This window comes from Amycolatopsis sp. NPDC024027 (genome assembly GCF_040638975.1).
GTDB lineage: Bacteria > Actinomycetota > Actinomycetes > Mycobacteriales > Pseudonocardiaceae > Amycolatopsis.
The window spans coordinates 332849-444971 of sequence record NZ_JBEZYY010000003.1; the positions used below are offsets into that span (position 1 = coordinate 332849).

108 protein-coding genes and 2 pseudogenes (2 of these 110 cut by a window edge) are annotated in these 112123 nt (G+C 72.2%); 57 read left to right on the forward strand and 53 right to left on the reverse strand.

The features are described 5' to 3' along the window. Positions 1–298 carry the end of an FAD-dependent monooxygenase gene (locus AB0F52_RS10855; protein WP_360167656.1) on the forward strand. It extends 1154 nt beyond the left edge of the window, so 298 of the gene's 1452 nt are visible here — the last part of the coding sequence; its start codon lies off the left edge, out of view; it ends in the stop codon at positions 296–298. A 119-nt stretch (positions 299–417) separates the two neighbouring features. On the opposite strand, the gene AB0F52_RS10860 is transcribed toward AB0F52_RS10855, so the two are convergent. The 3 genes from AB0F52_RS10860 to AB0F52_RS10870 form a co-directional block, all read right to left on the reverse strand. Next, on the reverse strand, positions 418–1227 hold the full coding sequence (locus AB0F52_RS10860) for a glycoside hydrolase family protein (RefSeq protein ID WP_360167659.1): 810 nt from the start codon (positions 1225–1227) through the stop codon (positions 418–420). A 79-nt stretch (positions 1228–1306) separates the two neighbouring features. Further along, positions 1307–1720 (reverse strand): cysteine/serine endopeptidase inhibitor, encoded by a 414-nt coding sequence (locus AB0F52_RS10865; protein ID WP_360167662.1) that lies wholly within the window; start codon positions 1718–1720, stop codon positions 1307–1309. A 183-nt stretch (positions 1721–1903) separates the two neighbouring features. Next, the gene (locus AB0F52_RS10870; RefSeq protein WP_360167665.1) at positions 1904–2650 is read right to left on the reverse strand and encodes an SGNH/GDSL hydrolase family protein; all 747 of its coding nucleotides are present in this window, start codon (positions 2648–2650) and stop codon (positions 1904–1906) included. 102 nt (positions 2651–2752) lie between these two features. Here AB0F52_RS10870 and AB0F52_RS10875 point away from each other — a divergent pair, with 102 nt between their 5' ends. Genes AB0F52_RS10875 through AB0F52_RS10885 form a run of 3 tightly spaced genes read left to right on the forward strand, consistent with a single transcriptional unit; the run spans position 2753 to position 5336 of the window. After that, positions 2753–3427 (forward strand): response regulator transcription factor, encoded by a 675-nt coding sequence (locus tag AB0F52_RS10875; protein WP_360167668.1) that lies wholly within the window; start codon positions 2753–2755, stop codon positions 3425–3427. Beyond that, a complete protein-coding gene (locus AB0F52_RS10880; protein WP_360167671.1) occupies positions 3424–4860 on the forward strand; it encodes a HAMP domain-containing sensor histidine kinase in 1437 nt (478 codons plus the stop codon). Before AB0F52_RS10875 ends, AB0F52_RS10880 begins: the two co-directional genes overlap by 4 nt. After that, complete coding sequence (locus AB0F52_RS10885; RefSeq protein ID WP_360167674.1) at positions 4857–5336, forward strand: hypothetical protein; 480 nt, start codon at positions 4857–4859, stop codon at positions 5334–5336. Before AB0F52_RS10880 ends, AB0F52_RS10885 begins: the two co-directional genes overlap by 4 nt. On the opposite strand, the gene AB0F52_RS10890 is transcribed toward AB0F52_RS10885, so the two are convergent. Then, positions 5323–6534 (reverse strand): acyltransferase, encoded by a 1212-nt coding sequence (locus tag AB0F52_RS10890; protein WP_360167677.1) that lies wholly within the window; start codon positions 6532–6534, stop codon positions 5323–5325. The genes AB0F52_RS10885 and AB0F52_RS10890 overlap by 14 nt on opposite strands. Positions 6535–6649: 115 nt before the next feature. Here AB0F52_RS10890 and AB0F52_RS10895 point away from each other — a divergent pair, with 115 nt between their 5' ends. Continuing rightward, positions 6650–7498, forward strand: coding sequence for an SAM-dependent methyltransferase (locus AB0F52_RS10895; protein ID WP_360167680.1), 849 nt, complete (start codon positions 6650–6652; stop codon positions 7496–7498). Positions 7499–7521: 23 nt separating this feature from the next. Next, a complete protein-coding gene (locus tag AB0F52_RS10900) occupies positions 7522–7986 on the forward strand; it encodes a hypothetical protein (RefSeq protein ID WP_360167683.1) in 465 nt (154 codons plus the stop codon). A 10-nt stretch (positions 7987–7996) separates the two neighbouring features. Here AB0F52_RS10900 and AB0F52_RS10905 read toward each other — a convergent pair whose 3' ends face one another. Next, positions 7997–8584, reverse strand: a complete 588-nt coding sequence (locus tag AB0F52_RS10905; protein ID WP_360167686.1) for an AAA family ATPase — start codon at positions 8582–8584, stop codon at positions 7997–7999. Positions 8585–8672: 88 nt separating this feature from the next. Here AB0F52_RS10905 and AB0F52_RS10910 point away from each other — a divergent pair, with 88 nt between their 5' ends. Then, positions 8673–9908: a hypothetical protein gene (locus tag AB0F52_RS10910; RefSeq protein ID WP_360167689.1), complete on the forward strand. Its 1236-nt coding sequence runs from the start codon at positions 8673–8675 to the stop codon at positions 9906–9908. 1 nt (position 9909) lies between these two features. Here the strand turns inward: AB0F52_RS10910 and AB0F52_RS10915 are convergent, their stop codons facing one another. After that, the gene (locus AB0F52_RS10915) at positions 9910–10947 is read right to left on the reverse strand and encodes an alpha/beta fold hydrolase (RefSeq protein ID WP_360167692.1); all 1038 of its coding nucleotides are present in this window, start codon (positions 10945–10947) and stop codon (positions 9910–9912) included. Positions 10948–11080: 133 nt separating this feature from the next. On the opposite strand from AB0F52_RS10915, the gene AB0F52_RS10920 reads away from it, so the two are divergent. Beyond that, entirely contained in the window at positions 11081–11728 is a 648-nt protein-coding gene (locus AB0F52_RS10920; protein WP_360167695.1) for a class I SAM-dependent methyltransferase, read from the forward strand. Between the two features lie 13 nt (positions 11729–11741). Here the strand turns inward: AB0F52_RS10920 and AB0F52_RS10925 are convergent, their stop codons facing one another. Further along, positions 11742–13310 (reverse strand): acyl-CoA synthetase, encoded by a 1569-nt coding sequence (locus tag AB0F52_RS10925; protein WP_360167698.1) that lies wholly within the window; start codon positions 13308–13310, stop codon positions 11742–11744. Further along, the gene (locus AB0F52_RS10930; RefSeq protein WP_360167701.1) at positions 13310–13816 is read right to left on the reverse strand and encodes a PPOX class F420-dependent oxidoreductase; all 507 of its coding nucleotides are present in this window, start codon (positions 13814–13816) and stop codon (positions 13310–13312) included. The genes AB0F52_RS10925 and AB0F52_RS10930 overlap by 1 nt, the downstream gene beginning before the upstream one ends. A 62-nt stretch (positions 13817–13878) precedes the next feature. Here AB0F52_RS10930 and AB0F52_RS10935 point away from each other — a divergent pair, with 62 nt between their 5' ends. Continuing rightward, positions 13879–14469 (forward strand): TetR family transcriptional regulator, encoded by a 591-nt coding sequence (locus tag AB0F52_RS10935; RefSeq protein WP_360167703.1) that lies wholly within the window; start codon positions 13879–13881, stop codon positions 14467–14469. 39 nt (positions 14470–14508) lie between these two features. Here the strand turns inward: AB0F52_RS10935 and AB0F52_RS10940 are convergent, their stop codons facing one another. The 4 genes from AB0F52_RS10940 to AB0F52_RS10955 all read right to left on the reverse strand — a co-directional run bounded on the left by AB0F52_RS10940 (position 14509) and on the right by AB0F52_RS10955 (position 20017). Beyond that, the gene (locus AB0F52_RS10940; protein WP_360167706.1) at positions 14509–14880 is read right to left on the reverse strand and encodes a hypothetical protein; all 372 of its coding nucleotides are present in this window, start codon (positions 14878–14880) and stop codon (positions 14509–14511) included. Between the two features lies 1 nt (position 14881). Further along, entirely contained in the window at positions 14882–15763 is an 882-nt protein-coding gene (locus tag AB0F52_RS10945) for a hypothetical protein (RefSeq protein ID WP_360167709.1), read from the reverse strand. Between the two features lie 464 nt (positions 15764–16227). After that, positions 16228–18375, reverse strand: a complete 2148-nt coding sequence (locus AB0F52_RS10950) for an FUSC family protein (RefSeq protein WP_360167712.1) — start codon at positions 18373–18375, stop codon at positions 16228–16230. A gap of 58 nt (positions 18376–18433) precedes the next feature. Then, entirely contained in the window at positions 18434–20017 is a 1584-nt protein-coding gene (locus AB0F52_RS10955) for an FMN-binding glutamate synthase family protein (RefSeq protein ID WP_360167715.1), read from the reverse strand. A 139-nt stretch (positions 20018–20156) separates the two neighbouring features. Between AB0F52_RS10955 and AB0F52_RS10960 the strand changes: the two genes are divergently transcribed. Continuing rightward, positions 20157–21122 (forward strand): TIGR03557 family F420-dependent LLM class oxidoreductase, encoded by a 966-nt coding sequence (locus tag AB0F52_RS10960; RefSeq protein WP_360167718.1) that lies wholly within the window; start codon positions 20157–20159, stop codon positions 21120–21122. Positions 21123–21481: 359 nt separating this feature from the next. Here the strand turns inward: AB0F52_RS10960 and AB0F52_RS10965 are convergent, their stop codons facing one another. After that, the gene (locus AB0F52_RS10965; protein ID WP_360167721.1) at positions 21482–23545 is read right to left on the reverse strand and encodes a PQQ-dependent sugar dehydrogenase; all 2064 of its coding nucleotides are present in this window, start codon (positions 23543–23545) and stop codon (positions 21482–21484) included. Positions 23546–23664: 119 nt separating this feature from the next. Between AB0F52_RS10965 and AB0F52_RS10970 the strand changes: the two genes are divergently transcribed. From AB0F52_RS10970 to AB0F52_RS10990, 5 genes are all read left to right on the forward strand, one after another. Continuing rightward, positions 23665–26478: a glycoside hydrolase family 2 TIM barrel-domain containing protein gene (locus AB0F52_RS10970; protein WP_360167724.1), complete on the forward strand. Its 2814-nt coding sequence runs from the start codon at positions 23665–23667 to the stop codon at positions 26476–26478. An 83-nt stretch (positions 26479–26561) separates the two neighbouring features. Continuing rightward, positions 26562–27008: a hypothetical protein gene (locus AB0F52_RS10975; RefSeq protein WP_360167727.1), complete on the forward strand. Its 447-nt coding sequence runs from the start codon at positions 26562–26564 to the stop codon at positions 27006–27008. 25 nt (positions 27009–27033) lie between these two features. After that, positions 27034–28227 carry a histidine kinase gene (locus AB0F52_RS10980; RefSeq protein ID WP_360167730.1) on the forward strand — a complete coding sequence of 398 codons (1194 nt, stop codon included), beginning with the start codon at positions 27034–27036 and terminating at the stop codon, positions 28225–28227. Next, positions 28227–28877, forward strand: coding sequence for a response regulator transcription factor (locus AB0F52_RS10985; protein ID WP_360167733.1), 651 nt, complete (start codon positions 28227–28229; stop codon positions 28875–28877). The genes AB0F52_RS10980 and AB0F52_RS10985 overlap by 1 nt, the downstream gene beginning before the upstream one ends. A 50-nt stretch (positions 28878–28927) precedes the next feature. Next, positions 28928–29464, forward strand: coding sequence for an RDD family protein (locus AB0F52_RS10990; RefSeq protein ID WP_360167736.1), 537 nt, complete (start codon positions 28928–28930; stop codon positions 29462–29464). On the opposite strand, the gene AB0F52_RS10995 is transcribed toward AB0F52_RS10990, so the two are convergent. Both AB0F52_RS10995 and AB0F52_RS11000 read right to left on the reverse strand, forming a co-directional pair. Beyond that, positions 29433–30482, reverse strand: a complete 1050-nt coding sequence (locus AB0F52_RS10995; RefSeq protein WP_360167739.1) for a methyltransferase — start codon at positions 30480–30482, stop codon at positions 29433–29435. The two genes, AB0F52_RS10990 and AB0F52_RS10995, sit on opposite strands and share 32 nt — an antisense overlap. A gap of 223 nt (positions 30483–30705) precedes the next feature. Further along, complete coding sequence (locus tag AB0F52_RS11000; RefSeq protein WP_360167742.1) at positions 30706–31719, reverse strand: cytochrome P450; 1014 nt, start codon at positions 31717–31719, stop codon at positions 30706–30708. 489 nt (positions 31720–32208) lie between these two features. Between AB0F52_RS11000 and AB0F52_RS11005 the strand changes: the two genes are divergently transcribed. Together AB0F52_RS11005 and AB0F52_RS11010 are read left to right on the forward strand one after the other, a co-directional pair. Continuing rightward, on the forward strand, positions 32209–32541 hold the full coding sequence (locus AB0F52_RS11005) for a metalloregulator ArsR/SmtB family transcription factor (RefSeq protein ID WP_360167745.1): 333 nt from the start codon (positions 32209–32211) through the stop codon (positions 32539–32541). Next, a complete protein-coding gene (locus tag AB0F52_RS11010; RefSeq protein ID WP_360167748.1) occupies positions 32538–33272 on the forward strand; it encodes a methyltransferase domain-containing protein in 735 nt (244 codons plus the stop codon). Before AB0F52_RS11005 ends, AB0F52_RS11010 begins: the two co-directional genes overlap by 4 nt. Before the next feature lie 229 nt (positions 33273–33501). On the opposite strand, the gene AB0F52_RS11015 is transcribed toward AB0F52_RS11010, so the two are convergent. Continuing rightward, positions 33502–33972 carry an ArsI/CadI family heavy metal resistance metalloenzyme gene (locus tag AB0F52_RS11015; protein WP_360167751.1) on the reverse strand — a complete coding sequence of 157 codons (471 nt, stop codon included), beginning with the start codon at positions 33970–33972 and terminating at the stop codon, positions 33502–33504. An 83-nt stretch (positions 33973–34055) separates the two neighbouring features. Here AB0F52_RS11015 and AB0F52_RS11020 point away from each other — a divergent pair, with 83 nt between their 5' ends. Genes AB0F52_RS11020 through AB0F52_RS11065 form a run of 10 tightly spaced genes read left to right on the forward strand, consistent with a single transcriptional unit; the run spans position 34056 to position 41365 of the window. Beyond that, positions 34056–34418: a metalloregulator ArsR/SmtB family transcription factor gene (locus AB0F52_RS11020; protein ID WP_360167754.1), complete on the forward strand. Its 363-nt coding sequence runs from the start codon at positions 34056–34058 to the stop codon at positions 34416–34418. 38 nt (positions 34419–34456) lie between these two features. Then, on the forward strand, positions 34457–35476 hold the full coding sequence (gene arsB, locus AB0F52_RS11025) for an ACR3 family arsenite efflux transporter (RefSeq protein WP_360168290.1): 1020 nt from the start codon (positions 34457–34459) through the stop codon (positions 35474–35476). Continuing rightward, positions 35473–35673, forward strand: a complete 201-nt coding sequence (locus AB0F52_RS11030; protein WP_360167757.1) for a hypothetical protein — start codon at positions 35473–35475, stop codon at positions 35671–35673. Before arsB ends, AB0F52_RS11030 begins: the two co-directional genes overlap by 4 nt. Continuing rightward, positions 35657–36067 (forward strand): arsenate reductase ArsC, encoded by a 411-nt coding sequence (locus tag AB0F52_RS11035; protein WP_360167760.1) that lies wholly within the window; start codon positions 35657–35659, stop codon positions 36065–36067. The genes AB0F52_RS11030 and AB0F52_RS11035 overlap by 17 nt, the downstream gene beginning before the upstream one ends. 10 nt (positions 36068–36077) lie before the next feature. Further along, on the forward strand, positions 36078–37214 hold the full coding sequence (locus AB0F52_RS11040) for an acyl-CoA dehydrogenase family protein (RefSeq protein WP_360167763.1): 1137 nt from the start codon (positions 36078–36080) through the stop codon (positions 37212–37214). Between the two features lie 12 nt (positions 37215–37226). Further along, positions 37227–38252: a methylthioribose-1-phosphate isomerase gene (locus AB0F52_RS11045; RefSeq protein ID WP_360167766.1), complete on the forward strand. Its 1026-nt coding sequence runs from the start codon at positions 37227–37229 to the stop codon at positions 38250–38252. Further along, complete coding sequence (gene mtnC / locus AB0F52_RS11050) at positions 38249–38965, forward strand: acireductone synthase (protein WP_360167769.1); 717 nt, start codon at positions 38249–38251, stop codon at positions 38963–38965. The genes AB0F52_RS11045 and mtnC overlap by 4 nt, the downstream gene beginning before the upstream one ends. Beyond that, positions 38962–39594 carry a methylthioribulose 1-phosphate dehydratase gene (gene mtnB / locus AB0F52_RS11055; RefSeq protein WP_360167772.1) on the forward strand — a complete coding sequence of 211 codons (633 nt, stop codon included), beginning with the start codon at positions 38962–38964 and terminating at the stop codon, positions 39592–39594. Before mtnC ends, mtnB begins: the two co-directional genes overlap by 4 nt. Continuing rightward, the gene (locus AB0F52_RS11060; protein ID WP_360167775.1) at positions 39591–40169 is read left to right on the forward strand and encodes a cupin; all 579 of its coding nucleotides are present in this window, start codon (positions 39591–39593) and stop codon (positions 40167–40169) included. Before mtnB ends, AB0F52_RS11060 begins: the two co-directional genes overlap by 4 nt. Continuing rightward, positions 40166–41365: an MFS transporter gene (locus AB0F52_RS11065; RefSeq protein ID WP_360167778.1), complete on the forward strand. Its 1200-nt coding sequence runs from the start codon at positions 40166–40168 to the stop codon at positions 41363–41365. The genes AB0F52_RS11060 and AB0F52_RS11065 overlap by 4 nt, the downstream gene beginning before the upstream one ends. Here AB0F52_RS11065 and AB0F52_RS11070 read toward each other — a convergent pair. Both AB0F52_RS11070 and AB0F52_RS11075 read right to left on the reverse strand, forming a co-directional pair. Continuing rightward, a pseudogene (locus AB0F52_RS11070) lies at positions 41338–41679 on the reverse strand (arsenate reductase ArsC); the annotation flags it as partial. The gene AB0F52_RS11065 and the pseudogene AB0F52_RS11070 sit on opposite strands and share 28 nt — an antisense overlap. A gap of 135 nt (positions 41680–41814) precedes the next feature. Beyond that, on the reverse strand, positions 41815–42858 hold the full coding sequence (locus tag AB0F52_RS11075; protein ID WP_360167781.1) for a permease: 1044 nt from the start codon (positions 42856–42858) through the stop codon (positions 41815–41817). Positions 42859–43190: 332 nt separating this feature from the next. Between AB0F52_RS11075 and AB0F52_RS11080 the strand changes: the two genes are divergently transcribed. The 8 genes from AB0F52_RS11080 to AB0F52_RS11115 are packed head-to-tail and all read left to right on the forward strand — an operon-like array spanning position 43191 to position 51192. Next, entirely contained in the window at positions 43191–44444 is a 1254-nt protein-coding gene (locus tag AB0F52_RS11080) for an RCCLKC-tail radical SAM protein (RefSeq protein ID WP_360167784.1), read from the forward strand. A 36-nt stretch (positions 44445–44480) separates the two neighbouring features. Beyond that, a complete protein-coding gene (locus AB0F52_RS11085) occupies positions 44481–45740 on the forward strand; it encodes a GNAT family N-acetyltransferase (protein WP_360167787.1) in 1260 nt (419 codons plus the stop codon). A gap of 33 nt (positions 45741–45773) precedes the next feature. Beyond that, positions 45774–46886 (forward strand): GTP-binding protein, encoded by a 1113-nt coding sequence (locus tag AB0F52_RS11090; RefSeq protein WP_360167790.1) that lies wholly within the window; start codon positions 45774–45776, stop codon positions 46884–46886. Positions 46887–46901: 15 nt separating this feature from the next. After that, complete coding sequence (locus tag AB0F52_RS11095; protein ID WP_360167793.1) at positions 46902–47657, forward strand: methyltransferase domain-containing protein; 756 nt, start codon at positions 46902–46904, stop codon at positions 47655–47657. Positions 47658–47692: 35 nt separating this feature from the next. Then, positions 47693–48733 carry an inorganic phosphate transporter gene (locus AB0F52_RS11100; RefSeq protein WP_360167796.1) on the forward strand — a complete coding sequence of 347 codons (1041 nt, stop codon included), beginning with the start codon at positions 47693–47695 and terminating at the stop codon, positions 48731–48733. Positions 48734–48742: 9 nt separating this feature from the next. Beyond that, positions 48743–49093, forward strand: coding sequence for a metalloregulator ArsR/SmtB family transcription factor (locus AB0F52_RS11105; protein WP_360167799.1), 351 nt, complete (start codon positions 48743–48745; stop codon positions 49091–49093). Further along, positions 49090–50301, forward strand: a complete 1212-nt coding sequence (locus AB0F52_RS11110; RefSeq protein ID WP_360167802.1) for an ATP-grasp domain-containing protein — start codon at positions 49090–49092, stop codon at positions 50299–50301. The genes AB0F52_RS11105 and AB0F52_RS11110 overlap by 4 nt, the downstream gene beginning before the upstream one ends. Before the next feature lie 48 nt (positions 50302–50349). Next, positions 50350–51192, forward strand: a complete 843-nt coding sequence (locus AB0F52_RS11115) for a metalloregulator ArsR/SmtB family transcription factor (RefSeq protein WP_360167805.1) — start codon at positions 50350–50352, stop codon at positions 51190–51192. Positions 51193–51196: 4 nt separating this feature from the next. Here the strand turns inward: AB0F52_RS11115 and AB0F52_RS11120 are convergent, their stop codons facing one another. Both AB0F52_RS11120 and AB0F52_RS11125 read right to left on the reverse strand, forming a co-directional pair. Further along, complete coding sequence (locus AB0F52_RS11120) at positions 51197–53644, reverse strand: molybdopterin-dependent oxidoreductase (RefSeq protein WP_360167808.1); 2448 nt, start codon at positions 53642–53644, stop codon at positions 51197–51199. Between the two features lie 468 nt (positions 53645–54112). Continuing rightward, the gene (locus AB0F52_RS11125; protein WP_360167811.1) at positions 54113–54445 is read right to left on the reverse strand and encodes a helix-turn-helix domain-containing protein; all 333 of its coding nucleotides are present in this window, start codon (positions 54443–54445) and stop codon (positions 54113–54115) included. Positions 54446–55262: 817 nt separating this feature from the next. Here AB0F52_RS11125 and AB0F52_RS11130 point away from each other — a divergent pair. Further along, the gene (locus AB0F52_RS11130; protein ID WP_360167814.1) at positions 55263–55523 is read left to right on the forward strand and encodes a hypothetical protein; all 261 of its coding nucleotides are present in this window, start codon (positions 55263–55265) and stop codon (positions 55521–55523) included. An 87-nt stretch (positions 55524–55610) separates the two neighbouring features. On the opposite strand, the gene AB0F52_RS11135 is transcribed toward AB0F52_RS11130, so the two are convergent. From AB0F52_RS11135 to AB0F52_RS11150, 4 genes are all read right to left on the reverse strand, one after another. Then, on the reverse strand, positions 55611–56057 hold the full coding sequence (locus AB0F52_RS11135; RefSeq protein ID WP_360167817.1) for an ATP-binding protein: 447 nt from the start codon (positions 56055–56057) through the stop codon (positions 55611–55613). 79 nt (positions 56058–56136) lie between these two features. After that, positions 56137–56412: a hypothetical protein gene (locus AB0F52_RS11140; protein WP_360167820.1), complete on the reverse strand. Its 276-nt coding sequence runs from the start codon at positions 56410–56412 to the stop codon at positions 56137–56139. Further along, positions 56409–56855: a hypothetical protein gene (locus tag AB0F52_RS11145; protein WP_360167823.1), complete on the reverse strand. Its 447-nt coding sequence runs from the start codon at positions 56853–56855 to the stop codon at positions 56409–56411. The genes AB0F52_RS11140 and AB0F52_RS11145 overlap by 4 nt, the downstream gene beginning before the upstream one ends. 182 nt (positions 56856–57037) lie before the next feature. Further along, entirely contained in the window at positions 57038–57616 is a 579-nt protein-coding gene (locus tag AB0F52_RS11150; RefSeq protein WP_360167826.1) for a helix-turn-helix domain-containing protein, read from the reverse strand. Between the two features lie 76 nt (positions 57617–57692). Between AB0F52_RS11150 and AB0F52_RS11155 the strand changes: the two genes are divergently transcribed. After that, positions 57693–58655: an NADP-dependent oxidoreductase gene (locus tag AB0F52_RS11155; protein ID WP_360167829.1), complete on the forward strand. Its 963-nt coding sequence runs from the start codon at positions 57693–57695 to the stop codon at positions 58653–58655. Between the two features lie 29 nt (positions 58656–58684). Here the strand turns inward: AB0F52_RS11155 and AB0F52_RS11160 are convergent, their stop codons facing one another. From AB0F52_RS11160 to AB0F52_RS11170, 3 genes are all read right to left on the reverse strand, one after another. Then, positions 58685–59560, reverse strand: coding sequence for a fumarylacetoacetate hydrolase family protein (locus AB0F52_RS11160; RefSeq protein WP_360167832.1), 876 nt, complete (start codon positions 59558–59560; stop codon positions 58685–58687). Between the two features lie 27 nt (positions 59561–59587). After that, entirely contained in the window at positions 59588–60808 is a 1221-nt protein-coding gene (locus tag AB0F52_RS11165) for an MFS transporter (protein WP_360167835.1), read from the reverse strand. Positions 60809–60891: 83 nt separating this feature from the next. Next, on the reverse strand, positions 60892–61836 hold the full coding sequence (locus AB0F52_RS11170; RefSeq protein WP_360167838.1) for a LysR family transcriptional regulator: 945 nt from the start codon (positions 61834–61836) through the stop codon (positions 60892–60894). Positions 61837–61921: 85 nt separating this feature from the next. On the opposite strand from AB0F52_RS11170, the gene AB0F52_RS11175 reads away from it, so the two are divergent. From AB0F52_RS11175 to AB0F52_RS11205, 7 genes are read left to right on the forward strand one after another with little or no spacing between them, the layout of a single operon-like run. Further along, on the forward strand, positions 61922–62884 hold the full coding sequence (locus tag AB0F52_RS11175) for a cyclase family protein (RefSeq protein WP_360167841.1): 963 nt from the start codon (positions 61922–61924) through the stop codon (positions 62882–62884). Between the two features lie 11 nt (positions 62885–62895). After that, the gene (locus AB0F52_RS11180) at positions 62896–64020 is read left to right on the forward strand and encodes an FAD-dependent oxidoreductase (protein WP_360167844.1); all 1125 of its coding nucleotides are present in this window, start codon (positions 62896–62898) and stop codon (positions 64018–64020) included. Positions 64021–64032: 12 nt separating this feature from the next. Continuing rightward, a complete protein-coding gene (locus AB0F52_RS11185; protein WP_360167847.1) occupies positions 64033–64971 on the forward strand; it encodes a VOC family protein in 939 nt (312 codons plus the stop codon). Beyond that, positions 64971–65864, forward strand: a complete 894-nt coding sequence (locus AB0F52_RS11190; protein ID WP_360167850.1) for a fumarylacetoacetate hydrolase family protein — start codon at positions 64971–64973, stop codon at positions 65862–65864. Before AB0F52_RS11185 ends, AB0F52_RS11190 begins: the two co-directional genes overlap by 1 nt. Further along, the gene (locus tag AB0F52_RS11195) at positions 65861–66013 is read left to right on the forward strand and encodes an SDR family NAD(P)-dependent oxidoreductase (protein ID WP_360167852.1); all 153 of its coding nucleotides are present in this window, start codon (positions 65861–65863) and stop codon (positions 66011–66013) included. The genes AB0F52_RS11190 and AB0F52_RS11195 overlap by 4 nt, the downstream gene beginning before the upstream one ends. Further along, positions 66010–66411 (forward strand): SDR family NAD(P)-dependent oxidoreductase, encoded by a 402-nt coding sequence (locus tag AB0F52_RS11200; protein ID WP_360167855.1) that lies wholly within the window; start codon positions 66010–66012, stop codon positions 66409–66411. Before AB0F52_RS11195 ends, AB0F52_RS11200 begins: the two co-directional genes overlap by 4 nt. Before the next feature lie 58 nt (positions 66412–66469). After that, positions 66470–67609: an alpha/beta fold hydrolase gene (locus tag AB0F52_RS11205; RefSeq protein ID WP_360167858.1), complete on the forward strand. Its 1140-nt coding sequence runs from the start codon at positions 66470–66472 to the stop codon at positions 67607–67609. Positions 67610–67735: 126 nt separating this feature from the next. On the opposite strand, the gene AB0F52_RS11210 is transcribed toward AB0F52_RS11205, so the two are convergent. The 6 genes from AB0F52_RS11210 to AB0F52_RS11235 form a co-directional block, all read right to left on the reverse strand. Then, complete coding sequence (locus AB0F52_RS11210) at positions 67736–69412, reverse strand: MOSC and FAD-binding oxidoreductase domain-containing protein (RefSeq protein ID WP_360167861.1); 1677 nt, start codon at positions 69410–69412, stop codon at positions 67736–67738. Between the two features lie 58 nt (positions 69413–69470). After that, the gene (locus AB0F52_RS11215; RefSeq protein WP_360167864.1) at positions 69471–70259 is read right to left on the reverse strand and encodes a maleylpyruvate isomerase family mycothiol-dependent enzyme; all 789 of its coding nucleotides are present in this window, start codon (positions 70257–70259) and stop codon (positions 69471–69473) included. A gap of 81 nt (positions 70260–70340) precedes the next feature. Beyond that, a complete protein-coding gene (locus AB0F52_RS11220; RefSeq protein WP_360167867.1) occupies positions 70341–71693 on the reverse strand; it encodes a dipeptidase in 1353 nt (450 codons plus the stop codon). Next, positions 71690–72136 carry a hypothetical protein gene (locus AB0F52_RS11225; RefSeq protein ID WP_360167870.1) on the reverse strand — a complete coding sequence of 149 codons (447 nt, stop codon included), beginning with the start codon at positions 72134–72136 and terminating at the stop codon, positions 71690–71692. Before AB0F52_RS11225 ends, AB0F52_RS11220 begins: the two co-directional genes overlap by 4 nt. Continuing rightward, entirely contained in the window at positions 72133–73611 is a 1479-nt protein-coding gene (locus AB0F52_RS11230) for an APC family permease (protein WP_360167873.1), read from the reverse strand. Before AB0F52_RS11230 ends, AB0F52_RS11225 begins: the two co-directional genes overlap by 4 nt. A 93-nt stretch (positions 73612–73704) precedes the next feature. Continuing rightward, the gene (locus AB0F52_RS11235) at positions 73705–75519 is read right to left on the reverse strand and encodes a glycoside hydrolase family 15 protein (RefSeq protein WP_360167876.1); all 1815 of its coding nucleotides are present in this window, start codon (positions 75517–75519) and stop codon (positions 73705–73707) included. A gap of 135 nt (positions 75520–75654) precedes the next feature. Between AB0F52_RS11235 and AB0F52_RS11240 the strand changes: the two genes are divergently transcribed. After that, the gene (locus AB0F52_RS11240) at positions 75655–77049 is read left to right on the forward strand and encodes an MFS transporter (RefSeq protein ID WP_360167879.1); all 1395 of its coding nucleotides are present in this window, start codon (positions 75655–75657) and stop codon (positions 77047–77049) included. Between the two features lie 81 nt (positions 77050–77130). Here AB0F52_RS11240 and AB0F52_RS11245 read toward each other — a convergent pair. The 3 genes and pseudogenes from AB0F52_RS11245 to AB0F52_RS11255 form a co-directional block, all read right to left on the reverse strand. Further along, positions 77131–77373: pseudogene (locus tag AB0F52_RS11245) on the reverse strand (potassium channel family protein); the annotation flags it as partial. 173 nt (positions 77374–77546) lie between these two features. Beyond that, complete coding sequence (locus tag AB0F52_RS11250; protein WP_360167882.1) at positions 77547–77921, reverse strand: SHOCT domain-containing protein; 375 nt, start codon at positions 77919–77921, stop codon at positions 77547–77549. Positions 77922–78032: 111 nt separating this feature from the next. Beyond that, entirely contained in the window at positions 78033–80690 is a 2658-nt protein-coding gene (locus tag AB0F52_RS11255; RefSeq protein ID WP_360167885.1) for a LuxR C-terminal-related transcriptional regulator, read from the reverse strand. Positions 80691–80892: 202 nt separating this feature from the next. On the opposite strand from AB0F52_RS11255, the gene AB0F52_RS11260 reads away from it, so the two are divergent. After that, entirely contained in the window at positions 80893–81147 is a 255-nt protein-coding gene (locus tag AB0F52_RS11260; RefSeq protein WP_360167888.1) for a hypothetical protein, read from the forward strand. Beyond that, positions 81144–81416 (forward strand): hypothetical protein, encoded by a 273-nt coding sequence (locus AB0F52_RS11265; RefSeq protein ID WP_360167891.1) that lies wholly within the window; start codon positions 81144–81146, stop codon positions 81414–81416. Before AB0F52_RS11260 ends, AB0F52_RS11265 begins: the two co-directional genes overlap by 4 nt. A gap of 35 nt (positions 81417–81451) precedes the next feature. On the opposite strand, the gene AB0F52_RS11270 is transcribed toward AB0F52_RS11265, so the two are convergent. After that, positions 81452–82816 (reverse strand): DUF2252 domain-containing protein, encoded by a 1365-nt coding sequence (locus AB0F52_RS11270; RefSeq protein WP_360167894.1) that lies wholly within the window; start codon positions 82814–82816, stop codon positions 81452–81454. A gap of 335 nt (positions 82817–83151) precedes the next feature. Continuing rightward, positions 83152–83658, reverse strand: a complete 507-nt coding sequence (locus tag AB0F52_RS11275) for a DUF1269 domain-containing protein (protein ID WP_360167897.1) — start codon at positions 83656–83658, stop codon at positions 83152–83154. A gap of 203 nt (positions 83659–83861) precedes the next feature. Between AB0F52_RS11275 and AB0F52_RS11280 the strand changes: the two genes are divergently transcribed. Both AB0F52_RS11280 and AB0F52_RS11285 read left to right on the forward strand, forming a co-directional pair. Next, a complete protein-coding gene (locus AB0F52_RS11280) occupies positions 83862–84323 on the forward strand; it encodes a hypothetical protein (protein ID WP_360167900.1) in 462 nt (153 codons plus the stop codon). A gap of 102 nt (positions 84324–84425) precedes the next feature. Next, positions 84426–86984: a LuxR C-terminal-related transcriptional regulator gene (locus AB0F52_RS11285; RefSeq protein ID WP_360167903.1), complete on the forward strand. Its 2559-nt coding sequence runs from the start codon at positions 84426–84428 to the stop codon at positions 86982–86984. Between the two features lie 5 nt (positions 86985–86989). On the opposite strand, the gene AB0F52_RS11290 is transcribed toward AB0F52_RS11285, so the two are convergent. The 3 genes from AB0F52_RS11290 to AB0F52_RS11300 form a co-directional block, all read right to left on the reverse strand. Beyond that, positions 86990–88219: an AI-2E family transporter gene (locus tag AB0F52_RS11290; protein ID WP_360167906.1), complete on the reverse strand. Its 1230-nt coding sequence runs from the start codon at positions 88217–88219 to the stop codon at positions 86990–86992. A 513-nt stretch (positions 88220–88732) separates the two neighbouring features. Continuing rightward, on the reverse strand, positions 88733–89002 hold the full coding sequence (locus tag AB0F52_RS11295) for a MarR family transcriptional regulator (protein WP_360167910.1): 270 nt from the start codon (positions 89000–89002) through the stop codon (positions 88733–88735). A gap of 64 nt (positions 89003–89066) precedes the next feature. Further along, complete coding sequence (locus tag AB0F52_RS11300; RefSeq protein ID WP_360167913.1) at positions 89067–89483, reverse strand: nitroreductase family deazaflavin-dependent oxidoreductase; 417 nt, start codon at positions 89481–89483, stop codon at positions 89067–89069. A gap of 635 nt (positions 89484–90118) precedes the next feature. On the opposite strand from AB0F52_RS11300, the gene AB0F52_RS11305 reads away from it, so the two are divergent. From AB0F52_RS11305 to AB0F52_RS11315, 3 genes are read left to right on the forward strand one after another with little or no spacing between them, the layout of a single operon-like run. Continuing rightward, positions 90119–90643 (forward strand): (2Fe-2S)-binding protein, encoded by a 525-nt coding sequence (locus AB0F52_RS11305; protein ID WP_360167916.1) that lies wholly within the window; start codon positions 90119–90121, stop codon positions 90641–90643. Continuing rightward, the gene (locus AB0F52_RS11310; protein ID WP_360167919.1) at positions 90640–91644 is read left to right on the forward strand and encodes a xanthine dehydrogenase family protein subunit M; all 1005 of its coding nucleotides are present in this window, start codon (positions 90640–90642) and stop codon (positions 91642–91644) included. The genes AB0F52_RS11305 and AB0F52_RS11310 overlap by 4 nt, the downstream gene beginning before the upstream one ends. Next, the gene (locus AB0F52_RS11315; protein WP_360167922.1) at positions 91641–93731 is read left to right on the forward strand and encodes a xanthine dehydrogenase family protein molybdopterin-binding subunit; all 2091 of its coding nucleotides are present in this window, start codon (positions 91641–91643) and stop codon (positions 93729–93731) included. The genes AB0F52_RS11310 and AB0F52_RS11315 overlap by 4 nt, the downstream gene beginning before the upstream one ends. 19 nt (positions 93732–93750) lie before the next feature. On the opposite strand, the gene AB0F52_RS11320 is transcribed toward AB0F52_RS11315, so the two are convergent. The 12 genes from AB0F52_RS11320 to AB0F52_RS11375 form a co-directional block, all read right to left on the reverse strand. Next, complete coding sequence (locus AB0F52_RS11320) at positions 93751–95037, reverse strand: prolyl oligopeptidase family serine peptidase (RefSeq protein WP_360167925.1); 1287 nt, start codon at positions 95035–95037, stop codon at positions 93751–93753. Between the two features lie 8 nt (positions 95038–95045). Further along, a complete protein-coding gene (locus AB0F52_RS11325; RefSeq protein WP_360167928.1) occupies positions 95046–95891 on the reverse strand; it encodes a serine hydrolase in 846 nt (281 codons plus the stop codon). A gap of 144 nt (positions 95892–96035) precedes the next feature. Beyond that, positions 96036–96905 carry a hypothetical protein gene (locus tag AB0F52_RS11330; RefSeq protein WP_360167931.1) on the reverse strand — a complete coding sequence of 290 codons (870 nt, stop codon included), beginning with the start codon at positions 96903–96905 and terminating at the stop codon, positions 96036–96038. Further along, positions 96905–97399, reverse strand: a complete 495-nt coding sequence (locus AB0F52_RS11335) for a SigE family RNA polymerase sigma factor (RefSeq protein ID WP_103343158.1) — start codon at positions 97397–97399, stop codon at positions 96905–96907. The genes AB0F52_RS11330 and AB0F52_RS11335 overlap by 1 nt, the downstream gene beginning before the upstream one ends. Positions 97400–97930: 531 nt before the next feature. Beyond that, complete coding sequence (locus tag AB0F52_RS11340) at positions 97931–98917, reverse strand: SMP-30/gluconolactonase/LRE family protein (protein WP_360167935.1); 987 nt, start codon at positions 98915–98917, stop codon at positions 97931–97933. An 82-nt stretch (positions 98918–98999) separates the two neighbouring features. Continuing rightward, the gene (locus tag AB0F52_RS11345; protein ID WP_360168293.1) at positions 99000–101057 is read right to left on the reverse strand and encodes a PQQ-dependent sugar dehydrogenase; all 2058 of its coding nucleotides are present in this window, start codon (positions 101055–101057) and stop codon (positions 99000–99002) included. Positions 101058–101365: 308 nt separating this feature from the next. Further along, positions 101366–102673 carry an alpha-glucosidase/alpha-galactosidase gene (locus AB0F52_RS11350; RefSeq protein ID WP_360167938.1) on the reverse strand — a complete coding sequence of 436 codons (1308 nt, stop codon included), beginning with the start codon at positions 102671–102673 and terminating at the stop codon, positions 101366–101368. 33 nt (positions 102674–102706) lie between these two features. Further along, positions 102707–103597, reverse strand: coding sequence for a carbohydrate ABC transporter permease (locus tag AB0F52_RS11355; protein ID WP_360167941.1), 891 nt, complete (start codon positions 103595–103597; stop codon positions 102707–102709). Beyond that, entirely contained in the window at positions 103594–104415 is an 822-nt protein-coding gene (locus tag AB0F52_RS11360) for a sugar ABC transporter permease (RefSeq protein WP_360167944.1), read from the reverse strand. The genes AB0F52_RS11355 and AB0F52_RS11360 overlap by 4 nt, the downstream gene beginning before the upstream one ends. Before the next feature lie 165 nt (positions 104416–104580). Beyond that, the gene (locus AB0F52_RS11365; protein WP_360167948.1) at positions 104581–105846 is read right to left on the reverse strand and encodes an ABC transporter substrate-binding protein; all 1266 of its coding nucleotides are present in this window, start codon (positions 105844–105846) and stop codon (positions 104581–104583) included. Positions 105847–106095: 249 nt separating this feature from the next. Then, positions 106096–106911 carry an endo alpha-1,4 polygalactosaminidase gene (locus AB0F52_RS11370; protein ID WP_360167951.1) on the reverse strand — a complete coding sequence of 272 codons (816 nt, stop codon included), beginning with the start codon at positions 106909–106911 and terminating at the stop codon, positions 106096–106098. Between the two features lie 90 nt (positions 106912–107001). Beyond that, positions 107002–107808 (reverse strand): DeoR/GlpR family DNA-binding transcription regulator, encoded by an 807-nt coding sequence (locus AB0F52_RS11375; protein ID WP_360167954.1) that lies wholly within the window; start codon positions 107806–107808, stop codon positions 107002–107004. Positions 107809–107934: 126 nt separating this feature from the next. Between AB0F52_RS11375 and AB0F52_RS11380 the strand changes: the two genes are divergently transcribed. The 5 genes in view from AB0F52_RS11380 to AB0F52_RS11400 are tightly spaced (at most 9 nt apart) and all read left to right on the forward strand, a layout consistent with a single transcriptional unit that may run on beyond the window. After that, positions 107935–109077: an SIS domain-containing protein gene (locus AB0F52_RS11380; RefSeq protein WP_360167957.1), complete on the forward strand. Its 1143-nt coding sequence runs from the start codon at positions 107935–107937 to the stop codon at positions 109075–109077. Then, positions 109078–110034: a BadF/BadG/BcrA/BcrD ATPase family protein gene (locus AB0F52_RS11385; RefSeq protein WP_360167960.1), complete on the forward strand. Its 957-nt coding sequence runs from the start codon at positions 109078–109080 to the stop codon at positions 110032–110034. It begins immediately after the preceding gene. A gap of 9 nt (positions 110035–110043) precedes the next feature. Next, positions 110044–110955 carry a DMT family transporter gene (locus AB0F52_RS11390; RefSeq protein WP_360167963.1) on the forward strand — a complete coding sequence of 304 codons (912 nt, stop codon included), beginning with the start codon at positions 110044–110046 and terminating at the stop codon, positions 110953–110955. Beyond that, a complete protein-coding gene (locus AB0F52_RS11395; protein WP_360167966.1) occupies positions 110952–111893 on the forward strand; it encodes a PfkB family carbohydrate kinase in 942 nt (313 codons plus the stop codon). The genes AB0F52_RS11390 and AB0F52_RS11395 overlap by 4 nt, the downstream gene beginning before the upstream one ends. After that, positions 111890–112123: the 5' portion of a class II fructose-bisphosphate aldolase gene (locus AB0F52_RS11400; protein ID WP_360167969.1), read on the forward strand. 591 nt of this gene lie beyond the right edge of the window; 234 of the gene's 825 nt are visible here — the first part of the coding sequence; the start codon lies at positions 111890–111892; the stop codon falls past the right edge of the window. The genes AB0F52_RS11395 and AB0F52_RS11400 overlap by 4 nt, the downstream gene beginning before the upstream one ends.

Below are 112123 nucleotides of genomic sequence, written 5' to 3' on the forward strand. Positions count from 1 at the left end.
GATGCCCGGCACCGAGGGCCGGCCGCTGGTCGGCTTTCCCGCACCGGACCAGGACCTCGGCCCGGTCCGGTCACACGAACTGCTGCGGCCCGCACGCGGCGTCCTCATCGACCCGGCCGACAGGTTCGCCACGATCGCCACCCCTTGGCAGGACCGGGTCGACCGGGCGGGTCAGGGCGTCACGGCCGAGCCGATGCTCATCCGCCCGGACGGTTATGTCTGCTGGACCCCCGGCCCGGACAACGGCACGGTCGGCCTTGAATCGGCGCTCTGCCACTGGTTCGGCGAGCCGCACTGAGCCCGGGCCGCGGTCACCGGGACTTGCCTCACCGAACAGTCCGCGAGGATCCACACCGTCACCTTGAGCGAGTGCCAGACGAGCGCCGCGCAGGCCTGGTCTCCGTCTGGCCGCCGAGATCAGCCGGCGGCCCGGTAGGCGACGCCGCTCGCGTTCGGGGTGGTGCCCGTGTAGAGGCCGGTCGGGGTGGTCGACGTCGAAAGGGAGAACCAGGCGTAGCGCTCGACGAACGACAGTCCGTTCAGCATCGCCGTGGACCGGCTGACGAAGTCGGCCTGCTCGGCCGCGGACGGGTAGCGCGGGGTGGGGCCGGAAAAGTCGGTCAACGCGTATTCGGTGACCCAGATCGGCAAGTGGTAGCGGTTGTACACCGCCTGCAGGTAGGACCGCAGCTGCCCGGTCGCGGCGGCCGAGAAGTCGCCGCCGTACCAGTGCAGCGGGATGAAGTCGATGCGGTGGCCGCGCGCGGCCGCGCCGCTCATGAACCGGTCGAGCCAGCTGCCGGGGGTGTCGCCGCCGTACGCCACCGCCGGTGCGCCCAGCCGCATGCCCGTCGCCTGCAGCTGCGGCCACAGGTCCAGCGCCGTCTCGACCGACATGCTCGCCTGGCCGGCCAGGTCCGGTTCGTTGAACGCGAGCAGGGTGCTGCCGGCCGCCTTCGCCCGCTGCAGCTGCTCCGCCGTGACGGAGCCGCGGCCCCAGATCATCGGGACGAATTCCGTCCCGGCCGGTGCGGTGATGCCCTGGGGATCCGCCGCCCAGGTGTAGAACCAGCGCGCGCCGACGTCGCCGAGCGCGGCGGTGACGCCGGAAAAGGCGGCCGCGCTGACACCTTTCTTGGTTCCGGCCGCTGCCGCCGGGGCGGCCAGGCCACCGACGGCGACGATGGCCACGGTCACGATGACCAGGAGTTTCCTGAACTGGTTCATACCACTTTCTCCGGTGCTCGCCGAGGTGGGTGACCCGAGCGCCGGCCTCCGGCAGTGGCACCGGAGGCCGGCGGCGAGGTCACGAGCGCACGAACGTCCAGGTCACCGGGATGTTCCCCAGCCCGGGGTCGGCCAGCTGGGCGAACGCCGGCGCGCTGAGGTCGATGTGCGCGCTGTCGCAGCTCGGGCACTTGTCGACCACGGGCACCGTGATGGTCCGGCCGTTGTACGACACGCGGATGGACACGCCCCGGCACAGGGGGTCGTTGTTCGGGTTGGCGGTGGTCCAGTACGCGGCCGGCGCCGCGACGAGCAGCTGGGTGGCGGCGTTGATCTGCGTGCCGCAGGCGCCGAAGCCGGCGTCGTTGTAGTAGGTGGCACGCCCATTGATCGGCTGGTCGAAGGGAATGTCGGCCCATGCCGTCCCGCTCGTCGTCAGGGGAAGCGCGGCAGCGGCGGCCAGTACGGCTAGCGACTTGATGGTCTTGCGCATTCGGTCCCTTTCCGTCGTGTTCCGGAAGTGCCTGTGCCGCGCCGAACAGTACTGCCCCGCGCAATACCTGGCTATGACAAAGAATTGTCCGGACAGGATCGGCTGACATCGTTGACAACGGCATGTTGTTCGGTCAATTCGAAATCATTTGCCGCGATTGCCCGGCATTCCGGAAATCGTCGCTCAGCAGCCCTTGAAGTGATCGTCCGCGGCCCAGCCGGTGTTGGCCCAGGACTGCGCCGACGCCGGTGTGAAGCCGGGGAACAGCTTCGCCAGCTCGGCGAGCAGCCAGCTGGTGAAGCGGGCGGCGCCCTGGGGGCAGGTGTGGATCCCGTCGGCGCTGCGGTCCGCCTTGCCGTCTTTGACCTGCTCGTAAGTGGTGCCCCACACCGTGCCCGCGTCGAGGACCGTGGCCTTGCCCGCGGAAGCGACCGCCCGGGCGACCTCGGAAGTGCGGTTCAGGTCGGTCAGGTGCGGCTGGTAGAAGTCGTCGGGCTTGATCGGGGGCGTGGTGACGAAGACCAGTTTCGCGCCGGCCGCGGTGACCGTCGTCGACAGCTTGCCGTAGGCGGCCTGCTGTTCTTCCCGGCTGCCCCAGTCGTACGTGGTCAGCTGGTAGACGACCACGGCGGGGTGGGCCGACGTGATCTGCCCGGGCAGCTTCCGCCAGTTCTCCTCGGAGAACGGTCCGACGACGTTTCCGCCGCCGTCGGCGGCGATCGACTGGAACTCGACGCCGCTCGCCTGGAACGCGGCAGCGAGGGGCAGCGCCTCGCCCGCGGCGACGGAGTCGCCGAGGAAAAGCACCTTGCCCGGTCCGGCGCCGGGCGCCGGTGCCGGCGCGCCGGTCGTCGTGGCCCCGCCGGAGCAGGCGGTGGTCAGCAGGAGCAGGCCGGCCACGCCGAGGAGGGGAATTCGCGTTTTGCTCATGGCTTCGACGGTGCCGCCGCCGTGTCCGCGCGCTTCCGCTGTCTTGTCCCGGTCGTGTCGCAAGAACCGGCCCGGCCGGCGCGGATTGTCCATACTGGACGGGTGGCGGCGATTCTGCTGATCGAAGACGACCCCTTGGTCCGGCGCGGGCTCGAGCTCGCGCTGGGCAGGCACGGCCACGACGTCCGCACGGCGGAGACCGGCGAGGAGGGCCTGCGCCAGTTCCGCTCGGCCCCGCCGGACCTGGTGGTGCTCGACCTGATGCTGCCGGGCATCGACGGGTTCGAGGTCTGCCGCGGCATCCGGGCCGCCGGCTCGGTACCGGTGATCATGCTGACCGCGCGTGGCGACGACTTCGACGTCGTCGGCGGCTTGGCGGCGGGCGCGGACGACTACGTCGTCAAACCGGCGCGGCCCACCGTGATCGACGCGCGGATCCGCGCGGTGCTGCGCCGCGGCACGAGCTCCCCGGACGGCGTGCGGGTGCACCGCGACCTGCGCATCGACACCACGTCGCTGACGGTGTCGTCGCGCGGCGAGCCGGTCTCCCTGACGCCGACCGAGCTGCGGCTGCTGCTGACGTTGTCGCGGGCCCCCGGCCGGGTGTTCAGCCGGCAGCAGCTGTTGGAAGAGGTGTGGGAGCACGACTACCTCGGCGACTCCCGGCTGGTCGACAACTGCGTGCAGCGGCTGCGGGCGAAGATCGAGGCCGATCCGGCGGCGCCGCAGTACGTGCAGACCGTGCGCGGGTTCGGCTACCGGTTCGGACCGGTGTGAGGACCGGCTCGCCGGAGTCCGGGCACCGGCCGAGGCGGCTCCGGCCGCGCGGCCTGCGCGCCCGGCTGCTCGTCGCGTTCGTGCTGGTGACCGTGCTCGGCGCCGCCGCGGCGGCTTGGTCGAGCGCGGGATCGGCGAGCGCCGCGCTGGTCACCTCGACGCAGCAGCGGATCACCGAGGGCATCGCCGGCCGGCTCGGTGCGATCACCCCGTTGCTCACCTATCCGCCGGACCAGGACGCGCTCGACCGGCTGCGCACGGCCGCCGGGGGGAACACCGTGGTGGCCTACCGGGACCTGCGGTCCTCGGCCGGCACCGATCTGGTCCCCGACACGCTGCGCGCCGCCGTGCGCAGCCGGAACCGGCTCGTCACGCAGCGGATCACGGCCGGAAGCCGGCCGTGGCTGGTGGTCGGCACGCCCATCACGATCACCGCGCCGGACGGGGCACGCACCCCGTCCGGCATCGAGGTGTACTCCGCGCACGACCTGAGCGACGTCGAACGGCAGATCGACGGCCTCACCCGGTCCGCGACCACCACCGCCGCCCTCGCGCTGCCGCTGGCGGTGCTGCTGGCGTTGCTGGCCGCGGGCAGCGTGCTGCGCCCGGTGCGCGATCTCCGCGACACGGCCCGCCGGCTGGCCGGCGGCGACCTCGACGCGCGGTCGCCGCCCCAGGGCGCCGACGAGCTGGCCGAACTGACCGTCACCGTCAACGAAATGGCCGAGTCGGTGCAGACGTCGATGCGGGCGATGGCCCGGATGCAGGCGGACGCCCGGAGGTTCGCCGCCGACGTCTCGCACGAGCTGCGCACCCCGCTGAGCACGCTGACGGCCGTCGTGGAGGTCCTGGCGACCACGGCGGACGGGATGGAGGCCGACGCCCGGGAGTCCGCGCAGCTGGCGATCGTCGAGACGCACCGGCTGGTCCGGCTCGTCGAGGACCTGATGGAGGTGGCCCGCTTGGACGCCGGCACCGCGCAGCTGCGGGTGGAGGAGGTCGACGTGGCCGGTGCCGTGCGGGACTGTCTCCGTGCCCGCGGCTGGCTGGACCGGGTCGAGGTGGTGGCACCGGACGGGCTCCTGCTGCGGGTGGACCGGCGCCGGCTGGACGTCATCGTGGCCAACCTGGTCGGCAACGCGCTGCGGCACGGAGCGCCGCCGGTGCGGGTGGTCGTTTCGGAGTCCGGCGAGCGGATGCGGATCGAAGTCACCGACCGCGGGCCGGGCCTGCCGGCGGACGTGGTGCCGCGCGTGTTCGACCGCTTCTACAAGGCCGACGCCGCGCGCACCCGCACCCCGGGCAGCGGGCTCGGGCTGGCGATCGCGCTGGAGAACGCCCGCCTGCACGGCGGCGAGCTCACCGCGGGCAACGCCGGCGGCGGCGGTGCGCGGTTCGTGCTGTCCCTGCCGCGGAACGGGGAGGAGCCGTGAAGCGGATCTGGTGGGCGGCAACGGCTTTCCTGCTCGCGGGCTGCGGGGTCCAGCCCGCCGAGGTGGCCGACGGGGGCGAGGCTCCGACGGGCGTGGCGCCGGGGATGACGCTGTACCTCATCGACGCGCAGGAGCAGCTCCGGCCGGAGCTGCGGCCGACCGGTCACCTGGGGTCGATCTCCGATGCGCTGGCGCTGCTGCTGAGCGTGCCCAGCGGTTCGGACCTGCACACGGAGATCGCGCCGACGCCGGTGACGAGGGTGGTCGTGACGCCCACGACCGGCGTGCTCCAGCTGTCGGTGCCGCTGACGATCCACGACGTGACCCCGCTGGGCATCGACCAGATCGTGTGCACGGCACTGGGCGCCCACGTCCAGGCCGGCGGGGACCGGAGCACGAAGGTGCAGGTCCGCTTCGTGCAGCCCACCCCGGAGTCGGACCAGGCGCGGAGCTGCCCGCTGATCACAGCCCGGTGATGTCGACGACGACCGGGGCCGGGGCGGGCAGCACCACCCACAGCACGGCCAGCCCCGCCATGACCGCGGTGAACGCCAGCAGCCCGCTCCGGCCCCTGGCCCACCGCGCCCGGAACCGGATCGGGTCCTCGACCAGGTACTTCGACAGCGTGGCCAAGCCGAGGGACACCGCGAGCACCGCCAGCGTGCGGGGCAGGCCGTCGAGCCCGGTGCGCTCCGGGGAAAGCAGCACGAACACGGGCCAGTGCCACAGGTACAGGCTGTAGGAGATCAGCCCGCACCACCGCAGGGGCGGCCAGGCCAGGCCGGTCGCCACCCACGTTCGCGGCGCCGGCACGCACAGCCCGATCAGCAGCGCGGCGGCCAGCGAGTGCGCGAACAGCCCGCCGGTGAACAGCCACCGCGAGGTCGTCCCGTCGGCCAGCGACCACAAGATCGCGATGCCCGCCATGAGCAACGCCGCCGCGGCGCCCGCCCACCGGACGGCCGCGCGGGCCAGCGCCGCCCGCACCGGGCCGGTGGCGACGAGCGCGCCCAGCAGCAAGGAAAACGCCCGGGTGTCGGTGCCGGTGTAGACGCGGCTCGGATCGCCCGCGCCGGCGAGCGTGACCATCAGCGCCAGCGAACCGATCGAGGCCGTGGCCGCGACCACCGCGACCCAGGTGTCGGGCCGTTTCGCGAATCGGGCGACGACCAGCAGGACCGGCGGCCACAGCAGGTAGAACTGCTCCTCGACGGCGATGCTCCACAGGTGTTCGAAGACCCGCTGCGACCCGAAGCGGTCCCAGTAGCCCGCCGACTCCGCGAGCAGGTGCCAGTTGAGCAGGTTCAGCTGCACCCACGGGCCGTCGTCCAGGGTCGTCCGCACCAGGTCCGGCGGTCCGGCCGCCCACACCAGCACGGTGACCCCGGCGAGCATCGTCACCAGCGCGGGCAGCAGCCGGCGGATCCGGCGGCCCCAGAACGCGACCAGTGACACCGCGCCGGTCGCCTCGACCTCCCGCAGCAGCAGCTCGGTGATGAGGTAACCGGAGAGGGTGAAGAACAGGTCCACGCCGAGGAAACCGCCGGGCAGGTGGCCGGTGTGGAACGCCAGCACCCCGAGGATCGCGATCCCGCGCAACCCGTCCAACGCGGGCAGCCGCGGCTTGCGTCCCGTGGTGAACGGAACGGCTTCGGCGGGGTGGGCTCGGTTCATGACGCCGACGGTGCCGGGTCCGTGTCGGCAGGCGGTCCCGGTGCCGTCGCAGTCCGGTCGCAGCCGGCGCGGTCACCGGTCGCGATACGATGGCCCGATACGGTGGGGAGGCGGCATGGCGGAGGAGCCCTTGCCGGGGGTGGACCTGGAGCATCCCAGCGTGGCCCGGGTCTACGACTGGTATCTCGGCGGCACGGCCAACTGGGCGATCGATCGTGAGTTCGGCAAGAAGGTCCTGACGACGTTCCCGGCCGGGATGTACTGCGCCCGGGCCAACCGCGCCTTCCTGCACCGCGCGGTGCGGCACCTGGTGGCCCGGGGCGTGCGGCAGTTCGTCGACATCGGCTCCGGTGTTCCCACGATGGGCAACGTGCACCAGATCGCCGACGAGGTCGCGCCGGACTCCCGGGTCGTCTACATCGACTACGAACCCGTCGCGGTCGCGCACTCCCGGATCTTGCTGGAGCAGCACGGCGATCCCGCCCGCCACGCGGTGATCCACGGCGATCTGCGTGATCCCGACGGCGTCTGGGACGCCGTCGCCCAGACCGGTGTGATCGACCTCGACCAGCCGCTGGCCCTGCTGGTCACCGCGGTGCTGCACGTTCAGCAGACCGGGCCCGACGGCCGGGACGTGGGTCCGGAAGCCATTGCGCAGTACCGGGACCTGCTGCCGGCGGGCTCGTACCTGGTGCTGTCCCAGATCACCCACGAGGGACTGCCCGAGGAGATCGCGGCCCAGCTGCACGCGATCATCCAGATGTACGACGACGACGTCAGCAAGCACGTGTTGCGGTCGAAGGCGGAGTTCGGTGCGCTGTTCGGCGACTTCACCCTGCTGGAGCCCGGCGTCACGTGGACGGCGTCCTGGCACCCCGAGGACAGTGGCCCCGACACGCCCGTGATCGACTTCGCGGACCCCAGCGAGTCCGTGATGCTGGCCGGAGTCGGGCACAAACCCTGACCCGGAAACGATAGGGTCCGGGGGTGAAGTATCCGGAACTGGAGGCGGCCGTCCTGGCGCTGGTCATCGCGGCCGGCGAGGAGAGCGCCGAGGCGTTCGGCGCCGCGACGATCACCCGGCTGCTCCGGGACGAGGTCGTGGCCGACGCGGGGCAGGACGAACTCACCGAAGACGCCTGGGCCGCGCTGACCCGCGCCCGCGAGTCGATCTTGACCCTCGACGCCGGAGAACTGCAGACCTTGATCGCCCGGATCGACGAGGGAATCCTCGTGGACGACGACCTGGATCGCGGAATCGTCGCCGCGCTGACCGCGCTCATGCACTGGAGCAGCTACCTCGGGGGCCGGCGGCGAGGCGAGCTCTACGAACTGGCCATCCGCTCGATCGAGGACGTCGACTTCCAGGTGAACGCCGATCTCGACGACGTGCTCGCCACCCCGGAGATGTCCGCGGAGTACGAACGGATTCAGCGGCTCCTCACCGCCTAGCCAGAAAGCGCTACCTCCGAGCCAGGCTGTGCGTGAACGGGCCGCGGAGCCAGGCGTCGACCTGCCGCTGTCCGCTCAGCCGGACGATCACCAGGCTCCGGTGCCGGTTCTCGGCGATCACCTGGCGGACCCGCGCGCGCGTCACCGGGTGCCGCCGCCACGACTCCCGGACGATGTGGCCGGGATCGGTGAAGAAGGTGCGCAGCGGCGACTCGACGTTGCCGCCCGCGATCGCGGTTCCGTGCCCGAGCCGCCTCTTGACCGTCCGGAACGCCGTCCGCGCGACAACGTAGGGCCGCGGGTGGTCGAGCCAGACCAGGATCTGGGTGCGGGCGGTCATCGCCTCCCGGACGTCTTCGCCCTGCCATTCGATCGCCCACGCGGGCTTTTCGAGAAAGGCCAGCACGTCCTCGCGCCAGGTGGGCCGGACCGTCCAGCCCGGCGCGTGGTAGAAGGATTCGAACTCGACGAACGGCAGGCCCAGCCGCGCGCAGAGCGTCCGTGCGAGCGTCGTTTTGCCCGCGCCGGGGGCGCCGGCGACCGCGATGCGCCGGACCGGCTCGGCCGGGAGCGGGTCACGGGGGCCGAGGACCCTCATCGCGGGAGGCCGGGCTGCGGACACCGGCCGACCCTAGAGGTCGCCAGGACCCACCCGCCAACGGTTTTCGAAGCCGTAGAGTGCCGCCATGCCCGCCGACAGCGAGTACAGCCGGTTCCTCGACGAACTGCTCCCCGAACTCGAGTTGTCGCTGAGCGAGCGCAAAACCGCCGAAGCGGTGCTGGAGCGGCTCCGCGCCCACTACGCGGGAATGCCCGCGCCCGGCCGGGAACCGGGCCGGGTCGCCGTCATCGCCCTCGATCCCTGGCGCGACTGGTCCGCCGAGGTGAAGAGCGCGGTGCTGGTCGCGGACCTGGTGATCTGCGACGACCCGCTGCTGTACGTGCAGGACCACATCGAGCGGTTCGCCCACTTCTACCGGCGGACCTTCGGCAGGCAAACCGGCACCCGGCTGCTGGCCCACCTGGCGACGCAGCTCGAACGGATGTGGGACGTGCTGCCGCTGGTGCGGGCCGGGCTCGTCGTGTTCCGGCCGCTGCGCACGGCGGCCGAGGAGACCGTGACCGCGGTGGAGCGCGCGGTCACCGACCACCTCGGCGACCACCTGGAGATGCTCGGCTACGACGTGCTCGGCTACCCGCAGTGGGTCGAATACCGGCTGCCGTTGCTGGCCGAGCACGCGAAGATCGAGCTGGATCGTGAACTGTGGACGGAATTCGGCATGGGGCCGGCCGAGATAGCCCGCTTCACCGTCGAGCCGCGGCTGACCTTGCAGTCCCTGACCACGTGGAACGGGCTGCTGCACGCGGAAGCCGTCGAGGGGACGTTCTGGAGCACGTCCGACGCGTACTGGCGGCTGGCCCGGGACGCGATGAACGGCCTGCACCCCGGGACGAGGCTGCTGTCCTTCGTCGACACGTTCACCCGGCCGGTCCTGGAAGAGGTGCCGACGCGGGACCTGCTCGCGATCCGGGGGAACGACGAGGCGTTCGACGCCTTCCGGCGGCACCTCGCGCTGACCGAAGACCTGTTCGGCTCCGATCCGGACGAGGAGCGGTTCCCCGCCGACGTCGCCCGGATCTTCGACGAGGTGTTCCGGCCGAACATCCGTGTCATCGAGAAGGCCATGCGGCGCAACACTTTGCTGCGTGACCTGCCCTTCGTCCTGGCCACGGCGGGCTTCGCCGTGGCCGGTGGGGTGGCGAGCGCCGCACCACCGGCGGCGACGATCTTCGGTGCCCTGTCGAGCCTCCTGGGCTTCGGTCCCGCGGTCCGGGACGGCCTGCGCCGGGAAGGCAAGGTGCAGCAGGAGCCGGCGTTCGTGTTCTGGAAGCTCGGCGTACCCGGCACGTCCCCGGCCTGAGTCAGAGCAGCCCGGCGGTGGCCGCCTGGGCGGCGGCCGCCGCTCGCGACGACACGCCCAGCTTGCCGCGGATGTTCGACACGTGGCGGTGCGCGGTGTGGGCGCTGATCCCGAGCCGGCGCGCGATCTCCTGGTCGCTCAACCCCTGCGCGACCAGGCGCAGCACATCGAGTTCGCGTGCGGAGAGCCCGTGGCGCGGCGAACCGGCCCGGCGGGCGGACCGGCCGGCGCCGAGGAACTCCCGCACGGCGCGGACGAGCCCGTCCACGTCCCCGCGCCAGGGCAGGTGGTCGGTGCCGTCGAGCGGGACGAAACCGGCGCCGGGGATGCGGGCGGCGACGTCCTGCCCCAGGGCGAACGGGATCGCGCGGTCGTCGCGGCGGTGCAGGACGAGCGTCGGCACCTCGATCTTGCCCAGCTCGTCTCGGACGTCGAACGCGTACACCGCCGCGAGCGAGCGCGCCGCTTTCTCCGCGGTGAGGCTCGCGCGCTGGAACCGGACGAACTCGTCGCGTTCCGCCGGGGTCGCGGTCGGCAGGAACAGGTCGGCGAGCACCCGGGACCCCACGCCCCAGTGCCGTCCGACGACCGCCAGCACGGAATCGCGGGCTTCCGCCGTGGCGATCTCGGCGCCGCGCGCGTAGCTGCCGTAGAGGACGAGCCGCTCCACGCGGTCGGGGTGGGCGGCCGCGTACGCCATCGCCGCGCAGCCGCCGGACGATCCGCCGAACAGGCTCACCTTCTCCCCGGCGGCGTCGACGACGGCGCTCAACGCGGCCACCTCGTCCGCGAGCGAGGTGACCAGCGGCCCGGCGGCGTCGGACATGCCGACGCCGGGCCGGTCGTAGCGGACGAGGGTGAACCGGTCGCCGAGCAGGCCGGCGAACCGGCGGAACAGCGGGTTCCGCCAGTCCAGTTCGAGGTGCCCGCACCACCAGCCGCCGACGACCAGCGGCGGCCCCGCACCGACGGTGGCCCAGGCGAGGGTGCGCTCGTCGGGGCCACCCGTGAACCGCACGACCTGGTCTTGTCCCGGCATGCCCCGAGCGTAGGCCGTGGCCCCGGCCCGCGTGGCCCGTTCCGGCCAGCCACCGCAATGGCACGAGCGGGGGATGCGGCGGGCGGCCGGTGGCTGATGTGCTGCGTCGCATCGGCGGTGTGGAGGAGGAACGATGACCGGAGGGGACAGCGTGGGGGCACGGGACGGGCTCTGGGACCGGTTCGGGGCGGCACTGTACGAGCCGTTCCTGCGCCGGGGGGAGCGGCTCGGCTTGGCGGAGCGGCGCGGGGAACTGCTGCGGCGCGCGCACGGCCACGTGGTCGAGATCGGGGCGGGGACCGGGCTCAACGTCGGGCACTACCCCGCGACGGCGGAGGTCGTGCTGACCGAGCCCGTCCCGGCGATGTACCGGCGACTCGAAAAGCGCGTGGCGGGCCACGCCGGGATGCGGCCGGTGCAGGCCCCGGCGGACGCGCTGCCGATGGCGGACGCCAGCGTCGACACGATCGTGTCGACGCTGGTCCTCTGCACGGTGCCCGACGTCGATCGGGTGCTGGCCGAGCTCGCGCGGGTGCTGCGGCCCGGTGGGCGGCTGCTGTTCTGCGAGCACGTGCGCGCCGAGGAACCGCGGTTGGCGCGCCGGCAGACGCGGCTGGCGGGCCCCTGGGCGGCGTTCGCGCAGGGCTGCCGGTGCGATCGCGACACCATCGCGCTTCTCAAGCAGCGGTTCGACATCGAGGACCTGAGCACCGCGCGGTGGCGGGGGATGCCTTCGGTGGTGCACCCGCTGGTCATCGGGACGGCGACCCCGGCCCGATGACGCCGTCGGCGAGTCAGCCGTCCCGGGCGGCTCCCATGAGGGTGTCGGTGGCCCACCGGTAGTCCGGTTTGCCGGAGGGGGAGCGTTCGATGCGGGGGACGACGCAGGTCAGCCGGGGGAGCTTGTAGCGGGCGATCAGCGGGGCGAGGTGGGCTTCGAGGTCTTCGCGGCTCACCTCGTCCGCCGCCGGGTCGAGCTGGAGCACCGCCGCGACCTGCTGGCCCCAGCGCGGGTCGGGGATGCCCGCGACGACGGCGTCGGCGACCGAGGGGTGGGACTTGAGGGCGGCTTCGACCTCTTCGGGGTGGATCTTCTCGCCGCCGGAGTTGATGCAGATCGAGCCGCGGCCGAGGAAACAGACCTTGCCGTCGGTGTCCACTGTGGCCTGGTCGCCGGTCAGGGCCCAGCGGACGCCGTTGGCTTCGACGAACGTGCGGGCCGTCTTTTCGGGGTCGCCGTAGTAGCCGAGGGCGATGTGGCCGCGGCGGGCCACCTGGCCCACGACCCCGCTGCCGGGGGTGACCGGCCGGAGCGCGTCGTCGAGGACGGTGGTGGTCTCGTTGACGGTGAAGGACCGGCTTTCGTCCACGCCGGCTCCACTGTGGCCGGTCTCGGTGGAGCCGAAACTGTCCACGATGAACAGCTCGGGCAGGTGCGCGCACAACCGGTCGCGGACCTGCCGGGTGAGCAGCGCGCCCGCGCTGGCGATGATCTTCAGCGTCGGCAGGGGCCGGGGCGCCGCGTCGAGGGCTTCGATGAGCGGCATCGCCATCGCGTCGCCGACGATCATCATCGTCTGGCAGCCCTGTTCCTCGATGAGGCGCAGGGCCGGTTCGCCGGCGTACTTGCGGATCAGGCAGACCTTGCTGCCGCCCAGGAAACTGATGAACGAGGCCAGCACGGAGGTGCCGTGCATGAGCGGCGGGGCGGTGAACATCACCAGCGGGTCGGCCGCGGCCGCGCGGGGGCCGGCTTCCTCGGGCTTCGTGAGGCCGGCGGTGCCGGCGGTCATGCCGCCGAAGAGCAGGTCGACGTGGCGCCACACGACACCCTTGGGCAGGCCGGTGGTGCCGCCGGTGTAGATGATCAGCCGGTCGTCGGCGGACCGCGCCGGGAACCCGCCGCGGTCGTCGGGCTGGGCGGCCAGCGCTTCCTCGTACCGCTGGGCGCCGGGCCCGGTTTCGCCGGTGCCGACCGCCAGCAGGTGCCGCAGCCGGGGCACGTCCGGCAGGACGGCGGCCACCCGGTCGGCGAACTCGGTGTCGTACACCAGCCCGGCGAGGTCGGCGTTGTCGTAGAGGTAGCGCAGCTCGTCGCGGACGTACCGGAAGTTCACGTTGATCGGCACCGCGCGGATCTTCAGCAGTCCCAGCAGGGTTTCGAGGTATTCCGGGCCGTTCATCAGGTGGCACCCGACGTGGTCGCCCGCCCCGACGCCGGCCGCGGCGAAGTGGTGGGCGAGCCGGTTGGCGCGCCGGTCCAGCTCCCGGTAGGTGAGGGTCCGGCCCGCGCAGTACACGGCTTCCCGGTCGGGGACGGCGTCGGCGATGTCCTCGAAGAGGTCGGCCAGGTTGAACTCCATCACGCCTCCCGCAGGTGCGCGGCGGTGGTGCCGCCGAGGGGGAGGGCGGGCAGGCCGAGCTTGCGGTGGTCCCAGGACCGGGTCCGCTCGGCGTCGAGCCGCACGGCGACCCGCTTGGCCAGCATGAACTCGACCATCGGGCGGGTTTCTTCGGTGTAGGGACCGTTGTACCGCTCCCAGATGTTCACGCCGACGGCCCACAGCGCGTCGGCGTCGTCGACGATCTCGGCGCGGCCTTCGAGGGCGACTCCGCGCAGCGTGTCGTAGGTGTCGCCGGTCTCGACCATGACGGTGACCCGGGCGTCGCGGCGCAGGTTCGCGGCCTTCTGCGACTTGGCCTTGGTCTCGAACCAGAGCACGCCGTCGAGCACGGCGTACCACATCGCGACCAGATGGGGCTGCCCCGACGGTGCGATCGTCGCGAGGGTCGCGACCCGCTGCTCCGTCAAGAACCCGGTGATCTCCGCCGCGGCCATGACGATCTGCCCGCGCTGGTGCACGCCCATGAGAGCCCCTTTGCTCCTCGATGAGACTGTACCTTTTCTGAGACATAGTCCAGAATGAGATTATGTCTCAGAGTGAACCGGAAAGCCTCGCGGTCCGCAAGAGGCGGGCGACGAACGCGCGGATCGCCGCGTCGGCGGCCCGGCTGGCCGGCCGGCACGGGGTCGGCGGCACGACGGTGGACCAGATCGCGGCGGACGCCGAAGTCGCGCGCGCGACCTTCTTCCGTTACTACGACACCAAGGAAAGCGCGGTCGCCGAAGGCATCACCGGGCCGTGGCTCACGCTGGTCACCGGAGCGATCGCCCGCCAGCCGGGCGACCTGCCGGCGAAGGGCACCCTCGTGACGGCGTTCGGTGAGCTCGCGGCCGAGTTCCCGGCGCACGCCGGCCAGATCCGGGAGCTGGCCCGGCTCACCCGCTCGTCGACGACGCTCGCCGCGTGGACCGCCCAGGCCTACCAGCGCTACGAGCACGCCATCGCCGAGCTGCTGACCCCGCGCTTCGGCGAGCTCCCCGCCCACGACCCGAAGCCGCGCCTGCTGGCGGCACTGGCGATGGCCGCGGTCCGCCTCTCCCTCGACGACTGGATCGACCACGGCGGCGAGCTGCCGGACCTCATCCGCCGCGCGCTCGACGCGATCTCCGTCGAGTAGCGCCACTCCGATCACTAGCCGATTCGTCGCGAGGGCAGGTCACCGCAAGGAGTTCAGGAACTCCGCGCCGAAGTCGTGGTCGTCATCGTCATCGTCGTCGTCCGGAGCCGGCTGCGTCAGGTCGAGCGCCGCGAGTGCGGCGATCTCCGCCCGCGTCCGGGCTTCGGCCCCGTCGACATCCGCCTGTCGTTCGGCTTCGGGGAGGGCGTTCCACGCGTCGATCTCCGCGTGTGCCGTCCGGAGGGTCTTTTCGCTCAGGTACGACCGGTAGAGCAGGTCCTCCGGCTTCGCCCGGCCGGCCAGGACGTCGCGAGCGAAGTCGGCCAGGTCGCCGTCGCCGCCAGCCAGCAGGGTCAGCTGGTTGTGCCGCGCGCGCCGGCCCTGTTCGGTGCGCCACGGTGAGATCTCCACGTCAGGTCCCCGGGTGCTTGTAGGGCTCGCCGGGCCAGGACTGGACGGCGACTTCGCCGTTGCCCGCCACCAGCTCGGACACCGACGCGACCGTGTGCGCCAGCGCGGTGAGCGTGTCGATGGCGCCGCGCAGCGGGGTGGCCTCGGCCAGGATGCCGGCGATGGCCTGGCGCACGGACTCGCCGTCGCTGAGACCGACGATGCCGAGCAGGGCCAGTTCCAGGGCCTTCCCGATCTTCAGCACCTTGCTGAGCGCCGCGTCCAGCAGGGACTCGAGGGCGATGTCGAGGGCCTGCATGGCGTCGTAGGCCGCGCGGGCGAAGTTCTTGATCTTCCAGCCGGCGTCCGTGCAGAACTTGGCGTGCGCGGCGCAGGCGTACGAATAGTCGGTGAGCCAGGCGCGCGCCGCTTCCCCGGCGTGCCCGGTCCAGCGCTCCTGGATGCCGAGCCGGCCGCGGTCGATGTTCTGCTTGATCTTGCCGAACGCGAGCCCGGTGTCCTCGAACACCATGCCCTGGCGCAGCAGCAGGTCCCAGTCGCCGGTCACCAGCTTCTCGACCACCGTCAGCAGGTCGATTCCGACGATCTTCGTCAGCAGCCCGCGCACCGGCCCGGAGATCGAGGCCCCGCCCGCGATCTTGTCGGCGATCTTCTGGAGCTCGATGTTCCAGCCGCCGAACGCGTCCTCGGCCGGGTCGAGCGACCCCGGGTACGGCTCGAGGGTCCGGGGGTTGAGGGACGCGTTGTCGAAGTCGGTGAAGGCCGCGGCGGTTTCCGGGGAGACGACGTCGTCGGCGGCGATCCGCTCGGAGTGCGCGTCCGGGTAGGACCGGTCGGCCTTCGCCGCGGCCTCGTGGTCGGTCTCGCGGTACAGCTTGGCCACGGCCACGAGCGCGGTGTCGAAGGCGTCGGCCAGCGATTCGGCCTTGCGGTCGTTGGCGAGGCAGAGGGCCTGCCACTGGTCGAGCGGCTGGGCGAGGAGGTTGACCAGCAGCCCTTCGCCCAGCTCGTTCGGGCCGTCGGTGGCCGCCGCGTAGAGGCCGGCCGCGGAGCCCGCCCGCCCCGCGAGCGCGCCGAGCTTCCGGATCGCGTCCGGGTCGGCCTGGAAATCGGTGTTGATGGTCGTTCCTCCGGGTTGCGTGTTCGGGTGCGGTGTCCACGCCCGACCAGCCGGACCGGTTTAGTGCCGGTGCCCCGGGTGCCACCGATCGCCGCCGTGCCCGCGGATCTCCGGACGCGGCGCCCGCCGATCTTCCCGGACGGCGCTCATGGCCGGCATCGTCTCGCTGCTCAGCGTGAGCGCGCGACAGCTGTCACTCGATCGAGTGGCCGACGTCGTGCGGCCGCTCACCGCCACCAGGGGCGATGGCGCTGGGCCGCCACCACGGCGGCCGGCTCGACGAGTTCGGCGAGCCGGGCGGAGATGTGCTTGATGTGCTCGTGGACCCACAGTGCGCAGGCGAGGTCGCGCACCGAGGCGCCGGGCTGCTGGAGGAGGTCCGGGAAGGCGGGCGGGGCGAGCATGGGGACGTCGCCGTGGTCGGTGCGGTCCAGGCGGGAGGCCAGGTGGTCGTACCAGGCGGCGAGCTGGCCCGCCTGGTCGCCGAGGAGCCGGCGGAACGGGTCCGGGTCGACGTGGGGGTTCGGGAGCCCGGCCAGCGAGTGCGCGGTGAGCCGTGAGCGGACCGTCCCCATGACCAGCCGCCACAGGTCGGGCTTCGGGACGTGCTTGGTGCCCTGCTCGCTGAGGAAGCCGCGGAGTGCGTCGTCGAGGCGGGCTCCGGCCGCGGTCGCCGCGGCGGGGGAGGGCGGGTCGTGGCGGAGGCCGAGCGCCCAGTTCGTGGCCGCCGACAGGTACGCGCCGCCGGCGCGGAACGCGTCGGCCAGGTCGTCGGCGACCACGGCCCTGGCGCCGCGGGGCCAGAACAGCGCGCCCACGACCAGGCACACCGCGCAGCCGATCGCGACGTCCTCGATCCGCACGACGCCGATCTGCCAGCCGGCCGGCGCGAGCAGGTTGAACAGCACCGAGACCGTCACGGTGAAGGCCGCCTGGCCGGCGGTGAAGGGCAGCGCGCCCGGCGCGTAGCCGGCGACCAGCACCGCGATCGGCAGGGCGATCCACAGCGCGGGTGCGCTGGTGCCGATGACCAGCAGCAGCAACGCGCCGACGACGACGCCGAGTGCGGTGCCGATCAGCGCCCGCAGCGCGGTCGACCCGGTCGCCGCCGCGTTGCCGCGCAGCACGGACAACGTGCCCAGCACCACCCAGAACCCGTGCTCGACGCCGCTCGCCCCGGCGACGACGACCGCCGCGGTCAGGGCCACCGCGCCGCGGAGGCTGTTGACGAACCACACCGACCGCAGGCTCGTGTGCGGCGAAGCGACCCGGGCCAGCGAGGCCACGGAGCGCCCGCCGGGAAGGCGGGTTCGCCGGCCGTCGGGCACCGCGGCGCGGGCTTCGGTCACCGCCTCACGGACGGCGAACGCGCCGGTGCGGGCGTGGAAGGACAGGTGCACCGCGTCGACGTAGCCGGGATCGCCGGATCCCAGCGCGCGCAGCCGTTCCACGCTCGCCTGGACCCGGCGGTCCAGCTCGCCGGCGTCGAAGGCGCCGGGTTGACCGGCCAGCAGCCGGGAAACCTCGCGCAGGCCGGCGCTGGTCTCGGTGAGCAGCTGCCGTTCGACCTCGGGTGCGCCGCTCAGGTCCGGGTACTCGCGCGTGGTGTCGGCGATGACCGAAGCGCACCATTCGAGCAGGCCCACCAGGGTGTCGAGGGCCTGGTCTTCGGCGGCCAGCCCGGTGGGGCGGTAGGGCGTCGCGGTGAACTCGTCGATCAGGTGGTGCTTGGCTTCGACCGCCGCCTCGTGCGCCGTGGCCACGTCCGCGTCGCCGCGCAGGGCCGCGTCCAGGTGGTCGGCCAGCGCGCCGGCCGCCCGCGCCGCCGCGTCCCGCAGGGCGGTGGCGGGGGACCGGGGCGACAGCAGCAGGACGGCCGCGGTGCCGACCACCGAGGCCAGCCACCAGCCGCCGAGGCGGGCCGGCACCATGCTCATCGTGCCGGGGGAGGCGGCCGGGAGGACGTAGGCGAGCAGCGCGGCGACGCCCCCGGCGGCCGCGTTCGGTCCCGCGACGCCGCCGAAGAGCACCAGGAAGGTGACGACGAGCGTGACGACCGCCGCCAGTGGCAGCGACGCGCTGGCGGCGGTGCCGATGACCAGCAGGACGCTGCCCGTGACCGCGAGTCCGAAGTGGGCGCGCAGCTTGTCCCGCCGGCCGCCGCCGAACGACACCATGACCAACGTGGCGAACCCGCCGAAGGCGGCGAACGTCGCCACCTGGAGGTCGCCGATCACCGTGATGCTGAACGCGAAGAGGACGGGGACCACCAGGGTGGCGCGGACGGCGCGCAGGGCGGCGCTCGCCGACCACCGCGGGATCCAGTCCCGGGGCGCGGCCCGGCGGGTCTTCAGAGCGGGGGAGTCGATCGCCACCGGCCGAGCATAGACGCCGACGGCGTCGCGAACGTCCTGCCGGCGAGACCGCGGCTGGTCAGACGGTGAAGCGGTCCGGATCGGCCGCGGCCCAGTCCTGCGCCCAGTCCCGCGGGGGTTCGGACAGCAGCTGCCCGGGCGCGAGCCAGTCGTAGAGCTCCGCGTAGGACAGCACCTGGTGGGGATCGATGCGGCGGCGGAGCATGTGCGGCCGCAGCTCGGCGGGGAACCGGACGCCCATCGACGCCATGATCTGCTGCGCGCCGGTCACCGTGGCGCGCTGGAACCGTTCCACCCGCAGGGACTTGTCTTCGACGTCCAGTGCGCGGGCGCGGCGGGCGTCCTGGGTGGTGACGCCGGTCGGGCAGCGGTTGGTGTGGCAGCGCTGGGCCTGGATGCAGCCGACGGCGAACATCATCGCCCGCGCCGCGTTGGTGTAGTCGGCGCCCTGCAGGAGGCGCTTGACGATGTCCGCGCCGGTGGCGACCTTGCCACTGGCGCCGAGCTTGATCCGGTCGCGCAGGCCGGTGCCGACCAGTGCGTTGTGGACGGTGATGAGGCCTTCGGTCAGCGGGGTCCCGATGTGGTCGGCGAACTCCAGCGGCGCCGCGCCGGTCCCGCCTTCGGCGCCGTCGACGATGATGAAGTCCGGCGTGACGCCCTCGGCGAGCATGGCCTTGCAGACGGCGAGGAACTGGCGTCGGGACCCGAGGCAGAGCTTGAACCCGGTCGGCTTGCCGCCGGCCAGCTCGCGCATCCCGGCGAGGAAGCGGACCAGCTCCCGCGGGGTGGAGAACACCCGGTGGTAGGGCGGGGAGATGACGCTCTTGCCTTGCGGGACATCGCGGACGCGGGCGATCTCCGCGTTCACCTTGCCGCCGGGCAGCACGCCGCCGATGCCGGGTTTGGCGCCCTGGGACAGCTTCAGCGACACGCACTTCACGGCGTCGTGCGCCGCCTTGTCGGCGAATTCCGCTTTGTCGAAATCGCCGTCGGATGTCCGGCAGCCGAAGTAGCCGGTGCCGATTTCCCAGACGAGGTCGCCGCCGTGGCGCAGGTGGTACTCCGACAGCCCGCCTTCGCCGGTGTCGTGGGCGAACCCGCCGAGCGCGGCGCCCTTGTTGAGGGCCAGGATCGCGTTCGCGGACAGGGAGCCGAAACTCATCGCCGACACGTTCAGCAGCGCCATGTCGTAGGGCTTCGTGCAGTCGGGACCGCCGATCCGGACCTTCGGCGGAGCGTCGGGCGGCGCCACCGGGGCCATCGAGTGCACCAGGGACTCGTACCCGCCGGCGTAGACGTCCCGCTCGGTCCCGAACGGCTCCTCGGCGTCGGTGCCCTTGGCGCGTTCGTAGACGATGCTGCGGATGTCCCGGTCGTACGGGCGGCCGTCGAAGTTGCGCTCGACGAAGTACTGCTGCAGCTCGGGCCGCAGCGCTTCGAGCAGGAACCGCAGGTGCCCGAGGATCGGGTAGTTCCGCAGGACCGAGTGCCGGCGCTGCGCGAGGTCCCAGCACCCCACGCCGGCGAGCAGGAGCAGCGGCACGGCGAGCAGCCACCACCACGGGCCGGCGAACACGGCCAGCGCGGCGGCGCCGAGCGAGAGCAGCGACAGCACCGCCACGGCAGCGAATCTGAGCACGGAACCGAAGCTAACGGCGGCTCCGGCGGAGTGCAGGGTGAGCAGGGCGGTCACGCCACTGATGGGGCATTCGTCCCGTGTGCCGCCGGTATCACCGGCGCGGTGTGTGCGGGCCGGCCGGCCGGGGTATCCGGCCGGCATGACGTCGATCGGCTACTTCCTTTCGTGCGAGCAGTACGGCCCCCGCGAGCTCGTCGCCCAGGCCCGCGCGGCCGAGCGCGCCGGGTTCCGGCGGCTGTGGATCTCGGACCACTTCCACCCCTGGAACGACGCGCAGGGCCAGAGCCCGTTCGTCTGGTCGGTGATCGGTGCCCTGTCGGAGGCCGTTTCGCTGCCGATCACGACGGCGGTCACCTGCCCGACCATGCGGATCCACCCGGCCGTGCTCGCCCAGGCCGCCGCCACCGCCGCGGTCCAGCTGGACGGCCGGTTCGTGCTGGGCGTGGGCTCGGGGGAGGCGCTGAACGAGCACATCCTCGGCGATCCCTGGCCTTCGGCCGGGCAGCGGCTGGAGATGCTGGAGGAGGCCGTCGACGTCATCCGCAAGCTTCACGCGGCGGGGACGCGCGGCGAAGCGGTGAGTCACCACGGGACGCACTACGAGGTGCAGGACGCGCGGATCTACACCGTGCCGGCCGAGCCGGTGCCGATCTACGTGTCCGGGTTCGGGCCGCAGGCCACGAAGCTCGCCGGGCGGATCGGCGACGGGTACTGCACGGTCGTGCCGGACGCCGACCTGGTCCGGGCCTTCCGCGAAGCCGGTGGCGGGGACAAGCCGGTGCAGGCCGGGATGAAGGTCTGCTGGGACGCCGACGCAGGAGCGGCGCTGGACCGGGCGCACCGGCTGTGGCCCAACGACGTCCTGCCCGGGCAGCTGGCCCAGATCCTGCCGCGGCCGGAGGACTTCGAAGCCGCGACGTCGTTCGTCCCGCGCGAGGCCGTCGGCGAGGCGATCGTGTGCGGCGACGACCCGAAGGCGCACGCGGAACGCGTCCGCCAGTACGTCGACGCGGGGGTGGACGAGATCTACGTGCAGCAGGTCGGCGCCGACCACGAGGGCTTCTTCCGCGGCTGGCAGGAGCACGTCCTGCCCGAGTTCCACTGACGGCCGCCCGACGGCGGTCCCGCCTGCGCACGATCGAGGTGACGGCACCGGAGCAGGAGGTGCCCGGTAAGTCATCGGAGCCAGAGCACGATGACGGCGGCGGTGAGCTCGGCCTGGTGGTAAGCGGCGTTTGGCATAGCGAGTGGCCAGGTCGCGGAACCGCTCGAGCCGGATGAAGCACCGCTCGACCGCGTTGCGCTGCTTGTCGGCCTCGGGATCGAAAGCCGGTGGTCGCCGACCGCGGGAGCCCTGGGCGAGGCGGCGGGCGATCCGGCCGTCACGTTCCGGGCTGGCTAAGGTGATCCGCCGGTCGCGGTGATCAGGAATCGCATCGGCAGTCCTCGGCCGTCGCTGCTCGATCAGCCGCCCAACGCGACGTGGAAGATCTTCTCGTTGCTGTTGTCGGGGACGCTGTCCTTGTCGCCGTTGTTGGTCGTCGTGAGCCACAGGCCGCCGTCCGGAGCGGGCTCCACCGTGCGCAACCGGCCGTAGGTGCCGTTGAAGTACGCCTGGACGTCGGTCAGGTCGCTGCCGCTGATCACTTCCCGGTACATCCGGGTCCCGCGTTCGCAGGCGACGTAGAGCACGTCGCGGACGATGGCGATGCCGGAGCAGGAACCGTCCGCCGTCGGGTACGTCCGCTTGGGGGCGATGAACCCGGCCGTGCCGCACGTCCCCGAGGTGCCTTCACACGCCGGCCAGCCGTAGTTGCCGCCCTTGGTGATGAGGTTGGTCTCGTCCATGACGGAGTTGCCGAACTCCTGCTCCCACAACCGGCCCTGGGAGTCGAACGCCAGCCCCTGCGGGTTGCGGTGGCCGTAGCTCCACACCGGGTTGCCGAACGGGTTGTCCGAGGGCACGCTGCCGTCCGGGTTCAGGCGCAGGATCTTGCCGTTGAGACTTGCTTTGTTCTGCGCGTTGTCGCCGTTCTGGGCGTCACCGGTGCTGGCGTAGAGCTTGCCGTCGGGCCCGAAGCGCAAGCGCCCGCCGTTGTGGTACTTGTTGCGCAGCAACCCGCTGAGCAGGACCTGTTCCGACGCCGTGTCGAGCCGGTCGTTCGCCAGCTTGATCCGCACGATCCGGTTGTCGGACGGCGAGGTGTGCATGACGTACAGCCAGTGGTCACCGGAGAAGCCGGTCGCGACGGCCAGGCCGAGCAGGCCGCCCTCGCCGTCGGTGTTGTCGACGCCGGGAACCGTGCCGACGCTGGTCTTGGTCCCGGTGGCGGGGTTCAGGTGGACGATGTCGTGGGCGTCGCGCCGGGTGTAGAGGATCGTGCCGTCCGGCAGCGTCACCAGGCCCCACGGGATGTCCGTGTCGGTCGCGATCTGCGTCACCGCGCAGACGGAGGCACCACAGGCCGCGCCGGTGGTGACGGTCGTGGCCGCGCTGGGCGCCGAGACGTTCGCCTGGGCGTCCCGCGCGACGACGTAGTACGAGTAGCTCGTGTTCGCCGCCAGCCCGCTGTCGACGAAGGTGGTCGCGGGCGGCGCGGTGGCGGTCCCGGTGACGGCGCCGACCTTGGCGCCGCCGCGGTAGACGTCGTAGGCCCGGACGCCGACGTTGTCCGTCGCGGCGGTCCAGTTCAGGGTCACCGTGGTGCCGGACGCGCTGCCGGTGAGCCTCGTGGGCGCGCTCGGCGCCTGGGTGTCGGGCTGGCACTGCGGCGGCGTGACCGGCACCGTGGCGCTGGCCTGCGAGACGTTGCCCGCGGCGTCGCGGGCGTTGACGTACAGGCCCCAGGTGGCGCCGCCGACGACCGTGAGGCTCGTCGACAAGGTGCTCCCGCTCACCGACTTCATCAGCTGCCCGTCGTGGTAGACGTCGTAGAACGCGACACCCACGTTGTCGGTGGACGCGTTCCACGAGAACGTCACCGCGTCGCAGACCAGGTCGCTGACGCGCGGGTTGCCCGGCACGCTCGGCGGCTGGGCGTCGCCGAGGGAGGTCCGCCACTTCTGGTTGCCCCCGCCGGTGCAGGTGTACAACCCGACCAGGGTGCTGTTCGCGGTGCCCGCTCCGGTGACGTCGAGGCAGAGGCCCGACTGGACGCCGGTGATGGTGCCGTCGGCGTTGATCCGCCACTTCTGGTTGGCGCCGCCGTTGCAGGGGTAGATCTGCGCGTCGGCCGGGGACGTGGTGCTCGCGCCGGCCACGTCGAGGCACATCGCGGGGTCGTAGACCCGCAGCTCGCCCGCGGCCGTGAACGTCCAGGCCTGGTTGGCCTGCCCGGTGCAGTCGTAGATGTTCACACGCGTCTTGGCCGCGGTGCTGTTGCCGACGACGTCCAGGCACCGGCCGGACGCCACGCCGACCACGGTCGTGCCGGTGGCGGCGCTCGCGGGCGCGACCACCGCGGCGGCGGCGATCAACGCGGTCAGGAAGCCGAAGCGCGCACGCCGGCGGACGTTCGAGGAGGCCATGCTCCTACCTTTCGCGGGGCCGAGACCGGGCGTCAAGACTTGTCCGGCTGCTTGTCCGCTCCGTGGGTACTTCCCGTTGTACGGTGTGTCATATATCAGATCGGACCTCGGGAGGTCTGGTGGAACTGACCCGTCGTCAGGCGCTGGCGGTCAGCGCGGCCGGCGTGGCCGCGGCAGGATGGCCGACGTCCGGAGCCGCTTCGGCGGCCGAGGCCGGTGCGGCGCTCGCCGGTCCGGTAACCGAAACGCTGCTGCTCACCGGCAGCGACGCCGACCACCCGGTCGACTGGGACTTCCAGGTCACGGCCGGCCGGCGCGCGGGGGAGTGGGCCACGATCCCGACTCCGTCCAACTGGGAGTGCCACGGCTTCGGCAGCTACCACTACGGCGGCGATCTCGTCCCGGCGGAGAAGGGCCACTACCGGCACTCCTTCACGCCGCCGGCGTCCTGGGCCGGCCGCCGGATCTTCCTGGTGTTCGAGGCCGCCATGACCGACGCCGACGTGCGGGTCAACGGCGTCTCGGCGGGGCCGGTGCACCAGGGCGGCTTCTACCGCTTCCGCTACGACGTGACGTCCCTCCTGCGGCTCGGCGAGGCGAATCTGCTCGAGGCGACCGTGAGCAAGGAATCGGCCGACAACTCGGTGAACGACGCCGAGCGCCGCGGCGACTTCTGGAACTTCGGGGGGATCTTCCGGCCGGTGTCGCTGCAGGCGTACCCGGCCGCCCGGATCGACCGCGTCGCGATCGACGCCCGCGCGGACGGGACCTTCGCCGCCCACGTCACGCTCGCCGGGGTGACCGCGGCGGCCCGGCTGACCGCGCAGCTGCGCCGGCTCGACGGCACGGCCGTCGGCGGGCCCTTCTCGGTTCCGGTGGCGAGCGGGGCCACGGACGCGACCTTGACCACGACCGCGGCCCAACCCTCGTTGTGGACGGCCGAAACGCCGAACCTCCACCAGGTCGAGCTGACGCTCGCGAGTCCCGCCGGCGTGCCGCTGCACAGCACCGTGGAGCGCTTCGGGTTCCGCACGATCGAGGTCCGGGCCGGAGACGGCGTCTACGTCAACGGGAAGCGGATCGTCCTCAAAGGAGCGAACCGGCACACGTTCTGGCCGACCTCCGGCCGGGCGTCGAGCCCGCGCCTCGCCCGGCTGGACATCGGGCTGATGAAGGACATGAACATGAACGCCGTCCGGATGTCGCACTACCCGCCGGACGCGTACTTCCTCGACCTCTGCGACGAGCTCGGGCTCTACGTCCTGGACGAGCTGACCGGCTGGCAGCGCCACTACGACGAGGGCGTCGGGGCGCCGCTGGTCGAGGCGCTGGTGGAGCGCGACGTCAACCACCCGTCGATCCTGTTCTGGGACAACGGGAACGAAGGCGGCTGGAACACCGCGCTGGACGACGACTTCGGCCGGTACGACCCGCAGCGGCGGCCGGTGCTGCACCCGTGGACGACGTTCAGCGGTGTCGACACCAGCCACTACCAGACCTACAGCAGCACCGCGAGCAAGGCCGCCGGCGCCACGGTCTTCATGCCGACGGAGTTCCTGCACGGCCTCTATGACGGCGGCGCCGGGGCCGGCTTGAACGACTACTGGAAGCTCATGGGCGGGGCCCAGCGCTCGGCGGGTGGGTTCATCTGGGCGCTCGTCGACGAAAGCGTCGTGCGGGACGACCGCGGCGGGGCCCTCGACACGAACGGCAGCCGGGCCCCCGACGGCATTCTCGGCCCGTACCGGGAAAAGGAAGGCAGCTTCTTCACCATCAAGGACATCTGGTCGCCGGTCCAGCTGGCCAGCCCGGCCTACTACGACTCGGTCTTCCCGGCGTCGTTCGACAAGACCGTGAAGCTGGTCAACCGGTACGACTTCACGAACCTCCGCGCGTGCCGGTTCGCCTGGCAGCTGCTCGCGTTCCCCGCACCCGGCGCGGGTTCCGGGCACCAGGTCCTCGCCCAAGGCCAGGCGGCCGCGCCGGATGTCGCCCCGGGGGCCACCGGCGCGGTGACGCTCGGCCTGCCCGCCGGCTGGACCGGCGCCGACGCGCTGCGGCTGAGCGTGACCGACCCGACCGGCCGGGACGTCGGCAGCTGGACGTGGCGCATCCGCAAGGCACCGGACTTCGCGGCGAGCCTGGTCAAGGCGGCGGCCACGGGCGGCGTCGACGCGGCCGAGACCGCCACCGACGTCACGCTCGTCGCCGGAGCCACCCGGGTCACCATCGGCAAGTCCGACGGACGGCTGACCGGCGTGCGCCGCGGCGGCACGCCGCTGTCGCTGGCCAACGGCCCGGCCCCGGCCGGCGGGACGGCCGCCCTGACCGGGTTCAGCCACTTCCGCGACGGCACCGGCTGGGTCGTGCAGGCGGACTACAGCGGCGACCTGACGTCGGTGCGCTGGCGGTTGGACGCCAACGGCTGGCTGCGGCTGGAGTACCGCTACCGCGCCACCGGCGACCACGACCACCTCGGCGTGAACTTCGACTACCCGGAGGCGAACGTCCGGGGCCTGACGTGGCTCGGGGACGGGCCGTACCGCGTCTACAAGAACCGGCTGCGCGGCGTGCAGCCCGACGTCTGGAGCAAGCCGTACAACGACACCGCGACCGGGGCGAGCGGGTTCGCGTACCCGGAGTTCAAGGGCTACCACGCGCGGACCTGCTGGGCGGTGCTGGAAACCACCGAAGGCAGGGTCACCGTCGTCGCCGCGGAAGAGGGCCTCTACCTGCGGTTGTTCACCCCGGCGGTGGGCCCGGACCCGCAGAACGCCGTGGTCGCCTACCCGGCCGGCAACGTCTCGCTGCTCGACGGCATCGCGCCGATCGGGAACAAGTTCCACGGCGTCGCGGCGCTGGGGCCGGAGAGCCGGCCGAACACCGGTACCGGCGACTACCACCGCACCGTGTACTTCCGGTTCGACGGGTGAACGAGACCCGGCGCCTCGGCCGAAAGTACGAGACGGGCGCGACTCAGCGGGTGCCGGGCCGCGCCGCGACCTAATTTCCCGGTATGACTACTGAAACGGTACGGGCGAACCCGCCCAGCACGATCATCGCCGCCTTCTTCGGCTTCCTGGTGTCCACGGTCTCCGCGATCGCCGGCGCGCTGTTCGTCCTGAGCGCGCGCGACGAAATCGCGGCCGCCTTGCGCCGCAACAACCCGGCGTTGTCGCAGGACCAGCTCGACCGGCTGACCCTGGTGGCGCAGGCCGTTCCGGTCGCGATCGCCGGGGTCATCGCGCTCGTCTACCTGTGGCTGTCGTTCAAGCTCAAGGCCGGGCGCAACTGGGCCCGCGTCACGCTCACCGTGTTCACGCTGCTCCAGGCCGCTTCGCTGGTGACCACGCAAGCGTCGTGGGCGGGTTACGTCAGCTGCGGGATCGCGGTCGTCGCGACCGTGCTCAGCTACCTGGCCCCGTCCAACCGCTACATCGCCGGGGTTCGGCGCGCGGGCTGATCCGGGTCGGTGGATCATGACGGCCATGCGCAGAACGGGGGCCCGGGCCCGGCGCGGCATGCTCGGCACCGAGATCGTGGTGCTGGCCGCGGCGATCGTCGCCGACGTGCTGCTGGCCCTGCGCGTGCCCGGCCACGGTGGTCACGGCTGGGCCGCCCCGCTGGCCGGGCTCCTGGCCGCCACGGGTACGGCGGTCCCGGTACTGGTCGTGCTGCGGCGGCGCTTTCCCCGCCACATCGGCATCCTGGGGAGCGCCGTCGCGGCGCTGTCGGCGATCGGCACGGTCGTGCCGATCATCACCGACGCGCGGAGCGAGCCCCCGATCGCCGAAATCGTGGCGGCCGGGGTGCTCACCGCCTCAGTCGGCCGCAAGCTCGAGCCGAGACGCGCGGCCGCGCTGGCACCGGTGCTGGGCGTCGTGATGATCGCGGCGCCGTTGCTGCGCTACGGCGCGGACGTGCCGGAGGCGCTGCTGGCCGTGGCGGCCGCGGCGTACTGGGGCGCCTGCCTGGGGGTCGGGCTCATCCTGCGCGCGGCGGACGGCCGGGAGCGGGACGCGCTGGAGCGGGTGCGCGGCCAGGAACGGCTGCAGCTGGCCCGGGAGCTGCACGACCTGGTGTCCCACCACGTCAGCGGCATCGTCGTGCGCGTTCAGGCCGCCCGCGCGATCACCGAAGCGAAACCCGACGAGGACAACCACGCCGCGGTCTACCGCGAGATCGAGGAGGCCGGGAGTGCGGCGCTGGGTGCCGCGCGCCGGCTCGTCGGCATGCTGCGGAACACCGAAGGCGTGCCGCCACCCGCCGGCGCCGTCCTCGGCGACGCGGTGCGCGCGGCCACCGGCTCCGCCGCCCGGGTGGACGTCGCCGAGGAGCTGGACCAGCTGCCGGTACCGGCCCAGCTGGGCACGACCATCCACCGCGTCGTGACCGAGGCGCTGACCAACGTCCGGCGGCACGCGCCGGCGGCGACCGAAGTGGCCGTCTCCGCCCGCGTCGAGGCCGACGAGCTGGTGCTGGAGGTCCGGAACAACGGCGTGCCCGCGACACCGCTGCCCTCGCCCGGCGGGTTCGGGATCATCGGCATGACCGAGCGGCTGGCCATGCTGGGCGGCGACCTGACCGCGGGGCGTGAAGCGGGCTCGAGCTGGCGGGTCGCGGCCCGCTTGCCGCTCGGCGGCGAAGACACGCCCTTCGACACCTTGCCGCGGGGGATCTGATGACCATCCGGGTGCTGGTGGCCGACGACCAGGTGCTGGTGCGCACCGGGTTCCGGCTGGTGCTCGACGCCGCGCCGGACATCGACGTGATCGCCGAGGCCGCGGACGGGGAGACCGCGGTCCGGCTGGCGCGGCGGTTGCGGCCCGACGTGACGCTGATGGACATCCGGATGCCCGGAGTGGACGGTCTGCGCGCGACCGAGCTGCTGGCCGGACCGGCCGTCGCCGACCCGCTGCGGGTCGTGGTGGTGACGACCTACGACGCCGACGAGAACGTCTACGCCGCTTTGCTCGGCGGCGCGTGCGGGTTCCTGCTCAAGGACGCGGGGCCGCGGCTGCTGGTGGACGCGGTGCGTGCGGCGGCCAACGGCGAGGCGATGGTCTCGCCGTCGGTCACGGTGCGCCTGCTGGCCCGGTTCACCGAGCGGGCCCGGCGGCGCGCGCAGGGGGCGCCGGATCTCCTGACCGACCGGGAATCCGACGTCGTGCTCGCGGTCGCCCAAGGGCGGACCAACGCGGAGATCGCCGACTACCTGCGCGTCTCCCTTTCGACGGTCAAGACGCACCTGACGAGCGTGCAGCGCAAACTCGGGCTCCGCAACCGCACGGAGATCGCGATTTGGGCGTGGCAGCGCGGTTTGCTCGGCTGACGATGACGCTTGACCGGTGTGCAAGACTCGCCGAGTGTGCTGTCAGCGCGATGACCACTTCGGCCGGATCGGCTCCGGAACCGCCGGCCACCGACCGGGCGGGTGAGCCGGCGGAGCGGCTGGGGATGGCCGGGCGCCGGGCGGTCCAGGCGGCGCTGGACTGGGCTCTCGCCGTCGGCGTAGGGGTGTTCGCCGGGCTCGTCGCCGGCCTGATCGCCATTCCGCTGGCGCAGTGGGGTTGGGTGCCGCCGAAGGTCATCCTGTGGGCACCGGCGATCACGTTCCTCGCGGCCAGCCAGGCCTGCGACATCGTCATCCAGATCTGGGTTCCGGTGCGCCGGGGCGGGATCACCCCGGGGATGCTGGTGATGGGCCTGCGGGTGCAAACCCTGCGCGGCGGGCAGCCCAAGGCACGCGCGTACCTGATCCGGTGGGTCCTGCTCACGGTCGACGGGCTGCTGCTGGGGCTGGTGGCCGTCGTCAGCATCGTGGCGACCAAGCGGCAGCAGCGGATCGGTGACCTGGTGGCGCGGACCCTCGTGGTCCGGGCCGACCTCAGCCGTCGCGAGCCGAGGACAGCTCCATGATCGTCCAATCAGCCGCGCGGCGGAGCGATCGCACCGACAGGCCCACGTCGGCGGCCAGTTCGCGCACCTGTTCCATCGTCCGTTCCTTTCCCCCGTAGTACATCAGCATGCGGAGGTCGGTTTCGGAGTCGGTGCGAACGCCTTCCTCGGCCGCGAACTCGTCGACCACGATGACCCGGCCCGCCGCTCCGGCGGCGTGGGCGCAGTGGCCGAGGATGGTCCGGACGTCGGCGTCGTTCCAGTCACTTTGGATCCGCGACACCACATATCCGCCGGCTCCCGGTGGCAGCGGCTCCAGGAAGCTTCCGCTGAGCGCCGCCGCTCGGCCGGTCAACCCGGCCTCGCGGAACGTCCGGGTGGCCGGGCCGGCATCGCGGTCGACCACGGTGCCCCGAAGACCCGGATGTGCGCGCAGCAAGCCCGCGAGAAGAGTTCCGTTTCCGCCGCCGACGTCGACGACGCTGCCGAGTGCTCCCCAATCGTAGGACTCGGCGATCTCCTGGACCCTCTTCTGCATTCCGTCGGCCATCACCTGGTCGAAGTGGGTGGCCGAGGAGGGTTCGTTGCCGAGATCGTCCCAGAAACCGGTGCCGTACTGAGCCGAATACGCGACGATGTCGCCACTCCGGGCGACGTCCGGAAGGCGGACGAAGGACAGTTCGGCCCGGCCGACCACGGTGTTGAGGTCCAGGAAATCCGGGTTGGCGAACCCGTCGTCTTCCAGGAGCAGCTGATCGCCCACGCGGGTCAGCCCGAACCGGCCGTCATCGTCCCGGGTCAGCACGCCGACGCTGACCAAGTGGAGGAGGATGCGTTCCAGCACATCGGGATCGCTGTTCGTGGCCGCTGCCAGCGCCTCCGCGGTGAGCTCGCCTTCCGAAATCTTCTGGGGGATGCGCAGGGTGACCGCCACCCTGATCGTCATCGGGGTGATCAGATCGGACAGCTCGCGCAGGGTTCGCCCCGAGCCCCGCTCGCTGGTGCTCGGTCCGGTCGCCGGAGTCTCGGAAATCGCCATGCCTGCCTGTTCTTCCCTGGCCATCGGCGGCCGTCTTCGACATCGCCTGAGTGCGGTGGACAGCGGCGCTCGGGCAGGCTCGATGCACGCTTTCGCCGTGTCATCGAGCCCCCGAGCCGTCAGGTGCTACCACTTCCACCGTCCGGGCGGCTTGGAGCCGAGGATGCGCCGCAGCTTCGCGATCATGGTCGTTCACCTCCTTCCGGGGTCGAGGGCTTCCGTCTCAGGTGGGGGTGCGGACGACGGTGAAGGGCCGGGGAACGGCACCCTCGGCCATGGCCGGGCGGGCGTCGGCTCCGGTGACGGACAGCCGGGCGTCCTTCGTGAGCGCCGTCAGCGTTTCGGTCATCAGCGTCAGCGCCACCGACGCGCCGACACAGGTGTACGGCCCCGCGCCGAACGGCACGTAGGGGCCGCGCTCGCCGGATTCCGCCCACCGCTCAGGCCGGAAGAGCTCGGAATCCGCCCAGTGGCGCTGGTCGTGGTGCACCAGGAACGGGCTGACCGAGAGGATGTCGCCGGGCCGGAAGGGGAGGCCGCCGAATTCGGTCGGCCGGTCGACGGTCCGGCCGACCATCCAGACCATCGGCCGGTGTCGCATCGCTTCGCGCACGATCCACTCGGAGGGCCACGGCCACGGGGAAGCCGACGTGTGGTGCAGGCCGGCCAGCAACACCGACCAGGCCAGCGTGGAACCGACGGGCGCGACGATCGAGCGGAACAGCACCAGGAAGACCTCGGCGACGGTCCGGTCCGCCAGGTCGTCCGGGCACGCGCCGAGCACGGCGTCCAGGACATCACGCGACCGGCCGGGCGGCTCTTCTCTGCGACAGCCCACTTCCCGGGTCACGGCCGCGATCAGCTTCCCGCGCAGGAGTTCCGCTCGCGCCCGCTGCCACACGTGTGGCGAGCGGAACATGACGCCACCGTGCACGGCCTGCTCCATCAGTTGCCGCGTCCCGGCCGGAGTCCCCGGGTGGAGCAGCACGTCCGCCAGGCCGCGGTACACGAGTTCGGACGCGGTGGCCGGCCAGCGGCCGGCCGAGGGCAGGTCCGCCAGCGCTCCGGCGAGTGCCTCCCGGTACTCGGGCACCCGGGCCCGCAAGGTGTTCCGCGCCGCCTGGCCGATGGCAACCTGCGCGGCCCGCGTCGGCAGCAGTTCGCCGAAGAACCCGGAGGTACCGCTGTTGAATTCCGGGCTGCGCAGCAGTTCGTTCGCCAGTTCCGGATCACTCACGCACCAGCCGCCCCAGGGAAGCCGGATCACCCCTGTCGCGGTGCGGCGGCGAAGGTCTTTGAGGTACTCGAAGGGATCGCGCCTGAGCGGCCGCCGGTACCCCGCTCTCATCGAACGGGCAAGCCGCTTCGCGGGCATCCCCCACGGATGACCTCATCCACGGACTGGCTTGGCGTGTCGGAAGCCGGCTGGGTCAGCGTCATGACCGGACTCTCCCCTCCCCATCGAGCCGCACCGATGCGTGCGTCATTCATCGGCGTAGCTGTCTCAGCTTGCTCTCCCGGCCGGATCTCGTCAAGAACGACCACCCGGTCCCGGATTCGCTCCGCTCAGGCCACCTCCCGCGCGTCCGTGGCCGCCCCGAAGCTGACTGTCTATTGTGGACGGTGGGGCATCTCCGCGGTCGTCGCAGCCCCGCCGGCTCGGATGCAGCCACTTTCCTCACCCGGAAAAATCGTCTATCGTCGATGGACGATGGAAGGAGTCGTCGTGCTGGATCGGGAGGTGGCCAAGACCTATGCCGGGTGGTTCCGGACGCTGGCGGACCCGACGCGGGTGCAGATCCTCAACCTGCTCGCCGAGGCCCGGACGCCGATGTCGGTGGGGGAGGTCGTCGAGCGGGTCAGCGTCGGCCAGTCCACGGTGTCCGCGCACCTGAAGGTGCTCGCCGACACCGGGTTCGTGCTGGTCGAGCCGCGGGGGACCGCTCGGCTCTACCGGGTCAACGAGGAGTGCGTCTCCTGCTTCCCGAGTGCCGCGGACGTCGTCATGGGGCGCGGGGTCCGGTCGTTCGCCGAGACCGCCGATGGGGAGGCTCGATGAACCCCGACCGGGACGCCGTCCGCGACCGTTACGCCACAGCCGCCCGGCGGGCCCTGGCCGGGGAAGGGACCGGCCTGCTCTCCGGCGACGGGGACGCCGATCGGCTCGGTGCCGTGCACTACGCCGGCGCGGAGGTTCCGGCCGAGGTGACCGCGAGCAGCCTCGGCTGCGGCAACCCGCTCGCCGTCGCCGAGCTTGCCCCTGGCGAAACCGTGCTCGACCTCGGCTCCGGCGGTGGGCTGGACGTGCTGCTCTCCGCCCGCCGCGTCGGGCCCGGCGGCCGGGCGATCGGCCTGGACATGACCGACGAGATGCTCGCCCTCGCCCGCCGGCACGCCGAGCAGGCCGGCGTCGCCAACGCCGAGTTCCTCAAGGGCACCATCGAGCGGATCCCGCTGCCGGACGCCTCGGTCGACGTCGTCATCTCCAACTGCGTCATCGCGCTGTCGTCCGACAAGCCGTCCGTGTTCAGCGAAATCGCCCGCGTTCTGCGGCCCGGCGGTCGGCTCGGCGTCACCGACATCCTGGCCGACGACACGCTCACCGACGCTGAACGCGCCGCGAAATCCGGTGCGGTCGAATGCCTCGGCGGCGCGCTCACCGCCGGCCAGTACCGGAAGCTCCTGCGCGACGCCGGACTCGCCGGCATCGATGTCCGGCTCGCCCATGAGGTCGGCGACAAGCTCCACTCGGCGATCATCCGCGCCAGGAAACCGTCGAAGTGGCGATGACGGCCGAGCCGCGGATCAGGTGCCGGCGATCCACCAGGCCGGACTGGACACCGGCCAGGCACCGCCAGCCGCGAACTGCGCCGCCGGGCCGGATTCCGGGAGATCGGGATCCGTGAGCGCTTCGGCCGGCACCACGGCGTCCGGCGTGACGTCGTCATGATCGAACGCCGCAGCAGGCGGACCGGAACGTAGCCGGTGCGCCCCTCGATCGCGCACCGGCTCCGCGCCTTCAGTTGCAGCAGCCCTCCGGCTTGGCCGTCGCGCCGGTCTCGGCGTCCGGCGTGCAGCACGTCGCCGGGGTGACCAGTGCGGCGCTGTCGCTGCCGTACGCCGCCGAGTCGCCCTTGACCGTGTAGACCTCCCACGGTTCCTTGCCGGGCCCGTGCACCCACACCTTGTCCTGCACCGCGTAGCAGCAGGTGGTGTCGTCCTCGGTGAGCGTTTCCAGGCCTTCGCCGGTCAGCCGCTGGGTCGCCGCGTCGACCTGGTCGGTCGACTCGACCTCGACGCCGAGGTGGTCCATCACCGTCTCCTGGCCGGGCTCGCCTTCGAGCAGGACCAGCTTCAGGGCGGGCTCCTCGATCGCGAAGTTCGCGTAGCCCGGCCGGAGCTTCGCCGGCTCGGTGCCGAACAACTTCGAGTAGAAGTCGATCGAGCCTTCGAGGTCTCCGACTCGCAGGGCCAGCTGTACCCGTGACATCTCCGCTACCTCCTTGGATAGATGACTGTCTAAGTAGACGAACTTAGATTGCCCTCTATATGTAAATCTGTCAATATAGAGGTATGTCGAAGCAACTGCCGCTCGTCGCGATGGACGCCTGCTGCGCGCCCTTGGCCCGGGAGCCGCTGACGCAGGATCAGGCGGTCGAGCTGTCGCACCTGTTCAAGGCGATGGCGGACCCGGTCCGGTTGCGCCTGCTGTCGCTGATCGCCTCCCACGCGGGTGGTGAGGCGTGCGTCTGCGACCTGACCGACGCCTTCGACCTGACCGGCCCGACCATCTCCCACCACCTGAAGGTGCTGCGCGAGTCCGGGCTGATCACCGGCGACCGGCGCGGCACCTGGATCTACTACCGCGTGCACCCGGAGGTGCTGGCACGGCTGTCGGCGGTGCTCACCACCACCGGCGAAGTAGTCACGGCGTGACCGTCGTCGACACCAGGACGGCACCACGCCTGTCCGCCATGGACAAGCTGCTGCCGGTCTGGATCGCGGTCGCCATGGTCGCCGGGCTGCTGGCCGGCCGCTGGATCCCTGGCTTGAACACCGCGCTGTCCGCGGTCGAAGTGGACGGGATCTCGTTGCCGATCGCGCTCGGGCTGCTGGTGATGATGTACCCGGTCCTGGCGAAGGTCCGCTACGACCGGCTCGGCACCGTCACCCGCGACCGGCGACTGCTGTGGCCGTCGCTGATGCTGAACTGGGTCGTCGGCCCGGCGCTGATGTTCGCCCTCGCGTGGCTGCTGCTGCCGGACCTGCCGGAGTACCGGACCGGGCTGATCATCGTCGGCCTCGCCCGCTGCATCGCCATGGTCATCATCTGGAACGACCTCGCCTGCGGCGACCGCGAAGCCGCCGCTGTGCTGGTCGCGCTGAACTCGGTGTTCCAGGTGATCGCGTTCGGCCTGCTCGGCTGGTTTTACCTCTCGGTCCTGCCCGGCTGGCTGGGTCTCCCGCAAGCCGACTTGGCGGTGTCCGGATGGCAGATCGCCAGGAGCGTGCTGATCTTCCTCGGCATCCCCCTGATTGCCGGCTACCTGACCCGGCGCTTCGGCGAACGCGCTCGAGGCCGGGAATGGTACGAGACGCGGTTCCTGCCGAAGGTCGGGCCCGTCGCGCTGTACGGGCTGCTGTTCACCATCGTCGTCCTCTTCGCCCTGCAGGGCGAGCAGATCACCAGCCGTCCGCTGGACGTCGCCCGGATCGCCGTGCCACTGCTCGTCTACTTCGGACTGACGTGGGCCGGGTCCTACGCGTTCGGCAAAGCCGTGGGCCTGAGCTACGAACGCACGACCACACTCGCCTTCACCGCCGCGGGCAACAACTTCGAACTCGCGATCGCCGTCGCCATCGCGACTTTCGGCGCCGCGAGCGGACAGGCGCTGGCCGGGGTCGTCGGGCCACTGATCGAAGTGCCCGTGCTCCTCGCGCTCGTGTATGTCTCCCTCGCGCTCCGCCACCGCTTCGCAAGGAGCCCTCGGTGACTCGCATCTGGATGTGGATCCTGCACCACCGTCAAGCCGCCGGCGCGCTCGCGGGCGTCGTCTGGGTTCTCGTCCTGTGGCCCTTCACCGGCCTCGCCGTCGCGGCCGTGTGCGGCATCGTCTTCGCCGCGATCATCGCGACGGCCCTGCCCGTACCCCGAGTCGACGGAGAACGCCCCCATGACCGGCAAGCCTGAAGTCCTCTTCGTCTGCGTGCACAACGCGGGCCGGTCCCAGATGGCCGCCGCCCTGCTGGCCCACCACGCCCACGGCGCGGTCGAGGTCCGGTCGGCCGGCTCCGCGCCGGCGAGCAGCATCAACCCCGCCGTCCGCGAGGCGATGGCCGAAATCGGGCTCGACCTCTCCCGGGAAGTCCCGAAGAAACTGACGACGGACGCGGTCAAAGCCTCCGACGTCGTCATCACGATGGGCTGCGGCGACGCCTGCCCGATCTTCCCCGGCAAGCGGTACCTCGACTGGCAGCTCGAGGACCCCGCGGGCCAGGACGTCGAGGCCGTGCGGCCGATCCGGGACGAGATCGACCGCCGGGTGCGTGAACTGCTCGCCGAACTCTTGGCGGCCGGAGCCTGACCGTGTTGGCTTGAGCTCGGAGGTACTGGGGATGAACTGGCGGGAATCCAGCGAGAAGGTCGCCGCGGCCCTGCGCGCCGACGCGGCGGAACGGGATCGAGCCGGCGCCCTCCCGGTCGCCGAGGTCGAGCTGCTGCGGCAGTCGGGCCTGCTCGAGCTGCTGACCACCGACGGGTGGACGGCCGCGAACGAGGCCGCCCGCACCGTCGCGGCCGCCGACGCCTCCATCGGGCACCTGCTCGGCTACCACTACCTCCAGCGGTGGCGGACCGGGCTGTTCGGCCCGCCCGCGCCCTCGGAAACCGGCTGGTTCTGGGCCGGGGTCAGCAATCCGCTCGACGCGGATCTGACCATGACCCCGGTCGGCGACGCCTTCGTGGTCGACGGGTTCAAGACCTTCGCCACCGGCGCCGCCGTCGCCGACCGGCTGGTCGTCAGCGCCACCCGGACCGACACCGGCGAGAAGACCACGTTCGTCGTCGACGCCCACGCTCCCGGCATCGGCTACCCCGGCGAGTGGGACAACATGGGGCAGCGGCTGACCGCCAGCGGCGGCGTCCGCTTCGAGCGCGTCCGGGTCGAGCCCGCCGACGTGCTCGGCGTCCAGCCGGACGATCCGGTGCCGCCACGGCTTTCCCTCGCCGCCCTGGGCTTCCAGCTGATGCTCGCCCAGGTGTACGTCGGTCTAGCCCTCGGATCGCTCGACGCCGCCGCGGTCTACACCCGCGACCACGCCCGCGCCTGGACGCTCTCCGGCGTCGCCTCGGCGGCCGACGACCCGTACACCCTCGCCGGATACGGCGAGCTGCTCGCCATGACGCGCGCCGCCGGCTACGCGGTCGACGCCGCCGTGGCCGCGCTCGGTGCCGCCGACGAGCGCGGCGACGACCTGACCGCCGAGGAACGCGCCGAGACGGCGATCGTCATCTCGACGGCGAAGATCGCCGCGAGCCGCGCGGCCATCGAGACCACGTCGAAGGTCTTCGAGTTCACCGGAGCCAGATCGACGGCCGGGAAGTACTCCTTCGACCGCTTCTGGCGCAACGCCCGCACCCTGACCCTGCACGACCCGATCAGCTACAAGGCCCGTGAGGTCGGGGACCACTTCCTGCGCGGCACCCCGCCCGTGCCGTCCGGATACAGCTGACGGGGAGCGCCGGTGACCGATCCGCTGCCCGTCCTCGCCGACAGCGTCCGCCTCGACGAGGACGGCGTGCACATCCTCGACCGCCGCCGGTTCCCCTTCGCCCGCGAGTGGGTGCACTGCCGCACCGTCGGTGAGGTCGCGGACGCGATCTCCGGCATGGTCACCCAGTCTTCCGGTCCGTACTTCGCCGCGCTCGGCGCGATGGTTCTCGCTGCCCGCGACGCGGCTGGTCTGCCCGCTGCTGAAGCCCGCGTACGCCTCGAGACGGCTGCCGAGCAGATCATCGCCACCCGCAAGACGAACAACCACCTGCGCAAAGCGGTGACCTGCGTACTCGACGCCGTCGACGGGGCCAGCGGCGACGAGCTGGTCAAGGCGGCCGAAGAGGGGGCCCGTCACGGCGACGAGCGGTACCGGGCCCGCTGCCGCGCGCTCGCCGGTCACGCGGCCGAGCTGCTGCCCGGCGCCGGCGTCGTGCTCACCCACTGCTGGGCCGACCTCTACCTCGTCGAGCTGGTGCTCGCGGCCCGTCGCGCGCGCAAGAGCTTGGCGTTCGTCTGCACCGAAACCCGGCCCTACCTGCAGGGCGCCCGGCTCACCGCGGCGACCCTCGCCGAGATGGACGTCGACACCACGCTGATCACCGACGGCATGGGCGCCGCCGAGCTGGCCGCCGGCCGCATCGACGCCCTCGTCACGGCGGCCGACCGCGTCACGATGGACGGCCACGTCGTCAACAAGATCGGCACGCTCGGCCTCGCCGTCGCCGCGTCCGCGTTCGACGTCCCGTTCCACGCCCTCGTGCAGGCCCCGGACCAGGCCACCGCCACCGGAGCCGACGTGCCGATCGAGTACCGCGACGGCGCCGAGGTGCTCACCGTGCTCGGGCAGCCCACCACCAGCGGCCGGATTCGCGGCCGCTACCCGGCTTTCGACGTCACGCCACCGCGGTTCGTCACCACGGTGGTGACCGACCGCGGGCCGTTCACCCCGGACCGGCTGGGGGAGTACTACGCGGAAGGGGAACCCAACCAGTGACCACGACGGTGTCCGCCCGATGGGTGGTCCTCGACATCGAGGGCACGCTCACCGCCACCAGCCAGGTGCACGTCGTGCTCTACGGCTACGCCCGGCCGCGGCTGGGGCCGTGGATCGACGACCACCCCGGCGACCCCGCTGTCACGAGCGCCGTGCGCGACGCCAAACAGCTCGGCGGCCTCCCGGAACAGGCGAGCACGAGCGAGGTCGTCGCGGTGCTGCACCGGTGGATGGACGAAGACCGCAAGGCCGCCCCGCTGAAGACGTTGCAGGGCTTGATCTGGCAGCGCGGCTACGCCGAGGGCGACCTGACCACCGAGTACTTCCCCGACGTCGTCCCCGCGCTGCGCACCTGGCACGACGCCGGCCTCACGCTGGCGATCTTCTCCTCCGGCTCGGTCGCCGGACAGATCGCCTCCTTCTCGCGAACCACGGAAGGCGACCTGACCGGCCTGTTCGCCGCGCACTTCGACACCGTCAACGCCGGCCCGAAGCGCGAAGCCCGCTCCTACCGCGCCATCGCCACCGGCCTCGGCGCGGAACCCGGCGACATCGTGTTCTTCTCCGACGTGCCGGCCGAACTCGACGCCGCCGAGGCCGACGGCTGGCAGACGGTCGGCGTCGCCCGCCCCGGCGAGCCGTACGAGGAGGCCGGCTTCGGCAGCCACCCGGCCGTCGCGACCTTCGACGAGGTCAAGGTGATCCGGAGATGACCGCGATCGACCTCGCCGGACGCGTCTTGGCCGCGGAAGCCGCGCGCTACACGGCGATGGGCTGGATGCGCGGGACATCGGGCAATCTCTCGGTGGTGTCCGGCCGGGATCCGCTCCGGCTGGTCGTCACGGTCAGCGGCCGTGACAAAGGCGAACTGTCCGAACAGGACGTCGTGCTCATCGACGAGCACGGTGCGGCCGTCCCGGACCAGCCGCACCCCGAGCGGGTCCCGTCGGCCGAAGCCGGGCTGCACGGCCGGATCGCCGCGGTCTCCGGCGCCGGCGCGGTGGTGCACGTCCACGCCCTGGCCCCGGTGCTCGCCGCCGAACGCTGGCCGGCCGGAGTCGTCCTGCGCGAGCAGGAGATGCTGAAGGGCTTCGGCCGGGCCGCGCACGACGACGTCGTGACGATCCCGGTCGTCCCGAACAGCCAGGACATGCGTGTGCTCGGGGAGGCCTTCGCCGCCGGTTTCCGGCCGGACACCCCGGCGCTGATCGTCGCCCGGCACGGTGTCTACGTCTGGGGTGATGATCTGCACCAGGCCCGCCACCGCCTCGAATGCCTGGAATGGCTGCTGCGGTTCGCCGTCGAGTCCGGGTTCGACGCCCGGGAAAGGAGAGCAGGATGACGCTCTTGACCGTCTGGCCCGACGACCGGCCGGAGCAGGTGCGGCTGCGCACCACCGACGCCGAGGCGATCACGGCCGAGCTCGGCAAGCTCGGCGTCCGCTTCGAACGCTGGGACGTCGTCGAGGACCTCCCGCGGGAAGTCACCTCGGACGAGGTGCTGGACGCCTACCGCCCGCAGATCGACAAGGTCATCGCGCGGGAGGGTTACCAGCTCGTCGACGCGGTGCGGATGACTCCGTCCGACGACCCGTCGTGGGCGGCCGAAGCGGTGCAAGCACGGCAGAAGTTCCTCGCCGAGCACACCCACGACGATGACGAAGACCGGTACTTCGCCCGGGGCGCCGGCGTCTTCTACCTGCACATCGGCGCGGAGGTGTACGGCGTCCTGTGTGAGGCGGGTGATCTGCTGAGCGTCCCGGCGAACACCACGCACTGGTTCGACATGGGCACCCACCCGGACTACGTGTCGGTGCGGTTCTTCCACGACGACGGCGGCTGGGTCGGCACGTTCACCGGCTCACCGATCGCGGCGGCGTTCCCGGACTTCGACACCCTGGCGGCCGGGCTCCGTTGACCGACCGCAAGCTGCGGGCGGTGCTGGCCGTCTTGTGCCTCACCGAGATCACCAGCTGGGGTGTGCTGTTCTACGCCTTCCCGGTGCTGGTACCGGCCATCGCCCGGGACACCGGCTGGTCACCGGCCGCGCTGACCGCGGCCCTGTCGGTCGCCCTGCTCGTGTCCGCGCTGACCGGCATCGCGGTGGGGCGGGTGCTGGACCACCACGGCCCGCGGCGGCTGATGACCGCGGGCTCGGTCGTCGGCGTGGCCGCCGTGGTGATGATCGCGACCGCGCGCGGCCTGCCGTGGTTCTTCTTCGGCTGGGTGTGCGCGGGCCTCGCGATGGCCGCGACGTTCTACCCGCCCGCCTTCGCCGCGCTCACCCGCTGGTACGGCCCGGACCGGGTCCGTGCGCTGACGACGTTGACGCTGGTCGCCGGATTCGCGAGCACCGTCTTCGCGCCGCTGACCGCGTTGCTGGCCGGCCACCTCGGCTGGCGGAACACCTACCTCGTCCTCGCGGTGGTCCTGGCGGTGATCACCGTGCCGGGCCACTGGTCCGGGCTGCGTCGCCCCTGGCCGCCGGTCACCGCGGACGCCACGACGTCGGCGACGAGAAGCCGGGACGCCCGCAGTCCGGCCTTCATCGCGCTGGTCGCCGCCTTCAGCCTCACGGCGCTGGGCACCTACGCCGTGGTCGTCAACCTCGTCGCGTTGCTGTCGGAACGGGGGTTGTCGACGGGGACGGCGGCGATCGCGCTCGGGCTGGGCGGAGCCGGGCAGGTCGCCGGGCGGCTGGGGTTCGCGACCCTGGCGAACCGCACCGGCGTCCGCACCCGCACGGCCGTGGTCATCGTGATCCTCGCGGCGACGACCACCCTGCTGGGCGCGCTCATCTCACCCGCGGCGCTGATCGTGGCGTCCGTCCTGGCCGGCATGGCCCGTGGTGTCTTCACGCTGCTGCAGGCGACCGCGGTCGCGGACCGGTGGGGAACCGCGGGTTATGGCCGGCTCAGCGGCCTCTTGACGGCGCCGCTGACGATCATGTCGGCCGTCGCGCCCTACACCGGGGCCGTGCTGGCCGCGGTCACCGGCAGCTACTCGACGGCGTTCGTGGTGCTCGGCGTGGTCACCGTCGCGGCGGTCCCGGTGTCGTTCGCCGCGCGTCCGGCCGTGGCCGAAGCGCCGGCCAGCTCGGACAGCAGGTCCTGAACCCGCCGCTCGATGTCGTCGCGGATCGGGCGGATCTCGTCGGCACCGCGGCCCGCGGGATCCTCGAGCTGCCAGTCCAGGTAGCGGGTGCCGGGGAAGACCGGGCAGGCGTCGCCGCAGCCCATCGTGATGACGACGTCGGATCGCCGCACGTTCTCGGCGGTCAGCTTCTTCGGCTGCCGGCCGGAGAGGTCGATGCCGCGTTCGGCCATCACCTCGGCCACCGCCGGGTTGATGGTCTCGGCGGGCGCGGAGCCCGCCGAGCGCACCACGACCCGGTCCCCGCCGTGGTGGCGAAGGAAGGCCGCGGCCATCTGCGAGCGACCGGCGTTGTGGACGCAGACGAACAGAACCTCGGGCACGGCCACGAGAAGTCCTTCCGGGGAACGGGAAGCGCGGAGGATGTGCCGGGCGGCCGGCTGGGGGAGGGGCGGCCGCCCGGCACAAGTTCACAGGAGCAGTTGCGCGAGGAACCCGAGCAGGATGCTGCCGAGCATGCCGAACGCGATGTACAGCGCGAAAACCTTGTTGTTGACGACGCTGCGGACCGCGACCATCGCCGGGATGGTCGTCACGGACCCGGCGAGCAGGAACGTCACCGCCGCGCCCTGCGCCATGCCCTTGGCCAGCAGGCCGCCGACGATGGGGATGGCGCCGACGCCGTTGAGGTAGAGCGGGATGCTGATCACCGCGGCGAGCGGGATGGCCAGCCAGCCCTTGTCGCCGCCGAGGATGCTGGTGATGACGCCGTTGGGCACGTAGACGCGGATGACGCCTTCGAAGACGCACGCGAAGACGAGCCACTTGCCCAGGGACACGGTGTCGCGCAGGAAGTTCCGGCCGGTGATGCGCCAGTTCCGCCTGGACCGCAGGCTCGCCTTCGCCTGGGGCCACCACGGGGCGCCGTCGTCATCGTCGTCCTCGGGTACCGGGCCGCCGGTCGTCGCGGGTGCCTCGGCGAGGACCGTCGTGCCGCTGCCGCCGCTGGTGGTCATCGCGGCTTCGGCCGGCGCGGCGGCGCGCTCGCGCTCGTCGACGGCCGGCTTCTTCTCCGGCCGGAGCACGTCCTTGAAGCCGCCGCGCTTCTCGACGAGCAGGATGATGATCCCGGCTCCCATGGCCAGCACGAGCGCGCCGAGAAGACGGGCGGTCGCCAGCGGGAGGCCGATCTCCTTGGCCGTCAAGGCGAAGATCGGTGGGTCCATGGCGGGCGAGGCGATCCAGAACGACATCACCGCGGACAACGGCACGCCGCCGCGCAGCAGCTTGCGGATCAACGGGATGACGGTGAAGGAGCAGAACGGGCTGAACGCGCCGAGGCAGGTGGTGAACAGGACGCCGAGCAGGCCGTGCTTGCGGAACGAGCGGCGCGCGACGATGTCGAGGTAGAGCAGGTCGACCAGCGCGGCGATGGCCAGGGCGATGAAGAAGAAGATGCTCAGGTCGACCAAATTCTCCCAGGCCAAGCGCAGGACCTCGAGGATCTTGTCCATGCCACCATCCTTGACATCGGGGACCGGGTTCGCGGTGCCGAAGGGATGCGGTAGCTCCCCCAGCTTTCATCGATGCTAGTCGATTAAAGGCGCCCGGTCCATACCCGCCGATCGTCGTGCCGGCCCTCGCGGAGTTTGCGGATTGCGTGATCACAACGTCCGAAAGGATGAATTTCGAGCGTGAAAACCGTGATCTACCTGCGTTTATCGATCCATTGACATGTATCGCTGAAGCATGCAATCGTGATGCCTCGTACGAGGAGAGGCCCGTTCCGGGGCCGGTTCCACTGGGGGAACCAATCCTTTTTGTCCGATTCAGTTGTGGGGGAACCATGCCCGCTGCGCGTGTCCTTGTCGCGTCCGCCTTCGAAGCCGAACTGCAGCCGCTGACCTCCGCCTGCGCCGGCGCCGCGATGCGCGCGCAGGACACCGACGTCGTGGGGTGGGACGCGCACAAGGCACCGGACGCCCTTCCTGACGGCGAGTTCGACCTCATCCTGCTGTCCGTGCAGCAGTTCGAAGGTGTCGAACGTGGACTGGATCTCGCCGCCCGGCTGCGGGAAGCCTTCGGTGGGGCCAAGCTGGTCGCGTTCGGGCAGTACGCCCAGATGAACCATCGGCGGTTCCTCGAAACGGTCGACGCCATCGTGATGGAAGAGCCCGAGCTCGTCGCGGCCGAGCTGGCCGAGGTCGCCCGAGGGGAGCGCGAGGTCGCCGCCGTGCCGGCGTCGATGACGCGCACCGGCATGCGGCCGAAGCCGCCGCACCGCAGGATCACCGTTCCCGCGCCGGCTCGTGATTTGTTCCCGTCGCTGGTGCACTATCCGGCGCACCATTCACCGTACGGGCTGATGGGCAACGTCGAAACGACGCGCGGTTGCCACCACAAGTGCACCTATTGCTCGGTGTACGGCGCTTATGACGGCGGGGTCGCCGCGTACAACGCCGACACCGTCTTGGCCGACTGCCTGCAGCTGGCCGACGAAGGTGTCCGGCACTTCTGCTTCATCGACGCCGAGTTCTTCAACTCCCGCACCATCGGCCCCGGGGTCGTGCGCAAGCTCGTCGACGAGATCGGCCCGATCACCTTCGAGTTCACCACCCGCGTCGACCACATCCTCAGCTACCAAAAGGAACTGGCCGAACTCGTCTCGCTCGGACTGGTGAAAGTGACCTCGGCGCTGGAGTTCCCGTCGAACCGGATCCTGCGGATCTTCGACAAGCACATCGACGTCGACCACATGCGCGCCGCGATCGCCGAAGCCGAGCGCATCGGGTTCGTGCTCTACCCGACGTTCATCCCCTTCACCCCGTGGATCGAGTACGACGAGCTGCTCACCTTCGAGGACTTCCTCGTCGACACCGGCCTGGCGAAGGTCACCGACCCGACCGCGCTGCAGACCCGGCTGCTGCTGTTCAAGGGATCGCCGCTGCTGTCCTCGCCGTGGATGGAGGACATCGCCACCGTCGACCGCGGTCTGTGGGTCGAATGGACCCACCCGGACCGCCGCGTCGAGGAGCTGTGGATCGAGCGCCGGGCCGACGCCGAAGACGTCGGCAAGGTGCGCTGCTGCGTGAAGTGCTGAGCCAGGCCGGAACCGGATCGAGAGGGACAGGAAGCAATGGGTGGAGCACCGCGCGTCGTGGTGAACACGGGTCAGGGACTGCCGGACCTGGACTGGGCAGGTGAGCTGGCCGACCTCACCGACGTCTTCCCGTACCTCGGGCCGACCTGGCTCGGGGCGAGCGAGAAGGCGCTGACCGACCTGCAGCCGTGGCACACGATCGCCACCCGGGCCCGGGGCGAGCTGGCCCTGCTGCCCGGCTACGTGATGACCACCCCGCCGGTGGTCGACCACGAGCCGCGCACCTACCTGGGCTGGCAGGCGCCGACGGGGGAGGAGGTCTGCTGTGGAGCGCAGACCGACGCCGGCATCAGCGGCGAGGTCGACGCGCTGGGCACCGACCCGTTCTTCCCGGCGCTGCTGCTGGGATCCCCGCTGGGTTACCGCACCGAAGTGGCGTACAACTTCTGGACGCCGAGCCTGATGGCGCAGATGGTGTCGGAGCTGGTGCCGGCGGCCTTCGCCTCGGGCATCCGCTGCATCGCCGCGCCGTGGGTCTCCGGCCGCAGCGGCAACGACGCGCTGGTGACCGCACTCGACGCGGCCGGCGGGCACAGCACGTTCTGGGGCTACGAGGACTACCTGCGCCTCGACGCCGGCTCGTGGGAAGGGCACCTGGCGGCCCTGCCGCTGAAGAAGCGCCAGCGGATCAAGAGCGACGTCCGCCGCGCCGAGGCCGCCGGGGTACACGTCGAGCGCGTCGACGGCGAGGCCATCCGGCCCTACGTCACCCGGATCGCCGAGCTGACCTGCCTCAACCGGGAGAAGAACGGCGCCGGCGAAGAACCCGCGCACATCGTCGACATGCTGACCGCGCTGCTGGACGCCCGCGCGGACGTACGGGCCTACGCCGGCACGAAGGACGGTGCCCTGGTCGCCACCTGCGTCGTGATCCGCAAGCACCACCGGCTGTTCCCGAAGTGGGCCGGCTTCGACTACGCCGCCATCGGCGAGCGCAGCGGCATCTACTTCGCCCTCGTCCTCGACGCCCCGGTCCGTGACGCCTACGCCGAAGGACTGCGCACCGTCGAGTTCGGCGCGGGCGCCCACCAGGCGAAGGTGCTGCGCGGCTGCACCCCGCGGCCGGTGACCACCTCGATGGTCGTGTCCGATCCGGAACTGCGCCCGCAGGTGGCGAAGTGGATGGACGCTTTCGGCGCGAGCCGCCGCGTCGCGTTCGGCGATGCCCCCGCCGCCACCCGCACCCCGCTGCCGGTCGTGTCCGGCGGCTCCGGCGCCTGCTGCTCCGACGGCTGATCAGCGCACGAAACACCATCTGGGAGGACAGCTGTGATCACTTTCGTGCCGCTGACCGGGTTCCTCGGGGCCGGCAAGACCACCACGATGATCGCCACGGCGCAGGCGCTGCAGGAGCAGGGTCACCGCGTCGCGGTGATCACGAACGACCAGGGCGTCGAGCTCGTCGACACCGCGTTGGTGCGCAGCAAGCTCGACTCCGTCGCCGAAGTCACCGGCGGCTGCTTCTGCTGCCGCTTCGAAGACCTCGTCGACACGATCCGCGCGCTCGTCGACGGGGCCGGCGACACCCCGGTCGACACCGTGATCGCCGAGGCCGTCGGCTCGTGCACGGACCTGCAGGCCACGGTGGTGCGGCCGTTGCGCTCCTACTACGGCGAAAGCATGGTCGTCAGTCCACTCACGACAGTCATCGACCCGTTGCGGTACTTGGCGTTCGACCGTGCCGCCCAGCGGGGTGAACCCGAGTCGGACCTGTCCTACCTGTTCCGGCAGCAACTCATCGAGGCGGACGTCATCGCCGTCAACAAGCTCGACACGGTGGCTCCGGCAAAGGCCGGCGACCTGATGGCGCGGCTGGCCGCGGACTATCCCAACGCCGCCGTCATCGGCTACAGCGCCAAGTCGGGCGACCGCGTCCCCGAGCTGGTGAAGGCGTGGGAAGGTCCCTCCGGCAACCACGCCGTGGACCTGCAGGTCGACTACGACCGCTACGCCGCGGCCGAAGCCCAGCTGGCCTGGATGAACCAGGACCTCCAGCTGACCGCCGACGCTCCCCTCGACCTCACCGCCTGGGCCCGTCAGGTGCTCGCCACCCTCGGCAGCTGGGCGCACTGTTCCGAGGCCGTCGTCGGGCACGCCAAGCTGACCGTCGAGGCCGGGGACGGCGACTTCGCCAAGCTCAGCCTGACCGCGGCGGGCGCCGAGCCGACGGTCGACCGCGCCGCCGACAAGCCGGCCACGGCAGCCCGGGTCATCGTCAACGCCCGTGTCGCGTGCGAGCCCGACGAGCTCGACGAGGCAGTCCGCAACGCGGTCTCGACCGCCAACGCCGCCCTCGGCGCCCGCTCCAGCAGCACCGCGCCGGTCTCGTTCAAACCCGGCTACCCGACCCCGGTCCACCGGCTCGCCGCCACCGGCGCCTGACCCCGAAAGACGACCATGACCGACACGATCACCGAGATCCAGGACTACTACCGCGGGAAGGCGGCCGAGGCCGCGGAGGCGAAGAGCTGCTGCGCGCCGGACCCGGCGCGGTTCGGGCCCGGCGCCTACGGCGACATCGGCCCGGACGAGGCGACGGACGCGGCGCTGCTCGCCAGCCTCGGCTGCGGCAACCCGACCGCCGTGGCCGAGCTGCGCGACGGCGAGACCGTCCTGGACCTCGGCTCCGGAGCCGGGCTGGACCTCATCCTGTCCGCACGCCGTGTCGGCCCGGACGGGCAGGTCTTCGGCCTGGACTTCCTCGAGGAGATGCTCGCCGTCGCCCGGCAGAACATCGAGGACGCCGAGATCGACAACGTCATCCTGCTCAAGGGCACGATCGAGCAGATCCCGCTCCCCGCGGGCACCGTCGACGTCGTCATCTCCAACTGCGTGATCAACCTGTCGGTGGACAAGCCCGCGGTGTTCGCCGAGATGGCCCGGGTGCTCGCGCCGGGCGGGCGGCTCGGGATCACCGACGTCGTCGCCGAGGACCACCTCACGCCCGCCGATCGTGCCGAGCGCGGCGGTGTCAGCCAGTGCATCGCCGGCGCCCTGTCCAAGAGCGAATACCTCGGCCTGCTCGCCGAGGTCGGGCTGACCGGCGCCGAGGTCGTGTTCACCCAGGACGCCGCCGACGGCATGCACTCCGCGATCATCCGCGCCCGCAAGCCGGGCGCCGGCGAGTGCGGGCCTGACAGCGGTTGCTGCTGAACGCCGGAGTTTCGATCACTGAGGGGAGTACCTGGATGTCTTTCACCGCGGTAGTCGTGTTCGTCCTCGTAGCCGCGCTGGCGGCGGTCAACGGCAGCAACGACGTCCCCAAAGGCGTCGCCACCCTGGCCGGGGCCGGGGTCACCAAGTACAAGACGGCGATCATCTGGGGCACGATCACCACGCTGCTCGGGTGCGTCTTCTCGCTCGGCCTCGCGTCGAAGATGACCGCCCTGTTCTCCAAGGGCATCATCACCGGTGCCACCACCGACGCCTTCGCCGTCGCGGTGCTCGCCGGAGCCGCGTTCTGGGTCGGGCTGGCCACCGTGCTGCGGCTGCCGGTCTCGACGACCCACGCCCTCATCGGCGGCATGGTCGGTGCCGGGCTGTTGATGAGCACCGGCGGGGTGTCCTGGAGCGCCGTCGGCAGCAAGCTCGTCACGCCGCTGCTGGTCAGCATCGTCGTCGCCTACGGCATCACGCTGATCCTCGCGATCGCCACCGGCGCCGCGAACAAGCGCCGGTCCGCGGCCACGCCGCCGGTCACCCCGCCCAACGGCGGCGGGGACGTCGCTGTGCAGACGGCGCCGGTGGTGACGCCGGAGAAGACCTCGGCCAGGTTCATGACCGCGGCGCACTGGTTCACCAGCGGCGCCACCGGCTTCGCCCGCGGCCTCAACGACACGCCGAAGATCGTTGCCATCGGCGCGTTCGCGCTGGTCCCGGCCGGGATGAAGCCTTGGCACATCATGATCCTGGTGACCGCCGCCATGGCCGCCGGATCGCTGCTGGGCGGGATGCGGGTCGCGGAGAAGCTCGGCGAGGGCGTGGTCAAGATGAACCACCGTGAAGGTTTCCTCGCCAACCTCACCACCGCCGCCCTCGTCGGGGTCGGTGCCGGTGCGGGGCTGCCGATGTCGACCACGCACGTCTCCACCGGCGCGATCGCGGGATCGGCCGGCCCGAACCTGAGCCGGATCTCGGGTGGGACGGTGCGGAACTTCTTGATCGCCTGGCTGGTCACCCCGCCGGTGGCCGGTGTCGTCGCGGCCGTGGTGTTCATCTTGGCCCGATAGCCTGGTGGGGTGAGCGAGCACAAGCTGGAGCGGGAGACCGCCGAGTCCTACGCCCGCTGGTTCCACGCGCTGTCGGACGCGAACCGGGTCATGATCGTGCACTTCCTGGCCCAGCACCGTGACCCGGTTCCCGTCGGCGCGATCGTGGACCACCTCGGCATCGCCCAGCCCACTGTTTCGCACCACCTCAAGATCCTTTCCCAGGTCCGGTTCGTCACCCGCCGGCGAGCCGGGACCAGCATCCTCTACGCGATCAACCACAGCTGCGAAGTCGGTCTGCCCACCGCCGCCAACGTCGTTCTCGGCCTGCTGGCCACCCGCGACGGCAATGACTCGCTTCCGCTGGAAAGGACGTCGTGACCGAGCACCCGGCGCTGTTGCTGGCCGGCAGCGGGGACCGCCGCTACCGCGAGTACATCCTGGCCGCGCTGCGGCCGCACTTCCGGCTGTGGCTGCTCGACTCGGTCGAACCGACCTGGCAGACCGAGCACGTCGAGGGCGTCACCGTCGTCGACACCCGCGACCCGGACGCTCTCTCGGCTGCCGCCGCGAAGCTCGAGTTCCGGCCCGACGGCGTGCTGACCTACGACGAATCCCTGGTCACCGCCGTCGCCCACTTCGCGCGGCAAGCCGGACTCCCGGGAAGCGCGCCCGAAGCCGTCCAGGCCTGCCGGGACAAGGCCGCCACCCGCGCCACGCTCGCCGAAGCCGGGGTGCCGCAGCCCGCGTCCCGGCCGGTTGCCACCGCCGAGGACGCCGTCGCCGCGGCCGACGCCATCGGCTACCCCGTGGTGGTCAAGGCCCGCGGCCTGGCCGGCAGCCTCGGTGTGCTGCGCGCCGACACCGCCGAACAGGTCGACGGCGCGTTCACCGCGGCCGCCGGCGCGTCCTGGCCCGGCGTGCCGCGCTACGACGCCGACGTGCTGGTCGAGGAGCTGCTCACCGGGCCGGAGATCAGCGTCGACGCCGTCGTCGAGAACGGCGTCTGCCACCCGATGGTGATCGCCCGCAAGCAGACCGGGTTCGAGCCGTTCTTCGAGGAAACCGGCCACACCGTCGACGCCGACGACCCGCTGTTCGAAGACAGCGCCCTGCTCGACCAGCTCGACCAGGTCCACAAGGGCATCGGCTTCACCCACGGCGCCACCCACACCGAGTTCAAGCTGACCCCGCGCGGCCCGCGCCTGGTCGAGATCAACGCCCGGCTCGGCGGCGACTTCATCCCGCGCCTGGGCATCCTCGCCGGTACCGACCCGGTCGTCGCGGCCGCGCAGGTCGCCGTCGGCCGTCCTCCTGCCGCCCGGCGCCCGCTGCGCCGGACCGCCGCGATCCGCTTCCTCTACCCGCCCCACGACTGCGAGGTCACCGCCACCACGGTGCACCCCGACCGGTTCGGACCCACCGTCCACGAGGCGCTCGGCACCGCCGGCCCCGGCACCAAGCTGGCCCTCCCGCCGCGCGCCTACCTCGCCCGGTACGGGCACGTCATCGCCGTCGGTGACGACCACGCCCAGGTCACTGCCGACCTGGCCGACGCCGGGGAAATCGTCGAGCTTCACAGCGTCTGAAGCATCGACGGCCGTCGATCCCTCATCCGGGTGAGGCACAATCGGGATATGACGACCACCGCGCCCGCCGCCGCGCTGCTGCCCGTCGAGGACGCCGCGACCTACGCCGAATGGTTCGCGTGCCTCGCCGACACCACGCGGGTGCGCATCCTGCACGCCGTCGCGGCCGCGGGCAAGGCCGTGACCATCGGCGAGATCACCGAGCAGATGGAGATCAGCCAGTCCAACTGCTCGCACCACGTCCGCAAGCTCGCCGACGTCGGGTTCGTGCGGCTGCGCAAGGTCGGCACCGCCACCCTCGTCTCGGTCAACGGCTCCTGCGCCGTGAGCCTCCCGCACGCCGCCGACGTGGTCATGGGCCTGCTCGCCCCCAAGCCCACCGAGGCGAGCGATCTCGCCCCGGACGTCATCATCCGCCCGCTGCGCGCCAAGGACTGGCCGGCCGTGCGCCGCATCTACGCCGAAGGCATCGCCACCGGCGACGCGACCTTCGAAACCGAGGTCCCGCCGCGCGCCGACCTCGAAGCGAAGTGGCTGCGCGGGCACCGCTGGGTCGCCGAGGCCGGCGGCCAGGTCGCCGGCTGGGCCGCCGCGGCGCCGGTGTCCACTCGCGACTGCTACGCCGGGGTCGCCGAGACGTCGGTGTACGTGGGGGAGAAGTACCAGGGCCGCGGCGTCGGCAAGGCCCTCATGCACCGGCTCGTCACCGCCGCCGACGAAGCCGGGCTGTGGACGCTGCAGACGTCGATCTTCCCCGAGAACCGCAACAGCGTCGCCCTGCACCACGGCGCCGGGTTCCGCACCGTCGGCATCCGCGAGCGCATCGGCGAGCTCGACGGCCGGTGGCGCGACACCGTCCTGCTCGAACGGCGCCGCGCCTCCCAGCTCTGACCGGTCAGCCCTTGCTGATCCGGCAGGCGAAGCACTTGTACGCCTGCTGCCCCGACAGGTTGTCGTACAACGCGTCGTCGACCAGCGTGTTCGCCGCCTCGTAGCGCGGGTCGCCGAACTGGTCGCCGACCTGCTGCGCCGGACCGAAGGTGTGGGGCACGAAGATCGTGTCCGGCCGGATCGCCGTCCAGAACAGCGCCGTCCCGGTCACCTTCCCGCGCGGGCTCTCCACCACGACGGTGTCGCGGTCGCGGATCCCGAACCGGCGCGCGGTGTCCGGGTGCACCTGCACCAGGCGGATCCCGTTCAGCTGCTCGCCGGTCGGCGTCCAGTGCGTCACCGAGGCGAAGTGCACGACGCTCGGGCGTCCGGTCACGCCCATCAGCGGGAAGTCCCGGTGCACCGCGTCCGAGCCCGGCACACCGAGCTTCACCTTGTGCGTCACCGCCTGGGGGTTGATCGGGTTGGTCACGAACCCGGGCTCGTAGCTCAGCGTCGGATTCGCGCCGGTGACCTCGGGGTGGGTGTAGAAGACCGGCAAGGCCCGGTGGCCGGCCCGGGCGAGCTTGCGGTCCAGCTCCGGGGTGAAGATCTCGACGTTCCCGCTCGGGGTGAGGAACCGCTTGCCCGGCGCACCGAGCGCGGCCGCGGCCTCGTACCAGGACGGGTGGTCGAGGTAGAGCGTGCTGACGCCGGGGTGTGCCGGCGTCGGGCACGGCCACCGCAGCGGCTCGGCGCGGGCGTCCATCCGCTGCTGCGTCATCCCGCCCATCGCCGGGGTGTGCCGGACGAACTCCGCCCACAGCGTGGCGTAGTCCTTCCAGCGTTGGGGGAACGCGTCGGTCCAGTAGCTCGCCGGCTTCTTGCGGTCGCGGCGGCCGAAGGCGTGGGCGAGGTCGATCCAGATCTCCCAGTCCGGCTTCGACTGCCCGACCCGGGGCACCGCGGCGTGCTGCCAGCGGATCGCGCGGTCGTCGCGTCGCATGTAGACGCCGTCCAGCTCCAGGCCGCTGCACACCGGCAGGACGACGTCGGCGTAGTACGCGGCTTCCTCCATGAACAGGCCGGTGTAGACGTAGAAGTCCAGCTTCTTGAACGCCTCGCGGACCTTGGTGGTGTTCGCGCTCGAGATGAGCGGGTTGCCTTCGGTGATGACGGCCTTGAGCGGGTACGGGCGCCCGGTGAGGATGGCCTCGGCGAAGGAGTCCGGACCGACCGGCAGCGCCTGCTCCAGCGGCGGCGTGCGGACCGTGAGCTCGGGCAGCCGCAGGTCGCCGGGCCAGGTGTTGTGCATGAAGTTGCAGCCGCCGCCGGGCACGCCGATGTTGCCGGTGACCGCGGCGAGGAAGGTCAGGACGCGGTAGGTGTCGAAAGCACCGAGCTGGTGGGAGATCCCGGCGTTGCAGAAGATCGCGGCGGGCTTGGCCGTGGCGTAGTCCTCGGCGAGCTGCCGGATGGTCGCCGCCGGCACCCCGGTCACGCCGGCCGCCCAGTCCGGCGTGTAGCCCTCGACGTGGTCGCGCAGTTCGGCGAACCCGAGCACCCAGCGCCGCACGAACGCCTGGTCGTGAAGGTTCCGGGCGATGATGTGCTGGAGCATGCCGAGCACGAGCGCGAAGTCGGTGTGCGGCTTGGGCGCGACCCAGGTGTCGGCGGCCGCGCCGGTCGGTGTCCGGCGCGGGTCCACGACGACCAGCTTCGCCCCGGTTTTGGCCCGGCTTCTGAGCAGGTAGTCGAAGGTGACCGGGTGGGTCTCGGCCTGGTTGGTGCCGAGGAACAGCAGGTACTTCGCGGCGCCGAGGTCCTCCCGCCCGGTGGCGGCGTCGACGCCGTAGCCGTTGGTGAAGTTCCCGAGCCCGAAGGTCGCGGCGAGGGCGTTGCCGCCGGCGTCGTTGCAGACCGGGCCGACATCGGTGTTGTTCGGGCTGCCGAGCAGCGCGAAGAGCCGCGCGACCAGGGAACCGGTACCGCGCGGCAGCCGGCCGGTGGTCCGGTTGGCGATCGACTTCACCTGGCCGCTGTCGCGCAGCTTCAGGAGCCGGTCGGCGATGAGGTCGAGAGCGTCGTCCCACGAGACGGGCTCGAACTTCGAGTCCTTCGAGCCCTTGGCGCCGGAGACGCGGCGCAGGGGAGTGGTCAGCCGCAGCGGGCTGTAGGCCAGCTCCGGCATCATCGACGCCTTCACGCAGAAGTTGCCGGCCTGCACCGGGTCGTCCGGGTCACCGGAGACGCTGATGACCCGCCCGGCTCGCAGGCCGACCTCGAGCCGGCAGTTCGAGTTGCAGAACTGGCAGGCCGTCGAGACGACGGTGTCCGGGTGCAGCGCCGCCGAGTCGGTGGTGAAGCTGAGCTCTCGGCCGCCGCCGGGCGGACCGCCGTCGCGGGCACCCGGCACCGCGGAATCCCCGGCGGCGACGGCCGGGTCGACGAACAGCGAGGCGCCGCTGATCACGGCACCTTGAACGAAACCTCTTCGTGACAGGCCGGCGAAGTCGTCCATAAGGACCTACCCCCAGAAGACGAAGCGGACACAGCGCGCGACTTCATCGACACGCGTCGATCCACCCTAGAGAGTGGCGGAACCATGGGGTAGCAACGAATGTCGCAATCATTCGGCGACGCTCGATGGTGGCGGCGAAGTCACCGCGAACGCGGCGGGCATTCCCTTGCTGTGCTGCGAATGCGGTGTTCGTCGGCCGAAGCCGTTGATTTGGTGAAACGACGGCCGGGGCGTTACCGAAGGCGGCACGCGAGGCGATCGGACCGCGCGTGCCGTTCTGCGGCGAAGCGGGCCGGTGCCCCCAGCGGCGCGCCGGGTGAGTCGGTCACCGGCGATGGTGAACCGGCTGGGGGGCAAGCGGAGCGGGCGGCCGGGGCGCGAAACGTCACTGCCGTTTCGCGGCCGGGCCGGCTGGAAAGCTCAGTCGTGGGGACGGAGTTGGATGTTGAGGCGCTGGGCTTCGTGGAGCTGGTCTTCGAGGCTGACGATGCGGCAGGCGGCGTCGATGGCGGTGCCCTGGTCGACCAGTTCCCGCACGCGGGCGGCCAGCCGCAGCTGCCGGCGTGAGTAGCGGCGATGCCCGCCGGCGGACCGCTGCGGCGTGATCAGCCCGGCTTCGTCGAGGCTGCGCAGGAAACCTTGCGTGGTGCCGAGCATGTCGGCGGCCCGGCCCATCGTGTAGGCGGGGTACTGCTCGTCGTCGAACTTGTCGGCCGCGCCGGGCGTGGCCGGTCCTGCTTGGTCAGGAATCATTCCACCTCCACATCACAAAGGACCCCGGGTGCCGTGCACGGCACCCGGGGTCCTCAAAGGGTTGGGTTTCACCATTGTCCACCGGCGCGACCGCCGGCTTCCTGCACCCGCGTCCGGCCGAAAACCGGAACTCGCGGGGATCGCTCATGCGTGACCGAGCACCACCTCCGAACTCGATGGGCCTACGGCACCCGCGCGGCGCTACCGAGCCGCTGCGGGCGATCCAATGATGCTCCCGATCCCTTCTCTCCGGTGTTTTCCACTTACTGGGTACTGCTGTTACTGCTACTTCCGGTACTGCCACTTCACTTGCCGCTGCGGACGTCACTGCCGGAACCCTTCCACTGATCGGTCCCAGCACGCTGACGCCGCTGGTCACTGCCCGGAGCCCCGTTCACTGATCGGCTCCGGCCACCTGACCGGTCCTGCCACTGCACTTGCACGAACAACTTGCACGAACAACTACGGATACTGCTGATCTTCACGGGCGCACACGCTCCGCCCGTGTCCTGCAACTGCTGCGTCTTGCCACAAACTGCGCCCAGGGGCCGGTCCTACCTGGTCGAACCTTCTTCACAACCCGGCCCTGGGTTACTGCTTCCGGTCACCAGCCGAAACCTTGTTCCGTGATCGGCTCCGCGCTGCCTGACCGTCTTGTCTCACCTCGCGGGTAGTTACGTCCTCTCCCGCGCCTGCTTGACGTTGTCTCTCTCGCTACGAGAAGAACACTACACACACCCGGCGGGCAATGTCTACTCCGGCTGGCATAGATTTTCTGACGCGTGGAGGTCTGACGGTGAGGAAGAGGGGTGCGACCGTGAGTGACGAGGCCGTCCAGGATCCGCTCGAGCAGCGTTACGGCCTGACCGAGGTCGCCGACCTCGCGGAGTACGCCGAGGCGCTGACGCGGTTGCTGGAGCGGGGCCGGCGGGAGCGGTGCGTGGCGGTGTTGTCGCAGGCCGAGGCCTACGCGGCGGCGGAGCTGCTCGGGCAGTTCGCGCAGCTCGATCCGCACGCCGCCTTGAACCAGCTGGCCGGGTCCCTGGCCAGCCGGCTCTACAGCCGCCTCGGCGCCTGACCCCGGTCGATCGCTACACCTGCCCGGAGGAGCCGAGACCCATCCGCCGACGTGTCCCGCTCGGTGATCGCGGGGGGCGGAGCCGGCTCAGGAACAGGTCGCCGCCGCGCACGGCACTGCGTCGACGCCGTCGCAGGCCACTTCCGCCCACACCGTCTTGGTGCCGGCCGGGTGCTCGAGCACGCCCCAGGCGTGGGCGAGCTTGTCCACGATGTGCATGCCGCGGCCACCGGGGCGCTCGAGTGACGGGGTGATGACCTCGGGGTGGTCCGGGCAGTTGTCGTCGACTTCGATCCGCACCCGGCACGGGTTCGGGGTGTGGCTCATGCGGACCTGCAGCGGGCCGCGGCCGTGGTCGTAGGCGTTGGTCACCAGCTCGGTGGCCACGAGGAGCACGTCCCCCAGGTGGGCGTCATCGACCCCGGCGAGGGTCCGGGACGCCCAGCGGCGGATCTCGACCAGTGCCGGCGCGGTGGTGCCGCGCAGGTCCATCGACCACGACGGCGGCGCCGGGCCGGTGCTCGGCTCGGGCATGACGAACCCACCCTTCCAGGCTCTCCGCCCTCGCTGCTGAAGACGTCCGCTCTGGGGCGGTACCCCGGAAAGGGTGAATTCAATCCTCGAGGCCTGCGCGGACCCGGCGGGCATTGACGGCGCGCGCCGCCAGCAGTCCACCGAATCCCGGCACGAGCGCGGACAACCAGACCCGCCGCCGGCCGTGCGCCAGGAGCACCGCCGCGATGATCGTGGCGGTGTAGGCCAGGCCGTGCACCGGGCCGAGGATGCCGGAAACCGTGCGGTGGTGGACGGTGACCAGGTTGAGCAGCAGGAACGCCAGTGTCGTCAGTTCGACGGCGCCGAGGAGGTGCAGGGCACGTCGCGGGGTCACCGGCCGGCTCCGGTCGTCGAGCCCGGCCGGACGATCATGAGGACGACCACCACCGCCCACAGCAGGTTGAAGAGCCCGGTGGACATCGCCAGGCGCCGATCCGGGTGGCCGGTGCCGAGAACTCGTTGCTGCCCCGGCAGAACCAGTCCGACCAGGAGTGCGGCGGCGCCCGCGGTCAGCACCATCGAGACGATCAGCCAGGCATCGCCGAGCACGCCGAGGGCGGCGCCGGTGGCGATGCCGAAGACCGGCACGAAGATGCCGATGACCGCGTAGACGCGGGTGATCCGGTGCAGCACGCCGGGAACGGCGTTCTTGCGGGGGTCGTCCGGCGTCAGGTGGGCGGCGCGAGCCGCGGGCGGGAACATGCTCGCGGCGACCGCGACCGGCCCGATGGCGAGGATCGCGGCCAGGACGTGCACGGACAGCAGGAAGGCCTTCACGCGTCCTCCCACTCGCCGGTGACGGTGACGCCGCCGTCGAAGAGCGCGAACGGGACTGGCGGGTGGGGCATCGGTGATCCTTTCGCCGGGGGTGATCACTCGCCATGCTCTTCACCTCCGGCGCCGTCCACAATTGGCCGTCGGGACAAGGAACACCTGGATCTCGCCACGGGTGCGGCGGCTCAGGCGGCCGGCGCGGGCCGGAGACCGTCCATCAGGAGGTTCAGCAGGCGCCCGGCCTTGGCTTCGTGCGCGGGCCGGGGCGCGACGGTGAAGATGCCGATGAGGGCGGCGGCGACGTCTTCGGCGGTGACGTCGGAGCGGAGGTCGCCCGCAGCCCGGCCGGCGTCGAGGAGCGTGGTGATGGCCGCCAGCAACTCGGTCCGGGTCCGCGCGTGAGCGATCTCGCCCGACTCGATCATCGCGAGCAGCGTGTCGAGCATGCCGTTCTTGGTCGCGATCCAGTCCCCGAACAGGTCCATCCAGCGCCGCATCGCCGCCGCCGGGGCCAGTCCGCCGAGCAGTTCGCGGGCTCCGGTCGTCAGCCGCGCGACCTGGTCCCGGTAGACCGCGTCGACCAGCGACTCGCGGGTCGGGAAGTGCCGGTACAGCGTGGCGATGCCGACCCCCGCCTCACGGGCGATCGCCCGCATCGACGGCTCGTCGTCGGCCGAGACGAACACCCGGGTCGCCACCGCGAGCAGCTGGTCACGGTTGCGGGCCGCGTCCGCCCGCGGCGCGCGCCTCTCGGTCTCAGTCAAACGGAACACGCTCCGGTTGTGTTACGGTCATCGAGTAAACGGAGCATAGTCCGTTTCGAGGTGGTCGAGGAGACACATGTCCACGCAGGAACAGCGCACCCCACTGCCGGCGGACCGGAGCAGGGCGGTCCGGCTCGAGTCGTTCGGCGGCCCGGAAGTCCTGGACATCCGGGAGATGTCCGCTCCCCAGGCCGGCCCGGGCCAGGTCCGGGTGCGGGTCACCGCGGCCGGCCTGAACCCGATGGACTGGATCATGACCGCCGACGCGGACACCGCGGCCCGGTTCGGTTTGAGCCTCCCGGCCGGGTTCGGGACCGACTACGCGGGCGTGGTGGACCAGGCCGGTGCCGGGGTGACCGGCTTCGCGCCCGGCGACCGCGTGTTCGGCGGTGCGCTGTCGCGCGCGGTCGCCGGCTTCGTGGTGGTCGACGCGACCGGGGAGACCGCGGCGAACGAGGTCCACCACACGCCCGGCGGTGTCGACGACCGCACCGCCGCCACCCTCACGGTCGCGGGCCGCACGGCATCCGCCGCCCTAGCCGCGGCCGGCGCCGGCCCCGGCGACACGGTGCTGATCGGCGGGGCGGCGGGCGGGGTCGGGGTGTTCGCCGTCCAGCTGGCCCGGATCGCCGGAGCGCGCGTGATCGGGACCGGGTCGGCGGCCTCGGCCGGCTACCTGCGCGATCTGGGAGCCGAGCCGGTCACCTACGGCGAGGGCCTGGCCGAGCGGGTCCGGGCCCTCGCGCCCGGCGGCGTCACCGCCGCCCTCGATCTGTACGGCGTGGAGACCGTGCACGTCGCGCGGGAACTCGGCGTCCCGGACCGTCGCATCTGCACCATCGCCACGCAGGTCGACGGCGTGGCGGGGGCCAACGGAGCGAACGCCGCTCCCGACGCCTTGGAAGAGATCGCGCGCCTGGTCGCGGCGGGCCGGCTGCGGGTGCCGATCGCGGCGAGCTTCCCGATCGAGCAGATCCGCCGCGCGGCCGAACTCCAGGCCGGCCGGCACGTGCGGGGCAAGGTCGTCATCGACCTGTAGCTCAGCTGCGCCGCCGGGTGCAGTGCGCCTCAGCGGGCCGCGAGCACCCGGCGCACCTCGTCCGCGCCCAGCACCACGGGGGTGTGCAGCGAGCCGACCTCGCCGATCTCGATCTCGACCACGTCTCCCGGCCGCAGCCCTTGATCGAGCCCGGGCACGACGGACGTGCCCGTCGAGAGCACGGCGCCGTCGGGGAAGTCGTTGTCCCGCCAGAGGTACTCGACGAGTCCGGCCGGTTCACGGTTCAGCCGGGCGGTACTGGCCTCGCCCGCGAAAACCTCGTCACCGTCGCGCAGGATGCGCATGCGGAGGTCGAGCGACCGCGGGTCCGGCACCTCCCACGCCGGCCGCACCCGCGCCGACACCGCGCACGAACCGGTGTAGATCTTGGCCTGCGGGAGGTACAGCGGGTTCTCGCCTTCGATGCTCCGGGAGCTGACGTCGTCGACCACCACGTAGCCGGCGATCTCCCCGCCACTCGTCAGCAGCAGCCCGAGTTCCGGCTCCGGCACGTTGTTGGCGGAGTCGGCGCGGACGGCGATCGGCTCGCCGTCGGTGACCACGCGCCACGCCGCCGACTTGAAGAACAGTTCCGGCCGCTGCGCGCGGTAGACCCGTGCGTAGACGTCCTCGTCGGCGCTCTCTTCGCGGCGGGCCTCCTCGGACCGCAAGTAGGTCACCCCGGCGGCCCACACCTCCATCCGCCCGTCCAGCGGCGGCAGCAGGCGCGTCCCGGCCGTCGGCACGGGCGCGCCGGCGGCGTCGGCCAGCTCGCGGATCTCCGCCACCGGGCGGCGCAGCAGGTCACTCATCGAGGCCACCGCGAGCGGCCGCAGCTGCTCGTCGGCGAGCAGACCGACCCGGATGTCGCCGGTTCCGTCGGCGAAACGCACCAAGTGACTCATCCCGCACCTCCTCGTTCGGTACCGAACCTACGGAGTGCGCGGCGCGGTGGTCAACGAGTGCCGGACGGCCAGGACGCCGGCCACCAGGGCGAGCAGGAGCGCGGCGGCGCCGACGACGAGCAGGGCCGGGGAGAGGCCGGTGGTCGCTCCGGCCAGGGCGAGCACGACGAGCGGGCTGGCGAACTGGCCGATGAACAGGGCCGAGGTCCAGATGCCGGTGCCCCGGCCGCGCTGGGCGAACGTCAGGCTCCCCAGCGCCCAGGTCAGCAGGGCGGGCAGCATCAGCCCGTTGCCGAGGCCGGTCACGACCGCGCCGAGCACCACGACCGGCACCGAGGAGGCCGGCGCCAGGACGAGGATGCCGAGTCCGCACAGGACGAACGCCGCGGGGATCGTGACCGCGGGACCCCGTTGGGCGAACCGGGGGAACAGGTACGCCGCGACGGCGGTGGCCAGTGAACCGGCCGCGCTGACCAGCCCGACGGTCGCGGTGGCGGTGACGCCGATGCCGTCGAGCACATAAGACAGTTCGACGATGAGGACGTAGAACACGAGACCGCCGGCCAAGGTGACGCCGACCGGTGCCAGGAAGGTGCGCCACGGCAAGGACGGGAGCTTTTCGTGGCCGCGGGTCCGCGACGGCTGCCGGATGACCCGCGCGGCGGCGAACGCGAGCGGCAGGCTGACCGCGTAGAGCCAGAACGGCGTTCGCCAGCCCCAGGAGCCCAGCAGCCCGCCGGCGGCGAAGAAAACCGTTGCGGCGACAGTGGTGTAGACGGTCTGCAGGCCGAAGTACCGGTCCCGCTCGGCCCCGTGGAAGTAGTCGGCGAGCAAGGTCGTGCAGCACGTCATGATCGCGGCCTCGGTGAGCCCGACCAGCACGCGGCTCGCGACGATCAGCGGCAGGGACGACAGCCACAGCGGCGCGGTCCCGACGAACGCGTACACGACGAGCGCGCCCACCAGCAGCCGCTTGCGGCCGAGCCGGTCGACGACGCGGCCGGCGATCGACGCGGTGAGCCCGATGACCAGCGCGGGCACGGTCAGCACCATCGGCGTGAGCGTGGTGACGCCGGGCGTGCCGGCGAACGCGTCCTGGATGCGGGGCAGGACCGGGGCGAGCAGCACCGCGCCGAGCACCGAAAGGCAACTGGCCAGCAGCAGCACGACCGCCTGGGCGGGACCGGCCTGCCGGCCGCCGGCGCGATCGGCGGCGGGTGCGGGAGCGGAGACGGACTGATCGGACACGGGCAGCTCCGGGGAGGCACGAGCCGGTCTTCGGCGACCGGCGTGTGCGTCGAAGTGTCAGCCCCGGCGCGGAGATGCGGAAATCACTTCCGCCGAAGCGGCGCATCGACGCCGTCGATGCCGATCACCGCCGCCACCGTCCGCATGACGACGTCCCGCAGGTAGCGGTGCTCGGGGTCGTCGTCGTACATCGGGTGCCACCACATGGCTTCCACCAGCGGGGCCGCCTCGAACGGGCACGGCAGGGCGCGCACGCCGAGCTCGTCCGGGATCCCGTCCGCCAGGCGCCGCTGGAGCAGCGCGACCCGGTTCGTGCCCGCGACCAGTCCCGGCACGGTCAGGAACGTCTCGGTGACCACCTGGACGTGCGGCTCGATCCCGAGCATGCGCATCTGCCGCGCGGCGGGCGTGGACGCGGTGGGGCCGTGGTAGGTGACGACCCACGGCATCGTCTCCAGCTGCGCGACGGTCAGGGACTCCCCGACGCCGGTGTTGCCCGCGGCGACCAGGCACACCCATTCGTCGCGGTAGAGGTCCTCGTGCGGCAGGTCGTCGACGAACCCGTGCGGGATGACCAGCAGGTCGGTGTGGACGAGTTCGTGCACGGCCGCGTCGACCATCTTCGGGGTGTTCGCGGGGAACCGCAGCCGGGTGCCCGGGGCCTCCTCGGCGAGCCGGGCGGCGATTCCCGCTCCGAGCACGGCGATCCCGTAGTCGCTCATCAGCATCGAGAACTCGCGGGTGGACGACGCGGGATCGAAATCGGGTTCGGCCGCGAAGACCCGCTCGGCGCCGGACAGGGCGACCCGCACGCGTTCCTTGAGCTGCACGGCCAGCGGCGTGAGCCGGTACTGGTTGCCGGCGCGGGTCAGCAGGTCGTCGTGGAAGTGCCGGCGCAGCCGGCCCAGCTGGGCGGACACCGCCGGCTGGCCGAGGCCCATCCGCTCGGCCGCGCGCGTGACGCTGCGCTCCTGCAGCAGCGCGTCCAGGGCCACCAGCAGGTTCAGGTCCAACCGGGCGAGGTTCACGATCGCCCACCGTATCAACGCCGCTGATACCGCACATCAACGACTTCGTCTTCCCTGATATCGCCCGCGCACCGACAGTGAAGGCGTGGACCGAACCGATCCCGAGGGCGCGATCGCAGCGGCGGCCCAGCGGTGCTCCAACTGGGGCCGCTGGGGTGCCGACGACGTCCTCGGCACCCTCAACTTCCTCGACGCCGCCAAGCGCCGAGAAGGCGCCGCGCTCGTCCGGCGCGGCGCGAGTTTCTCGCTCGCGCAACGCTTCGACGCCGACGGGCCGCAGAAGGGCTGGCGGCGGCGCACCAACCCGGTGCACACCATGCTCGACACCGGCACGGACGCCGAACGCGGCACGCAGGGGTTCCCGCACGGCATCGGCGGGGCCGACGACGTGGTGTCCATGCCGCTGCAGGCCTCGACGCAGTGGGACGGCCTCGGTCACATCTTCGACCACGGCCTCGCCTACAACGGCCGGCGCGCCGGGGACGTCGTGACCAGCGAGGGCGACCGCGTCACCGGCATCGAAACCACGGCCGGGCTGCTCGCGGGCCGCGGGGTGCTCCTGGACGTGGGCCGCGTGTTCGGATCCGGCGGCGAGCTGCCCGACGGCTTCGCGATCACCGCGGACCACCTGGAGGCGACGATCGCCGAGCACGGCGCCACCGCGCGCGTCGGCCGCGGCGACCTCCTGCTGGTGCGGACCGGGCGGCTCACCCGCGCCCGGCGGGAGGGCTGGGGCGACTACGCCGGCGGCGACTCGCCCGGCCTGTCCTTCTCCACGGTGGACTGGCTGCACGGCACGGAGATCGCCGGCATCGCGACCGACACGTGGGGCGTCGAAGTCCGGCCCAACGAGTTCGACGACGCCTTCCAGCCCCTGCACCAGGTGGCCATCCCGCACCTCGGCCTGTTCCTCGGCGAGATGTGGGACCTCGACGCGCTCGCCGCCGACTGCGCGGCCGACGGCGTCCACGAGTTCTGGCTCACCGCCGCCCCGCTGCCGGTGACCGGCGCGGTCGGCGCGCCGGTCGCGCCCATCGCCGTCAAATAAGGAGTTCCCCCATGCCCGCGGTCACCAAGGTGCTGGTCGTCGGCGGCGGTCTCGCCGGCGCCGCCACCGCGATCCTGCTCGCGCGCGACGGCGTCGCCGTCGACCTCGTCGAGCTCAAGCCGGACGTCTCGGCCATCGGGTCGGGCATCACGTTGCAGGGCAACGCCTTGCGCGAACTGCGCCGGCTCGGGGTGTGGCCGCGGGCCGAGGCGGCCGGATACCCCTTCGACTGCCTCGGGCTGCGCGCGCCGGACGGCACCGTGCTGGCCCGGATCCCCGACGTCCGCAGCGGCGGGGCCGACCTGCCCGCCTCGATGGGCATGCCCCGCCCGGCGCTGGCCCGGATCCTGCTGGACCGTGCCCACGAGACCGGCGTGAAGACCCGCTTCGGCGACACGGTGACCCACCTCGATCAGGACGGCTCCGGCGTCGAGGTCACGCTCGCCTCGGGGACGGCCGGCCGGTACGACCTCGTCGTCGGCGCCGACGGCATCCGCTCGGCGATCCGCGGGCTGATCGGCATCGACGTGCCGCCCCGGCCGACCGGCATGGGGATCTGGCGCGCGTTCGGGCCGCGTCCGGCGTCGATCACCCACACCGACCTGTGCTACGGCGGCCCGTCCTACATCGCCGGGTACACGCCGACCGGTGCGGACTCCCTCTACGCGTTCATCGTCGAGGAGTTCCGGGACCACAGTGGACTGACGCCGGAGGAGCGGCTCGCCACCCTGCGCCGGCTCGCCGGCGCCTACCACGGGCCGTGGGACGAGATCCGGCCCACGCTGGACGATCCGAGCCGGGTGAACTACACGCGCTTCGAGACACACGTCGTGCCGGCGCCGTGGCACCGCGGCCGGGTCGTGCTCGTCGGCGACGCCGCGCACTCCTGCCCGCCGACCCTCGCCCAAGGCGGCGCCCAAGCCCTCGAAGATGCCGCGGTGCTGGCCGAGCTGCTCCTCACCCGGAACGTTGTCGACGACGACCTCTGGACGGAGTTCACGGCCCGCCGCCACGACCGCGCGAGCACCGTCGTCGAGGCCTCCAACCAGCTCGGACAGTGGCTGCTCGACCACGAGCAGGGCGACGTGCCCGGCCTGGTCCGCCGCATCGGCGACCTCGTGTCCCAGCCCGCCTGAAAGGACGAAACCGTGACCGACCGCCTGATCACCCATCTGCGGCACGTGGACCTCGCCGTGCCCGACCTCGCACGGCAGCAGGACTTCTACACCGGCACCTGGGGCCTCGCCGAGGAACACGCCGACACCGGAATCACCTTCCTCGCCGCCGAAGGCTCGCCGGAGCAGTACGTCGTCCGGCTGCGGCAGGCCGCCGACAAGCGGATCGACCTGATCGCCTTCGGCGTCGCGACGGCCGCCGACGTCGACACCCTGGCCGGCCGGCTGGCCGCGGCCGGGATCACGCTCGTGCACGAGCCCCGCGCCCTGGACACCCCGGGCGGCGGGTACGGGTTCCGGTTCTTCGACAACGAAGGCCGCACGATCGAGACCAGCGCGGACGTCGCCACGCGAAGCCACCGGCGGATCGAGGAAGGCGAGTCCGTCCCGGTGCGACTGTCCCATGTGGTCGTCAACTCCGCCGATCCCGAAGGCACCCGGGCCTTCTACGAGCGCCACCTCGGCTTCCGGCTGTCCGACACGCTGATGCACCCGCGGATGGGGGAGATGATGTACTTCCTGCGGATCAACGCCTGGCACCACAGCCTGGCGATCGCGCGCTGCCCGCACCCGTCGCTGCACCACGCGTCGTTCGAGCTGCGCGGCCTCGACGAGTACCTGCGCGGCACCGGCCGGCTGCTGCGCGCCGGTGTCGAGAAGATCTGGGGCCCGGGCCGCCACCTGGCCGGCCACAACACCTTCAGCTACTTCCTCGACCCGCACGGCAACACCGTCGAGTACACCACCGAGCTGGAGCTGGTCGACGAGGACAGCTGGCACCCGCAGCTGCACGACTTCTCGAAGCCCGAGGTGGCCGACCAGTGGGGCACCGCGAACGCGATGAACGAGTTCGTCGCGCGGAAGTCGTTCAACGACCCCGACAAGGGCCTCTTCGTGGCCCCGCCGGTCTGATGCGGCTCGCCACCTACGAACACCGCGGCGCAGTGCGCGCCGGCGTGGTCTCCGATGACGGCGTCCGCGCCTTCCCGGCCGGGGTGACGGTCCTGGACCTGGTGCGGTCCGGCCTGCCCGTCGGTGCCCGTGTCCTCGATGGACCGGTGGTGCCGCTGACCGAGGTGCGGCTGCTGCCGCCGCTCGAACCGCCGTCCGTGCGGGACTTCGTCGCCTTCGAGGAACACGTCGAGGGCATGGTCGCCCCGGGTCCGGTGCCGCCGGAGTGGTATGAGGCCCCGACGTTCTACTTCACCAACCCGGCCGCGCTGGCCGGCGCGCACGACGACGTCCCGATCCCACCCGGTTCGCGGTTGTTCGACTTCGAGCTGGAGGTCGCGGCCGTGCTGGGCCCGGACGGGATCTTCGGCTACACCATCTTCAACGACTGGTCGGCCCGCGACCTCCAGCGCCGCGAGATGAAGGTGGGACTGGGGCCGGCGAAGGGCAAGGATTCCGTCACGACGCTCGGGCCGTGGCTGGTGACCGCGGACGAGTTCACCGTGGACGGTGACGGTTTCCTCGATCTGGACATGCGGGCGTCGGTCAACGGCGTCGAGATCGGGCACGACCGGCTGGCCAACATGGGCTGGCCGTTCGAGGAGCTCGTCGCCTACGCCGCGCGCGGCACCCGGCTCCGGCCCGGCGACGTGCTCGGCTCCGGCACCTGCGGCAACGGCGGCTGCCTCGCCGAGCTGTGGGGCCGCCGCGGCGCGCAGGACCCGCCGCCGCTGAAGCCCGGTGACGTCGTCGAGATGACCGTGGCGGGCATCGGCACGATCCGCAACACGGTCGTCGCCGGGATCGACCCGCCGCCGGTCCGCCCGGCCCGCACCCGGGACCGGTCGCGGTGAGGGGCAAGACCGTGCTGGTCACCGGCGCCGGGCAGGGCCTCGGCGCGGCGGTGGCCCGGCGCCTGGCCGCGGACGGCGCCACGGTCATCGGTGCCGACCTCGCGAAACCGCGGACCTGCCCGGCGTCGGCTACCGGCAGCTCGACGTGACGGACTCCGCCGGGTGGGCCCGGCTCGCCGAGCTGGACCCGGCGGACCTGGCCCGCGTGCCGGACATCAACGTGGGCGGCGTCCACCGGGGGGCCGTGCGGGCGGTCCTGCCGGTGCTGCCCTCCGGCGGGTCGATCGTCGTGGTCGGCTCGGCCGCCGCGCTGACCGGTCACCACCCGGTCGCCTACACCGCGAGCATGTGGGCGCTGCGCGGCTTCACCAGGGCGGCCTGCCTCGAACTGGGCGGCCCCGCCCGCGTTCCGCGCCGCGAACGTCGCCGAGACCCCGCTCGGACGGACCGGGACCACCGCCGAGGTCGCCGCGCTCGTGGCGTTCCTGCTCGGCGACGAGTCCTCCCTCCATCTCTGGTGCCGACATCCCCGTGGACGGCGGGATGACCGCGCACGGCGGTGTGAAGTCGATCAGCGAAGCAGCACGAACCTGAGAGGAACCCCCGTGTTCGAGTACTTCCCCGGCAACTACGTCTGGAACCTCGGCGTCGTCGCCACCCTCAACAGCGGTGGCCTCATCGACGAGGTCGACCGCGCCTGCCGTCCCATCCGCGAGGCCGCCGCCCAGGGCGAGGACGCCGGCACTCGAGAGTTCCTGCGGGCGTGGACGGCGCTGACCGACCAGCTCGTCGGCCAGGCCGAAGCGGCCGAGAAGGCCGGCCACCCCCGCACCGCCGGGCAGCTCTACACCCGCGCCACCAACTACCTCTGCCAGGCCGAACGCCTGCAGAGCGCGTCCGCGCCCGGCCGGCTCGACACCTACCGCCGCGTCCTGGAACTGCAGCAGAAGGCCCTGGAGCTCGTGTCGCCGGCGGTGACCCGCGTGGCGGTTCCCTTCGAAGGGACGACGTTGCCCGCGTACTTCAGCGCGGCGGGGCCCGGGGCGCCGGTGCTGATCATGTGGAACGGCCTGGACTCGACGAAGGAGCACATGTACTCGTCCGGGCACTGGGCCGAGCTCGCCGCCCGCGGCATCTCCTGCCTCATGGTCGACTGTCCCGGCTCGGGCGAGGCGCTGCGCCTGCAGGGGCTGACCGCGCGCGTCGAGACGGAGGGCTGGGCCACCGCGTGCGTGGACTACCTGGAAACCCGCGCCGACGTCGACGCCACCCGGATCGGGCTCGCCGGCTGGTCCTTGGGCGGCTACTACGCCCCGCGCGCGGCGGCGTTCGAGAAACGCCTCGCGCTCGTGGTCGCGTGGGGCGCCAACCACGACTGGGGCGCGGTGCAACGCCGGCGCCTGGAGCGCGAGGGCGAACGCCCGGTGCCGCACTACTGGGAGCACGTGCTGTGGGTCTGGGGCCACGACGACCTCGGGACGTTCCCGGAGTTCGCGGACGCGGTGCACCTCGACGGCGTCGTCGAGCACATCACCGTGCCGTTCCTGATCTGCCACGGCGAAAACGACCGCCAGATCCCCGTGCGTTACGCGCATCGCTCGTACGAACAGGCGGTGAACAGCCCGAACCGCCACCTCCGGCTGTTCACCGCGGAGGAGGGCGCGACCGAGCACATCGGCCTCGACCACCTGTCCCACACCAGCACGTACATCGCCGACTGGGTCGCCGGCACCCTGGCGCACTAGCGGCGCGCCGGGGGTGCTGCTGGTCGTGTCGCGGTTCAGGTGCTCTCGGATGCGCGAGCCGCCTGTCAGGCACGATCTAGCTTCGGCAGTGGTCGACTTCGGAGCCGACACGGCCGGCGGCAGTCGTCAAAGGTCGAGGACGACGTCCTCCGGTGGCCGGGCGCAGCACACGAGCGCTTCGTCCGGCGCCGGTGGCTCGAGCGGTTCGGGGTCGTACCGCACGTGGCCGGAAAGCACCGGGGTGACGCAGGTGTGGCAGACGCCGGTGCGGCAGGACCAGCGCGTCGGCACGTCGCAGGCCTCGGCGAACTCGAGCAGGCTCGGGTAGCCGTCGCTCCAGGGCACCGTGAGGCCGCTGCGCGCGAACGTGACCGCCGGTCCCGTTCCCGCGGGACCGGCCGGGGGATGAGGAGTCTTCCGGACGACGCCGGTGAGGCCCGGGTTGATCGCGGACACGCCGCCGAACAGTTCACTGTGGACACGGGTGGGATCGAAGCCCAGCGATACCAAAGACTCCCGCATCGCCGTCATGAAGGCGTCCGGTCCGCACAGGTAGGCCGTGCCGTCGGTGGGAAGAGCCAAAGCCGACAGCGCTTCGCGGGTCAGCCGGCCGCTTTCCGCGGTGTAGTGGATGTGCTCGTGGCCGTGCGGAAGGCTCGCCAGCAGCTCGTGCGCTTCGCCGGCGAACGCGTGTTCGGCCGCGGTCCGGGTGGTGTGCAGCCACCAGACCGCCCGTGCGGTCCGGCTCGCGGCGAGGGCGTGCAGCATCGCCAGGACCGGCGTCACGCCGATGCCCGCGGACACGAGGACCACGGGCCGGTCGTCGTCGGTCAGGACGAAGTCGCCTCGGGGCGCCGCGACGTCCACGACCGCGCCGGCCGCCAAGCGCGTGTGGAGGTAGCTGCTGACCACTCCGTCGCGCTTGACGCTGATGCGGTACTCGCGGTCCGACGGCGCCGCCGACAGCGAGTAGCTGCGGACCGGGGCCGGGTCGCCGGCCCCGGGGACCCGCAGGGTGAGGTACTGGCCCGGCTCGGGCCGGGGGAGCGGCGCGCCGTCTTCGGCGGCCAGGTGGAGCGAGGCCACGGTCGTGCTCTCGGGCACCACCCGGGCGACGCGCAGCGGCCGGAACCCGCGCCAGCCGCGGGGTGCCGGTGGCTCCGCCGCGGCCAGCAGGTCGCGGAACGATCCCTGCCAGCCGGGGCTGAGCGCCGGGATGTCGACGGCCTTGCGCAGGACGTCCCGGTCGCGGCCGGGCAGGTAGAGGAGCGCGTCGACGTCCGCGACACTCAGCTCGTGCCGTCCGGTCCGGGTGCGGACGATCTCGTCGCCGGCCTGGACGTGGCCTTCGGTGATGACCCGCAGGTAGAAGCCGGGCCGGTGGTGCGCCACCAGGAGGGCGGGCATCCGCGGCTCGCCGAGGCGCATCCCGACGCGGAAGCACGTGACGCGCGGCTGGGTGACCTCGAACTCGGCCTCGCCGATCCGGTACCGGTCGCCGATGTGCACCTCGTCGTCGGGCAGGCCGTCGACGGTGAAGTTTTCGCCGAACCGGCCGTCCTCGAGATCCTCGCGGCCGAGGAACCGCCGCCAGTGTTCGTAGGACTGGCGCTGGTACACGAGCACCGCGCGGTTCTCGCCGCCGTGGCCGCCCAGGTCGCCCTGGCCGTCGCCGTCGACGTTGAGCCGGCGGACCAGGCGGCGGCCGTCGACCGGGTACTTGAAGATTCCGGTGTGGACGGTCCGGCCCTGCCAGGGCACGTCCTGGGGCAGTCCGACGTTCAGCGACACCAAGCGGGCCATGGTGGTCTTCTCCTTCAGTCCGCGGCCTGGCGGCAGACTTCGCGACACTCGTCGTGCGTCAGCCGCTGACGTGCGCGGTGTTGTCGAGCCAATCCCGGACGAGGTCGAGGTCGCCGTCGACGCTGATGCCGGTGGCTTCGGTGAGCGGGCGTCGCCGGGTCAAGACCAGCAGCAGCGATCCCGCCGGGCCGGTCACCGTCACGTCGGCCTCGCGAGCTGCGGGCTGCCACGCCGCCCCGTCCGGCCGCCGTTCGACGAACCAGGCGTCCGCGGCGTCGGTGGCCCGCCACTGCAGGGTCTGGCCGGTGCCTCGGAGGGCGTGGGCGGACTCGGGCCGCTGCGCCTTCCACGTGGGGGAGGTGAGCATCGTGAGGTGGTTGCCGATGAGGGCGGCGGCGGTGCCGGCGTCGACGTCGGCCGGTCGATCCGCTGCGCCGGCCGCGTCGAAGCCGTGGACGACCGCCTCGTTGAGCATGCTGGTCATCCAGAACCGCGTCCCGGATCGCTCGTCGCCCGCGGCGTTGAACACCGGCGCGTCGAGCGCGTCGTCGGAGCACGCGCTCGCGACCCGCCGCGCGGACTCCGCCAGCCACGCCGGCCACTCGCCGGGGTTCGTGGGCGGCACAGCCATCTCCGCGGGCAGCTGTGCGGGGTCGGTGATGCGGCGCTCGATGATCTCCGCGACCCAGTGCTGGGTCTGGCCCACATGCGCGACCAGGTCGGTGACCGTCCACCCCGGGGCCGTCGGCACGGTGGCGCCGGGACCGGCCTCGGCGGCCGCGTCCGCCAGGCGCCGGGTGTGTTCGACGATCGCTCGCCGGGCGTGGTCGGCGTTCAGTTCGGTCATGCGGTGTCCTCTGCTCGGTGGGCCCCTGCGGGCGCCCTTCGACCAGGCGTCGAACGACGACAGCCGGAATCGACAACCGCCTCAGCCGGAACCTACCGCGTATCCGCGCAGGAAGAGCGCTTCGGTCAGCGCCATGGCCGCGATCTCCTCCGGTGCGACGCTTTCGTTGGGCGCGTGGATGCGCGCCTGGGGCTCTTCGACGCCGATGAGCAGGATCTCGGCGCCGGGGTACGTCTCGGCCAGGACCGTGCACAGCGGGATCGAGCCGCCCTGGCCGAGCTGCGTCATCGGGCGGCCGTACGCGCTCTGCATGGCGGCGGCCATGCCCCGGTAGGCCGGGCCGCCGGTGGCCATCCGGAACGGGTGACCGGTCGCCTCGACCTCCACCGACAGGCGCACGCCCCACGGTGCCGCCGCGAGCAGGTGCCCGGTCAGCGCGCGGGCCGCGCCGGCCGGCTCGACGCCGGGCGGGATCCGCAGGTTCAGCCGCGCCCGGGCACGCGGGGTGACGGCCGCCGCGGACCCGACCACCGGAGGACAGTCGATGCCGAGCACCGTGGCCGTCGAGCGCGCCCACAGCGTGTCCGCCACTTCGCCGCTGCCGAGCAGGACGGCGCCGGGGGACAGGCCCGCGTCCGCGCGGAACTGCTCCGCCGGGTACGGCGCCCCGGACCAGCGGCCGTCGTTGGGCAGGCCGTCGACGGTGGTGTCGCCCGCGTCGTCGCGGAGCGTGGCGAGCACCGACACCAAGGCCGCCAGCGCGTCCGGGGCGGGGCCGCCGAACATGCCCGAGTGCAGCTCGGACGAGAGCGCTTCGACGGAGACGACGACGTTGACCATCCCGCGCAGGCTGACCGTGACGGCGGGCTGCCCGACCGCGACGTTCCCGGTGTCGGCCACCAGGATCGTGTCGGCCCGCAGGAGGTCGGCGTGCTCGGGCACGAACGCCTCCAGGCCGCCGGTGCCCTGTTCCTCGGAGCCTTCGACGACCAGCTTGAGGTGGACGGGCAGGTCGTCACCGAGCGCGCGCAGCGCGGTCAGGTGCATGAGGATGTTGCCCTTGCAGTCGGCCGCGCCGCGCCCGTACCAGCGACCGTCCACTTCGGTCAGCCGGAACGGCGGTGTCCGCCACTCGTCGTCCCCCAGCGGTGGCTGGACGTCGTAGTGCGCGTACAGCAGCACCGTCGGCGCCCCGGGGCGGCGGCACGACCGGGACCCGACCACGGCCTGGCTGCCGTCCGGGGTGTCGGCGAGGCGGGTGGCGAACCCGGCCCCGGCGAACGCGTCGGCCACCCAGCCGGCGGCGCGCCGGCAGTCCGCGGCCGGGAACTGCCGCGGGTCCGCGACGGACCGCATCGCGACGAGGGTCGCGAGGTCTTCCCGCGCTCGCGGCATGAGCTCGCCGACCCGCTTTCGGAGATCCACCGCGCTCACCCGCCCGCCACGTCGGCGAAGCCCAGTCCGCTGACGTACTCCTGGAACGCGGGGAGCTTCTCCGGGCAGTACACCTCGATGACGAGCAGCTGCGCCCGCACCACGGTGCCGGCCGCGAGGACCGGGCGCGTCCCGGGGCCGCCGGCGCCGTTGACGAACCCGGTGTCGCTCGTCGCGCGGGCGAGCGCGGCGGCGGGATCGACGCAGATCGAGCCGCCGTCCGTGCCGAGCAGCCGGACGAGCTGGTCCCGCGACGGCGCCCGCGCGCCCTCCTGGGCGAGCCGGGCGACGAGCCGGTCGGCTTTCGCCTCGGCTTCGGCGGTGGCCCGCGCGGAGTGGTAGCGCAGGTACCCGGCCACGAACAACCCGCCGAGGACGACCCCCACGACGAGGTAGACGAGCACGCGCTGCGTCCGGGTCGATCGTTCGTCCACAGTGGTCATGACGCCCTCGCCTCCGGTTGCCGCCACGACGGTTTGCGCAGGCGGTAGAACAGGAACGGCACCACCAGGCCGAGCCCGAGCGCGCCGCCCGCGACGATCCCGAGGTACACCCACGGGTTGCCCGAACCGAACTGCGACGGCGGGACGAACCCGACCAGCAGCGCGGCCAGCGACGCGCAGAACCCGACCCCGCACAGCCCCAGCAGCATCGGCGCGCGGTACCCGCGCGGGTGGTCGGGGTGCTTGCGCCGCAACCGCACCGCCGCGACGAACATCAGCAGGTACATGATCAGGTACACCTGGGTGGTGATCACCGAGAAGATCCAGTAGGCGCTCGAGACGTCCGGGATGAAGGCGTAGCAGAGGGCGATCAGCGTGGTGATCGCGCCCTGGGCGACGAGGATGTTCCGCTGCACGCCCTGTTTGTTGAGCCGCTGCAGGAAGGGCGGCAGGTACCCCTCCTGCCGGGAGATCAGGAGCAGGCCCTTCGACGGACCGGCCAGCCAGGTCAGCATCCCGCCGAGCGAAGCCAGCACGAGCATGACGCCGATCAGCGGCGTCAGCCACTGGATGCCGAAGGTGGCGAACACGGCTTCGAAGGCCTGCATCACCCCGGCCGTGAGCGACAGCTGGTCGGCGGGGATGACCCAGCTGATCGCCAGTGCGGGCAGGATGAAGATGACCAGCACCAGCCCCATCGCCAGGAACATGGCCCGCGGGAACTCCTTGCCCGGCTTGCGCAGCGAGGAGACGTGCACGGCGTTCATCTCCATCCCGGAGTAGGACAGGAAGTTGTTGACGATCAGCACCAGGCTCGCGAGCCCGGCCCACGCGGGGAGCAGGTGGTCCGCCGACATCGGCGCCGCGGACGGGTGCCCCTGGGCCAGGAACACGACGCCGAGGACCACCAGCAGCGCGCCGGGGACCAGCGTCCCGATGACGAGCCCGCCGCCGGCGAGCCCGGCCACGCCCTTCGTGCCGCGGGAGGAGATCCAGACCCCCGACCAGTACGCGACGACGATGACGCCGGCCGTCCACCAGCCGCTGTTCGCCAGGCTCGGGTCGAAGACGTACGCGAGCGTGCTCGCGACGTACCCGAGCAGGCTCGGGTAGTAGAAGATCGTCATCGCGAACTGGCACCAGACGGCCAGGAACCCCATCGGCTTGGAGATCCCGAGCGCCACCCAGTTGTAGCCCCCGCCCGGCCAGCCCGACGCCAGTTCGGCCGAAACCAGCGACGTCGGCAGCAGGAACACGATCGCCGGGACGACGTAGAGGAAGACGGCCGCGAGGCCGTACACGGCCATCGTCGGCGACGGGCGCAAGCTCGCCACGGAACTGGTCGTCATGAGCGCGAGCGCGATCCAGGAGATCCACGCCGCGGCGGGTGGCCGCGCGCGCCGCGTCCCCTCGGCGGGTGGTGGGGAGGTCCCCGCCGGTTCCGGGGTCCGGCTCGGTCGGTTGGTCGTGGTCATGGCTGTCGGCCTCCCGGGCTCGCCTCGACGGATGCCTCATCGTGTTCCGGACCGGTCCGGGCCGGGTCACCCGTGACGGGCGAGACCGGTTCCTCAGCCGAGCGCGGCATCGAGGGTGACCGCGGCGTCGATGAGGGCGAGATGGGTGAAGGCCTGCGGGAAGTTGCCGAGCTGCTCCCCGGTCGGCGCGATTTCCTCGGCGTAGAGGCCGACGTGGTTGGCGTAGGTCAGCATCTTCTCGAACGCCGTGCGGGCTTCCTCGAGCCGGCCGGCGCGGGCGAGCGCGTCGACGTAGGCGAAGCTGCACAAGGAAAACGTGCCTTCGTCGCCGGCCAGCCCGTCCGGGGACGCCTCGGGGTCGTAGCGGTAGACCAGGCTGTCGGCCACCAAGCCGGTCCCGATCGCGTCGAGCGTCGAGAGCCACAGCGGGTCCGTGGCGGGCAGGAAACCGGTGCGGGGCATGCGGAGCAGGGACGCGTCGAGCTCTTCGCCCGTGTAGTGCTGGACGAAGGCGTTGCGCGTCCGGTGCCAGCCGCGGCTGAGGACCTGGCCGTGGATGCTGTCGCGCTGCCAGGTCCAGTTTTCGACCGGCGCGGGACGGCCGTGGGCGCTCGCCAGCCGGATGCCGCGGTCGAACGCGACCCAGCTCATCAGGCGGCCGTAGGTGAAGGACTTGCGGCCGCCCCGCGTCTCCCAGATGCCTTCTTCGGGCTGGTCCCAGTGTTCGCCGAGCCAATCCAGGGCCGCTCGCAGGGCGGTCCAGCCCTGGTGGGGGAGCTCGAACCCCGCGCCGTCAGCGGCGAAGACGCTGTCGAGGGCTTCGCCGTAGATGTCGAGCTGCAGCTGCCCGGCGGCGTCGTTGCCGATCCGGACCGGGCTCGAACCGCGGTACCCGGACCAGTGCGCGAGGCTTTCCTCGTGCAGGTCCGACGTACCGTCCACCCGGTACAGCACGGCGAGCGGCCCGCCGGCGCCGCTCCCGCCTTCCCGGATGCGGTCGCCGAGCCAGCCGCCGAACCGGGCGGCCTCTTCGGCGAACCCGAGCGCCAGCAACGCCGAAACGGAGAACGACGCGTCCCGGACCCAGGTGTAGCGGTAGTCCCAGTTGCGCTCCCCGCCGAGCTGCTCGGGCAGGCCGAGGGTGGGCGCGGCGACCAGCCCGCCGGTCGGCGCGTAGGTGAGGAGCTTGAGGGTGATCGCCGAGCGGGTCACGATCTCCCGCCAGCGGCCGTGGTAGGTGCCGCGGGCCAGCCATTCGCGCCACCACCGCACCGTGTGGTCGAAGAGTTCCGTGAACTCGGCGACGCGGATCTCCCGCGGCGGCTCCGCCGCGTCGGTCTCGAGCACGACCCCGCGGACGTCGCCCGCGCCGAGGGTGAGCCGCAGGTGCACGTCACCCCCTTCGACGCGCGCCTCGGCGAGGTGCTCGTCGCCGGGTTCGCGCACCACGTTCAGCACCAGCGACGTGTCGCGCGCGATGAACACGGCCCCGTTCGCGACGAGCATCGCCTGGTGCGGACGGCGGCCGTAGTCGAACCGGGGCGCGACCACCACGTCGAACGTCATCCGGCCGCGGACGCACCGCACGAGCCGGGCGATCCGGTGCCCGGTGGTGGCGGTGGTGCCGCAGGGGGGCATGAAGTCGACCACTTCGCCGATGCCGTCCGGGCCGGAGAACCGGGTGATCAGCACCGCGGTGTCCGGGTGGTACATCTGCGAGCTCGCGCAGGCGCCCGCCGGGCGGATGCGGAACCGGCCGCCGCGCTCGTCGTCGAGGAGGGCGCCGAAGACCGACGGCGAATCGAACCGCGGGGTGCAGAACCAGTCGATCGACCCGTCGGTCGTGACCAGCGCGGCCGTCTGCAGGTCGCCGATCAGCGCGTGCTCGGCGATCGTCGTTTCGGTCATGGTTCCTCCAGGGGCGGGGGGCGGGTCGTCTGCACCGTCGCCGGAGCGGGCCGGACCTGCCTCATCCACGGCGGGTGAGGTGGCCCGGTCGCGGCCGGGCCACCGTGTGCGGCACCCGACGAGGAAGGCCCGCCGATGATCGTGCTGCCCCTGGCCCTCGCCCAGTTCGTCGCGAGCTACGCGGCGACCACCATGACCGTGGCCGTCAGCGACATCGCCGCGGACCTCGGCACGACCGTGATCGGCGTGCAGACGGCGATCACGGTGTTCACCCTCACCATGGCGTCGCTCATGGTGCCGGGCAGCAAGCTGAGCGACCTGCTGGGCCGCAAGCGCTGCTTCCTCGCCGGGCTGGCCGTCTACGGCGCCGGCGCGCTGCTGGCTTCGCTCCCGCCCGGTCCGGGGCTGCTGATCCTCGGTTACTCGCTGCTGGAGGGCATCGGGTCGGCGCTGATGATCCCGCCGATCTACATCCTGATCACCGTGACCAGCCCCGACCTCCAGCGCCGGGCTCGCGCCTTCGGCATCGTCAGCGGGGCGGGCGCGCTCGGGGCCGCGGCCGGGCCGCTGCTCGGCGGCCTGGTCACGACCTGGCTCGGCTGGCGCGCGTCCTTCCTCCTGCAGGTGCTGCTGGTCGGCCTGATCGTCCTGCTGGCGGTGCGGGTCACCGAACCGCCCGCACCGCCCCGCGAGAAGCACTTCGACGTCGGCGGGGCCGTCCTTTCGGCGGCCGGCCTGTTCTTCGTCGTGTTCGGCGTCCTGCAGGCCGGCACCTACGGCTGGCTGGTCTCACGCACCGACTTCGTCGTCGGCGGGGTGGTCCTGCTGCCCGCCGGCGGAGTCTCGCCGGTGTGGCTGTTCGCCGGGATCGGGATGCTCTTCCTGGTGGTGTTCTTCGCCCACATCCGCGCGCGCGAGCGGGCCGGGCGGGAGCCGCTGGTCCCGGCCGGGCTCTTCCGCGACCGCGTCACCGGCCTCGGGCTGGCGACCCAGCACGTCCAATGGCTCGTCCTGCAGGGCTCGTTCTTCGTGGTGGCGGTCTTCCTGCAGCAGGTCCGCGGCTACGACGCGATCGAGACCGGGCTGATGCTGACTCCCGCCACGGTCGGCATCCTGGGCGCCTCGGCGGCCGCGGGACGGCTGGCGAGGCGGCACTCGCAGCGCCGGCTCGTCCGGGCGGGGTTCGTCCTCGCCATCGCGGGCCTCGCGCTCGTGCTCCTGCTGGTCCGGGCCGATTCCGGCGTGGCGAGTGCGGTGCCCGGGCTGTTCCTGCTCGGCGCCGGCGTCGGGATCATGCTGACGGCGTCGGTGAACCTGGTGCAGTCGCGCTTCCCGGACGCCGCCCAGGGCGACATTTCGGGAGTGTCGCGCAGCGCGTCCAACCTCGGCTCGTCGGTGGGGACGGCGCTGGCCGGTTCCGTCCTGGCCGGGACGCCGCACCTCGGCGGCCGGTCCTTCGCGCTGGCCCTCACCACCCTGGGTGTCGCGGCGGTGGCCGGCCTGATCGCGGCCCTGCTGCTGCCTGAGTGAACCGTCCTGTGTGGACGAACGCCGCACCGCGGTGACGATCACCCGCAGCACCACTCCCAGCACCACGAGGTCGGCGATCATCTGGAGGGTCACCAGCACCCGCGCACCGGTGGAGAGCGGGGCGATATCGCCGAAGCCGACGGTGGTGAACACGGTGATCGCGAAGTACAGGGCGTCGGTCCGCGTCAGCGCCGTGCCGAACGAGCCTGCGCTGTCGTGGGCGAGCACGTAGTAGCCGTCGGCGAACAGCAGGAGGAAGAGCGGGAGGATGAGGGCCAGCGCCTGGACGCCCTGCCAAGCCGGGAACGGCGAGCGCAGGATCATCCGCACCTCGCCGACGACCAGCAGCACGACGAGCGCGAGCCCGGCGGTGAACACGACCGCGGTCCACGGCCGCAGGGCCTGGCCGACCGGGAGCAGGTAGTAGAGGCAGACCAGCGCGGTGACCGTGAGCAGGGGCCGGAGCACCGCGAGGTGGACGAACCGCCACCGGCGCGTCACTGCGCGAGGGCTTTCCGCTTGAGCGCCTGGAATTCCGCGTCGTCGATGACGCCGTCGTCGAGCAGCCGCCGGGCTTCGGCGATCTGCGCCGCCCCGGTCGTGTCCGATGTGGACACGTAGCCCGCTTCGCGGGACCGGTACCGTTCGGGGAGGTGCCGGCCCTGGGTGCCCAGGTAGAGCAGCACCCCGATGATCGGCAGCACGATCACCAGCACCGTCCAGCCCGCTTTGGCCCAGCCGGACACGTCGGCGCGGCGGTACAGGTCGCCGAAGGCCACGAACAACAGCCAGAACCAAGCGATCCAGCAGAAGAACACCAGCATCGTCCACATCAGGTTCAAGAACGGGTATTCCGCGTTCGCCAGGGCCATGACAACTCCTCAACCGGGATCGGGGCCAGGCACGCTGCGGCGTGCCCGGTCCACTCGACACCGATCCCGGTGCCGCTCGCCTCACCCGCGCCGGGTGGGGCGAGCGGTGCGTCAGACCGTGAAGTCGGCGACCTCGGTGTCGAGCAGGCCGCGCTTCTGCGCGATCGCGACGGCGTCACGCCGGCTGCGGACGTCGAGCTTCGCGTAGATGCCGCGGACGTGGGTCTTGACGGTGTTCGGCGAGACGGTCAGGTCCTGGGCGATCTCGTCGATCGACCGCTGGGTCGGCAGCAGGCGCAGGACGCTGCGTTCGCGCTCGGTCAGCGGCGCCGGGATCGGCGGGGTGCGCAGCCGGCGCCGGACGGACAGGATCTCGCCCGCGAACCGCTCGCCGGCGCCGAGGCCGCCCAGCCGGCTGGTCAGGAACCCGATGAGCTCGGCCGGCGCGAAGACGAACGGGAACCGGACGCCGGTGGGCTCGGCGGTGCGCAAGGCGTCGTCGAGCAGCCGGGCCGCCCGCTCCCGTGCCCCGGCCGCCAGCGCGGCCTGCACCCCGACCAGCGACGCCTCGATCGCGGCCCACTCCAGTTCCATCGGCACGTCGTCGTCGGCCAGCGACCGCAGCACGGTGCTCGCCGCGTGGTGCCGGCCGAGCCGCAGCTGGGTCCGGGCGCGCATCAGCAGCAGCTCGCCCGAACCGGCGAGGATCGGCAGGGCCCAGCGAACCGTGTCCCTGGCCTGGGCCGCCGCGCCCAGCCGGAGCGCCGCACGCTGCTCCAGCACGGCGCACAGAGCCGCGTACCCGGTCGGGCAGGCCCGTCCGGTCCCGAGCCGGGTGCGGGCCCGGCGCATCCGCCGCAGGCCCGCGTGCCAGCTGCCGAGCTCGAACTCGGCGGCGCCGCGCAACGTCTCCGAAAGCAGCCGCAGGTCGCGAGCCGCCCGCGCCGGGGCGTCCCCGACCAGGAGCCGGGTTTCCTTCGCGTGCTTGAGGCACTCGGCGGGCTCGCCCCGCAACAGGGCACCGTAGGACAGCAGGGCGTTCGCCTGCGCGCCCTGGAGGGACCGCAGGGAATTCTCCCGCGGACGGCGGACTTCCGCCCGGCGCGCCAGCGTCTCCATCACCCGGTAGTCGCCGTCGCGGCCGGCCAGCTCGGCGAGCCTGGTGAGGCACTGGGCGACGGTGAAGTCCTGCCGGAGCGATTCCGCGGTGCCGAGCAGTCGCACCAGGGTTTCCCGAGCCCGGTCGCGGGTCAGCAGGACGCCGGCGCGGTGCAGGATCGCGAGGCCGCCGAGACCGGTGCCCTCGGCGAGTCGTTCGTCGATCTCTTCCGCCGCGCGGCGGATCCGGGCCGGCGTGCCGTCCACCTGGGCCAGCCGGGAGTACGCCAGCTGCCGCAGGACGGTCAGCTCCGTCGCCGGCCGGGCCGGCCACGCCGCCTCCGCGCTCGCCAGCTGCAGGCCGGCCGCCGACGTCTCGGCCGACTCCAGGCAGAGCGCGGCCGAGATCAGCGCGGCCAAGGGGCCGGCGGGCATCCGCCGGCCTTCGAACACGGCGAGCGCGAGGCGCAGGACGTGGTGCTCCCCGGCGAGGAACAGCGCGACGGCGTGCTCACGCAGCAGCTCGCCGACCCGGGCGGGATCGCCCGCGCGGACGCTGTGCAGCAGCGCCGGCGCCGGCCGGTCGTGCCCGGCGAACCAGCGGGCCGCGGCCGCGTGGAGGGTGCGCGCCCGGTCCGGCGCCCGGCGCTGCAGCTCGGACCGCAGGTAGGTGCGCAGAAGCGGCGTCACGCGGTGGTGCGGTGGGGCGCCGTCGGAGTCGACCACCCGGGTGGCCGGCTCGCCCAGCTCGTGGAGCATCGCTTCCGCGTCCGCGCGGCCGCTGAGCACCGGGGCGAGTCCGGCCGGGAGCTCGTCGCAGATGTTGATCGTCCGCAGCAGTTCCCGCTGCGCCGGGGTGAAGGGCGCGAGGACCTCGTCGGTCAGGTAGGCGAGGACGCCGCTGTCCTGGCCGGTGTCGAACTCCCGCAGGCTGCCGTGCCGGGCCACGGACGCCGCGGCCAGCCGCAGCCCCGCCGGCCAGCCGCCGGTCCGGGCGACGAGCGGGGCGACCTCGTCCCGCGGGACCGCCGCGTCGGCCGCGGCGAACAGGGCGTCCGCTTCGTCGGCGGTGAACCGCAGCCGGGCGGCGCCGACTTCGACGAGCCGGTCCGCGAGCCGGGCCCGCCCCAGCGGCAGCGGGGGTTCCCGCCGGCTGGCGATCGCCAGGCACAGCCCGGCCGGCTGGTGGCGGACCAGCGCCCGCAGCCCGTGCCACGGATCGGGGGACGTGATTTCCTGAGCGGCGTCGAGGACGAGCACGACGGGGGCGGGCAGGGCGTCCAGCGCGTCGGCGACCTCGGCGAGGAAGGCGAGGTCGGCGCTCGGGGCGTCGGGCACGATCAGCTCCCGCAGCGGGTTGCCCTCCGGGAGCCGGCCGCAGCCGCCGAGCGCTTCGAGGACCGCGGACCAGAAGAGCCGGTCGTCGTTGTCGTCGGCGTCGGCGGACAGCCAGGCGACCGCGCCGCGGTCCTGGCGCCGCGCCCACTCGGCGAGCAGCACGGTCTTGCCGAACCCGGCCGGGGCACCGACGAACACCATGGCCGCTTCGGTCGTCGCTTCGAGGACGGTGAGCAGGCGCGGCCGCGACACGAGATCCGCCGGGGGAGCGGGAACGGTGATCTTCGTTCTCGGAACCCGTCTTCGGGACGAGACTTCGCGACATTGACGCATGAGCGATTCTCCTTCGTCTTCGGCGCTGGGCAATCCCGGCGGATCTTGCCACGCAATAGACCGGGCTCACCCGCTGCGGGCGAGGAAAACAACGGCCACGAGCAGAATCGTGTGCCGGGTGAAAATTCGTGGAAATACCCCGGGACGCCGTCCTCGCCGATTCGCCGCCTCACAGTTCTGCTGGCTCGGACCGGCTGAGGTCGTGCTGCTCGAGGTGGTGCGGACCGGCCGGGTCGGCCTCGGCTCGGTGCTGGTCGGAGCGGCCGTCGCACTCTCCGCCCTGACCTCGGCGGCCGAGGTGCGGACCGGTGTCCGCGCCGGCGCCGACCTGGTCGCGAGGCTGGTCTTCCTGCCGGCGCGCGGCTGGTCGATCCTGATGGTGCTGCTCGACGTGGCGGTCGTCGCCCGCGCCTGGCATTCGGCAGGCCGGGCCGGGCGCGGCGGGGGTACCCGGTGAGCCGGACGGGTAATCCTGCTCTCGACACGGGTTCGAATTACGTCTTCCGGGGATGCGGTGCCATTCCGGAATGGGGTGCCGAAGGTGCCGACGATTTCCGGGGAGTGCTCGTCGTGCCCGTTCCGCCGGAGACGATAGTTTTCGGTACGGTGGCCGACCCCGGCTGCCTGCCGGAGATTTTGCGCCGGCTCGAGGTGCTCGGGATGCGCGTGGAGTCCGTGCACCGGGTCCGGGAACTCCCACGCCAGGTACGCCGCGCCGACGTCTGAAGGGACCGCTCGCGTCGCCCGCGCGAGGCGGCCCGTCACGACCCGGACACCGCTGTCACGTAGCCCGCCCGGATCGCCTGCCGCAGGGCGGCGTGGTCGCGTTCGTTCTGGTCGGCGCAGGCCACCGCGAACTCCCGGACGGCTTCGGCGAAGGCCGGCCCCGAGCCGAGGTACGCGGCGATCGCGAGCGGGTCCCCGGTGCGCGCGTGCGCCCGGGCCAGGGTCCACCCGCAGAGCCGGGCGTGGGCTCTCAGCACGTCCGGGGTCATGGTGGTGACGTCGCCGTCGTCGTGGTCGGCACGCAGCCGGCGGACGTGGAACTCGTCGACGCGGCCGTCGAACTCCGCGGCGCGGGCCCAGCCCAGGAAGACGTCGCCGGTGGCCTGGATCAGCCGTTGCCCGGTGACCACCCGCCGGCCGGGGCCGCCCGGCACCGACGTGCCGGTGTACTCCTGCAACACCGAGGGCCGGGCTTCTTTGAGCTGGAGGAAGAGCGGATCCCCGGTGCCGGTCCGGACGAGCAGGACCACCCAGCAGCGCGTGCCCGCGCCACCCGGCCCGGTCACGGCGCGGGCCACGTCGGCGAGCCGGTAGTGGTCCAGCAACGCCCGCCGTGCCGGGCCGAGCGTGCGCCGGTACCGCGCGAACACGGCGCCGAGGCGGTCGGTCAGCGTCGCCGGGTCGCCGTCTCCGGCGAGGCAGCCCGCCGGGACGACCGAGGGCGGACGCGCGGCCAGCCGCAGCCGCCCGTCCCGGATTTCGGTGTACCGGCGCACTCCCGGGGCGCGACGCTTCGCCGGCCCCAGCCGGTGGGACGCCACCACCCGCAGCGTCCGGGCGTCGGCCGGGGCGAAGTAGATGTCGAGCGGAGTGCGGCGCGCGAAGTCGTGCATCGCCAGCCGGTACGACTCGACCGCCGCGAGCACCGTGCGCCGCCGCTGGCCCGCCGGGTGCTCGCTCTCCCGGCCGGTGACCTCGAAGCTGGCGGCCAGCCGTTTGACGTCCCATTCCCAGGGCGCGGGCAGCGTCTCGTCGAAGTCGGTGAAGTCGAACACCAGCCGCCGGCCCTGAGCGGTGACCAAGCCGAAGTTCGCCAGCTGGGCGTCTCCGCACGCCTGGACCCGGAACCCGGTCCGCGGGGTCAGGGCGAGGTCGGCCGCCGCGGGGAGGGCGGCACCGCGGAAGAAGGCCAGCGGCGAGGCGGCCATCCGGCCGTAGCGGAGCGGCACCAGTTCCGGCACCCGGTCGCGGTCCTGGCGGCGCAGCAGCGTGAAGGGATCCGCGCGCCGGACGGGACCGGGGAACTCGGCGTGGGCGGCCGCCGGCACGGCGGTGCGCGCGGCGCGTCCCCGGACGATCCGCGCATCGGGTGCCGCGGTCTGCTTGTCGGTGAGAGTCATGGACGGATCGTCGGCCGCGGAACCGGCCGCGGCGTCGCCCGCCGGGGGTGAAGCGGGGAGTCATCCACCACGGGTGACGACCGGAAGCGGCGCGGCCCGCAAGGTGAGCCGTGGAGGTGCGGTGATGACGAAGTGGACGACGAGCGCCCGCCGGCGCCGGGCCGGAGTGCCGAGGGGATCTCCCCGGCGGCGCTCGGCGCCTCGCTTCGCCATCCCGTCGGCCCGCCCCGCGGCGCTCTCGGGGGAGCGTCCCCGGGCGGGCGGAACCTCCTGCGGGGCCGCGGCGACGCTCGGGGGCGCCGCCGCGGTCCTCCCGCGACGGCGGTTCCGGGGGCCTACCGCGTCGCCCGGTGCGGCGTTTCGCCGAAGGCGTCGCGCAGCCGGGCTTCTTCTTCGCCGGACAGGTTGGTGCTCAGCAGCAAGGCGCCGGTTTCCTTGAACGGCTCGACGACCCGGTCCAGCACGGTGTCCTGCGACAGCACGAACAAGGCGGACGTGCCGGGGGTGACCTGGGCCCGGACGGTGTCGATGAACTCCTCGTCGATCCCGACGTGACTCAGTGACCCGGTCAGCGCCCCGATCGCCGCGCCGACGGCCATGCCCAGCAGCGGGACGAGGAAGATCAGGCCGAACAGCAGGCCCCAGAAGCCACCGCCCAGCGCGCCGGCACCGGTCAGCGAACCGAGATCCTTCGTCTTCGGCTTCTTCCGTCCTTCGGGCCAGCTCACGCAAGCCGCATCGGCGATCGAGATCAGCTGCTGCTTCTGCAGCTGCCGGAGCAGATCCAGTGCGTTTTCGGCACCTTCGACGGTCGGGAACCGCCACACGGTCAACGTGGACATGACGTCCTCCTCGGTCCGGGTTCGGTGGTCTGCCGCACTGTCTCCTCCGGCGCCGGGGCACGGCATCGCCCACGCCGTGTGAGCCGCGCGCGCACCGCCCCCGGACCACTTGATCTCACCTGAGGCGGGCGAGGCCCGGCGGACCGGCGACCGACCATGATCGCCCGGGTCCGCAACTCGCCGACGAACGAGGAAGAGTGATCATGACCGAACCCATGCAGCCCCGGACCGGAACGACCGGCGCCCGGGCACCCCTCCCGCCGGAGCGGGCCGTCGCGCGGTCCCGGCGGGTCGGCTGGATCTGGTTCGCTTCGGCGATCACCGTCCTGGTCGGACTGTTCAACGTGGTGGAAGGCGTGGTCGCGTTGTTCGACCGCGACTACTACGTCGTCGGTCCGTCCGGACTGCTCGTCTTTTCCCTGGCCGGCTGGGGCTGGCTCCACCTGATCGTCGGCATCCTCGTGGTGGTGACCGGGATCGCGTTGTCCACCGGCTCGCAGTGGGCGCGGGTCGTGACGGTCGCGCTGGCCGGGTTCAACGCGCTCGCGCAGCTGGCTTTCCTGTCCGCGTACCCGTTCTGGGGCACCATCGTGATCGCCCTCGACGTCCTGGTGATCTGGGCCGTCATCGTGCACGGTGACCAATCCACCTACGAAATCTGGTGACCCGGCATCCGGGTCGCCCGCCGGTGATCAGTACAGTCGTGGCCTCCGCCCGGCGTCGACCGCGGAACCGGGGCGAAGTCTCCCGACAGCCGAGAGGTTGACGTGCCCGATCCAGTGACGAGCCCGTTCCGGCCGGTTCCCGGCGGCAAGGTCGCGATCCCGCGGCTGCCGGGGATCTTCGTTCCCCGTGCGCGGCTGGGGGTGCTGCTCGACCGCGCCACCACCCGGCCCGTCACGGTGGTCCGGGCGCCGGCCGGCGCCGGCAAGACCACGGCGCTGGCCGGCTGGGCCGGCGACGGCCGCGCGGTCGCCTGGGTGTCGCTGGACTCCGACGACAACGACGAGTCCCGGTTGTGGGCGGCGGTCCTCGGCGCGTTGCGCCGGTGTCCCGCCGTGCCCGCGGGCGGCGTCCTGCACCGGCTCGGCCCGCCACGGCCCGGGCGGCGGCGCGCGTTCCTGGCCGACCTCGACGACGCGGTCGCCGGTCTGGACCACCCGGTACGACTGGTCCTGGACGACCTCCAGGAGCTCTCGCACCCGGAACCGCTGGAGGCGCTCGCGACCCTCGCCCGGCACCTGCCATCGGGGCTGCGGCTGGTGCTGGCCACCCGCGTCGAGCCGCGGCTCCGGCTGGCCCGCCTGCACGTCGAAGGCGCCCTGTCCCGGGTGGAGGCCGCCGAACTCCGGTTCACCGCGAAGGAAACCGCCAACCTGTTGCGAGCCACCGGGGCCACCGTGGTCGACGACCGCGTCCGCGAGCTCACCGAACGCACCGCGGGCTGGGCCGCCGCCCTCGGCTGGGCCGCGGTTTCGGTGCGGAAAGCGGAGAACGCGGACGCGCTCGTCGCTTCCGTCACCGGTGACAGCCGGGCCGTCGCGCGGTTCCTCGCCGACGAAGTGCTCTCGCGCCTGCCCGCGGCGACGTCGGATCTCCTGCTTTGCCTCAGCGTCTGCGACGCGGCCGGGCCGGCGCTCGCGGTCCGGCTGTCGGATCGTCCGGATGCCGGGGTCCGGCTGGACGAACTCGAGCGCGAACTGGGGCTCGTCACGCGGACCCCGGCCGAGACCTACCGGCTGCCGCCGTTGCTGCGCGTCTTCCTGCGTGCCGAGCTGGCGCGGCGGGACCCGGCGCGGGTGCCGCGGCTGCACGGGATCGCCGCGCGGTGGTACGCCGGCGAAGGCCGCTTCGGGGAGGCGCTCCGGCACGCCGTGGCGGGCCGCGACCGGCAGCGGGTCCTGACGCTGGCCCGCGATCAGGCCGTGCGCCAGGTGCTGGCCGGCGACGGCGATCCGGTGCGGGTCGCGCTGACCCACCTGGGCGCCGGGACGGTCGCCGAGAGCCCGCAGCTGCGGCTGGCGTCGGCACTGGAGAACATCCAGCGCGGCCGGCTCGCCGAAGCGCGCGCCGACCTCGGCGAAGAGGTGGCGGACGACGACTTGTGGCCGCTCGCCGTCCGCCATTTGGCCTCCGCGACGGGAAAGCACCCGCCGGAGGCGGAACCGGCGGCGGCTCGCCGCCCGGAAACCGTGGCGTGGGCGCACCTCGATCGCGCGTGGCGGTCGGTGCACCGGGGCGCGCGCCGGCACGCCGTCACCCAGGCGCAGGAAGCCATGCGGCTGGCCAAGGGCGAGCGGCTCGACCACCTCGTGCTCCACAGCAGGCTCGCGGTCGCCGTCGCCACGGCGGTGGGCGGCGATCACCCGGCGATGCGGCGCGCCTGCACCGGTGCGCTCGCCATCGCGCGCCGGCACGGCTGGCGCCGGTCCCCGGGAGTGGCCGAGTGCCACCTGTTGCTGGCCTACGACGACCTGATGCGCGCCGAGCCGGTCGCCGCGGCCCGCGAACTGGCCCAGGCGGCGACGGCGGAAGTGCCCGGGGGCGTGCCGCTGCTGCGGCCGCTGCGCGAGTTCTTCGAAGGCATGGTGCGCTTCGACGACGGTGACCGGGTGGCGAGCTCGCAGGTCATGCGGGCGGCGCGCCACCGCCTCGCCGACCTCGAGCTGCCCCGCGAGGTCGTCGCGGTGTGCGCGGTCGCCGAGTACCACGCGGCGCTCACCCTCGGCGAAGGGCTGCACGCGGCCGAAGTGCTCGCTTGGGTGCACGAGCGGCTGCCCGGCAGCGGCGAGCTGGCGGTCCTGCGGGTCCGCGCCCACCTCGCCGCCGGCGAAACCGAAGCGGCCGAAGCGGTCCTGCGCGACACGGCCTCGGCGACCTCGGTCCTGCCGGCCACCCCGGTCGACCGATCTCTGGCCGAAACCGCGCTCGCCCTGCGTTCGCACCGGCGGACCAAGGCCCTGCACGCCCTCGACCGCGCACTCGCTCTCGCCCGCCCGAACGGGCTGGTCCGGCCGTTCGCCTTGGCCGAACCCCGGGTCGGCCACCTGCTGATCGACCACTCCGGCGGGTTCGGTTCACTGGACCGGTTCGCCCAGGCGGTCCGCGGCCGGCTCGTCACGCACGCCCCGCCCAGCGATTTGACGGACCGCGAGCAGGTGGTCCTGCAGCGGCTGCCGTCGCAGCGGTCGTTGGACGAGATCGCTTCCGATCTGACGGTTTCGGTCGGCACGGTGAAGACCCACGTGCGGGCTATTTGCGGGAAGCTCGGTGTGAACAACCGGCGTTCCGCTGTGGTGGTCGCTCGTCAGCACGGGTTGACCTGACGACCTCACCCGTCGTCGCGGCGGGGGGCCGAAAGCAGGGCGTCCGCCCAGCGGGCCCGCGGGTCGACGTCCACCAGCAGCGCCTTGGCGAGCAGCGTGGCGGGCACGGCCAGGACCGCGCCGAGCGGGCCCAGCAGCCAGGTCCAGAACACCAGCGCCAGCACCGTGACCAAAGTGGACAGACCGACCGAGCCGGCGACGAACCGGGGCTGGATCAGCGACTGCACCACGAAGTTCAGCCCGGCGTACACGATGAGCACCAGGATCAGGCTGCGCCAGCCGCCGTCGAGGAGCGCGATGAGGGCCGGCGGGGCGACTCCGATCACGAAGCCCACGTTGGGGATGTAGTTGGTGACGAAGGCGAGCAGTCCCCACAGCACGGCGCCCGGGACGGAAAGCAGGGCCAGCGCGGTCGTGTCGAGCGCCGCCACGAGGCCGCCGAACACCGTTGTCACGAGCAGGTACCGGCGGGTGCCGGTGACGAAACCGCGCAACGACGCGGAAATCCACGGCCGGTCGCGCGCGATCCGGCCGAGGCGCTGGCCCGCCCACGCCGTCTCGGCGCTCAGGAACAGCAGGAGGGCGAACAAGAACGCCAGGTTCGTCAGCAGTCCGCCGACCCCGGCGAGAAGGGAACCGGCCAGGCCGACGAGTTTCCCGGTGTCGAGGGACGACAGCATGGTGCGCAGCTCCGGCTCGCCGACACCGAACCGGCTGAGCACGGTCAGGCCGTCGTGCAGCAGCTCGTCGACCTGCCCGGTGTAGCCGGGGAGCAGAGCCGACAGCTGCGCGACGGACACCACGACGACCAGGAAGAAGCCGAGCAGGATCGCGTAGACGGTGACGACCAGCACGGCGACGGTCAGCCAGCGCGGCAGTCCCTTGTCCCGCAGCCACGTCCGCACCGGATCGAGGGTGATCACGACGACGAAGGCGAGGAAGACCGGGCCGGCGAGCCAGGCGACGGCCTGGATGCCGGCCAGCACGACCACCGCGGCGGCGGCGCCCAGCAGCACCACGAGCGCCCGGGGCAGGGAAGTGCCACCGGCCCCGAGGTCCCTTTCGGGTGGCCACGGGACCGGCGGCGGGTGCGCGCCGCCGCCGAACCGGTCGGCGAGTCCCCGGAAGGGGTGCCGGGCGGAGCGGGGTGCCCGCCGGTCACCGGCCGTGGTCCGGCGCCGCCGGGGCTTGCGGAGCCGGTGGGCCGGGAAATCGGTGAACGATGCTCGCACCATGCGGATCCCTCCGGAGATGAACGGCGGCGGAGCCCACGGTGCCCGCCCACCGCGCCCCGGCCGTCACCCGGCGCGGGGGAGATCGAGAACGCGACCCACCCGATGCCGAGCCGGAAAACATCCGCCGGAGGGGATATTCCCGGGAGCCGAATTCGGGGTTTCACCGTCGAATTCGAAATCGAACTCGACAGTTTTCGCGGTGGGCGGATACCGTCCGATCATCACTTACGCCGACCGAATGAGGGCAGCCGGCCGTGCGCGGTTTTCGAGGCATCTTCGCAGTGCTGCTGATCGCCGGTGGGCTGGTGGCGCAGGCGGGAGCCGCGAGCGCCCGCCCGCGGGGTATCTGTTCGACTACTTCACCGGCGAGGGCACGGCCGATGGCGAGCTGGTCTACTTCGGGCTGAGCGAGGGCAACGACCCGCTGCGGTGGCGGGAGTCCGGCGGTGGCGGTGCCACGCCGTGCGGCAGGTACCTCACCGAGGAGAAGTCCGTCGTGCTCACCAGCCTGGCCTACCGCCTCGTCAAGGACTGCATCGGCAAGGACGCGATCGTCGGCGGCGAGGGCCCGTTCATCGACGAGTGCGGCGGCGCCTGCCAGATGCGCTCGACCTGGCTCCGGAGGGCGTGGCCCGCGGGGGTCGATTCCACGATCACCGCCCGCCGGTCGGTCGGGGACGGCGTCCGGCGCACGAACCCGGCCCGCTCGAGCCGCTGCACCGTCCGGGTCATGGTCGCCGCGCCGGGTTCGCCGATCGCCACGCCGTCCTCCTGTGCGGCCATCGCCGGTCTCGTCGCGGGTGCGCTCTCACGTCGGTTACCCGGACGGCAACTTACCCGGTCGAGCTCACTCGGCCGCCGGCGTGAGGGCCACGACGGGGATGACCCGCTGGGTCTTCCGCTCGTATTCGGCGAAGCCGGGGTACAGCTCGGCCTGCCGGGCGTACTTCTCGTCCCGCTCGGCACCGGTCAGTTCGGTGGCGTGGACGTCGAGGACCTCGTCGCCGACCTCGATCCGGACGTCGGGGTGGGCCAGGAGGTTGTGGTACCAGTCGGGGTTCCGGTCGGCGCCCGCCTTCGACGCGAAGACCAGGTACCGGTCGCCGTCGGGCAGGTACATCATCGGGGTGACCCGGCTCGCGCCGCTGCGTGCGCCGGTCGTGTGCAGCAGGAGCAGCGGGGCACCTTCGAACTGGCCGCCGACGCGGCCGTGGTTGGCGCGGAACTCGGCGATCGTCCGAGCGTTCCAGTCGTCAGCGGACATGGTTTCCATCCTTCGGTCGGTGATCGATGACGTTACTTCGCGAGTTCGTGCGATGCCGGGTAGTCGGTGTACCCGCGGTGGTCGCCGCCGTAGAAGGTCGCTCGATCGGGTTCATTGAGCGGCGCTCCGGTCCGGACGCGCTCGACGAGGTCCGGGTTGGCCAGGGCCGCCGAACCCGACCGTGACGACGTCGGCCGTGCCGTTGTCGAGATGAACGGGACCGGAAGCAGGTGCCCGGAGCCGGTCGCGTCGGTCTTGGAGCCGGCAGTCGTCGGGACCGTCCTCGTCTCGATGAGCGGCCCGGGCGGCGGGCGTCCCTGCCGGCCGGCTGCTTGACCGGCAGGGACGCCGACTCCCCCGGAACTTCACCTGGAGGGGCGTACGCCGGATAGCCGGTGTGAGGGTCCGCCAAACGGCCGATGTGACATCGGCGGCGCAGGTTCCCAGGCCTTCGCGGCCGTGAAGGGGCGCGCGGTGACCTTGGCCGGCGGTGCCGGCTCCACGAGCGCCCGTGCGTGGAGGCCGCCGAACCGGCCGCTCGACGATGCCGGTGAGGGAGCCGGTGGCCGGCTCTTCGGTTTCGGACCCTCCCGAGCGGGTACGCCGAACGATCACACGGAGAGGCGGCGGGCCCCATGGCGACGACCGAAGACGCTGACCCGGACCACACCATCGGGGTGCGGATCGACGGCACCGAGCACCGGCGGGCAGTGGACCCGCGGCGCACCCTGCTCGACCTGCTCCGCGACCAGCTGGGCGAGACGAGCCCGAAGAAGGGCTGTGACCACGGTCAGTGCGGTGCGTGCACGGTGCTGCTCGGCGGCCGTCGCGTGCTGGCCTGCCTGACCCTGGCTGTGACCTGCGACGGCGCGGAGGTCACCACGGCCGCCGGCTTGGCCGCCGACGGTGAACTGCACCCGATCCAGCAGGCCTTCCTCGACAACGACGCCTTCCAGTGCGGGTACTGCACGCCGGGGCAGATCTGCTCGGCGGCCGGGCTGCTGGCCGAGTTCGCCGACGGTGCCCCGAGCCACGTCACCTCGCCGATCGGTGCTGCCCCGCGGTGGTCCGACGAGGAGATCGCCGAACGGATGAGCGGCAACCTGTGCCGTTGCGGGGCCTACGCCGGGATCGTCGCCGCCGTCCGGGAGTCGCGATGAAGACCTTCGCCTTCGCCAAGCCCGCCACCGTGGCCGAGGCGGTGCGGGCCGTGGCCGGGGAACCGCATGCGGTGTTCCTGGGCGGCGGCACGAACCTCGTCGACCACCTCAAGCTGGGGGTGGCCCGGCCGGACCGGGTCGTCGACGTCACCGGCGTGACTTCGGCGGAGATCCGCGAGGACGACGGCGGCCTGTTCTTCGGGGCCGGCGTCCGCAACAGCGACCTGGCGAACCACCCCGTGGTTCGCGAACGCTACCCGGTGCTGGCCGAAGCACTGCTGTCCGGTGCGTCGGCCCAGCTGCGCAACATGGCCACCACGGGCGGGAACCCGTTGCAGCGCACCCGGTGCCTGTACTTCCAGGACGTGACGACGCCGTGCAACAAGCGCGTTCCCGGTTCGGGGTGCTCGGCCATCGGCGGGGCCACGCGCCAGCACGCGATCCTCGGCGCGTCCGAAGCCTGCGTGGCCACCCACCCGTCGGACATGGCGGTCGCACTGGCGGTCCTGGACGCCCGGGTGCACGTCACCGGGGCCGGCGGGGAGCGGGAAATCGCTTTCGGGGACCTGCACCGGCTGCCCGGCGACACCCCCGAACGCGACACCGTGCTCGCGCACGGCGAGCTGATCACCGGCTTCACGCTGCCCGCCGTGCCGTGGTCACCGCGGTCGGCCTACCGCAAGGTCCGGGACCGGGCGTCGTTCGCGTTCGCGCTCGTTTCGGTCGCCGCCGCGGTGTCCACAGTGGAGGGCCGGATCGCCGACATCCGCGTCGCGCTCGGCGGGGTGGCCCACAAGCCGTGGCGGGCCACCGAAGCCGAAGCCGTGCTGCGTGGCGCCCGGCCGGGCGAAGACGTGTTCCGCGCCGCCGCCGACGCCGAGCTGGCCGCCGCCCGCGCGCTCGAGGGCATCGACGGCGGCAACGCCTTCAAGATCCCGCTCGCCCGCCGCACCCTGGTCGCGGTCTTGCGCGACCTGACGACCGAGGAGCCGAGCCGATGACCGAGCTGCTCGAACCCCACGCCATCGGGACCGCGACCACCCGCCGTGACGGTCCGGCGAAGGTCACCGGGACCGCGCCGTACGCCTTCGAAGCCCCAGCCGACCGGCCGCTGTACTGCCACCCGGTGCAGGCCACCATCGGCCGCGGCCGCTGCAGCCGGATCGCCACCGTGGCCGCCGAAAGCGTCGACGGCGTCGCGAAAGTGATCACGCCGTTCACCGCCGAGCGGCTGGCCGGCACCGACGACGCCGAGCTCGCCGTGCTGCAGGACCACGACGTCCCGTTCCGCGGCCACGTGGTCGCGCTGGTGCTGGCCGAGACGCCGGAGACCGCCCGCCACGCCGCGGAGCTGGTGACGGTCGAGTACGACGCCGAGCCGCACGACGTCGAGCTCAGCGCCGATCGCGACGACCTGTACGCGCCGGACTCGGTCAACCCGGACTTCCCGACCGACACCGCCCAAGGCGACGCCGACGCCGGACTCGCCCGCGCGGAGGTGACCGTCGAGGAGACGTACACGACGGCGATGCAGCACAACAACCCGCTGGAGCCGCACGCGACGACCGCGTTGTGGGACAACGGGGTGCTGACCCTCTGGGACTCCACCCAAGGCGTGCACTCCGTCCGGTCCACCGTCGCCGAGGTGTTCGGGCTGCCCCCGGAAAAGGTCCGGGTCCGCTGCCCCTACGTCGGCGGCGGCTTCGGGTCGAAGGGCAGGCCGCACGCGAACGTCGTGCTCGCCGCACTGGCTGCCCGCGCGGTGCCGGGCCGCGCGGTCAAGCTGGCGCTGACCCGGCAGCAGATGTTCGCACTGGCCGGGTACCGGACGCCGACCATCCAGCGCGTCCGGCTCGGCGCGGACCGCGACGGACGCTTGCGCGCGCTGCGGGTCGACGTCGTCGAGCAGACCTCGCGGATCAAGGAGTTCGCCGAGCAGACCGCGGTGCCCGCGCGGATGATGTACGCGGTGCCGGACCGGGCCACCAGCCACCGGCTCGCCGCCCTGGACGTACCGGTGCCGTCGTGGATGCGGGCGCCGGGGGAGTGCCCGGGGATGTTCGGCCCGGAGGTCGCGATGGACGAGCTCGCCGTGGCGCTCGGCATCGACCCGATCGACCTGCGGGTGCGCAACGAGCCCGAGCGCGACCCGGAGAACGGGCGTCCCTTCTCCAGCCGGAACCTCGTCGCCTGCCTGCGCACCGGGGCCGAACGCTTCGGCTGGGCCGACCGGGATCCGCGTCCCGGCGTCCGCCGGGACGGCCGGTGGCTGACCGGGACCGGCGTCGCCGCGTCGGTGTACCCCGCGAAGCGGTCGCCGGGATCCACGGCGCTGATCCGGTTCGAAGACGGCCGGTACGTCGTGGAGATCGGCGCCGCCGACCTCGGGACGGGCGCGTGGACGATCCTGCCGCAGATCGCGGCCGACGCGCTCGGCGTGCCCGCGCCGGACGTCGAGGCCCGGATCGGCGACACGGGCTACCCGAACGCCACTGTCGCCGGTGGCTCGTCCGGCACCGCGTCGTGGGGATCGGCGGTGGTCGCGGCCGCGCGGGCCTTCCGCGACAAGTTCGGCACCGACCCGGCCGAGGGCGCCGAAGCGAGCGCGGACACGCCGGAGAACCCGGCCGAGGAGCAGTACTCGATGTACGCCTTCGGCGCGCAGTTCGCCGAGGTGCGGGTCGACGCGGACACCGGCGAGATCCGCGTTCCGCGGCTGTACGGCACGTTCGCGGCCGGCCGGATCGTCAACCCGGTGACCGCGCGCTCCCAGTTCCTCGGCGGGATGACGATGGGGCTGTCGATGGCGTTGTTCGAGGACAGCGTCATGGATCCCCGCACCGGGCACGTGGTCAACCACGACCTGGCCGAGTACCACATCGCCACCAACGCCGACGTGGGCGACCTGCGCGCGGACTGGCTCGACGAGCACGACCCGCACGTGAACCCCATGGGCACCAAGGGCGTCGGCGAGATCGGCATCGTCGGCACCGCGGCGGCGGTCGCGAACGCGGTGTACCACGCGACCGGCGTGCGGGTGCGGAAGCTGCCGATCACCCTCGACGCCCTGCTGGCCGCGCTGCCCTGACCGCGCACCCGGTTCGGGGTCAGCGGCGTTTCCGCGCCATCCACTGCCAGAGGTGGGTGCCGCGGGTGCTCGGGTCGTTGCGGGCCACGTAGATCCACGACCAGTGGCCGGGGAACCGGTGGCCGTTCCAGACGACTTGGTCGTAGAGCGTCAGTTCGGAGCGGCGGATGAGTTCGCGGGCGTGGACGGTGTTGGCCAGGGGATCCACCGTGTCGTCGTCGCGGGAGGCGACCAGCCAGGTGGGGGTGCTGATCGCGGCCAGTTCGGCGTCCGGCACCAGCGGTGGGCCGCCCTCGTTCCGGGCGGTGACGACGCCGCAGATCGGCACCGACGCGGCGAACGTGCCGGGGTAGGTCGTCGTCATCTTCAAGGTCATGTAGCCGCCGTTGCTGCACCCCGCGACGTGGACGCGGCCGGGGTCGATCGGCCGCGTGCGCTGGACCTCCCGGATGATTTCGTGGATGAGCGGGGCGAAGCGGGGGCCGTCGTCCATCCAGGCGGACGTGCTCTGCGGCGCCACCACGTAGGCGCCGTCGAAGGTCGATTGCGCTTCCGGGGTGGCGAACCCGAGGGCACCGCGGTTGGCGCGCAACGTGGTTTCGTTGTCGTAGTAGTGGTCGGGCAGGGAAGCGCCTTCGCCGCCTCCGTGGAGCCAGACGATCAAGGGGCGCCGGCCGCGTGGCGCCGCGGGGGAGTACAGCCGGTACTTCATCCCGGAGCGGGAGGTGTGGTAGCCGAAGGCATCGACCTCGGCGTTGGCCAGCCGGCCTTGCGTGAACCGGGTGAAGGTGACCGGGCGGCCGTGCCGCGAACGGACGGGGGCGGTCTGCGTGATGGTGTAGACGAGGTCGAGCCGGACGTTGCGGCTCTTGCGGTCGAGGTAGCCGAGGGTGCCGGCCCCGGGTTGGCCTTCCCCGTGGCCGAGTTCCAGCACGATGTCGCCGCGGCGGTCCAGCCGGGCGGCCGTCACGGGCCGGTCGAGGTCGTAGCCGGCGTCCTGACCGCCGGTGTCGATCGGGCTGGTGGCCTTGGCGTGCACGCGGAACGTGCCGGTGGTCAGGCTCGCGGGGTCGATCGGCCCGGCCCGGGCGGTGCCGAGGGTGACGGAGGTGATCTGTTCGCCGCCGTCGAGGGTCTCGGCGTCGAGGGTGAACCCCACGGTGCCGTCGCCGGCCGCACGGGCGACGCCGGGCAACGCGAGGCCGGCGCTCAGGCCCGCGCCGGTGACCAGCGCGGCCCGGCGGCTGAAGACCTTGTCCATGTAACCATCTTCGAGGGTGGCCGGCTCGTTGTCCACGTTTCGCATCGGACCGCTCACCACGAGCCGAACAGTTGCTGGGCAACGTTCATGCAGACATCGGCCCCGTAGCGGTATTCGGTGCCCTGGTCCGGGTAGTGCACCATGACCGCGAGCACCCAGTGGTCCCAGATCGCCAGGCAGTTCACCGCCCACCAGGTGCCGTGCCGCGTCCAGCCGTTCTTGACGGCCACCCGCTCGCCCGCGAGGGCCGGCGCCTCCGCGATACCGAACGCGTCGCCCGGATCGACCGACCGCATGAGCTCCAGCACCTTGGCCCGCCACGGTTCGCTCACCCCCGGGCCCCGCGCCACGCACCGGCCCAGCAGCGTCGCGTCGCTCGCGGACATCGTGGTCTTGGACCACCAATCCGGGTGGATCCGCGTTTCGTGCAGGTCGCACGTCCGGATCATCCGCCGGATCGACTCGTCCCCGCCGAGCCGCAGGTAGAGCGCCTGGGCGGCGTGATCGTCACTGTTCCGGATCATCCGGATCATCCGGGTCAGCCGGCCCTCGTCGTCGGCCGCGAGCGGTGGCGCGTGCGAGGCGAGGAAGTCCACCGCGAGCCAGATCTTGACCACGGATTCGGTCGTGTTGCGCAAGGTTCCGTCGCCGACCACGACACCCGAGCCGAGTTCGCGCAACGCCCAGGACCACTCGCCCCGGACATCGACCGCCACCTTGACGTCCTTCGGGCTCGGTGCGGCTGAAGGCGCGATCAACGACCGCGCGGGGAAGTCCGGCGACGGCGCCGTGGCCGGTCTTTCCGGCGTGGCGGTCAGCTTCGCGGGATCGAGGAAGATCGCCGCGGTGCACGCGCCGACGATGACGCCCAGCAGGACGATGATCACGGAAGTACGCATCGAAACTCTTTCGGCAGGGCGAGACGCCAATGCTCACGAATGCGGGACGGTGGGACGACAAAGGGGCGCGGCGGCGCCCCTTTGTCGTGCACTGCTTCCCGTGCGGGTTCCGGAACTGTTCCGATGACTACCGGTGAAAACCGATCAGTGGTTCAGCTGCACCGAATTCAGCAGCTCCTGTGCGGCCTGCTTGCCGGCCTGCGAGCTGTCGACTTCGATGGTGTAGGCCCCGAGCGTCCGGCGCTGGTGCAGCGGGAGCGGGTCCCCGGGCGAAGCGCTGTCCGCGGCGCGGCTGCTCGGTGAAACGAACATGGAGAAACACCGGCTGTCGAGCGGGGCCTTCACCGCCTCGGCTTCGGGGCAGAGGACGAGGGTGTTGGCCAGCGGCTCGCTGGTGAACGTGACGACCTTCTGCCCGTCGGGGACGCGCACCGACTTCAGCGGCGACGCGATCGACGGCGGCGTGGTCCCGATCTTCTTCACCAGGGCGAGCATTTCCCCGGCCGTCACCGGTTTCGTGGTCCTCGCCCAGATCCAGCGATCCGGTCCGTCCTGCCACATGACCGACTGCGGCTGGGAGATCTGGCCGGCGGCCGAAGGCTTCGCGGGCAGTGCGCCCTTGGGTGCGGCGCTTTCCCGGACTTCGATCTCGAACGCGTACTTGTGGTCCTGCCCGTAGTGCAGGCCGGCGAAGTGCGGCTGGACGGCCCACATGGCCGGCTCCCAGGAACTGTCCTGCAGGCTCACCGGCGGCGCGGCCGGGGGCACCTTGGCACCGGCCGGCACGGCGGACAAAGCGCTCGCGGGCGTGACCGGTGACACCGCCGGGGCACCCCGGTCGAGCAGGGCGAAGGTGCCGGCACCGACGGCGGCCACGGTGAGGGTCACCGCGGCGACGCTCACCGTCCGGCGCCGCCGGATCCGGCGGGTCGCGACGGTCAGCACGGCACCGGGATCGGGCGCCAGGGTTTCCCGAGCGCGCAGCGCGCGGCGCAACTCGTCGAGGTCGGTCATCACACAGTCTCCTTGCCTTCGGTGAGCTGGATGCGCAGCGAGTTCAGTCCGCGCGAGATGTGGCTGCGCACCGTTCCGGTCGCGCAGCCGAGCACCGCCGCGATTTCGTCGTCGTCGCGGTCCTCGTAGAACCGCAACACGATCGACGCTCGTTGCGCGCGGCTCAGCCGGGCGAGCATCCCGGTGAGCTGGTCGGCATCGGCGATCCGCCGCGCCGGATCGGGCGCGGCCGGCTCCCGGAACCGGGCCACGTCCGAGGTGGGGTGCACGGACCGCTGGTACCAGTGGCGGTGCCACGAGAGGTAGCCGTTGACGACCACCTTCCGCATGTACAGCTCGGGCCGATCGGCCGTCGCTATCCGCCGCCAGCTTTTGTGCGCGCGCACGAGCGCGTCCTGCACCACGTCCTGAGCCAGTTCCCGGTCACCGGTCAGCACGGCGGCGAAGCGGAGCAGGCTGGGCAGTTGTTCTCGTGCGAACTCTTCGAAGTGCACACCCCTTAAGATGCCCGCGGCGCGCGATCTGTTGCAGTTGCGCGCGACTTCTTCCGGAGCCGGCCGGCGCGAAGCCGCCCGATCCGCCGCTCACCTGGTGAGGCAGGAAGTTCAGACCGACCAGCTGCGGAGCGGCTGGAGCCGCTGCTTCCGATGCACCCGCGGTGTTTCCGCTATCCCGGCCGTAAGCGTGCCGATGACCGCGCCGCGCTGGAAGCCATCCTGTACGTGGTCCGTACCGGCATCGGCTGAAATCGCCCGCCCACCGCGCTGTTCGCCGCCTCCGGGCCGCCTGTTGGCGGCGGCTGACCGAATGGCACGAGGCCGGTGTCCGGCAGCAGCTGCCGCCGCAAGCCCGGCTCCCCGCCGGTGCATCCGCACCGAACGACGAGCCGGCATCCGCGGGCAGGGCAGGGCAGGGCCGGACACGGCCGGGCCGGGTGCGGTCGAACCCGCACCCGGCCCGGCCGTGCCGCGGCGACAAGGCCTGCTCCTCCCAGGTGATCCGCGGCCGAACCCGCGCCGGCTTCGTCAGTACGGGTTGCCGGGTACGTTGAGGTGCGTCTGGTACAGGCCGAATGCGCCGGTGACGCCGGACGTGAGGTACAGGGTTCGCCCGTCCGGGCCGCCGAACGCCGCGTTCGTGGTGTTGCGACCGGCGGAGATGGTGCCGAGCTGGGTGCCCGATGGGGCGAAGACGTGGACGAGCCCTTCGTCGTAGGAGGCCCAGTACAGGTTGCCCGCGCAGTCGATGGTCGCGCCGTCGGGGGTCCGCATGTTCGCGAACGTCGTGCGGTTGCCGGTGGTGCCGTCGGGGAAGACGGTGTACTTCATGATCGCGTTGGCGCCGGTGGCCCCCACGTAGAGCGTCTTGCCGTCGGGGGACAGGACGATGCCGTTCGGCTGCGGCAGCGTGTCGTCTACGAGGCTGACCACGCCGTCGCGGACGCGGAAGACGCTGGTCCGGCCGCCTTGCTCGTCGGCGCGGTTGCCGCGCTGGTAGTTCGGGTCGGTGAAGTAGGTGGTGCCGTCCTGGCCGGTGGTGAGGTCGTTCGGCGAGTTGAACGCGCGGCCGAGGTAGCCGGCCGCCACCGTCGTGCGGCTGCGGTCGGCCAGGCTGTAGGCGGAAACGGTGCGGTTGTCGTGGGTGGCGGCGAGCACCCGCGTCCCGTCGGCGCTGATCGCCAGCCCGTTGCTGCCGGCGGCGGGGATGAACGTCTCGAAGGTGGCCGGCGGCGTGTACCGGAGCATCGCCGACGGCTGCACGCCCTGGGGGCCGGTGGGGTTCTGCATGTTCGACAGCAGCAGGGTGCCCGTCCGCCGGTCCCAGGTGGGCCCTTCGAGGAAGGCGAACCCGCCCCGGACGAGCTGGGCCGCCACCGCCTGGCCGGGCAACGGCGGACCGTAGGTCGCGCCCGGGGTGCACGGTGCTGCCGTGGTGGTGCCGGACGCCGCGGGCGTCACCACGCCCGCGATGACGATCGCCGCCGCCGTCACCGTCCACATTCGACGGTGCATGGGTGTCCTGCGGTGAGCCATGCCGGCTCTCCTTCCGTGAGGGGACGGCCGCGGGCCGGTTGTCCCGGCCCGCGGCCGGGGTTCACCGGCCGAGCTCGACCTTGAGGATGCTTTCGTTGCTGTTGTTGGGGATGCTGTCCTTGTCGCCGTAGTTGCTGGTGGTCAGCCACAAGCCGCCGTCGGCGGACGGCTCCACGGTGCGCAGCCGCCCGTACGTGCCGTTGAGGTACTGCTGGACGTCGGTCAGGCTGTCACCGGAGATTTCGGCCCGGTACAGCCGCGTTCCGCGCTCGCAGGCGATGTAGAGGCCGGTGCGGACCACGGCGATGCCGCTGCACGAACCCTCGGCCACCGGGTAGGTGTGCTTGGGCGCGATGAAGCCGGCTTCGCCGCAGCTGCCCGTGGTGCCCTCGCAGCGGGGCCAGCCGTAGTTGCCGCCGCGGACGATCAGGTTGGTCTCGTCCATGACGGAGTTGCCGAATTCCTGTTCCCAGAGCCGGCCCTGCGAGTCGAAGGCCAGGCCCTGCGGGTTGCGGTGACCGTAGCTCCACACCGGTGTGCCGAACGGGTTGTCCGAGGGAACGGTGCCGTCGCGGTTGATGCGCAGGACCTTGCCGGCCAGGATGGTGAGGTCCTGGGCCCAGTCGCCGTTCTGGCCGTCACCGGTCGAGATGTAGAGCTTGCCGTCGGGCCCGAAGCGCAGCCGGCCGCCGTTGTGGTACTTGTTGCGCGGGATGCCGGTGAGCAGGATCTGCGGGGTGCCGCTGAGCACGCCGCCGGTGTAGCGGATGCGCACCACCCGGTTGTCGGTCGAGCTGGTGTGCATGACGTAGAGCCACGGGTCGCTCGCGAAGTCGGTGGCCACGGCGAGGCCCAGAACTCCGCCCTCGCCGTCGGTTCCCGCCACGTTCGGCATCCGGCCGACGACGGTCTTCGTGCCGGTCGCGGGGTCGAGGCGGACGATTTCGAACGTGTCGCGGCGGCTGTAGAGCACCTGTCCGTCGGGCAGGGTGGTCAGCCCCCATGGCAGGTCGGTTTCGGTGGTGACCCTGGTGACCGAGCACAGCGCCGTGGCGCAGGAGGCGCCGGTGGTGACCGGAACCGCCGTGCTCGGGGCCGAGCGGTTGGCCTGCGCGTCGCGCGCCCGCACCTGGTACTGGTAGCGGGTGTTCGCGGCCAGGCCGCTGTCGGTGAACGAGGTCGTGGCCGCGCCACTGGCCGAGCCGGCCACGGTTCCGTCGCGCAGCACCTCGTAGCCCGTGACGCCGACGTTGTCGGTGGCAGGGGTCCACCGCACGGTGACCGTCGTGCCCGACGCGGTCGCCGTCACGCCGGTGGGGGTGGTCGGTGGCTCGGTGTCGGCCTGGCACTGCGGCACGGTGACGGGGACCGTGGGACTGGCCTGGGAGACGTTGCCCGCGGCGTCCCGGGCGTTGACGTACAAGCCCCAGTTCGCCCCGGGCACGACGGTCAGGTCGGCCGACAGCGCCGTGCCCGGCACCGAGGTCATGAGCTGCCCGTCGTGGTAGACGTCGTAGAAGGCCACCCCGACGTCATCGGACGACGCCGACCACGAGAACGTCACGCCGGTGCACGTCAGGTTCGCGGTGCGGGGGTTGGCCGGCGCGGTCGGTGGCGTCGTGTCGGCGTTCAGCTTGATCAGCTGCCACCGCTGGCTGGCACCGCCGGAGTCGGGCAGCTGGACGATCCGCGCGCCGTCGGCGGTGGCGGAACCCAGCACGTCCACGGCCTTGCCGCTGGCCCGGTTGAGCAGGCGCACGTCGCCGCCGGCGGAGTCGGCCAGCCGGAACTGCTGTCCGGCGCGGCCGGTGTCGGTGCCCTGCACGAGCCCGGCGCGGTCGGCGGTGGAGGGAAAACCCAGGACCATGGCGCTGTGCTTGGACTTGATGCGGTACTGGCCGCCGCCGGAGTCGACGAACTGCCACTGCTGCGAAGTGCGGTCGTCACGGGTGCGCTGGGTGATCCTGGCCCCCTCGGAGGTGGCGCCTCCGGAGACGTCCAGCGCCTTGCCGCTGTTGCGGTTGACCAGCACGTACGCGGCGGAGGTGTCCACGGTGGCGGCCGAGGCGGCAGGTGCCGGAAGCACGACACCCAGGCCGGCCAGCACCACCGCGCACACCCCTCGGAGACCCGAGCGGGGGACCGCGCGCTTCCTTCCCACGGTATCTCGCATGGTGTTCCTCTCTCACGGAATGCGAGGCAGCAGGCATTGAGCCCGCGGGCTGGGAGCGCTCCCAGGTCACCGTAGCGTAACCCGTTGGCCGTCGACAAGACCGGTGAGCGGGTATCCAACCACCGGCGCCGATGGTGGGGCGGCTCGTGAAAATTTCACCGCCGCACGGGTGCGGCCGGGCCGCGGCGGGCGTGGAAGCGAGGCTCGGTGGCCCGGCGATTCCACGTCCGCCGCCGGTTCCCGGAAGCCGCGGGTCAGCGGCCGAGGACGGCGCGGAGGGCGGGCTGGAGCCGGTCGCCGTGGGCGCGGACCAGGTCGTCGCACAGCTCGAAGATCCGCTCGACCGGCAGCGTCGCCGCCGTGGCCGGGTCGGTCATCGCCGCGTGGCGGATGTGGCGTGGGTCGTCCTCGACGGCCGCGCGCACGACCAGGTCGTTGACGCTCAGGTACGTCCGGTTGAGGGCGGCGAGCTGCGGCGGCAGCGCGCCGATCCGCGTCGGCCGGACGCCGGTGCCGTCGGCCAGGCACGGCACCTCGACCACGCCGCCGGACGGCAGGTTCTCGATCAGGCCCCGGTTGACGACGTTGCCGTAGACGGTCCGTGGGGTGCCGGTGACCAGGCTGTGGACGATCTGCGGCGCGTATTCGCCGGTGCCTTCGACGGGCAGCGGCTCGTCGGCCGCGATCGCCTGCCGGGTCCGTTCGTACTCGGCTTCGTTCTCCGCGACGATGCCGAGGTAGTCCCCGATCGGCAACCGCAGGCGCTCGATCTCGCTGTCGTGCTTGAGGTACCAGGGCACGTACTCGGCCGAGTGCTCGCTCGTCTCCGTCGGGTAGTAGCCGAGCCGCTGCAGCATGTCGAAGCGGACGCGCCGCCGCAGCTGCCCGTCGGACGCGGCCAGCTCCCGCAGCCGCGGGTAGAGGTCGGCGCCCGCGTGCTCGAACCGCAGCACCCACGCCTGGTGGTTGACGCCGGCCGCGACGTAGGTGACCTCGTCGAACGGCACGCCGACGAGCTCGGCGAGACCGTGCACCGTCCAGTAGACCGAGTGGCACAGCCCGACGACCCGGGTCAGCCCGGTGGCCTCGCTCAGGTACTGGACGTTCATCGCCATCGGGTTCGTGTAGTTCAGCAGCCACGCCTCCGGGCAGACGTCGGCGATGTCTTCCCCGAGGGCCTTCAGGAAGGGGAACGTCCGCAGTGCGCGGAAGATCCCGCCGATGCCGAGGGTGTCGCCGATGGTCTGGCGCAGGCCGTAGCGCGCCGGGACCTCGAAGTCGGTGCGCGTCGCCGCACCCATCCCGATCTGGACGATGTTCACGACGAAGTCCGCGCCCGACAACGCGTCCCGGCGGTCGGCGTGCGCGGTCAGCACCGGCTTGACGCCCCGCACGGCGGCGATCCGCCGGGCCGCGGCCAGCGCGGTGGCCAGCCGGTCCGGGTCGACGTCGTGCAGGGCGACGTGCACACCGTCCAGTTCCGGGTAGGCGAACAGGTCGGCGAGCAGGCCCTGGGTGAACACGACGCTGCCCGCGCCGACGAAGGTGATCTTGACAGGCATGGAAATCCGATCCGGTTGTGCGAAGTGGACGCCTCAGCCCTTGAGCCCGCTGGAGGTGACCGACTGGATGAACGTCTTCTGCGCGCCGAGGAAGGCCAGCAGCACGGGCAGCACGGTGATGACGTTGCCCGCCATCACCGCGGCCCAGTTCGTGTGGTGCTGGCCCTGGAACGTCGTGAGCCCCAGCTGCAGCGTGTAGGTCGTGTCGTGGTTGACCGCGATCAGCGGCCAGGTCAGGTCGTTCCACGTGCTGAGGAACGTCAGCACGGCCACCGTGCTCAGCGCGGGCCGCGACAGCGGCACCACGATGGTGAACAGCACGCGCAGCCGTGAGCAGCCGTCGATCCAGGCCGCCTCTTCGAGCTCCCGCGGCAGCGACAGGAAGAACTGGCGCAGCAGGAACACCGCGAACGGCGTCACCAGCGACGGCACGATGAGCGCGCCCAGGCTGTCGATCAGGCCGAGCTTCTTCATCACCAGGAACGTCGGGATCATGGTGAGCTGGAAGGGGATCGCCATCGTCGCGACCATCAGCGCGAGCAGCGCCCGCGAGCCGGTGAACCGCATCCGCGCGAACGCGTACCCGCCGAGCGTGCCGAACAGCAGGTTCGACACGACGGTCACCGCCGAGACGATCAGCGAGTTCGTGAACCAGCGCAGGAACAGCGCGTTCTCGAGGACATAGCGGTACCCGGCGAAGTCCACGTGGGACGGCCAGAGCGCGGGCGGGAACCGGTTGATCTCGGCGTTGCTCATCACCGAGCTGAGCAGCAGCCAGACCAACGGCGCCGCGAACAGCAGCGCCAGCGGCACGAGCAGCAGGTGCCAGGGACTGAAGGGCAGCCGGGGCCGGCGCAGCACGGGCAGCACGGCGGGGGTCGCGGGCACCTCGAGGCGGGTGGGCTGTGTCGGCTGGGCTGTCATCGCAGCGCCTTCCCGGGCCGGCGCAGCAGGCGGACGGCGATCACGACGACCAGCAGGGCCAGCGCCAGCACGTAGGCCGACGCCGCGCCGTAGCCGGCGGTGAAGTTCTTGAACGCCTGCTCCCAGACGAAGTAGACGATGACCGTGGTCGAGCCGAGCGGGCCGCCCTTGGTCGTCACGTAGACCAGGTCGAACACCTGCAGCGACGTGATCAGCTGCCACAGCACGAGGAACGCCGTCACCGGGGTGACCGCGGGCAGCGTCACGTGCCGGAGCACGCGCCACGGCCCGGCGCCGTCCAGCCGCGCGGCTTCGACCAGCGACGGCGGGACGTCCTGCAGCGCGGCCAGGTACACCACGACGCAGAAGCCGGTGCCGCTCCACAGCGTGATGCCGACCAGCACCAGCAACGCCTGGGCCGGGTCGGTCAGAAACCCTTGCGGCGACACCCCGAGGTGGTGCAGCAGCGAGTTGGCCGCGCCGAACTGCGGGTCGAGGATGAAGGAGAACAGCACGCCCTGGGCCGTCGCCGACAGCACGAACGGGACGAACACGAGCGTCCGGTAGACGCCGACGAAGCGGATCCGCCGGTTCAGCGCCTGCGCCAGCAGGAACCCGAACAGGATGCTGAGCGGGACGTAGAGCACCGTGTACAGCACGGTGTTCCGAACCGCCTGGGCGAAGTGCGGGTCCTGGGCGAGGGCGGCGTAGTTGTCCAGGCCCACCCAATGACTCGGGGTCACCAGGTCGTCGGCCTGGAAGGACAGCACGAGCGACCAGAGCACGGGCACCACGCCCAGGCCGAGGATGATGAGCACGGCGGGGGAGACGTAGGCCCACGCGGCCGCGGTTTCGCGGCGCCGCCCGCGTTGTGCGGGTGTGACTGAGCTCTTCGGGGGTTCCGGGTGGCGGAGCCCCCGGCCCGAGGCGGAGCCTCGGCTTGGCACGGTGATGGGCCTCGGCAGTCCGGGCATGGCGGCTCCCTATCGCGGAATGATCAGGGCGGCGTTCGCGGCCGCAGCGCAGTCGCGCAGCGCGTCGGCCGGGGTCGCCCGGCCGAGCAGCACGGCGACGATCGCGGTGCCGAGCGCCGCCGACACCTGGGGGTAGGCCGGGTGCACGGGCCGGACGCGGGCGTTCTCCAGCGCGTCGACGAACACCGGCAGGCCCGGGGTTTCGGCGGTCTTGTCCTGCCACGCGGGCAGTTGCCGCGTCCGGCGGCTCAGCGGGAGGCTGCCCGCGCCGTCGTCCCAGCGGACGTCCTGGGCCGGGTCCGCCAGCCAGGACAGGAAGGTGCGGGCCGCCGCCACCCGTTCTTCGCCGTTGTCGAACAGCGTCCAGGTGTCCGGGCCGGAAATGGTGACCGGACGGCGGCTGAAGCTCGGCAACGGCACGATCGCGTAGTCGATCCCGGCGTCGGCGATGTCGGGCAGCTGCCACGGGCCGGTCGCGACCATGCCGATGTGGCCGCCTTGGAACGCCTGGTACATCTGCTCGCTGCCGGTCTTGGGGTCGAGGTAGACCGCGTGCGCCGCGGCGAGGTCGCGGAGGACCTCGAGGACGCGGACACCCTGATCGGCGAACCCGATGCCGCGCCCGCCGGCGCCGATGACGTCGCCGCCGAGGTCCCAGATCATCGGCCACAGGCGCCACACGGTGTCCTCGTCGCCGGTGGCGGGCCAGGCGGTGCCGAAGGTGCCGCTGCCCGGGTCGGTGAGCTTCCGCGCGGTGGCGACGAAGTCGGCCCACGTCCAGCCGGCGGCGGGCAGCGGGATCCCGGCGTCGGCGAACAACTGCTTGTTGCACACCACGGCCAGCGAGTCGAGCAGCGCCGGGACCGCTCGGACGCGGCCGTTGACGGTGACCGCTTCCCGGGCCGGGGCCCAGAAGCCAGGGCCCGCGTCGACGAGGTCGGTGACGTCGACGACGCTGGGGCTGCGGGCCACGCTGGCGAGGTCCGAGCCGAAGACGTAGGCGATGTCCGGGAACGACCCCGACGCGAGCGCCGCGGTGATCTTCTGGAGCATCGCGTCGGCGAGGACCCCGCCGCCGAGGTCGATCCGGATCCCGGGGTGGGTCCGGTGGAAGTCCGCGACGAGCGTGTCGAGCACCTTCTTGCCGGTGTCGGTCTGGCCGTGCCAGATCTCGACGGTGACCGGGCCCCCGGTGGCCCGCGCCGGGCCGCAGCCGGCGAGGGCGGCACCGAGAGCCAGGCCGCCGGCGCCGCGCAGGAATCCGCGGCGGTCCATCAGCGGGTCTTGCCGGGGAGCGGGAAAGACATCATCGCAGGCTCCGGATGATGGTGGGTACGACCCCGCCTCGGACTCTCGAAGAGGTCCTGGCGACTCAGTCCGGGCTCGCGGTGAACACCGACATACCGGCTGGGCGTACCTCTGACGCCGGACGCGGCGTTCCGACGTGCACAGCAGTAAAACGAGCGGAACCGAGCATGTCAAGTGCTCGATCGTGGCGCGCCCTCGTCCTCAATGGACAACGGGTCAGCAGGTCTTGCGGACGTACCCGCTCGATCCCTGGGGCACCACGTAGAGGTCACGCCGGACGATGCTGATCTTGCTCTGCCACTCCGGGCAGGCCTTGCTCATGCCCGAAGCCGTGTACTCGACGTCGACCACCCGGTTGTTGAACGGGCCGGCGTAGTCGGCGCACTCCTCGTATTCCCCGCATTCTTCGGTGACGGCGAAGTCGAGGCCGTTGGCGACCCGGTTGCCGGCCAGTTCCGGGGTGTTCTTCTGGGCGATGGCGAGGTTCTTGCCGTGGGCGCGGGCCGACAGGAGCTTGATGTACTCCTGCGCGTGGGTGGTGGTGAGCAGGTTCTTGGACCGGCTGTAGCTGTCGTAGTTGTCCGGCTCGATCGCCTGGTAGCCCCTCGAGGCGCACGTGTCGATCCAGCTGCCGACCTTGGCCGCCACCCGGCTGCGCTTGTCGGCGGTGCGCAGGTCGAGCAGGGTTTCCTTCCAGTCGGGGTCGACGACCTTGTTGCCGTTCGAATCGCGGAGCAGCAGGTCGCTCGGCCAGTCGCCGTCCTGGCCTTCCTGGGCCTGGAAAGCGTTGAGGTAGCAGATGTTGTACTTGCCGCTCGCCGCGGCCGCCGAGACGTCGCGGCTGACGATCTGCACCCCCGACGGCGGGGTGTAGGCGCCGCCGATCTGGTAGTCGAACCCGGCGGCCTGCGGGGGCAGGGTGACCGCGGCCGAGGCGGGTGTGGCGGCCGCGGCGAGCACGCCGGCGGCCAGTGCGCCCGCCGCGGTGAACGAAGCCAACCGCTTGCCGTGGACGGGGAGAGAGCGCTTCATCCGGACTCCATCATCGTCGGGGCTGTTGTCGGCGAAAGGTAGGCAGCCCGATCACCGCGGTCAACGAAACGCGCATTCGCGATGAGCGTTTCAGCGGTCCCCGGCGGAGCCGACCTCGACCACGGTGACCCGGACCCCGGCCCGGCGGATCGCCGCGACCGCCCCGGCCGCGGCGGAGGCGTCGGTGATGACCTCGTGCACGTCCTGGATGTCACCCATGCGGGCGAGGGTGGACCGCCCCAGCTTGCTGCCGTCGGCCAGCACGACCACCCGTTGGGCGCGGCCGAGCATGGCGCGGTTGGTCCGGGCCTCGTTCTCGTCGTGCGTGGTGATGCCCGCCGTCGCGTCGATGCCGTCCACGCCGACGAACGCCGTCCCGACGCTGATCGAGGCCAGCACGTGCTCGGCCCACGGGCCGACCAGCTCGTAGGACTGGGGCCGGGCGACCCCGCCGACGACGACCAGCTTCAGCCGGGGGTGCAGCGCCAGGTCCATCGCGATGTTCAACGCGTTCGTGACCACCGTCAGATCCGCCCGGCCCGGCAGTTCCCGCGCGAGCTCACTCGTGGTGGAGCCGCCGGTGAGGGCGATGACGTGCGGCCCGGTCGGCAGCGTGCGGATCGCCGCGTGCACGATGGCGCGTTTGGCGTCCCGGGACCGGCCTTCCCGGTAGGGCGGCGGCACCTCGTTCGTGCGCCCCCGGGGCCGCGCGCCGCCGTGGGTGCGGGTCAGCAGCCGCTGCTCCTCCAGCTTCGCGAGGTCGCGCCGCAGCGTGGCGGCGGAGACACCGAAGCGCGCGCACAGCTCACCCACCTGCACCGAGCCGGTGTCCGCGAGCACCCGCAACATCTCCGAGAGCCGTTCGGCCCGGGTGGTGCCCCGCTTCCGTGTGGACATGGGCCGAGCCTACGACAGCCGGCGAAACGCTCAATCCGAATGCGCATTTGGACACCGGACCTTGCCCCCGCACCGGGGAGCGGATGAGTCTCCGAAAGGACGAACGGCAAATCGGAGGCAACACCTATGAGCGGGAGCGTGCGGTGGTCCGGCGACAGCCGGACAGCGCGGGAGATCGGGCAGCAGCCCGATACCTGGATCCGGGTCGCGGACGTCGTGCGGCGGGCCCGGCCGGAAATCGAGGCGCTGGTCGGCGCCGCCCTCTCCGGCGCCGGCGCCAGGATCGTGCTGACCGGGGCGGGCACCTCGGCGTTCATCGGTGAGGTCGTGGCCCGTGACCTGGCGAACCACCTCGGCCGCCCGGTCGAGGCGATCGCGACCACGGAGATCGTCGCCGATCCGCGTGCCGTGGTCGTGGACGACCGGCCGATCCTGCTGGTGTCCTTCGCGCGCAGCGGCAACAGCCCGGAGTCCGTCGCCGCGGCGGAGCTGCTGCACCGGCTGGCTCCCGGGCTGTGGCACCTGGTGCTCACCTGCGACCCGTGGGGGCGGCTCGCCCGGCAGTGGTCGGACGCGGAGAACGCCGTCGTGGTGGCCCTGCCGGACGAGGTGAACGACCGCGGCTTCGCGATGACCTCGTCGTTCACCGGCATGGCCTTGGCCGCGCTGCTCGCCTTCGGCCTGGACGTCGACGTCGAGGCGCTGGCGCGCGCCGGGACGGAGGTGCTCGACGGTGCCGCGGACCGCGCCTCCGCGATCGCCGGCGCCAAGCCGGCCCGGCTGGTGTTCCTGGGCTCGGGGCCGCTGCGCGGACTGGCCCGGGAAGCCGCGCTCAAGTGCCTGGAGCTGACCCGGGGCGAGGTGGTCGGCATCGCCGATTCCGCACTGGGCTTCCGGCACGGGCCGAAGTCGGTGCTCGACGACCGCACGATCGCCGTGGTGTTCCGGTCCGTCGATCCGCACGCGCGGAAGTACGACGAGGACATCGCGCGCGAGCTGGTGCGGTCGCTCGGCGAAGAACGGGTGGTCGTGGTGGGCGGGGACGACGGCGCGAAGCTCGGTGGGGCGCGGTGCTGGCCCGTCCCGTCGCCGCCCGGCGTGCCCGTCGCGGTCTGGGCGCTGCTCGCCGTGATCGCGGCGCAGTCGACGGCCCTCGCCTGCTCGCTCGCGTTGGGCCTCACCCCGGACAACCCGTTCCCCGGCGGCGAAGTGAACCGCGTCGTGCGGGGCGTGGTCATCCACGAGTTCGATCCCCCGGAGGTGAGCTGAATGTTCCTCGGTGTCGACGGTGGGGGAACGAAGACGGCTTTCTGCCTGATCGACGCGGCCGGCCGGATCGCCGCGGAGGCCAGGACCGCGAGCGTGTACTACCTCAGCGACGGGCTGCCGATCGTGGAGCCGTTGCTGCGGCAAGGGATCGGCGAAGTGTGCCACACCGCGGGCATCGCGGTCGCGGACCTCACCTACGCGTTCTTCGGATTGCCCGCCTACGGCGAGATCAGTGCCGACGTACCCGAACTCGACGCGTTGCCGGCCAGGATCCTCGGTACGGCGAACTACCGGTGCGGCAACGACATGATCTGCGGCTGGGCGGGATCGCTGGGGGCGGCCGACGGCATCGGCGTCGTCGCCGGCACCGGCTCGATCGCCTACGGGGAGCACGAAGGCCGGCAGTGGCGCGGCGGTGGCTGGAGCGAACTGTTCGGGGACGAGGGATCCGGCTACTGGGTCGCGATCCAGGGCCTGAACGCGTTCAGCCGCATGGTCGACGGACGGCTGCCGGCCGGGCCGCTGGTCGGCGAAATGCGCGAAGCTCTGGGGCTGGCCGCCGACTTCGACGCGATCGACGTCGTGGTGAACCGGTGGCACGGCGACCGGGGGCGCATCGCGAGCCTGAGCAAGGTCGTGGTCCGGGCCGCGGACGCGGGTGACGCGGTCGCCACCGGGGTGCTCCGGGAAGCGGGGCGGGAGCTCGCGCTGCTCGTGGACGTCGGCCGGCGCGCTCTCGAATTCCCCGACGCACAACGGGTTCCGGTGTCCTACTCCGGGGGCATGTTCGGTTCGGCGCACGTGCTGGCGTCGTTCCGCGATGCCCTTTCCCTCGAGTACGACCTGCGTGAGCCGCTGCTGGAACCGCACATCGGTGCCGCGCTCTACGCGGCACGCCTGCACGGACACCCGTTGCGGGCCGGGCAAGTCCACTCGACCGCATCCCTGTCCCGCTGAGGAGCCGAGATGTCTTTCACCCGCACGAACAGCTGGATCCCGTACGCGGGACTGCTGGTGGTGTTCTGGGGCGTCTGGGGAGCCCTCTCCAGCCTGCCCACCAAGCTCTACGACTACCCCGACCCGATGGTCTACGTGCTCTGGGCGCTGACCATGCTCGTGCCCGCGTGGGTTTCGCTGCGGGGCCGGAAGTTCGACCGCGGCCGGGTCGCCGCCGGGTACGGGCTGCTGATCGGGCTCACCGGCGCGGGCGGCCAGCTGGTGCTGTTCAAGGCGCTCACGATCGGACCCGCCTACGTGATCTTCCCGATCGTCGCGCTCTCGCCCGCTGTCACGGTGCTGCTGGCGCTCGGCGCGTTGCGCGAGCGGCTCGGCGGGTGGTCGTGGGCCGGTGTGGTGCTCGCGCTGGTCGCCGTGGTCCTGTTCTCCGTCTCCACCGGGGAGGCCGGCGGAGACGGGTGGCTCTACCTGCTGCTGGCGGTCGGGGTCTGCGTGGCGTGGGGCGTGCAGGCGTTCTTCATGCGCAAGGCGGCGCTCGCCGGGGTGGACGACGCCTCGACGTTCGGCTGGATGACGATCAGCGGGCTCCTGCTGATCCCGGTCGCCGTGCTGATGATGGGCGGGCTGCCGCTGGCGTTCCCGTGGCAGGCGCCCGCGCTCACCGCGGGCACGCAGCTGCTCAACTCGGTCGGCGCGTTGTTCCTGGTGATGGCCATGAGCCGGGGCAAGGCGTCGATCGTGGCGCCGGTGACCAACGCGCTCGCCCCCGTGCTGACCGTCGTCCTGTCGCTGCTGCTCTTCGGCTCCGCTCCCACCGTGTTCCAGATCGCGGGCATCGTGCTGGCCCTGGCCGGCTCGACCCTGATGGTGTACCGCGCGGAAAAGTCCACGGAGCTGGTCCCCGGCAGCGCGGTGCCGTGACGCCGCGGATCCTCACCGTCACCCTGAACCCCGCCATCGACGTGACCTACCGGGTGGACGTGCTGCGCGTGGGGGAGACCGTGCGGGTGCCGGACGTCCGGTCGCGCGCCGGCGGCAAGGGCGTGAACGTCGCGGCGGTGGTCCGGGCGCTGGGCGGCGAGAGCCTGGCGCTGGCGCTGACCACCACCGGCGCGCCGGACGAGTTCCGGGCCGGGCTGAACCGGCTCGGCCTCGCGCACCGGCTCGTGCCCGCGCTGCCCGCGGTGCGGCGGACCGTCGCGGTGGTGACCCGCGCCGACGGCACGACGATGTTGCAGGAGAACGGCTTTCCGGCCGGCGAACCCGCGGAAGCGGGCATCGTCGATGCGCTTCGCGCCGAGCTCGCGGCCGGAGCGGGCGCCGTCGTCATCTCCGGCAGCGTGCCCGCCGGGCTGGCCGCCGACGTCCCCGCGAAGCTGGCCCGGCTGTGCGTCCGGCACGAGGTGCCGGTCATCGCCGACGTCTCCGGCGCCGCTCTCCGCTTCGCCGCGGGCAGCGGGGCGGTGCTCATGCCGAACGAGACCGAACTGGCGGAACTGACCGGCCCGGCCCGGGCGGCGGCCGACGCCTGTCACGACCTCGTCGCCGAGGGAGCCTCGGCCGTGGTGGCGACGTTCGGCACCGACGGCGCGATCGCCGTCACCCCGAGGGGCGCCTGGCGCGCGCGGCCGGCCGAAGTCGTAACCGGCAATCCGGCCGGTGCCGGCGACGCCGCGGCCGCGGCGCTGGCGAGGCACCTGGGTGACGCCGGTGGAACGTCCGAAGTGGACTGGCCGGTGGCGCTGGCGGACGTCGTCGCCACGTCGGCGGCGGCGGTGCTGCGGCCGGTGGCCGGCGAGATCGATGTCGCGGCCAGGGGCCGGTGGATTCGTGTGGTGAAAGCGGAGAGGATGCGATGAACTGGGCCGCCTTGCTGGACGACCTGCGAGCGCAACGGCGCGCGATCGGGGCGTTCAACGCGATTTTGATCGAGCACGCGGAGGCCGTCGTGGCCGGCGCGGAGCTGAGCGGGCTCCCGGTGATCCTGCAGATCTCGCAGAACGCCGTGCGCTACCACGGTTCCCTCGCGCCGTTCGCGGCCGCCTGCCTGCGCCTGGCCGCGAACGCGACCGTGCCCGTGCTGGTCCAC

Bases quoted from the DNA above. Each gene is read 5' to 3' on its own strand.
- AB0F52_RS10860 (WP_360167659.1), bottom strand. From the start codon at position 1,227: ATGAACCAGTTCAGGAAACTCCTGGTCATCGTGACCGTGGCCATCGTC.
- AB0F52_RS10865 (WP_360167662.1), bottom strand. From the start codon at position 1,720: ATGCGCAAGACCATCAAGTCGCTAGCCGTACTGGCCGCCGCTGCCGCG.
- AB0F52_RS10870 (WP_360167665.1), bottom strand. From the start codon at position 2,650: ATGAGCAAAACGCGAATTCCCCTCCTCGGCGTGGCCGGCCTGCTCCTG.
- AB0F52_RS10890 (WP_360167677.1), bottom strand. From the start codon at position 6,534: ATGAACCGAGCCCACCCCGCCGAAGCCGTTCCGTTCACCACGGGACGC.
- AB0F52_RS10895 (WP_360167680.1), top strand. From the start codon at position 6,650: ATGGCGGAGGAGCCCTTGCCGGGGGTGGACCTGGAGCATCCCAGCGTG.
- AB0F52_RS10905 (WP_360167686.1), bottom strand. From the start codon at position 8,584: ATGAGGGTCCTCGGCCCCCGTGACCCGCTCCCGGCCGAGCCGGTCCGG.
- AB0F52_RS10910 (WP_360167689.1), top strand. From the start codon at position 8,673: ATGCCCGCCGACAGCGAGTACAGCCGGTTCCTCGACGAACTGCTCCCC.
- AB0F52_RS10915 (WP_360167692.1), bottom strand. From the start codon at position 10,947: ATGCCGGGACAAGACCAGGTCGTGCGGTTCACGGGTGGCCCCGACGAG.
- AB0F52_RS10920 (WP_360167695.1), top strand. From the start codon at position 11,081: ATGACCGGAGGGGACAGCGTGGGGGCACGGGACGGGCTCTGGGACCGG.
- AB0F52_RS10925 (WP_360167698.1), bottom strand. From the start codon at position 13,310: ATGGAGTTCAACCTGGCCGACCTCTTCGAGGACATCGCCGACGCCGTC.
- AB0F52_RS10930 (WP_360167701.1), bottom strand. From the start codon at position 13,816: ATGGGCGTGCACCAGCGCGGGCAGATCGTCATGGCCGCGGCGGAGATC.
- AB0F52_RS10935 (WP_360167703.1), top strand. From the start codon at position 13,879: ATGTCTCAGAGTGAACCGGAAAGCCTCGCGGTCCGCAAGAGGCGGGCG.
- AB0F52_RS10960 (WP_360167718.1), top strand. From the start codon at position 20,157: ATGACGTCGATCGGCTACTTCCTTTCGTGCGAGCAGTACGGCCCCCGC.
- AB0F52_RS10965 (WP_360167721.1), bottom strand. From the start codon at position 23,545: ATGGCCTCCTCGAACGTCCGCCGGCGTGCGCGCTTCGGCTTCCTGACC.
- AB0F52_RS10975 (WP_360167727.1), top strand. From the start codon at position 26,562: ATGACTACTGAAACGGTACGGGCGAACCCGCCCAGCACGATCATCGCC.
- AB0F52_RS10980 (WP_360167730.1), top strand. From the start codon at position 27,034: ATGCGCAGAACGGGGGCCCGGGCCCGGCGCGGCATGCTCGGCACCGAG.
- AB0F52_RS10985 (WP_360167733.1), top strand. From the start codon at position 28,227: ATGACCATCCGGGTGCTGGTGGCCGACGACCAGGTGCTGGTGCGCACC.
- AB0F52_RS10990 (WP_360167736.1), top strand. From the start codon at position 28,928: ATGACCACTTCGGCCGGATCGGCTCCGGAACCGCCGGCCACCGACCGG.
- AB0F52_RS10995 (WP_360167739.1), bottom strand. From the start codon at position 30,482: ATGGCGATTTCCGAGACTCCGGCGACCGGACCGAGCACCAGCGAGCGG.
- AB0F52_RS11010 (WP_360167748.1), top strand. From the start codon at position 32,538: ATGAACCCCGACCGGGACGCCGTCCGCGACCGTTACGCCACAGCCGCC.
- AB0F52_RS11015 (WP_360167751.1), bottom strand. From the start codon at position 33,972: ATGTCACGGGTACAGCTGGCCCTGCGAGTCGGAGACCTCGAAGGCTCG.
- AB0F52_RS11020 (WP_360167754.1), top strand. From the start codon at position 34,056: ATGTCGAAGCAACTGCCGCTCGTCGCGATGGACGCCTGCTGCGCGCCC.
- arsB (WP_360168290.1), top strand. From the start codon at position 34,457: ATGGACAAGCTGCTGCCGGTCTGGATCGCGGTCGCCATGGTCGCCGGG.
- AB0F52_RS11035 (WP_360167760.1), top strand. From the start codon at position 35,657: ATGACCGGCAAGCCTGAAGTCCTCTTCGTCTGCGTGCACAACGCGGGC.
- mtnB (WP_360167772.1), top strand. From the start codon at position 38,962: ATGACCGCGATCGACCTCGCCGGACGCGTCTTGGCCGCGGAAGCCGCG.
- AB0F52_RS11060 (WP_360167775.1), top strand. From the start codon at position 39,591: ATGACGCTCTTGACCGTCTGGCCCGACGACCGGCCGGAGCAGGTGCGG.
- AB0F52_RS11075 (WP_360167781.1), bottom strand. From the start codon at position 42,858: ATGGACAAGATCCTCGAGGTCCTGCGCTTGGCCTGGGAGAATTTGGTC.
- AB0F52_RS11080 (WP_360167784.1), top strand. From the start codon at position 43,191: ATGCCCGCTGCGCGTGTCCTTGTCGCGTCCGCCTTCGAAGCCGAACTG.
- AB0F52_RS11085 (WP_360167787.1), top strand. From the start codon at position 44,481: ATGGGTGGAGCACCGCGCGTCGTGGTGAACACGGGTCAGGGACTGCCG.
- AB0F52_RS11095 (WP_360167793.1), top strand. From the start codon at position 46,902: ATGACCGACACGATCACCGAGATCCAGGACTACTACCGCGGGAAGGCG.
- AB0F52_RS11100 (WP_360167796.1), top strand. From the start codon at position 47,693: ATGTCTTTCACCGCGGTAGTCGTGTTCGTCCTCGTAGCCGCGCTGGCG.
- AB0F52_RS11115 (WP_360167805.1), top strand. From the start codon at position 50,350: ATGACGACCACCGCGCCCGCCGCCGCGCTGCTGCCCGTCGAGGACGCC.
- AB0F52_RS11125 (WP_360167811.1), bottom strand. From the start codon at position 54,445: ATGATTCCTGACCAAGCAGGACCGGCCACGCCCGGCGCGGCCGACAAG.
- AB0F52_RS11135 (WP_360167817.1), bottom strand. From the start codon at position 56,057: ATGCCCGAGCCGAGCACCGGCCCGGCGCCGCCGTCGTGGTCGATGGAC.
- AB0F52_RS11155 (WP_360167829.1), top strand. From the start codon at position 57,693: ATGTCCACGCAGGAACAGCGCACCCCACTGCCGGCGGACCGGAGCAGG.
- AB0F52_RS11160 (WP_360167832.1), bottom strand. From the start codon at position 59,560: ATGAGTCACTTGGTGCGTTTCGCCGACGGAACCGGCGACATCCGGGTC.
- AB0F52_RS11180 (WP_360167844.1), top strand. From the start codon at position 62,896: ATGCCCGCGGTCACCAAGGTGCTGGTCGTCGGCGGCGGTCTCGCCGGC.
- AB0F52_RS11190 (WP_360167850.1), top strand. From the start codon at position 64,971: ATGCGGCTCGCCACCTACGAACACCGCGGCGCAGTGCGCGCCGGCGTG.
- AB0F52_RS11210 (WP_360167861.1), bottom strand. From the start codon at position 69,412: ATGGCCCGCTTGGTGTCGCTGAACGTCGGACTGCCCCAGGACGTGCCC.
- AB0F52_RS11215 (WP_360167864.1), bottom strand. From the start codon at position 70,259: ATGACCGAACTGAACGCCGACCACGCCCGGCGAGCGATCGTCGAACAC.
- AB0F52_RS11225 (WP_360167870.1), bottom strand. From the start codon at position 72,136: ATGACCACTGTGGACGAACGATCGACCCGGACGCAGCGCGTGCTCGTC.
- AB0F52_RS11230 (WP_360167873.1), bottom strand. From the start codon at position 73,611: ATGACCACGACCAACCGACCGAGCCGGACCCCGGAACCGGCGGGGACC.
- AB0F52_RS11235 (WP_360167876.1), bottom strand. From the start codon at position 75,519: ATGACCGAAACGACGATCGCCGAGCACGCGCTGATCGGCGACCTGCAG.
- AB0F52_RS11240 (WP_360167879.1), top strand. From the start codon at position 75,655: ATGATCGTGCTGCCCCTGGCCCTCGCCCAGTTCGTCGCGAGCTACGCG.
- AB0F52_RS11250 (WP_360167882.1), bottom strand. From the start codon at position 77,921: ATGGCCCTGGCGAACGCGGAATACCCGTTCTTGAACCTGATGTGGACG.
- AB0F52_RS11255 (WP_360167885.1), bottom strand. From the start codon at position 80,690: ATGCGTCAATGTCGCGAAGTCTCGTCCCGAAGACGGGTTCCGAGAACG.
- AB0F52_RS11270 (WP_360167894.1), bottom strand. From the start codon at position 82,816: ATGACTCTCACCGACAAGCAGACCGCGGCACCCGATGCGCGGATCGTC.
- AB0F52_RS11275 (WP_360167897.1), bottom strand. From the start codon at position 83,658: ATGTCCACGTTGACCGTGTGGCGGTTCCCGACCGTCGAAGGTGCCGAA.
- AB0F52_RS11280 (WP_360167900.1), top strand. From the start codon at position 83,862: ATGACCGAACCCATGCAGCCCCGGACCGGAACGACCGGCGCCCGGGCA.
- AB0F52_RS11290 (WP_360167906.1), bottom strand. From the start codon at position 88,219: ATGGTGCGAGCATCGTTCACCGATTTCCCGGCCCACCGGCTCCGCAAG.
- AB0F52_RS11295 (WP_360167910.1), bottom strand. From the start codon at position 89,002: ATGGCCGCACAGGAGGACGGCGTGGCGATCGGCGAACCCGGCGCGGCG.
- AB0F52_RS11300 (WP_360167913.1), bottom strand. From the start codon at position 89,483: ATGTCCGCTGACGACTGGAACGCTCGGACGATCGCCGAGTTCCGCGCC.
- AB0F52_RS11305 (WP_360167916.1), top strand. From the start codon at position 90,119: ATGGCGACGACCGAAGACGCTGACCCGGACCACACCATCGGGGTGCGG.
- AB0F52_RS11310 (WP_360167919.1), top strand. From the start codon at position 90,640: ATGAAGACCTTCGCCTTCGCCAAGCCCGCCACCGTGGCCGAGGCGGTG.
- AB0F52_RS11315 (WP_360167922.1), top strand. From the start codon at position 91,641: ATGACCGAGCTGCTCGAACCCCACGCCATCGGGACCGCGACCACCCGC.
- AB0F52_RS11320 (WP_360167925.1), bottom strand. From the start codon at position 95,037: ATGCGAAACGTGGACAACGAGCCGGCCACCCTCGAAGATGGTTACATG.
- AB0F52_RS11325 (WP_360167928.1), bottom strand. From the start codon at position 95,891: ATGCGTACTTCCGTGATCATCGTCCTGCTGGGCGTCATCGTCGGCGCG.
- AB0F52_RS11330 (WP_360167931.1), bottom strand. From the start codon at position 96,905: ATGACCGACCTCGACGAGTTGCGCCGCGCGCTGCGCGCTCGGGAAACC.
- AB0F52_RS11340 (WP_360167935.1), bottom strand. From the start codon at position 98,917: ATGCACCGTCGAATGTGGACGGTGACGGCGGCGGCGATCGTCATCGCG.
- AB0F52_RS11350 (WP_360167938.1), bottom strand. From the start codon at position 102,673: ATGCCTGTCAAGATCACCTTCGTCGGCGCGGGCAGCGTCGTGTTCACC.
- AB0F52_RS11355 (WP_360167941.1), bottom strand. From the start codon at position 103,597: ATGACAGCCCAGCCGACACAGCCCACCCGCCTCGAGGTGCCCGCGACC.
- AB0F52_RS11365 (WP_360167948.1), bottom strand. From the start codon at position 105,846: ATGGACCGCCGCGGATTCCTGCGCGGCGCCGGCGGCCTGGCTCTCGGT.
- AB0F52_RS11370 (WP_360167951.1), bottom strand. From the start codon at position 106,911: ATGAAGCGCTCTCTCCCCGTCCACGGCAAGCGGTTGGCTTCGTTCACC.
- AB0F52_RS11375 (WP_360167954.1), bottom strand. From the start codon at position 107,808: ATGTCCACACGGAAGCGGGGCACCACCCGGGCCGAACGGCTCTCGGAG.
- AB0F52_RS11380 (WP_360167957.1), top strand. From the start codon at position 107,935: ATGAGCGGGAGCGTGCGGTGGTCCGGCGACAGCCGGACAGCGCGGGAG.
- AB0F52_RS11385 (WP_360167960.1), top strand. From the start codon at position 109,078: ATGTTCCTCGGTGTCGACGGTGGGGGAACGAAGACGGCTTTCTGCCTG.
- AB0F52_RS11390 (WP_360167963.1), top strand. From the start codon at position 110,044: ATGTCTTTCACCCGCACGAACAGCTGGATCCCGTACGCGGGACTGCTG.